This is a genomic window from Arthrobacter oryzae (assembly GCF_031454875.1).
Taxonomy (GTDB): Bacteria; Actinomycetota; Actinomycetes; order Actinomycetales; family Micrococcaceae; genus Arthrobacter; species Arthrobacter oryzae_D.
Genome location: NZ_JAVDRQ010000002.1, coordinates 340,062 through 454,220 on the forward strand (window position 1 = coordinate 340,062; position 114,159 = coordinate 454,220).

At 64.3% G+C, this 114,159-nt stretch carries 115 protein-coding genes and 1 tRNA gene (1 of these 116 cut by a window edge); 82 read left to right on the forward strand and 34 right to left on the reverse strand.

Going from position 1 to position 114,159, the window contains the following annotated elements; genetic code table 11:
* The first annotated feature begins 158 nt into the window (after positions 1-158).
* The 9 genes from J2805_RS04815 to rplL all read left to right on the forward strand — a co-directional run bounded on the left by J2805_RS04815 (position 159) and on the right by rplL (position 6,974).
* A tRNA-Trp gene (locus tag J2805_RS04815) sits at positions 159-231 on the forward strand.
* Positions 232-311: 80 nt separating this feature from the next.
* Positions 312-596, forward strand: a complete 285-nt coding sequence (gene secE / locus J2805_RS04820) for a preprotein translocase subunit SecE (RefSeq protein ID WP_028269597.1) — start codon at positions 312-314, stop codon at positions 594-596.
* Between the two features lie 115 nt (positions 597-711).
* Complete coding sequence (gene nusG, locus J2805_RS04825) at positions 712-1,557, forward strand: transcription termination/antitermination protein NusG (protein ID WP_309970005.1); 846 nt, start codon at positions 712-714, stop codon at positions 1,555-1,557.
* A gap of 130 nt (positions 1,558-1,687) precedes the next feature.
* Complete coding sequence (rplK, locus tag J2805_RS04830) at positions 1,688-2,119, forward strand: 50S ribosomal protein L11 (RefSeq protein WP_309970008.1); 432 nt, start codon at positions 1,688-1,690, stop codon at positions 2,117-2,119.
* 168 nt (positions 2,120-2,287) lie between these two features.
* Positions 2,288-2,995, forward strand: a complete 708-nt coding sequence (gene rplA, locus J2805_RS04835; protein ID WP_309970011.1) for a 50S ribosomal protein L1 — start codon at positions 2,288-2,290, stop codon at positions 2,993-2,995.
* A 108-nt stretch (positions 2,996-3,103) separates the two neighbouring features.
* Positions 3,104-4,195 (forward strand): GNAT family N-acetyltransferase, encoded by a 1,092-nt coding sequence (locus tag J2805_RS04840; RefSeq protein WP_309970014.1) that lies wholly within the window; start codon positions 3,104-3,106, stop codon positions 4,193-4,195.
* 195 nt (positions 4,196-4,390) lie between these two features.
* Positions 4,391-5,503 (forward strand): GNAT family N-acetyltransferase, encoded by a 1,113-nt coding sequence (locus tag J2805_RS04845; RefSeq protein WP_309970017.1) that lies wholly within the window; start codon positions 4,391-4,393, stop codon positions 5,501-5,503.
* A 425-nt stretch (positions 5,504-5,928) separates the two neighbouring features.
* Positions 5,929-6,519: a 50S ribosomal protein L10 gene (gene rplJ, locus J2805_RS04850; RefSeq protein WP_011692822.1), complete on the forward strand. Its 591-nt coding sequence runs from the start codon at positions 5,929-5,931 to the stop codon at positions 6,517-6,519.
* 80 nt (positions 6,520-6,599) lie between these two features.
* Positions 6,600-6,974, forward strand: a complete 375-nt coding sequence (gene rplL, locus J2805_RS04855) for a 50S ribosomal protein L7/L12 (protein ID WP_043483052.1) — start codon at positions 6,600-6,602, stop codon at positions 6,972-6,974.
* A gap of 113 nt (positions 6,975-7,087) precedes the next feature.
* Here the strand turns inward: rplL and J2805_RS04860 are convergent, their stop codons facing one another.
* Together J2805_RS04860 and J2805_RS04865 are read right to left on the reverse strand one after the other, a co-directional pair.
* Positions 7,088-7,594, reverse strand: coding sequence for an aminoacyl-tRNA deacylase (locus J2805_RS04860; protein ID WP_309970024.1), 507 nt, complete (start codon positions 7,592-7,594; stop codon positions 7,088-7,090).
* On the reverse strand, positions 7,594-8,793 hold the full coding sequence (locus J2805_RS04865) for an acetyl-CoA C-acetyltransferase (RefSeq protein ID WP_309970027.1): 1,200 nt from the start codon (positions 8,791-8,793) through the stop codon (positions 7,594-7,596). Before J2805_RS04865 ends, J2805_RS04860 begins: the two co-directional genes overlap by 1 nt.
* Before the next feature lie 214 nt (positions 8,794-9,007).
* On the opposite strand from J2805_RS04865, the gene J2805_RS04870 reads away from it, so the two are divergent.
* The 9 genes from J2805_RS04870 (at position 9,008) to J2805_RS04910 (ending at position 26,717) form a co-directional block, all read left to right on the forward strand.
* Positions 9,008-9,487, forward strand: coding sequence for a hypothetical protein (locus J2805_RS04870; protein ID WP_309970030.1), 480 nt, complete (start codon positions 9,008-9,010; stop codon positions 9,485-9,487).
* A 322-nt stretch (positions 9,488-9,809) separates the two neighbouring features.
* Positions 9,810-13,325 (forward strand): DNA-directed RNA polymerase subunit beta, encoded by a 3,516-nt coding sequence (gene rpoB, locus J2805_RS04875; RefSeq protein ID WP_309970033.1) that lies wholly within the window; start codon positions 9,810-9,812, stop codon positions 13,323-13,325.
* Between the two features lie 120 nt (positions 13,326-13,445).
* On the forward strand, positions 13,446-17,345 hold the full coding sequence (locus J2805_RS04880) for a DNA-directed RNA polymerase subunit beta' (RefSeq protein ID WP_307045579.1): 3,900 nt from the start codon (positions 13,446-13,448) through the stop codon (positions 17,343-17,345).
* Positions 17,346-17,799: 454 nt separating this feature from the next.
* The gene (rpsL, locus tag J2805_RS04885; protein WP_009358312.1) at positions 17,800-18,174 is read left to right on the forward strand and encodes a 30S ribosomal protein S12; all 375 of its coding nucleotides are present in this window, start codon (positions 17,800-17,802) and stop codon (positions 18,172-18,174) included.
* Between the two features lies 1 nt (position 18,175).
* Positions 18,176-18,646: a 30S ribosomal protein S7 gene (gene rpsG, locus J2805_RS04890; protein WP_026531948.1), complete on the forward strand. Its 471-nt coding sequence runs from the start codon at positions 18,176-18,178 to the stop codon at positions 18,644-18,646.
* Between the two features lie 69 nt (positions 18,647-18,715).
* A complete protein-coding gene (gene fusA, locus J2805_RS04895; protein WP_309970042.1) occupies positions 18,716-20,830 on the forward strand; it encodes an elongation factor G in 2,115 nt (704 codons plus the stop codon).
* A 262-nt stretch (positions 20,831-21,092) separates the two neighbouring features.
* Positions 21,093-22,283 (forward strand): elongation factor Tu, encoded by a 1,191-nt coding sequence (gene tuf / locus J2805_RS04900; protein ID WP_307045584.1) that lies wholly within the window; start codon positions 21,093-21,095, stop codon positions 22,281-22,283.
* A gap of 166 nt (positions 22,284-22,449) precedes the next feature.
* The gene (locus J2805_RS04905) at positions 22,450-26,553 is read left to right on the forward strand and encodes a hypothetical protein (RefSeq protein ID WP_309970048.1); all 4,104 of its coding nucleotides are present in this window, start codon (positions 22,450-22,452) and stop codon (positions 26,551-26,553) included.
* Positions 26,554-26,591: 38 nt separating this feature from the next.
* A complete protein-coding gene (locus J2805_RS04910) occupies positions 26,592-26,717 on the forward strand; it encodes a hypothetical protein (RefSeq protein WP_309970052.1) in 126 nt (41 codons plus the stop codon).
* An 8-nt stretch (positions 26,718-26,725) separates the two neighbouring features.
* Here the strand turns inward: J2805_RS04910 and J2805_RS04915 are convergent, their stop codons facing one another.
* Complete coding sequence (locus J2805_RS04915; protein WP_309970057.1) at positions 26,726-28,153, reverse strand: GH1 family beta-glucosidase; 1,428 nt, start codon at positions 28,151-28,153, stop codon at positions 26,726-26,728.
* 387 nt (positions 28,154-28,540) lie between these two features.
* Between J2805_RS04915 and rpsJ the strand changes: the two genes are divergently transcribed.
* The 38 genes from rpsJ to J2805_RS05105 all read left to right on the forward strand — a co-directional run bounded on the left by rpsJ (position 28,541) and on the right by J2805_RS05105 (position 54,383).
* Entirely contained in the window at positions 28,541-28,849 is a 309-nt protein-coding gene (gene rpsJ / locus J2805_RS04920) for a 30S ribosomal protein S10 (protein ID WP_003803825.1), read from the forward strand.
* Between the two features lie 17 nt (positions 28,850-28,866).
* Positions 28,867-29,517 carry a 50S ribosomal protein L3 gene (gene rplC, locus J2805_RS04925; RefSeq protein WP_214837622.1) on the forward strand — a complete coding sequence of 217 codons (651 nt, stop codon included), beginning with the start codon at positions 28,867-28,869 and terminating at the stop codon, positions 29,515-29,517.
* A gap of 4 nt (positions 29,518-29,521) precedes the next feature.
* The gene (gene rplD / locus J2805_RS04930; RefSeq protein ID WP_104172030.1) at positions 29,522-30,139 is read left to right on the forward strand and encodes a 50S ribosomal protein L4; all 618 of its coding nucleotides are present in this window, start codon (positions 29,522-29,524) and stop codon (positions 30,137-30,139) included.
* Entirely contained in the window at positions 30,136-30,441 is a 306-nt protein-coding gene (rplW, locus tag J2805_RS04935; protein WP_066293292.1) for a 50S ribosomal protein L23, read from the forward strand. The genes rplD and rplW overlap by 4 nt, the downstream gene beginning before the upstream one ends.
* A gap of 29 nt (positions 30,442-30,470) precedes the next feature.
* Positions 30,471-31,310, forward strand: a complete 840-nt coding sequence (gene rplB / locus J2805_RS04940; protein ID WP_104172031.1) for a 50S ribosomal protein L2 — start codon at positions 30,471-30,473, stop codon at positions 31,308-31,310.
* Positions 31,311-31,322: 12 nt separating this feature from the next.
* Complete coding sequence (gene rpsS / locus J2805_RS04945; RefSeq protein ID WP_011692805.1) at positions 31,323-31,604, forward strand: 30S ribosomal protein S19; 282 nt, start codon at positions 31,323-31,325, stop codon at positions 31,602-31,604.
* A gap of 38 nt (positions 31,605-31,642) precedes the next feature.
* Positions 31,643-32,008, forward strand: coding sequence for a 50S ribosomal protein L22 (rplV, locus tag J2805_RS04950; RefSeq protein WP_003803798.1), 366 nt, complete (start codon positions 31,643-31,645; stop codon positions 32,006-32,008).
* A complete protein-coding gene (gene rpsC / locus J2805_RS04955) occupies positions 32,009-32,842 on the forward strand; it encodes a 30S ribosomal protein S3 (protein WP_309970065.1) in 834 nt (277 codons plus the stop codon).
* Positions 32,843-33,259: a 50S ribosomal protein L16 gene (gene rplP, locus J2805_RS04960; protein ID WP_104172033.1), complete on the forward strand. Its 417-nt coding sequence runs from the start codon at positions 32,843-32,845 to the stop codon at positions 33,257-33,259.
* 2 nt (positions 33,260-33,261) lie between these two features.
* Complete coding sequence (gene rpmC / locus J2805_RS04965; RefSeq protein WP_309970068.1) at positions 33,262-33,591, forward strand: 50S ribosomal protein L29; 330 nt, start codon at positions 33,262-33,264, stop codon at positions 33,589-33,591.
* Positions 33,588-33,896 (forward strand): 30S ribosomal protein S17, encoded by a 309-nt coding sequence (gene rpsQ / locus J2805_RS04970; RefSeq protein WP_104172035.1) that lies wholly within the window; start codon positions 33,588-33,590, stop codon positions 33,894-33,896. Before rpmC ends, rpsQ begins: the two co-directional genes overlap by 4 nt.
* Before the next feature lie 520 nt (positions 33,897-34,416).
* Positions 34,417-34,785, forward strand: a complete 369-nt coding sequence (rplN, locus tag J2805_RS04975) for a 50S ribosomal protein L14 (RefSeq protein ID WP_003803789.1) — start codon at positions 34,417-34,419, stop codon at positions 34,783-34,785.
* Positions 34,786-34,788: 3 nt separating this feature from the next.
* Positions 34,789-35,148: a 50S ribosomal protein L24 gene (gene rplX / locus J2805_RS04980; protein ID WP_024366125.1), complete on the forward strand. Its 360-nt coding sequence runs from the start codon at positions 34,789-34,791 to the stop codon at positions 35,146-35,148.
* Positions 35,148-35,729, forward strand: coding sequence for a 50S ribosomal protein L5 (gene rplE, locus J2805_RS04985; RefSeq protein WP_214837608.1), 582 nt, complete (start codon positions 35,148-35,150; stop codon positions 35,727-35,729). The genes rplX and rplE overlap by 1 nt, the downstream gene beginning before the upstream one ends.
* 85 nt (positions 35,730-35,814) lie before the next feature.
* Complete coding sequence (gene rpsH, locus J2805_RS04990; protein WP_305941799.1) at positions 35,815-36,213, forward strand: 30S ribosomal protein S8; 399 nt, start codon at positions 35,815-35,817, stop codon at positions 36,211-36,213.
* 18 nt (positions 36,214-36,231) lie between these two features.
* Complete coding sequence (gene rplF / locus J2805_RS04995; protein WP_028269576.1) at positions 36,232-36,768, forward strand: 50S ribosomal protein L6; 537 nt, start codon at positions 36,232-36,234, stop codon at positions 36,766-36,768.
* Between the two features lie 2 nt (positions 36,769-36,770).
* Positions 36,771-37,154 carry a 50S ribosomal protein L18 gene (gene rplR, locus J2805_RS05000; protein WP_011692796.1) on the forward strand — a complete coding sequence of 128 codons (384 nt, stop codon included), beginning with the start codon at positions 36,771-36,773 and terminating at the stop codon, positions 37,152-37,154.
* A gap of 26 nt (positions 37,155-37,180) precedes the next feature.
* A complete protein-coding gene (rpsE, locus tag J2805_RS05005; protein WP_309970082.1) occupies positions 37,181-37,858 on the forward strand; it encodes a 30S ribosomal protein S5 in 678 nt (225 codons plus the stop codon).
* Positions 37,859-37,861: 3 nt separating this feature from the next.
* The gene (rpmD, locus tag J2805_RS05010; RefSeq protein ID WP_056626615.1) at positions 37,862-38,068 is read left to right on the forward strand and encodes a 50S ribosomal protein L30; all 207 of its coding nucleotides are present in this window, start codon (positions 37,862-37,864) and stop codon (positions 38,066-38,068) included.
* A complete protein-coding gene (rplO, locus tag J2805_RS05015) occupies positions 38,069-38,563 on the forward strand; it encodes a 50S ribosomal protein L15 (protein ID WP_058931722.1) in 495 nt (164 codons plus the stop codon).
* 187 nt (positions 38,564-38,750) lie between these two features.
* On the forward strand, positions 38,751-40,061 hold the full coding sequence (gene secY / locus J2805_RS05020) for a preprotein translocase subunit SecY (protein ID WP_309970086.1): 1,311 nt from the start codon (positions 38,751-38,753) through the stop codon (positions 40,059-40,061).
* 5 nt (positions 40,062-40,066) lie between these two features.
* Positions 40,067-40,636 (forward strand): adenylate kinase, encoded by a 570-nt coding sequence (locus J2805_RS05025; protein ID WP_309970584.1) that lies wholly within the window; start codon positions 40,067-40,069, stop codon positions 40,634-40,636.
* 225 nt (positions 40,637-40,861) lie between these two features.
* Positions 40,862-41,896 (forward strand): 3-oxoacyl-ACP synthase III family protein, encoded by a 1,035-nt coding sequence (locus tag J2805_RS05030; protein ID WP_309970091.1) that lies wholly within the window; start codon positions 40,862-40,864, stop codon positions 41,894-41,896.
* Positions 41,893-42,696: a glycosyltransferase family 2 protein gene (locus tag J2805_RS05035; RefSeq protein ID WP_309970094.1), complete on the forward strand. Its 804-nt coding sequence runs from the start codon at positions 41,893-41,895 to the stop codon at positions 42,694-42,696. Before J2805_RS05030 ends, J2805_RS05035 begins: the two co-directional genes overlap by 4 nt.
* A complete protein-coding gene (locus tag J2805_RS05040) occupies positions 42,693-43,895 on the forward strand; it encodes a cytochrome P450 (protein WP_309970097.1) in 1,203 nt (400 codons plus the stop codon). The genes J2805_RS05035 and J2805_RS05040 overlap by 4 nt, the downstream gene beginning before the upstream one ends.
* The gene (locus J2805_RS05045) at positions 43,885-45,696 is read left to right on the forward strand and encodes a class I adenylate-forming enzyme family protein (RefSeq protein WP_309970100.1); all 1,812 of its coding nucleotides are present in this window, start codon (positions 43,885-43,887) and stop codon (positions 45,694-45,696) included. The genes J2805_RS05040 and J2805_RS05045 overlap by 11 nt, the downstream gene beginning before the upstream one ends.
* Positions 45,693-46,604, forward strand: a complete 912-nt coding sequence (locus tag J2805_RS05050; protein ID WP_309970103.1) for an NAD-dependent epimerase/dehydratase family protein — start codon at positions 45,693-45,695, stop codon at positions 46,602-46,604. Before J2805_RS05045 ends, J2805_RS05050 begins: the two co-directional genes overlap by 4 nt.
* Positions 46,605-46,641: 37 nt before the next feature.
* Entirely contained in the window at positions 46,642-47,469 is an 828-nt protein-coding gene (map, locus tag J2805_RS05055) for a type I methionyl aminopeptidase (protein WP_309970106.1), read from the forward strand.
* Between the two features lie 86 nt (positions 47,470-47,555).
* On the forward strand, positions 47,556-48,536 hold the full coding sequence (locus J2805_RS05060; RefSeq protein ID WP_309970110.1) for a P1 family peptidase: 981 nt from the start codon (positions 47,556-47,558) through the stop codon (positions 48,534-48,536).
* Positions 48,537-48,690: 154 nt separating this feature from the next.
* Positions 48,691-48,912 carry a translation initiation factor IF-1 gene (gene infA / locus J2805_RS05065; RefSeq protein ID WP_009358723.1) on the forward strand — a complete coding sequence of 74 codons (222 nt, stop codon included), beginning with the start codon at positions 48,691-48,693 and terminating at the stop codon, positions 48,910-48,912.
* Positions 48,913-48,981: 69 nt separating this feature from the next.
* Positions 48,982-49,095, forward strand: a complete 114-nt coding sequence (gene rpmJ, locus J2805_RS05070; protein ID WP_009358722.1) for a 50S ribosomal protein L36 — start codon at positions 48,982-48,984, stop codon at positions 49,093-49,095.
* 173 nt (positions 49,096-49,268) lie between these two features.
* Positions 49,269-49,646, forward strand: coding sequence for a 30S ribosomal protein S13 (gene rpsM / locus J2805_RS05075; protein ID WP_011692780.1), 378 nt, complete (start codon positions 49,269-49,271; stop codon positions 49,644-49,646).
* Between the two features lie 45 nt (positions 49,647-49,691).
* Positions 49,692-50,093, forward strand: a complete 402-nt coding sequence (gene rpsK / locus J2805_RS05080; protein ID WP_028265083.1) for a 30S ribosomal protein S11 — start codon at positions 49,692-49,694, stop codon at positions 50,091-50,093.
* 132 nt (positions 50,094-50,225) lie between these two features.
* The gene (locus J2805_RS05085) at positions 50,226-51,236 is read left to right on the forward strand and encodes a DNA-directed RNA polymerase subunit alpha (protein ID WP_011692778.1); all 1,011 of its coding nucleotides are present in this window, start codon (positions 50,226-50,228) and stop codon (positions 51,234-51,236) included.
* A gap of 65 nt (positions 51,237-51,301) precedes the next feature.
* Entirely contained in the window at positions 51,302-51,862 is a 561-nt protein-coding gene (gene rplQ, locus J2805_RS05090) for a 50S ribosomal protein L17 (protein ID WP_309970119.1), read from the forward strand.
* 31 nt (positions 51,863-51,893) lie between these two features.
* A complete protein-coding gene (locus tag J2805_RS05095) occupies positions 51,894-52,784 on the forward strand; it encodes a tRNA pseudouridine synthase A (RefSeq protein ID WP_309970122.1) in 891 nt (296 codons plus the stop codon).
* Between the two features lie 64 nt (positions 52,785-52,848).
* On the forward strand, positions 52,849-53,376 hold the full coding sequence (locus tag J2805_RS05100; RefSeq protein ID WP_309970125.1) for a methyltransferase domain-containing protein: 528 nt from the start codon (positions 52,849-52,851) through the stop codon (positions 53,374-53,376).
* 236 nt (positions 53,377-53,612) lie between these two features.
* Entirely contained in the window at positions 53,613-54,383 is a 771-nt protein-coding gene (locus J2805_RS05105) for a response regulator transcription factor (protein ID WP_309970128.1), read from the forward strand.
* Between the two features lie 15 nt (positions 54,384-54,398).
* Here J2805_RS05105 and J2805_RS05110 read toward each other — a convergent pair whose 3' ends face one another.
* The 18 genes from J2805_RS05110 to J2805_RS05195 all read right to left on the reverse strand — a co-directional run bounded on the left by J2805_RS05110 (position 54,399) and on the right by J2805_RS05195 (position 70,464).
* Positions 54,399-54,857 carry an Hpt domain-containing protein gene (locus J2805_RS05110; RefSeq protein WP_309970134.1) on the reverse strand — a complete coding sequence of 153 codons (459 nt, stop codon included), beginning with the start codon at positions 54,855-54,857 and terminating at the stop codon, positions 54,399-54,401.
* A gap of 109 nt (positions 54,858-54,966) precedes the next feature.
* Positions 54,967-55,851 (reverse strand): type II secretion system F family protein, encoded by an 885-nt coding sequence (locus J2805_RS05115; RefSeq protein WP_309970137.1) that lies wholly within the window; start codon positions 55,849-55,851, stop codon positions 54,967-54,969.
* Between the two features lie 7 nt (positions 55,852-55,858).
* Entirely contained in the window at positions 55,859-56,791 is a 933-nt protein-coding gene (locus J2805_RS05120) for a type II secretion system F family protein (RefSeq protein ID WP_309970139.1), read from the reverse strand.
* A 10-nt stretch (positions 56,792-56,801) separates the two neighbouring features.
* Positions 56,802-58,370 (reverse strand): CpaF family protein, encoded by a 1,569-nt coding sequence (locus J2805_RS05125; RefSeq protein ID WP_309970144.1) that lies wholly within the window; start codon positions 58,368-58,370, stop codon positions 56,802-56,804.
* A complete protein-coding gene (locus tag J2805_RS05130) occupies positions 58,371-59,567 on the reverse strand; it encodes an AAA family ATPase (RefSeq protein WP_309970146.1) in 1,197 nt (398 codons plus the stop codon).
* The gene (gene cpaB / locus J2805_RS05135; RefSeq protein WP_309970148.1) at positions 59,564-60,337 is read right to left on the reverse strand and encodes a Flp pilus assembly protein CpaB; all 774 of its coding nucleotides are present in this window, start codon (positions 60,335-60,337) and stop codon (positions 59,564-59,566) included. Before cpaB (J2805_RS05135) ends, J2805_RS05130 begins: the two co-directional genes overlap by 4 nt.
* 27 nt (positions 60,338-60,364) lie before the next feature.
* Positions 60,365-61,336, reverse strand: coding sequence for a pilus assembly protein TadG-related protein (locus J2805_RS05140; RefSeq protein WP_309970151.1), 972 nt, complete (start codon positions 61,334-61,336; stop codon positions 60,365-60,367).
* Positions 61,324-61,713, reverse strand: a complete 390-nt coding sequence (locus tag J2805_RS05145; RefSeq protein WP_309970154.1) for a TadE/TadG family type IV pilus assembly protein — start codon at positions 61,711-61,713, stop codon at positions 61,324-61,326. The genes J2805_RS05140 and J2805_RS05145 overlap by 13 nt, the downstream gene beginning before the upstream one ends.
* Before the next feature lie 120 nt (positions 61,714-61,833).
* Positions 61,834-62,064 carry a Flp family type IVb pilin gene (locus J2805_RS05150; protein WP_309970157.1) on the reverse strand — a complete coding sequence of 77 codons (231 nt, stop codon included), beginning with the start codon at positions 62,062-62,064 and terminating at the stop codon, positions 61,834-61,836.
* A gap of 414 nt (positions 62,065-62,478) precedes the next feature.
* Positions 62,479-63,357 carry a type II secretion system F family protein gene (locus tag J2805_RS05155; protein ID WP_309970160.1) on the reverse strand — a complete coding sequence of 293 codons (879 nt, stop codon included), beginning with the start codon at positions 63,355-63,357 and terminating at the stop codon, positions 62,479-62,481.
* 11 nt (positions 63,358-63,368) lie between these two features.
* A complete protein-coding gene (locus J2805_RS05160) occupies positions 63,369-64,133 on the reverse strand; it encodes a type II secretion system F family protein (RefSeq protein ID WP_309970588.1) in 765 nt (254 codons plus the stop codon).
* A gap of 179 nt (positions 64,134-64,312) precedes the next feature.
* Positions 64,313-65,782: a CpaF family protein gene (locus J2805_RS05165; protein ID WP_396134220.1), complete on the reverse strand. Its 1,470-nt coding sequence runs from the start codon at positions 65,780-65,782 to the stop codon at positions 64,313-64,315.
* The gene (locus tag J2805_RS05170; protein WP_309970163.1) at positions 65,779-66,978 is read right to left on the reverse strand and encodes an AAA family ATPase; all 1,200 of its coding nucleotides are present in this window, start codon (positions 66,976-66,978) and stop codon (positions 65,779-65,781) included. Before J2805_RS05170 ends, J2805_RS05165 begins: the two co-directional genes overlap by 4 nt.
* Positions 66,978-67,745: a Flp pilus assembly protein CpaB gene (cpaB, locus tag J2805_RS05175; protein ID WP_309970166.1), complete on the reverse strand. Its 768-nt coding sequence runs from the start codon at positions 67,743-67,745 to the stop codon at positions 66,978-66,980. The genes J2805_RS05170 and cpaB (J2805_RS05175) overlap by 1 nt, the downstream gene beginning before the upstream one ends.
* 58 nt (positions 67,746-67,803) lie before the next feature.
* Positions 67,804-68,856 (reverse strand): Tad domain-containing protein, encoded by a 1,053-nt coding sequence (locus tag J2805_RS05180; RefSeq protein WP_309970169.1) that lies wholly within the window; start codon positions 68,854-68,856, stop codon positions 67,804-67,806.
* Positions 68,844-69,251: a TadE/TadG family type IV pilus assembly protein gene (locus J2805_RS05185; RefSeq protein WP_309970171.1), complete on the reverse strand. Its 408-nt coding sequence runs from the start codon at positions 69,249-69,251 to the stop codon at positions 68,844-68,846. Before J2805_RS05185 ends, J2805_RS05180 begins: the two co-directional genes overlap by 13 nt.
* Before the next feature lie 110 nt (positions 69,252-69,361).
* A complete protein-coding gene (locus J2805_RS05190; protein WP_309970175.1) occupies positions 69,362-69,556 on the reverse strand; it encodes a Flp family type IVb pilin in 195 nt (64 codons plus the stop codon).
* Positions 69,557-69,780: 224 nt separating this feature from the next.
* Positions 69,781-70,464, reverse strand: a complete 684-nt coding sequence (locus J2805_RS05195) for a prepilin peptidase (protein WP_309970594.1) — start codon at positions 70,462-70,464, stop codon at positions 69,781-69,783.
* A 335-nt stretch (positions 70,465-70,799) separates the two neighbouring features.
* Between J2805_RS05195 and rplM the strand changes: the two genes are divergently transcribed.
* The 3 genes from rplM (at position 70,800) to glmM (ending at position 73,310) form a co-directional block, all read left to right on the forward strand.
* A complete protein-coding gene (gene rplM / locus J2805_RS05200) occupies positions 70,800-71,243 on the forward strand; it encodes a 50S ribosomal protein L13 (RefSeq protein ID WP_011692756.1) in 444 nt (147 codons plus the stop codon).
* A 38-nt stretch (positions 71,244-71,281) separates the two neighbouring features.
* Positions 71,282-71,788, forward strand: coding sequence for a 30S ribosomal protein S9 (gene rpsI / locus J2805_RS05205; protein ID WP_043482963.1), 507 nt, complete (start codon positions 71,282-71,284; stop codon positions 71,786-71,788).
* Positions 71,789-71,951: 163 nt separating this feature from the next.
* A complete protein-coding gene (gene glmM, locus J2805_RS05210) occupies positions 71,952-73,310 on the forward strand; it encodes a phosphoglucosamine mutase (RefSeq protein ID WP_309970178.1) in 1,359 nt (452 codons plus the stop codon).
* Between the two features lie 98 nt (positions 73,311-73,408).
* Here the strand turns inward: glmM and mscL are convergent, their stop codons facing one another.
* From mscL to coaA, 3 genes are all read right to left on the reverse strand, one after another.
* The gene (gene mscL / locus J2805_RS05215; RefSeq protein ID WP_309970180.1) at positions 73,409-73,804 is read right to left on the reverse strand and encodes a large conductance mechanosensitive channel protein MscL; all 396 of its coding nucleotides are present in this window, start codon (positions 73,802-73,804) and stop codon (positions 73,409-73,411) included.
* A gap of 109 nt (positions 73,805-73,913) precedes the next feature.
* Entirely contained in the window at positions 73,914-74,831 is a 918-nt protein-coding gene (locus J2805_RS05220) for a D-alanyl-D-alanine carboxypeptidase family protein (RefSeq protein ID WP_396134221.1), read from the reverse strand.
* A gap of 5 nt (positions 74,832-74,836) precedes the next feature.
* Positions 74,837-75,802: a type I pantothenate kinase gene (coaA, locus tag J2805_RS05225; RefSeq protein WP_309970185.1), complete on the reverse strand. Its 966-nt coding sequence runs from the start codon at positions 75,800-75,802 to the stop codon at positions 74,837-74,839.
* Between the two features lie 134 nt (positions 75,803-75,936).
* On the opposite strand from coaA, the gene glmS reads away from it, so the two are divergent.
* The 8 genes from glmS to J2805_RS05265 all read left to right on the forward strand — a co-directional run bounded on the left by glmS (position 75,937) and on the right by J2805_RS05265 (position 88,612).
* Positions 75,937-77,829: a glutamine--fructose-6-phosphate transaminase (isomerizing) gene (gene glmS / locus J2805_RS05230; protein ID WP_309970188.1), complete on the forward strand. Its 1,893-nt coding sequence runs from the start codon at positions 75,937-75,939 to the stop codon at positions 77,827-77,829.
* A gap of 5 nt (positions 77,830-77,834) precedes the next feature.
* Entirely contained in the window at positions 77,835-78,182 is a 348-nt protein-coding gene (locus tag J2805_RS05235) for a holo-ACP synthase (RefSeq protein ID WP_011692749.1), read from the forward strand.
* 57 nt (positions 78,183-78,239) lie between these two features.
* Entirely contained in the window at positions 78,240-79,766 is a 1,527-nt protein-coding gene (locus J2805_RS05240) for an NAD(P)H-hydrate epimerase (RefSeq protein WP_309970216.1), read from the forward strand.
* An 87-nt stretch (positions 79,767-79,853) separates the two neighbouring features.
* A complete protein-coding gene (gene glgX / locus J2805_RS05245) occupies positions 79,854-82,106 on the forward strand; it encodes a glycogen debranching protein GlgX (RefSeq protein WP_309970218.1) in 2,253 nt (750 codons plus the stop codon).
* Entirely contained in the window at positions 82,103-84,457 is a 2,355-nt protein-coding gene (treY, locus tag J2805_RS05250; protein WP_309970221.1) for a malto-oligosyltrehalose synthase, read from the forward strand. Before glgX ends, treY begins: the two co-directional genes overlap by 4 nt.
* Positions 84,454-86,208, forward strand: a complete 1,755-nt coding sequence (gene treZ, locus J2805_RS05255) for a malto-oligosyltrehalose trehalohydrolase (RefSeq protein ID WP_309970223.1) — start codon at positions 84,454-84,456, stop codon at positions 86,206-86,208. Before treY ends, treZ begins: the two co-directional genes overlap by 4 nt.
* Positions 86,209-86,314: 106 nt before the next feature.
* Positions 86,315-87,352, forward strand: a complete 1,038-nt coding sequence (gene mgrA / locus J2805_RS05260; RefSeq protein ID WP_309970225.1) for an L-glyceraldehyde 3-phosphate reductase — start codon at positions 86,315-86,317, stop codon at positions 87,350-87,352.
* Between the two features lie 174 nt (positions 87,353-87,526).
* The gene (locus J2805_RS05265) at positions 87,527-88,612 is read left to right on the forward strand and encodes an inositol-3-phosphate synthase (RefSeq protein WP_309970228.1); all 1,086 of its coding nucleotides are present in this window, start codon (positions 87,527-87,529) and stop codon (positions 88,610-88,612) included.
* Positions 88,613-88,729: 117 nt separating this feature from the next.
* On the opposite strand, the gene J2805_RS05270 is transcribed toward J2805_RS05265, so the two are convergent.
* On the reverse strand, positions 88,730-89,353 hold the full coding sequence (locus J2805_RS05270; protein WP_309970230.1) for a MerR family transcriptional regulator: 624 nt from the start codon (positions 89,351-89,353) through the stop codon (positions 88,730-88,732).
* A gap of 99 nt (positions 89,354-89,452) precedes the next feature.
* Here J2805_RS05270 and J2805_RS05275 point away from each other — a divergent pair, with 99 nt between their 5' ends.
* The gene (locus J2805_RS05275; protein ID WP_309970233.1) at positions 89,453-89,962 is read left to right on the forward strand and encodes a DUF2306 domain-containing protein; all 510 of its coding nucleotides are present in this window, start codon (positions 89,453-89,455) and stop codon (positions 89,960-89,962) included.
* 77 nt (positions 89,963-90,039) lie between these two features.
* On the opposite strand, the gene J2805_RS05280 is transcribed toward J2805_RS05275, so the two are convergent.
* The 5 genes from J2805_RS05280 to J2805_RS05300 all read right to left on the reverse strand — a co-directional run bounded on the left by J2805_RS05280 (position 90,040) and on the right by J2805_RS05300 (position 95,881).
* Positions 90,040-90,300, reverse strand: a complete 261-nt coding sequence (locus J2805_RS05280) for a DUF559 domain-containing protein (protein ID WP_309970235.1) — start codon at positions 90,298-90,300, stop codon at positions 90,040-90,042.
* Positions 90,301-90,334: 34 nt separating this feature from the next.
* Positions 90,335-90,997 (reverse strand): hypothetical protein, encoded by a 663-nt coding sequence (locus J2805_RS05285; protein WP_309970238.1) that lies wholly within the window; start codon positions 90,995-90,997, stop codon positions 90,335-90,337.
* A 179-nt stretch (positions 90,998-91,176) separates the two neighbouring features.
* Positions 91,177-92,874: a formate--tetrahydrofolate ligase gene (locus J2805_RS05290; protein ID WP_309970241.1), complete on the reverse strand. Its 1,698-nt coding sequence runs from the start codon at positions 92,872-92,874 to the stop codon at positions 91,177-91,179.
* 65 nt (positions 92,875-92,939) lie between these two features.
* Complete coding sequence (gene mshA / locus J2805_RS05295) at positions 92,940-94,205, reverse strand: D-inositol-3-phosphate glycosyltransferase (protein ID WP_309970243.1); 1,266 nt, start codon at positions 94,203-94,205, stop codon at positions 92,940-92,942.
* A 230-nt stretch (positions 94,206-94,435) separates the two neighbouring features.
* Entirely contained in the window at positions 94,436-95,881 is a 1,446-nt protein-coding gene (locus tag J2805_RS05300; RefSeq protein ID WP_309970246.1) for a family 4 glycosyl hydrolase, read from the reverse strand.
* 93 nt (positions 95,882-95,974) lie between these two features.
* Here J2805_RS05300 and J2805_RS05305 point away from each other — a divergent pair, with 93 nt between their 5' ends.
* The 6 genes from J2805_RS05305 to tsaD are packed head-to-tail and all read left to right on the forward strand — an operon-like array spanning position 95,975 to position 101,256.
* Positions 95,975-97,066, forward strand: coding sequence for a PfkB family carbohydrate kinase (locus J2805_RS05305; RefSeq protein WP_309970249.1), 1,092 nt, complete (start codon positions 95,975-95,977; stop codon positions 97,064-97,066).
* Between the two features lie 42 nt (positions 97,067-97,108).
* Positions 97,109-98,332 carry an alanine racemase gene (gene alr, locus J2805_RS05310; RefSeq protein WP_309970252.1) on the forward strand — a complete coding sequence of 408 codons (1,224 nt, stop codon included), beginning with the start codon at positions 97,109-97,111 and terminating at the stop codon, positions 98,330-98,332.
* Positions 98,329-98,949 (forward strand): tRNA (adenosine(37)-N6)-threonylcarbamoyltransferase complex ATPase subunit type 1 TsaE, encoded by a 621-nt coding sequence (gene tsaE, locus J2805_RS05315; protein WP_309970254.1) that lies wholly within the window; start codon positions 98,329-98,331, stop codon positions 98,947-98,949. The genes alr and tsaE overlap by 4 nt, the downstream gene beginning before the upstream one ends.
* Entirely contained in the window at positions 98,949-99,620 is a 672-nt protein-coding gene (tsaB, locus tag J2805_RS05320; RefSeq protein WP_309970257.1) for a tRNA (adenosine(37)-N6)-threonylcarbamoyltransferase complex dimerization subunit type 1 TsaB, read from the forward strand. Before tsaE ends, tsaB begins: the two co-directional genes overlap by 1 nt.
* A gap of 56 nt (positions 99,621-99,676) precedes the next feature.
* Entirely contained in the window at positions 99,677-100,168 is a 492-nt protein-coding gene (rimI, locus tag J2805_RS05325; protein WP_309970597.1) for a ribosomal protein S18-alanine N-acetyltransferase, read from the forward strand.
* Complete coding sequence (gene tsaD, locus J2805_RS05330) at positions 100,165-101,256, forward strand: tRNA (adenosine(37)-N6)-threonylcarbamoyltransferase complex transferase subunit TsaD (RefSeq protein WP_309970260.1); 1,092 nt, start codon at positions 100,165-100,167, stop codon at positions 101,254-101,256. Before rimI ends, tsaD begins: the two co-directional genes overlap by 4 nt.
* Positions 101,257-101,266: 10 nt before the next feature.
* On the opposite strand, the gene J2805_RS05335 is transcribed toward tsaD, so the two are convergent.
* On the reverse strand, positions 101,267-102,418 hold the full coding sequence (locus tag J2805_RS05335) for a glutamate--cysteine ligase (RefSeq protein ID WP_309970263.1): 1,152 nt from the start codon (positions 102,416-102,418) through the stop codon (positions 101,267-101,269).
* 414 nt (positions 102,419-102,832) lie between these two features.
* Here J2805_RS05335 and J2805_RS05340 point away from each other — a divergent pair, with 414 nt between their 5' ends.
* Complete coding sequence (locus J2805_RS05340) at positions 102,833-104,263, forward strand: glycoside hydrolase family 3 N-terminal domain-containing protein (protein WP_309970601.1); 1,431 nt, start codon at positions 102,833-102,835, stop codon at positions 104,261-104,263.
* Positions 104,264-104,389: 126 nt separating this feature from the next.
* Positions 104,390-105,220, forward strand: a complete 831-nt coding sequence (locus tag J2805_RS05345; protein WP_309970266.1) for a shikimate 5-dehydrogenase — start codon at positions 104,390-104,392, stop codon at positions 105,218-105,220.
* A gap of 11 nt (positions 105,221-105,231) precedes the next feature.
* Here J2805_RS05345 and J2805_RS05350 read toward each other — a convergent pair whose 3' ends face one another.
* On the reverse strand, positions 105,232-106,476 hold the full coding sequence (locus J2805_RS05350; protein WP_309970269.1) for a class I SAM-dependent methyltransferase: 1,245 nt from the start codon (positions 106,474-106,476) through the stop codon (positions 105,232-105,234).
* 55 nt (positions 106,477-106,531) lie between these two features.
* Here J2805_RS05350 and J2805_RS05355 point away from each other — a divergent pair, with 55 nt between their 5' ends.
* The 3 genes from J2805_RS05355 to groL all read left to right on the forward strand — a co-directional run bounded on the left by J2805_RS05355 (position 106,532) and on the right by groL (position 109,120).
* Positions 106,532-106,930, forward strand: a complete 399-nt coding sequence (locus tag J2805_RS05355) for a hypothetical protein (protein WP_309970272.1) — start codon at positions 106,532-106,534, stop codon at positions 106,928-106,930.
* A 207-nt stretch (positions 106,931-107,137) separates the two neighbouring features.
* A complete protein-coding gene (gene groES, locus J2805_RS05360; protein ID WP_003805290.1) occupies positions 107,138-107,431 on the forward strand; it encodes a co-chaperone GroES in 294 nt (97 codons plus the stop codon).
* 78 nt (positions 107,432-107,509) lie between these two features.
* On the forward strand, positions 107,510-109,120 hold the full coding sequence (gene groL / locus J2805_RS05365; RefSeq protein WP_309970276.1) for a chaperonin GroEL: 1,611 nt from the start codon (positions 107,510-107,512) through the stop codon (positions 109,118-109,120).
* A 104-nt stretch (positions 109,121-109,224) separates the two neighbouring features.
* Here the strand turns inward: groL and J2805_RS05370 are convergent, their stop codons facing one another.
* Both J2805_RS05370 and J2805_RS05375 read right to left on the reverse strand, forming a co-directional pair.
* Positions 109,225-109,824, reverse strand: a complete 600-nt coding sequence (locus tag J2805_RS05370; RefSeq protein ID WP_309970279.1) for a dihydrofolate reductase family protein — start codon at positions 109,822-109,824, stop codon at positions 109,225-109,227.
* Complete coding sequence (locus tag J2805_RS05375) at positions 109,824-110,426, reverse strand: dihydrofolate reductase family protein (protein ID WP_309970282.1); 603 nt, start codon at positions 110,424-110,426, stop codon at positions 109,824-109,826. The genes J2805_RS05370 and J2805_RS05375 overlap by 1 nt, the downstream gene beginning before the upstream one ends.
* An 88-nt stretch (positions 110,427-110,514) precedes the next feature.
* Between J2805_RS05375 and J2805_RS05380 the strand changes: the two genes are divergently transcribed.
* From J2805_RS05380 to J2805_RS05390, 3 genes are all read left to right on the forward strand, one after another.
* Entirely contained in the window at positions 110,515-112,038 is a 1,524-nt protein-coding gene (locus tag J2805_RS05380) for an ATP-dependent DNA ligase (RefSeq protein WP_309970604.1), read from the forward strand.
* 101 nt (positions 112,039-112,139) lie between these two features.
* The gene (locus J2805_RS05385) at positions 112,140-113,777 is read left to right on the forward strand and encodes a response regulator transcription factor (protein ID WP_309970286.1); all 1,638 of its coding nucleotides are present in this window, start codon (positions 112,140-112,142) and stop codon (positions 113,775-113,777) included.
* A gap of 108 nt (positions 113,778-113,885) precedes the next feature.
* Positions 113,886-114,159, forward strand: partial view of a hypothetical protein gene (locus tag J2805_RS05390; RefSeq protein WP_309970289.1) — the 5' portion only. The gene runs 74 nt beyond the window's last position; the window shows 274 of its 348 coding nt (coding positions 1-274); the start codon lies at positions 113,886-113,888; its stop codon lies beyond the right edge, outside the window.

A 114,159-nucleotide genomic window follows, 5' to 3' on the forward strand; every position in this document is an offset into this window, starting at 1 on the left:
TCAGCAGCTTCCGGCAGCGGCAACGAAGGTCCGAAATGAGGCTGGTTCGACGTAAGCGCAGTTGTTGCGTAGACTAGTTCTCCGGTGTTGAAAACACGATGATGGCCTGCGCCCCGTGAAGTCTGCGGGAAGTGTGGTGTGATTGGTTTTCGATCCATAGGGTAGTGGCGCAATTGGTAGCGCAGCGGTCTCCAAAACCGCAGGTTGCAGGTTCGAGTCCTGTCTGCCCTGCGCAAGCGGTTCCGGCGATGAGCCGGAGCCTGCGCAGCAACCATGGTTCAGTTCAGAGCCGGGTATCCGACTTTGCGAGGATGAGTGAGGACCAGGTGACCGAAACGGCTGCAAGCAGCTCCAAGGGCCGCCCCGCCAAGAATGCCGCTAAGGCAGGCTTCTTCGCTCGCATCGCACTCTTCGTCCGCCAGGTCATCGGCGAACTGAAGAAGGTCGTAGCACCCACCCGCAAGGAACTGATCAACTACACGCTCGTGGTGCTGGTGTTCGTGATCATCATGATGCTCATCGTTACCGTCCTGGACCTGGCTTTCGGGACCGGAGTGAGCTGGGTCTTCGGCGGCACAGGCCCCGCGGACCGCTAAGGCGATCCGTCCGCAGACTGCGTGGAATGCACCGGCAATCCGGAAGCATTCACGGGGTGTGCGGAATTGAGCCATTTAAATAGGCATGTTTAGCAATGAGGAAGCAGGAGACCAAGTGTCTGAGCAGGAGCTCGAGGTAACTGAGACTGAGCTGGATGGGTCCACGGACAGCACAACAGACGCCGCGGCGGTAGCCGGGGAAGAGTCCGAGGTTGAGTCCGCTGCGCCCGATTCCATCGACGATTCCTCTGAAGCCGACGCTGACGCCGACGCTGATGCTGACGATGCCGAAACGGGCGAAGCCGACGCTGACTCCGACGAAGAGGCTGACGCACTGGCCGCCGCGGCCGCCAAGGCTGACGTCGATCCGGCTGAGGAGTTCAAGGCCAAGCTGCGCCGCCAGGAGGGCGACTGGTACGTCATCCACTCCTACGCAGGTTACGAAAACCGCGTCAAGGCAAACCTTGAGACCCGCATCCAGACCCTGGACATGGAAGATTACATCTTCGAAATCCAGGTTCCCATGGAAGAAGTCGTGGAGATCAAGAACGCCCAGCGCAAGGTCATCAACCGCGTCCGCATTCCCGGCTACGTCCTCGTCCGCATGGACCTGACGGATGCTTCATGGGGTGCCGTTCGGCACACCCCCGGTGTCACCGGGTTCGTCGGCAACGCCCACAACCCCGTCCCGCTGCGCCTCGACGAGGTCTTCTCCATGCTCGCCCCGGTCTTCGAAGAAGAGCAGGCTGAGAAGGGCAAGCCGGTCAAGCACGCCGCCACTCCCGTGGACGTCGACTTCGAGGTCGGCGAGTCCGTCATCGTCAAGGAAGGTCCGTTCGAGACCCTCCCCGCCACGATCTCCGAGATCAAGATCGATTCGCAGACCCTCGTGGTGCTGGTGTCCATCTTCGAACGCGAGACCCCGGTCACCCTGGCGTTCAACCAGGTCACCAAGATCTAGTACAACCCACAGAATTCGTTCCGGGGCTGCCCGCTTAGCAGCCACGAAGCGGCCGGTCGCCTCGCCATGGCGGCCACCAACCTGAGGCACGCTCCTGTGTCCCAGGACGTATTTGAGAGAAGGACCTACATTGGCTCCCAAGAAGAAGGTCACCGGCCTCATCAAGCTGCAGATCCAGGCAGGTGCCGCCAACCCGGCCCCGCCGATCGGTCCTGCGCTTGGCCAGCACGGTGTCAACATCATGGAATTCTGCAAGGCGTACAACGCTGCGACGGAAGCCCAGCGCGGCAACGTTATTCCTGTTGAAATCACGGTCTACGAAGACCGCTCGTTCACGTTCATCACCAAGACCCCGCCGGCTGCAGAGCTCATCAAAAAGGCTGCAGGCGTCGCCAAGGGCTCAGCTACGCCGCACACCGTCAAGGTTGCCAAGCTGACCCAGGCACAGGTCGACGAGATCGCCTCCACCAAGATGGAAGACCTCAACGCCACGAGCCTCGAAGGCGCAGCGAAGATCATCGCCGGCACCGCCCGCTCCATGGGTATCACCGTCGAGGGTTAATTTCCCTGCTGCCTGATGTTGGGTTCGGTAAACCGATCACGACGACGGGCGGCACCGCCGGGCGACCGGCACCACCAAAACATAAAAAGCGGATTCCACGCCGGAGTCCGCATGTGGCAGGGCCCAGCGCGGTCCGCAGACCACAACTGCACAAGGAGAATAAGCAGCATGGCAAAGCGCAGCAAAGCATATGAGGCAGCCGCCGCCAAGATCGACGCGGAGAAGTTCTACGCGCCGTTCGAGGCAGTGACGCTGGCCAAGGACACCAACCCGTCCAAGTTCGACGCCACCGTTGAGGTCGCTTTCCGCCTGGGTGTAGACCCGCGTAAGGCTGACCAGATGGTCCGCGGCACCGTTAACCTGCCGCACGGCACCGGTAAGGTTGCCCGCGTCCTCGTCTTCGCAACGGGCGACAAGGCCGAAGCAGCAATCGCTGCCGGCGCCGACTTCGTTGGTTCCGATGACCTGATCGAAAAGATCGCAGCCGGCTGGACCGACTTCGACGCCGCCGTCGCCACCCCTGACCTCATGGGCAAGGTTGGCCGCCTCGGTAAGGTCCTGGGTCCGCGTAACCTGATGCCGAACCCGAAGACGGGCACCGTGACCCCCGACGTCACCAAGGCCGTCAATGACATCAAGGGTGGCAAGATCGACTTCCGCGTCGACAAGCACTCCAACCTGCACTTCATCATCGGCAAGGTTTCGTTCGACGCCCTCAAGCTGGCCGAGAACTACGCAGCAGCACTGGAAGAGGTCCTTCGCCTGAAGCCGTCCGCTTCCAAGGGCCGCTACATCCAGAAGGCCACCGTGGCTACCACGTTCGGCCCGGGCATCTCGGTTGACCCCAACGTCACCAAGGTCCTGACCGAGGTCTAATCCTCACCAGGTTCGTAGGAAAGACCGTCCCGCATCTGCGGGGCGGTCTTTCCGCGTTTGCCCTCCGGTTCCGTATGCTGCTGTCTCCGCGGCGGCTAGGCTGTCCCCGTGAAGACAGCGCCGTACCTCGTAGAACCCTTGCTTCTGCCCGCGGCCATTGACGCCCCGGATGCCGGTGAGTTCCTGGAATTCGGAGACCTCAGCGATGCCCTGGTGCTGGAGATGTGGGGCAACCCGGACCGTTCGTCATCGGCAAAGGCCCGGCTCCAGAACTGGCGCGACAACCCCTACACGCAGGTGCGGCTCTTCTTCGTGCGGGTGGACGGACGCATGGTGGGGCGGTCCTGGATCCGTTTCGGGCTCGAGGAGAACCTCCGCACCGCGCTGCTCCACGTGAACGTCCTGGCCGGGTTCTCCGGGCGCGGCATCGGGCGCACATTGCTGGACCATGCCGAGGAATTGGCCGCCTCGCGCGGCTGCACCACACTACAGACCTTCACGGAGCACCCGGCCGATTTCGACGTCGACGATCCCGGGCTGCTCAAGCCGGCGACGGGCACCGGAGGGGTGCCGGCGGAGGCTCGGGGGGTCCGCTTCGCCCGGGAGGCGGGCTACAAACTCGAACAGGTGGAACGCTTCAGCGCTTTGGCGTTGCCGCCCGCTGAAGACAACCTGGCCGGGCTTGAAGGCGACGCACTGTACAAGGGCGGGGAGCAGTACGAGCTGCTGCACTGGACGGACAGCTGTCCCGACGAGTACGCAGCCCAGCTGGCGGTCCTGATGTCGCGCATGAGCACGGACACCCCGGCCGGTGGATTGAGCTTCGACGCCGAATCGTGGGACGTGGCGCGGGTCCGCCATGTTGAGAACACGTGGAAGCAGGCAGGCCTGGACTCCCTCGTGGCAGGCGCCCGCCACCGCGGCACCGGGGAGCTCGCCGCGTATTCGGTGCTTCAGGTGTCGGACGCGAAACCCTGGCTGGCCAACCAGGACGATACGCTGGTGGCCAGCCATCACCGCGGTCACCGCCTGGGCATGCTCGTCAAAATCCTCAACATCCGCCGGCTGCTCACCGGTTATCCCCGCGTGGAGCGCATCGTCACGTATAATGCAGCCGAAAACGACCACATGCTGGCCATTAACGTGGCCCTCGGCTTCCGTCCTGCCGGGTACGACGGCGAATGGCAGAAGACGCTATAACGGGCCTGGCCATGACCGCCGTCCGAATCCGGCAGGCCCGTTGGGCCTGCAACAACTGGCCTGCCCGGACGCCGGGCCGGTCATTACATGGAACGCCAGCGAAAACCGGCATATGCTGGCGATAAATATTTCGCTTTGATTCAAACCCGCCGGCTTTGAAGGTGAGTGGCAGAAACGACTGGGATGACGCCCTTTATGGCTCAAGACGTACGGATCGAACAACTCTGGATTCCCGATTCCCTCGACGGACCCGACAGCGCCGATTTCCTGGCCGCCGTCGAAGTTGGCCGCAAAGTGCGGATGCAAACGTGGGGGAGTGACGACCTCGCCTACACCCCGCTTGAAAAGCTCCTCGAACTGGCCGATCCCTACGAGCGCCAAGTCATCCTCGTGGCCAAGATCGACGGCGAGATCGTGGGCGCGGTGGATATTGCCCTGCCCCTGGCCGACAACCTTGACCTCGCGGAGTTCACGCTCGATATCCTGCCGGAGTTCCAGCGCCAGGGCGTGGGACGCCAGCTGCTGGAGGCTGCGGAGCAGTTTGCCCGGGGCGAAGGCCGGACCATGATCCTGATCGACACCAATCATCCCGGCGTCTCGCTGAGCAGCTCCATCGACGACCAGCTGGTTCCCGGCTCGGGCCTGGGCTTTGTGCCGCTGGGCAGCCGGGAGGTGGAGTTTGCCCGCAAGACGGGCTACACGCTGCAGCACATCGAGCAGTTCAGTTCGTGCCTGCTGCCGCTGGACAGCAAGCTGGTAGCGGAGCTGGAGGAGGAAGCCGAGCAGGCCAACGCGGGCCGCTACCGACTGCATCACTGGACCGACAGATGCCCGGATCGGTGGCTCGAATCCGTGGCAGCGCTGGAAAACCAGGCGGGTGAAGACACCACACCCTCCTCAAGGACCGAAGAGCAGTTGGTGTTCGACGGCGCCATGATCAGGGAGGCGGAAGAGGCCACCATCGCGCAGGGAAGACGCACGGTGGTCACCGCCGTCGAACACATCGCCACCGGCATGCTGGTGGGGCTGACCACCATCAGCGTGCTTTCCCAGCGGCAGGACGTGGTGTTCCAGGACGACACGGTGGTGATGCAGGAACACCGCGGCAACAAGCTGGGCCTGCTGATCAAGGTGGCCAACATGGAACGCCTCACCGAGCAATTCCCCGATGCCCGGGTCATCTACACATGGAACGCTCCGGAGAACCGGTATCTGCTCAAGGTGAACCAGCAGCTGGGTTTCACCACTGCGGGCGTCACAGGGATCTGGCAGAAGGACCTTCCGGACTTCGGGCCGAGCAGCAGCTGAGGGCGCCGGCGGCTGGCAGGCTGCAGTGCGGCGCCCGGCGCCGGCGGCTGGCAGGCTGCAGTGCGGCGCCCGGCGCCGGCGGCAGACGTGCCTGCTCCAGTCGCGCCTGCTGCCTGAAGCCGTCCCGGAGACCGATTTGGAGTACGGGTGGCGTTGCCCGTAAGCTTGAACTACCAAAGACCGTCGGTTGTTGGAAATCCACTCTCCTGAGCATTGCTCAATACTGCAGTCGTGTGCGGGAGAGCAAGTGGGTTTCCGGACGAAGGACCCTGAACATAGGGCGGCCAGCGCAGGTGAACGAAGTAAAGCTCCACAGTCATGGACCGTGTCGAGCCAAGCCCCGTGCATCTGCTCGGGGCGTTTTTAGTTTTAGCTCACCTGAGCGGGGACCCGGAAACACCGGCACTATCCCCGGAAGGAGGGTTATGGCAACGCCTACCAAGGTTTCAGCAGTAGCTGAGATCACTAACGATTTCAAGGAATCGAACGCCGCTGTCCTGACCGAATACCGTGGGCTCACCGTTGCACAGCTCAAGCAGCTGCGTGTTTCTCTCGGCCAGGACACCAAGTTCGCGGTCGTCAAGAACACCCTGACCGCAATTGCAGCCAAGGAAGCTGGTGTCGAAGCATTCGACGGTCAGCTCGCCGGCCCCACTGCAATCGCGTTCATCAAGGGTGACGCAGTTGCAGCTGCCAAGAGCCTGACGGATTTTGCCAAGACCAACAAGCAGCTGGTTATCAAGACCGGTTACTTCGAGGGCAAGGCACTGAACGCCAGCGAAGTTGCTGCCCTGGCAGCACTCGAGTCCCGCGAGCTGCAGCTCGCCAAGGTTGCAGGCATCCTCAAGGCTCCTGCTGCCGCTGCTGCACGCATCATTGACGCCCTGCGCCTCAAGCTTGAAGAAGAGAACGGTGCACCGGCAGCTGCCGAAGCGCCCGCCGCTGAAGAAGCCCCGGCCGCAGAAGCAGCAGAGACCGAAGCTCCGGCCGAAGCCGCAGCCACCGAAGAGAACTAACCTTCTCTTTCAAATCAGACTCCGGTGTGAAGGCAACGGCCCAGGCCGCCAAGCACCACCTATAGGAAGGACGCCACACCATGGCGAAGCTCACCAACGAAGAGCTCATTGAAGCTTTCAAGGAACTGACCATCATCGAGCTCTCCGAGTTCGTCAAGCTCTTCGAAGAGACCTTCGAAGTTACCGCTGCTGCTGTTGCCGTTGCCGGCCCCGCTGCCGGTGCTGCTGAAGAAGCCGAAGAGAAGACCGACTTCGACGTCGTTCTCGAAGCTGCTGGCGACAAGAAGATCGCAGTGATCAAGGAAGTTCGCGCCATCACTTCCCTGGGCCTCAAGGAAGCCAAGGACCTGGTTGACAGCGCTCCCAAGGCTGTCCTCGAAGGTGCCACCAAGGAAGCTGCTGAGAAGGCAAAGGAGCAGCTCGAGGCTGCCGGCGCCACCGTTACCCTCAAGTAACGCTCGCTTTTCCATAGGAAACCCCGTCCACTTCGGTGGGCGGGGTTTCCTGCGTTTAAGCCCAACTGGGTAGCAGTAGATGTCGTTATGAGCCCTCATAACGACATCTACTGCTACCTACTTGGGTTGGGGTCGCTGATGTCCGCCACCACTGCGTCCAGGGCCGCGGTCAAAGCGTCGGCGTCCACGAACGCGCTGTAGCCATGTTCCCCGGCGCCCATGGAAATCCGCTTCCCGGTGATGGTCCGGTCCGCGTACACCGGCCACTGCCTGGTGCTGCCCAGCGGCGTGATGGTGCCGCGCTCGTAGCCCGTGGCCTCCAGTGCGACGTCGGCCGGCGGGAGCGAGAGCTTGTTGACGCCCACCAGCCCCCTCAGCTTGGGCCAGGAAATCTGCCGGTCCCCGGGGATCAAGGCAAAGAGGAAGCTGCCGTCCTTGTGCTTGACCACCAGGGACTTCACGATGTCAGCGGGCGTAATGCCCAGGATGCCGGCCGCCTCCTCAAGGCTCCTGGCTGCAAGCCGCTCCACTATTTCGACGTCGAGGCCCCGCGCGGCGGCGTCGGCCAGGAACCGTGCCCTGCCGACGGCGCCCGCCGCGTCTGCGGATGAGGCCGCCATCAGTCCCGGTACAGGAGGAGGGCCTCGCCCTGGCCTCCGCCGCCGCACAGGGAAACTGCGGCCTTGCCGGTGCCGCGCCGCTTCAGTTCGTGCGCGGCATGTCCGGCGAGGCGCGCACCTGAGGCACCGATCGGGTGCCCCAGGGCAATGGCGCCGCCGTGGACGTTGCACTGCTCCAGCGGGTACTTGAGATCCTTGAGTGACTGGACGGCTACTGAACCGAAGGCCTCGTTGATCTCGATGAAGTCGAGGTCCTCGGTGGTCCAGCCCGCACGGCTGAGGGCGTTTTTGATGGCGTTGGAGGGCTGTGAGTGCAGCGAGTTGTCCGGGCCTGCGACCTGGCCCGGCTTACCCACCACCGCGAGGTAATCCAGGCCGTTGTCTTTTGCGAATTTCCTCGTTGCCAGCACCAGGGCGGAGGCGCCGTCGGACAGGGGAGAGGAGTTTCCCGCCGTGATGGTGCCGTCGCTGACGAATGCGGCGCGAAGGCCGGCCAGCGACTCGACCGTCGTATCGGGGCGCACGCCTTCATCAGTGGTGACAACGATGGGGTCGCCCTTGCGCTGCTTCACGCTGATCGGTGCGATCTCGTCGTCGAAGACGCCGTTCTTTGCCGCCAGCGCCGCACGCTGGTGCGACTGGGCGGCCACGTTGTCCTGCGATGTCCGGTCGATGCCCAGGACCAGGTTCTTGCTTTCCGTCGAGAGGCCCATGGAGTGACCGTCGAAGGCATCCGTGAGGCCGTCATGCGCCGCCACATCCAGTGCCTGGATGGCCCCGTAGGTCCAGCCCTGCCGTGAACCCGGCAGGATGTGCGGTGCCCGGGTCATGGATTCCTGGCCTCCGGCGACGACGACGGCGGCATCACCGCTGCGGATCATCCGGGCGGCGTCGATCACTGCTGTGAGCCCGGAAAGGCAGACCTTGTTGATGGTGACAGTGGGGACGTTCCAGCCGATGCCCGCGCCGATGGCGCTCTGCCGCGCCGGGTTCTGGCCGGCGCCGGCCTGCAGGACCTGGCCCATGATGACCGCGTCCACCCGGTCGGCGCCAACGCCGCTTGCAGCGAGTGCAGCCTTGATCGCATGCGCGCCGAGTTCCACCGCCGTGAAGCTGGCCAGCTGGCCATTGAGGCGGCCCTGCGGCGTACGGGCTGCGGCGAGGATGACAACGTCGTTGTCGTCTGCGGAGTTGCTCATGGTTATCTCTTCCGATCTGTGACGATTACGCCAAGGCTATCGTGAGCCGAATCACCTATCCATGCAAACGCACCCAAGGCGGGGTCCATTCCGTGCCGTGGATGGATAGAACAGCCCATGCTGCGGCCGCGCGCAGCGTCGCCAGCGTGCGTAGGGTGGGTGGCGACGTTAACACAGCAACGCAAAACAGCATTGCAAAACAGGGAGCAGCATCTTGAAGAAAATCCTCGCCGCGGCAGCCATCGCCAGCCTCGCCGGACTTACGGCATGCGCTGCTACAGGACCCGACGGCGGTTCCGGAACCGAAACCAGCGCGCCGCAAACGGAAACGTCCAGCGCGCCTGCACCGTCGCCGTCGTCCTCCAAGACGTACACCAAATCCGCGTCCGGGGCCGGAACGTCCGGCGCGAAGGAAGCGTGCGAGACGTTTAACTCCCTGTACGCCGAGTACAAGGCGATCCGGAAAGATTCCAACGCCTACGAGGACATCTACCTGGCTGCGGACGACGCCCAGGACACTGTGACAGGGAATCTGGTGGGTCTGTTCGCGTCGCTCAAGGTCCTTGCGATTGACCATTCCATGGCGGTTGATAACGGTAGCCAGATAGAGCAGGAGTCGAAGGACGCAGTCCGCGATGCTGTCTTCGCCAACGCGAACGAATGCACGGCAGCGGGAGTTACGCTCACGCTGTAGCGGACACGGGCCGGAGGCGGGAGCCATTTAGGTGCCTTCGGCAACGGTGCTTGCAATAACCGGGGAAGTGGGGTAGACACGTGCGCCGTTTTGCCGTATCGTAGATATTTGCGTCTTCCCTGTTTACCTTCAGCCTTCATATAGCGGTGGGCTTTGCCTAGCAGCTGATCCATCGACGTGCCGTCCGAGACGTGCAACATCATGGTCAGCCTGGGTCCCGGGTCATATAGCGGAACCGGACTGGTAGCGCTGCGGAGTCATTCTGCAGGGCTTTCAACGGGGGAGATCTGAAAACGCCTGAAGGTCTGTGGAAGGATCCCTCTTGGTCGCCTCGAGCACCTCTAATGTAAACAACGCTACCGCTATCAATGCCGACAGCACCGATGGTGCCACTCGCCGGCTCTCATTCGCAAAGATTCACGAACCCCTTGACGTTCCGAATCTGCTTGCCCTGCAAACGGACAGCTTCGACTGGCTGGTCGGAAACGAACGCTGGCAGGCACGCGTTGCGAAGGCCGTCGAAGAAGGCGACCTCAGCGTCGCCACTAGCTCCGGTCTGTCTGACATCTTCGAAGAGATCTCCCCGATCGAGGATTTCCAGGGCACCATGTCCCTGAGCTTCTCCGACCCGGAGTTCGCTGACCCCAAATACACCATGGCCGAGTGCAAGGACCGGGACGCTACGTACTCGGCTCCGCTGTACGTTAAAGCCGAATTCATGAACAACAACACGGGCGAAATCAAGCAGCAGACCGTGTTCATGGGTGACTTCCCGCTGATGACCGAGAAGGGCACCTTCGTCGTCAACGGCACCGAGCGTGTCGTTGTCTCCCAGCTGGTCCGTTCCCCGGGCGCCTACTTCGAGCGCACCGCTGACAAGACCAGCGACAAGGACATCTTCACTGCGAAGATCATCCCGTCCCGCGGTGCCTGGTTCGAGCTCGAGATCGACAAGCGCGACCAGGTCGGCGTTCGCCTTGACCGCAAGCGCAAGCAGTCCGTCACGGTGCTGCTGAAGGCCCTCGGCTGGACCGAAGGCCAGATCCTCGAAGAGTTCGGCCAGTACGACTCCATGCGCGCAACGCTGGAGAAGGACGCCACCGAAACCCGCGAAGACGCCTTGCTGGATATCTACCGGAAGCTGCGACCGGGCGAGCCGCCCACCGTCGAGGCTGCCCAGTCCCTGCTGGACAACCTGTACTTCAACTCCAAGCGCTACGATCTGGCCAAGGTTGGCCGTTACAAGATCAACCGCAAGCTTGGCATCGACCGCTCCCTTGGCGACAAGGAAGCTTCGGTCCTGCACGTTGAAGACATCGTTGCGATGATCAAGTTCCTGGTTGCCCTGCACGCCGGCGAGAAGACCCTCACGGGCAAGCGCGACGGCCAGGACCACGAGCTGCGCGTCGAAATCGATGACATCGACCACTTCGGCAACCGCCGCATCCGCGCCGTCGGCGAGCTCATCGAGAACCAGGTCCGCACCGGCCTGTCCCGTATGGAGCGCGTCGTCCGCGAGCGTATGACCACGCAGGACGTCGAGGCCATCACGCCGCAGACACTGATCAACATCCGCCCCGTTGTGGCAGCCATCAAGGAGTTCTTCGGAACTTCCCAGCTGTCGCAGTTCATGGACCAGAACAACCCGCTGTCGGGTCTGACCCACAAGCGCCGTCTGTCCGCGCTTGGCCCGGGTGGTCTGTCCCGTGACCGTGCAGGCATGGAAGTCCGAGACGTTCACCCGTCCCACTACGGACGTATGTGCCCCATCGAAACCCCTGAAGGCCCGAACATTGGTCTGATCGGTTCGCTGGCTTCCTACGGCCGCATCAACCCCTTCGGCTTCATCGAGACCCCTTACCGTCTCGTGTCCGAAGGCGTCGTTTCCGATGAGGTCCAGTACCTGACGGCCGACGACGAAGCAGAGGTCCTGATCGCACAGGCCAACGCTCCGCTGGACGAGAACAAGAAGTTCGCCGAAGAGACCGTCCTGGTCCGCGCCCGTGGTGGTGGAGGCGAGCCCGTGCTGGTTCCCGCCGCCGACGTCGAGTTCATGGACGTTTCCCCGCGCCAGATGGTGTCCGTGGCTACGGCCCTGATTCCGTTCCTCGAGCATGACGATGCTAACCGCGCACTCATGGGTGCCAACATGCAGCGTCAGGCCGTGCCGCTGGTCCGCTCCGAGGCACCGTTCGTCGGTACCGGCATGGAGCGCGCCGCAGCAGTCGACGCCGGTGACGTTGTCATCGCGAAGAAGCCCGGTGTGGTCACCGAGGTGTCCGCCGAACTCGTCATCATGCTCAACGACGACGGCACGGAAACCAACTACCGCATCAACAAGTTCGCCCGTTCCAACCAGGGCAACTGCTACAACCACCGTGTCCTGGTGAGCGAAGGCCAGCGCCTCGAAGTCGGCGGCATCATCGCCGACGGCCCGGCAACGGACCAGGGTGAACTTGCCCTGGGTAAGAACCTGCTCGTGGCATTCATGTCATGGGAAGGCCACAACTTCGAGGACGCCATCATCCTCTCGCAGCGCATTGTTGCCGAGGATGTTCTTTCCTCCATCCACATCGAGGAGCACGAGATCGATGCCCGCGACACCAAGCTTGGTGCCGAGGAAATCACCCGTGACATCCCCAACGTGTCCGAGGAAGTCCTGGCAGGCCTGGACGAGCGCGGCATCATCCACATCGGTGCCGAGGTTGAAGCCGGCGACATCCTGGTCGGAAAGGTCACCCCGAAGGGTGAAACCGAACTGACCCCGGAAGAGCGCCTGCTGCGCGCCATCTTCGGTGAGAAGTCACGCGAAGTCCGCGACACCTCCCTGAAGGTTCCGCACGGCGAGTCCGGTACCGTCATCGGCGTGCGCGTCTTCGACCGCGACAACGACGACGAACTGCCCCCGGGCGTCAACCAGCTGGTCCGCGTCTACGTGGCCGCCAAGCGCAAGATCACCGACGGCGACAAGCTCGCCGGCCGTCACGGCAACAAGGGTGTTATCTCCAAGATCCTCCCGATCGAGGACATGCCCTTCCTTGCCGACGGTACCCCCGTTGATATCGTCCTGAACCCGCTGGGTGTTCCGGGCCGTATGAACGTCGGCCAGGTGCTCGAAACGCACCTCGGCTGGGTTGCCAAGACCGGTTGGAAGATCGAAGGCGAGCCTGAATGGGTCAAGCAGCTGCCGAATCTGCCGCGCGAGAGTGGCCAGACCACTGTTGCAACGCCGGTCTTCGACGGTGCGCGTGAAGAGGAAATCACGGGCCTGCTCGATTCCACGAACGTGACCCGCGACGGTGACCGCCTGATCAACTCCTCCGGCAAGACCCGCCTGTTTGACGGCCGCTCCGGCGAGCCGTTCCCGGATCCGATCTCGGTCGGCTACATGTACATCCTGAAGCTCCACCACCTGGTGGACGACAAGATCCACGCACGCTCCACCGGCCCGTACTCCATGATCACGCAGCAGCCGCTGGGTGGTAAGGCACAGTTCGGTGGCCAGCGCTTCGGTGAAATGGAAGTGTGGGCGCTCGAAGCTTATGGCGCCGCCTACACGCTCCAGGAACTCCTCACGATCAAGTCGGATGATATCCACGGTCGTGTGAAGGTCTACGAAGCAATCGTCAAGGGCGAGAACATCCCCGAGCCGGGCGTTCCTGAGTCCTTCAAGGTCTTGATCAAGGAAATGCAGTCGCTGTGCCTGAACGTGGAAGTGCTTTCCACGGACGGAACCACAATTGAAATGCGTGACTCTGATGACGCAGTCTTCACGGCTGCGGAAGAACTGGGCATCGATCTGTCTCGTGCAGAGCCCAGTTCCGTAGAAGAGGTTTAGCAGGTTGATGTCCGGGGAAAAGCAAGCGGCCCCGCCGCGCTGTCTTTTCCCCGGCATCACCTCCCTCTTCCCGTAACCCAAGACTTCAGAATTTAGAGAACAAGAGAGAACAGGGACCATATGTCCAGCGAATCCTCCTTCGGCCTCATGCAGATCGGCCTCGCCACCGCGGAAGACATCCGTGGCTGGTCTTACGGCGAGGTTAAGAAGCCGGAAACCATTAACTACCGCACGCTCAAGCCTGAGAAGGACGGCCTCTTCTGCGAGAAGATCTTTGGCCCGTCCCGCGACTGGGAATGCTACTGCGGCAAGTACAAGCGCGTGCGCTTCAAGGGCATCATTTGTGAGCGGTGTGGCGTTGAGGTCACCCGTGCAAAGGTCCGCCGTGAGCGTATGGGCCACATCGAGCTGGCCGCCCCGGTCACGCACATCTGGTACTTCAAGGGTGTTCCGTCCCGCCTGGGCTACCTCCTTGACCTGGCACCGAAGGACCTCGAAAAGGTCATCTACTTCGCTGCCTACATGATCACGAGCGTCGACGCCGACAGCCGCCACGAGGAACTGCCCAACCTGCAGGTTGAGCACGACATCGAGAAGAAGCAGCTGGTCGACAACCGCGACTCCGACATCGCCACGATCGCCCGCGACCTCGAGAACGAGCTTGCCCGTCTCGAAGGCGAAGGCGCCAAGGCTGCCGACAAGAAGAAGGCCCGCGATTCCGCGGACCGTCAGATGGCCAACGTGCGTAAGCGTGCCGACGCCGACATCGAGCGCCTCGAGCAGGTCTGGGACCGCTTCAAGAACCTGAAGGTCGCCGACCTCGAAGGCGACGAAGGCCTCTACCGCGAACTGCGTGACCGCTACGGCATGTACTTCGAAGGCTCCATGGGTGCCGAAGCCATCAAGAAGCGCCTTGAGAACTTCGACATGCAGGCCGAGTCTGACTCGCTGCGCGACATCATTGCCAACGGCAAGGGCCAGCGCAAGACCCGTGCCCTGAAGCGGCTGAAGGTTGTCAACGCGTTCCTGACCACCAACAACAGCCCGCTCGGCATGGTGCTGGACGCCGTCCCGGTGATCCCGCCGGAACTGCGCCCCATGGTCCAGCTGGATGGTGGCCGCTTCGCGACCTCCGACCTCAACGACCTGTACCGCCGCGTGATCAACCGCAACAACCGTCTCAAGCGACTGCTTGACCTGGGTGCTCCGGAGATCATCGTCAACAACGAGAAGCGCATGCTTCAGGAAGCTGTTGACAGCCTCTTCGACAACGGCCGCCGTGGCCGTCCGGTCACCGGACCGGGCAACCGTCCGCTGAAGTCCCTGAGCGACATGCTCAAGGGCAAGCAGGGCCGCTTCCGCCAGAACCTCCTGGGTAAGCGCGTCGACTACTCCGGCCGTTCGGTTATCGTCGTCGGTCCGCAGCTGAAGCTGCACCAGTGCGGCCTGCCGAAGCAGATGGCACTGGAGCTCTTCAAGCCGTTCGTGATGAAGCGCCTGGTTGACCTCAACCACGCACAGAACATCAAGTCGGCCAAGCGCATGGTTGAGCGTTACCGTCCGCAGGTCTGGGACGTTCTCGAAGAGATCATCACCGAGCACCCCGTGCTGCTGAACCGTGCACCCACCCTGCACCGACTCGGCATCCAGGCGTTCGAACCGCAGCTTGTTGAAGGTAAGGCAATCCAGCTGCACCCGCTGGTTTGTGGCGCCTTCAACGCTGACTTCGACGGCGACCAGATGGCAGTCCACCTGCCGCTGAGCCCCGAAGCCCAGGCTGAAGCCCGCATCCTGATGCTGTCCTCGAACAACATCCTGAAGCCGTCTGACGGCCGCCCGGTGACCCTTCCTTCGCAGGATATGATCATCGGCCTCTACCACCTGACCACCAAGCGTGTCGGTTCAGCTGGCGAAGGCCGCATCTTCTCCTCGGTTTCGGAAGCCATCATGGCGTTCGACCTGCACGAGCTGCACCTGAACTCCCAGGTCAAGATCCGTCTTGAGGGCTTTGTCCCTTACGCCGGCTGGGAAGCTCCGGAAGGCTGGGAGCCGGGTCAGACCGCTCTCGTCCAGACCTCCCTGGGCCAGGTCATCTTCAACCAGACCCTGCCCGAGGACTACCCGTGGGTTGAGGCCGTTGCTGACAAGGGCGAGCTGTCCCGCATCGTCAACGACCTCGCCGAGCGCTACCCGAAGGTTGTTACCGCGGCAACGCTGGACAACCTGAAGGATGCCGGTTTCTACTGGGCCACCCGTTCAGGCGTCACTGTTGCTATCTCCGACATCGAGGTTCCGGCCGAGAAGCCGGTCATCCTTGCCGGTTACGAAGAGCGGGCTGCCAAGATCCAGGGCCAGTACGACAAGGGCCTGATCGACGACGACGAGCGTCGCCAGGAACTGATCGAGATCTGGAACAAGGCAACCAACGAGATCGCCCAGGTCATGCGCGACAACCTGTCGCCGATGAACACCATCAACCGCATGGTGTCCTCCGGTGCACGTGGTAACTGGATGCAGGTCCGTCAGATCGCGGGTATCCGTGGCCTGGTGGCCAACCCTAAGGGTGAAATCATCCCGCGTCCGATTAAGTCCTCCTACCGCGAGGGCCTGTCGGTGCTGGAATACTTCATCGCCACGCACGGTGCCCGTAAGGGTCTGGCTGACACCGCGCTGCGTACCGCCAACTCGGGTTACCTGACCCGTCGTCTGGTGGACGTGTCGCAGGACGTCATCGTCCGTGAAGAGGACTGCGGCACCGAACGCGGCCTCGTCACCCCGATTGCCGTGGCTGACGCCAACGGTGAGCTGGTGCTGGACGAGAACGTCGAGAACAGCGCGTACGCCCGTACCCTGGCCGTGGATGTCGTTGACTCCAAGGGCAAGGTCCTGGCTGCCGGCGGCACCGACTGCGGCGACGTCGTCATTGCCGAACTGTTCGCAGCCGGCATCACCGAGGTCAAGGTCCGCTCCGTACTCACCTGTGAGTCCAGCGTCGGCACCTGCGCCCTGTGCTACGGCCGTTCGCTGGCCACCGGCAAGACCGTGGACATCGGTGAGGCAGTGGGCATCATCGCCGCACAGTCCATCGGTGAGCCGGGTACCCAGCTGACCATGCGTACGTTCCACACCGGTGGTGCTGTTTCCGCCAGCGGCGGCGACGACATCACCCAGGGTCTGCCCCGTATCCAGGAGCTTTTCGAAGCCCGTACTCCGAAGGGTGTCGCACCGATTGCAGAAGCAGCCGGCCGCATCGCCATCGAAGAGTCCGAGCGCCAGATGCGCCTGGTCATCACTCCGGATGATGGCAGCGAAGAGATCGCTTACCCGGTCCTGCGCCGCTCACGCCTCCTGATTGAAGACGGCCAGCACGTCACGGTGGGCCAGAAGCTCATCAACGGTCCGGTCGACCCCAAGCAGGTTCTGCGTATCATGGGCCCCCGTGCTGCACAGAAGTTCCTGGTGGACGAAGTCCAGGGCGTGTACCGCAGCCAGGGCATCGGTATCCACGACAAGCACGTCGAGGTTATCGTTCGCCAGATGCTGCGCCGCGTTACGGTCATCGAATCCGGTGAATCCGACCTGCTCCCCGGTGAGCTGGCCGAGCGCAGCCGCTTCGAAGACGCCAACCGCCGTGTTGTGTCCGAGGGCAAGACTCCGGCATCCGGACGTCCTGAGCTCATGGGTATCACCAAGGCATCCCTGGCCACCGAGTCCTGGCTGTCCGCAGCTTCCTTCCAGGAAACCACCCGCGTCCTGACGCAGGCGGCCATGGAAGGCAAGAGCGACCCGCTGCTCGGCCTCAAGGAAAACGTCATCATCGGTAAGCTCATCCCCGCCGGCACGGGTCTCCCGCGCTACACGGAGGTCACGGTGGAGCCCACTGAAGAAGCAAAGGCCAACCTGTTTACGGGCCCGAGCGCATTCAGCGACTTCTCCTACGACACCCTGGGCGGCGACGGAGCTCCTGAGTTCCACGCCATCCCGCTGGATGACTACGATCTCGGCAGCGACTTCCGCTAACCGTTAGTCATAGCCTGACCAAAGGGATGGTCCTTCACCGCACGGTGGGGGACCATCCCCGTTTAACGATCGATTGTTCCGGCAGCGCCCTTTTGACCCTTCATAAGGGCGCTGCCGGAGCAACCGATGGGGCATACCCGCCGATTAAGGCCTGGCGGCCGTCCATGTTAGACTGGATACCAATTGTTATTGTGGCAGTGGATGAGTGCGCCGGTTGAGCTGAAAGGCTGAACCAGAGCGACGTTTCCGGTTTGCAGGGTTCTTGTGCAACGTATGCCACATTTTTGCATGCCTAGGGACCAATGCTGACGTAAGTCAGGTTTCCCGGTGTGCGATCCGACTATTAAGGCTTCGCCTCAGCTGCTCTGGAGATTCTTCAAAGCTCGGGCGGCGGGGCAAAGCAAAAGGAGAGCGGCTGTCAGCGGCCGCTCCGGATAAAACGGAGAACACGAGAGTGCCTACGATTAACCAGTTGGTCCGTAAGGGCCGCACGCCTAAGGTCTCAAAGACCAAGGCCCCCGCGCTTAAGGGCAGCCCGATGCGCCGCGGTGTTTGCACCCGCGTCTACACCACCACCCCGAAGAAGCCGAACTCGGCTCTGCGTAAGGTTGCACGTGTGCGCCTTAACGGTGGCGTTGAAGTTACTGCATACATCCCCGGTGTAGGCCACAACCTCCAGGAGCACTCCATTGTGCTCGTCCGTGGCGGTCGTGTGAAGGACCTTCCGGGTGTCCGCTACAAGATCGTCCGTGGCGCCCTCGATACCCAGGGTGTGAAGAACCGTAAGCAGGCCCGCAGCCGCTACGGCGCAAAGATGGAGAAGAAGTAATATGCCTCGCAAGGGTCCGGCCCCCAAGCGGCCGCTAGTACTAGATCCCGTATACGGCTCCCCGCTGGTTACCCAGCTCATCAACAAGGTGCTCGTAGACGGCAAGAAGTCCACCGCTGAGCGCATCGTTTACGGTGCCCTTGAAGGCGCCCGTGCCAAGTCCGGCGGCGACCCCGTAGCAGCCCTCAAGAAGGCCATGGACAACGTCAAGCCTTCCCTCGAGGTCCGCTCACGCCGCGTCGGTGGCGCAACCTACCAGGTTCCGGTTGAGGTCAAGCCGGGCCGCTCCACGGCCCTCGCCCTCCGCTGGCTGGTTGGCTACTCGAAGGCCCGCCGCGAAAAGACGATGACCGAGCGTCTCCAGAACGAAATCCTGGATGCCTCGAACGGTCTCGGTGCCGCTGTGAAGCGTCGCGAAGACACCCACAAGATGGCCGAGTCCAACAAGGCCTTCGCACACTACCGCTGGTAATACTTCCCGGACGCCGCCGGCTCAGACGAGCCGGCGGCGAACGTGTAGTCCATCCGAAAGGGAGACACCGTGGCACAGGACGTGCTTACCGACCTTAGTAAGGTCCGCAATATCGGCATCATGGCCCACATTGATGCCGGCAAGACCACCACAACCGAGCGCATTCTGTTCTACACAGGTGTGAACCACAAGATCGGCGAAACGCACGACGGCGCTTCGACCACCGACTGGATGGAACAGGAAAAGGAACGCGGCATCACCATCACGTCTGCCGCCGTGACCTGCTTCTGGGAAAACAACCAGATCAACATCATCGACACCCCCGGCCACGTGGACTTCACGGTTGAGGTTGAGCGCTCCCTGCGCGTCCTCGACGGTGCAGTTGCCGTGTTCGATGGCAAGGAAGGCGTGGAGCCGCAGTCCGAGACTGTTTGGCGCCAGGCTGACAAGTACAACGTCCCGCGTATCTGCTTCGTCAACAAGATGGACAAGCTGGGCGCTGACTTCTACTTCACCGTCGACACCATCATCAGCCGCCTCGGTGCCAAGCCGCTCGTTATGCAGCTGCCGATCGGTGCCGAGAACGACTTCATCGGCGTCGTCGACCTGCTCTACATGCGCGCACTGGTCTGGCCCGGCGATGCCAAGGGTGACGTCACCATGGGTGCCAAGTACGAGATCCGCGAGATCCCGGCTGACCTCCAGGAAAAGGCTGAAGAGTACCGCGCAACGCTCATCGAGACCGTTGCAGAGGCCTCCGAAGAACTCATGGAGAAGTACCTTGAGGGCGAAGAGATCTCCATCGACGAGCTCAAGGCCGGCATCCGCAAGATGACGATCAACTCCGAGATCTACCCGGTCTTCTGTGGTTCCGCATTCAAGAACCGCGGTGTGCAGCCGATGCTGGATGCCGTTGTTGACTACCTGCCGAACCCGCTCGACGTCCCCCCGATGATCGGTCACGATCCTCGCGACGAAGAGAAGGAACTGACCCGTAAGCCTTCTTCCGAAGAGCCGTTCTCTGCGCTGGCGTTCAAGATTGCCGCGCACCCGTTCTTCGGCCAGCTCACCTTCATCCGCGTGTACTCCGGTCACGTGGAAGCAGGCGCCCAGGTGGTCAACTCCACCAAGGGCAAGAAGGAGCGCATCGGCAAGCTGTTCCAGATGCACGCCAACAAGGAAATGCCCGTTGAGGGCGCTACCGCCGGCCACATCTACGCAGCCATCGGTCTGAAGGACACCACCACGGGCGACACCCTGTGCGACTCCTCCAACCAGATCGTCCTCGAGTCCATGAGCTTCCCGGAGCCCGTGATCTCGGTTGCCATCGAGCCGAACACCAAGGGTGACCAGGAGAAGCTCTCCACGGCTATCCAGAAGCTCTCCGCTGAGGACCCGACCTTCCAGGTCTCCCTCAACGAAGACACCGGTCAGACCATCATCGCCGGCATGGGCGAGCTCCACCTGGACATCCTGGTGGACCGCATGCGCCGCGAATTCAAGGTCGAGGCGAACGTTGGCAAGCCGCAGGTTGCTTACCGCGAAACCATCAAGCGTGCTGTAGAGCGTCACGACTACACCCACAAGAAGCAGACCGGTGGTTCCGGCCAGTTCGCAAAGATCCAGATTGCGATCGAGCCGCTGGACACCGCTGAAGGCGAGCTGTACGAGTTCGAGAACAAGGTCACCGGTGGCCGCGTTCCGCGCGAATACATCCCGTCGGTCGACGCCGGTATCCAGGATGCACTGAACGACGGCGTCCTGGCCGGTTACCCGGTTGTCGGCATCAAGGCCACGCTGATTGACGGCGCGTACCACGATGTTGACTCCTCGGAAATGGCGTTCAAGATCGCCGGCCGTATGGCTTTCAAGGAAGCTGCACGCAAGGCGAACCCTGTTCTGCTCGAACCGCTGATGGATGTTGAGGTCCGTACCCCTGAGGAATACATGGGTGAAGTTATCGGTGACCTCAACTCCCGCCGTGGCCAGATGCAGTCCATGGAGGATGCTCAGGGCGTCAAGGTTATCCGCGCACACGTCCCGCTGTCCGGCATGTTCGGTTACATCGGTGACCTGCGTTCCAAGACCCAGGGCCGCGCTGTGTACTCCATGACGTTCAACAGCTACGCCGAGGTCCCGAAGGCTGTCGCCGACGAGATCATCCAGAAGACCCGCGGCGAGTAGTCCACCGGACTTTCAAAGCGACAAACTCGGGTGCGTTTCCGAATTCGGAAACTAGCCCGGTGCAGGTGGCCGGTTCCAGGCCAGCCGCAGTCCGGTAGTGCCGGGTTTCGGCCATCTGCGCGAACAGGCTCGAGGGACTAGTATTAGTTCCTGAATCTGCAATTTCACCAATCCAAAGCCCCCCAAGTAGACTTACTGGAGTTTCGGCCGCGACAAGCGCGACTGAAGGGTAAGTCATTTGAAAACGTTCTAGGAGGAACCTGTGGCAAAGGCAAAGTTCGAGCGGACTAAGCCGCACGTTAACATCGGTACCATTGGTCACGTTGACCACGGTAAGACGACGTTGACGGCCGCCATTTCCAAGGTGCTGTACGACAAGTACCCGACTCTCAACGAGAAGCGTGACTTCGCGTCGATTGACTCTGCTCCCGAAGAGCGTCAGCGCGGCATTACCATCAACATCTCCCACGTTGAGTACCAGACCGAGAAGCGCCACTACGCACACGTAGACGCTCCGGGTCACGCTGACTACATCAAGAACATGATCACCGGCGCTGCTCAGATGGACGGTGCAATCCTCGTGGTTGCCGCCACTGACGGCCCGATGGCCCAGACCCGCGAGCACGTTCTGCTCGCCCGCCAGGTTGGTGTTCCCTACCTGCTGGTGGCACTGAACAAGGCTGACATGGTCGATGACGAGGAACTCCTTGACCTCGTCGAAATGGAAGTTCGTGAGCTCCTGAGCTCGCAGGGCTTCGATGGCGACGAAGCACCGGTTGTTCGCGTTTCCGGCCTCAAGGCCCTGGAAGGCGACCCGGAGTGGGTCAAGTCCGTCGAGGACCTGATGGCTGCTGTCGACGAGTCCGTTCCGGACCCCGTACGTGACCGTGACAAGCCGTTCCTGATGCCGATCGAAGACGTCTTCACGATCACCGGCCGTGGCACCGTTGTTACGGGCCGCGCCGAGCGTGGAACCCTCGCGATCAACTCTGAGGTCGAGATCGTCGGCATCCGCCCGGTCCAGAAGACCACGGTTACCGGTATCGAGATGTTCCACAAGCAGCTCGACGAAGCATGGGCCGGCGAGAACTGTGGCCTCCTGCTCCGCGGTCTGAAGCGTGATGACGTAGAGCGTGGCCAGGTTGTCGTCAAGCCGGGTTCCATCACCCCGCACACCGACTTCGAGGCTAACGTCTACATCCTCTCCAAGGACGAAGGCGGACGTCACAACCCGTTCTACTCCAACTACCGCCCGCAGTTCTACTTCCGTACCACGGACGTAACCGGCGTTATCACCCTGCCGGAAGGCACGGAAATGGTTATGCCCGGCGACAACACTGAGATGACCGTTGCGCTCATCCAGCCCATCGCCATGGAAGACGGCCTCGGCTTCGCAATCCGCGAAGGCGGCCGCACCGTTGGTTCGGGACGCGTCACCAAGATCATCAAGTAACTTCTGATGATCAGGGATCAGTACGCCGTCTGACGGCCGTCTGAGACTTATCAACAGCCCCGCTGCGCGAGTCGCAGCGGGGCTGTTTTTTGCTAAGATTTATCCAGTCGCTGGATAAACTGCTATGAAGTGTGAATCGACGGCGACGACACCGAGAGGAACCGACATGTGGTCCGCCTTCGTAACGCTTCTACTCCTCATTTCCGCTGTCCTGTTGTTCGTATCCCGGTATTCGAACCGGCAGTTGAAATTAGCCGCCGGCCAGGCCTACCGGGACGGCTTTATGGCCGGCCATATCCAGGGGTGGCATGACGCCACCGCGACAGACCCGCTCCCGCAGCAGGTCGCAGCCGGGCCGCCCGCGCCGTGGCAGGGCTTGCAGTTCGGTCAGGGCCCAGTGCCTGCTCCACCGGGGCAGCAGCCGTTCATCCAGCTGCCGGCGTTCGTCCCTCCAACGGATGAGCCGGCGATTGCAGAGCCAGCCGTTGTCCGGTCCCCGGTCGAGGAGTCACCCGCCGAACTGCTGGCGCGCAAGGAGAAGCGCGAGCGGCAGAACATCAACGTCACCCTGTATGTTGCCAGTCTGCTGCTGGTGGCCGCAGGGGCGCTCTTTGTGGGCACAAGCCTGCCGGCGGGGTTGCGGTTTGCCGGCGTTTGCATGATCACCGTGTTCTTCTACGGAGCGGGACTTGCGCTCCATGCTCGCGTTCCGAAGCTGCGTCCTGCCGCCGTCGCGTTTGCCGGAACCGGGCTTGCGCTGGTCCCCGTCGCGGGCCTGTCGATGTACTACTTTGCCGTGCAGAACGGACCACTCGCCTGGCTCCTGACCTCGGTTGTCGGAACGGTGGCCTACATCGCCGCCGCCATTCGGCTCGAAAGCCGGGTGCTGGTGTACCTGTCCCTCACGTTTGTGGTGTCCACGGCGTGGTCCGGAGTTTCCGTGCTCGGGTCTTCGCTTGTTTGGTACTTTGCGGCCATGATCGGATTCGCGGCGGTGATGAGCCTGGTAGCGCTGGCGAGGCCACGGTGGGTTCCGCCTGTGTTCCTGCGCCCCGTTATGCTTCTCGACCCGTTCGTGGTTCCTGCGGTGGCCGTCGCGGCATGGATTTTGCCGTTGCGGCTGGACCGCGATGAGTTTGCCCTGGTTATGGCACTCTGCGGAATGTACTTCGCAGTGGCGGCCGTCGCGCCGTCCGCCGGCCAGCGTCTCCTGAAGATCTACGGTGCCCGGCTGGCGCTCACCATTGCGGCTTCGGCCTGGGCATGGCACCTCACCGGGACCGCAGCCTGGTGCCTCGCAATAGCGGCGACCCTGCTGGCTTTGCAATCGGTGGTGACGGCCGCGTGGCCAGCCAGACTGCAGCGGTGGTGTCCGGCACGGGAAGGGGAGCGGCGCTGGCGGACCGACTCGCTCTGCACCTTTGGAACGCAACTCTTTATTGTCGTGCTCCTGCTGCTCCCGGCGTCCGTCAGCCACGAGGGCCTGTTGCTGTGGGCGGTGCCGGCCAGCGTAGCCACGGGCATGATTATCGCCGTGAAGGCCGGGGGAGCCGCCGAGTGGGCACCGCCGTCGGCGATGGCCGCCGGGCTCGTAGCGGGCTTCCAGCTGGGGCCATGGCTGGTTGTTAACCTCCTGGCCGCTGGCACGCTCTTTTGGGCAGTGCGGGCGGCGGGTGCCCGTTCACCGTTGCGCGCCTACTTCATTCTGTCGGCGCGGATAGCGGGCACCTTGGCCGTTCCGGCTTTGACCTTTGCCTTGATGGAGGGGAGGAACGATGTACTTCCTGTCGCCATCTTCACCCTTTCGTTGGCCCTCGTGCTGCAGCAGCTTGCATCAGCGACTGCGGAGCGTGCCGGCGTTGCAGTCCTTGCCCCCGTGCCCACGCTGGTGGGGTTTACCGCTGCCGGGATAGTTGGCCTCCTGGCCCTGTCCGTCACGGACGCCACGGCCGGGAATCAGCTCCTGGCCATAGCACTGGTGGTCCAGCTTGCGGCTTCGCTGGCGGCGGGTATCGCGCTGTTCCCGCGCGATGGCGTGGGTGCTTCCTGGCAACCGACGGCAGCAGAAGCGTTGCCCCTGGCAGTCGCGGCGGCCGTCGGTCTGACGGCCTACGCGGGTGTTTCGCTGGGACTGGGCAACGGCGTCTTGCTCCTCATTGTCCTGTACCTTGCTCTCTCGGCCCTTCGTCCAACCGCGACCATCCGGTGCTGGGCCTACTGGTGGATGACCCGGGCGGCGGCAACGCTGCTGGTGGCGATGGCCTACGTCCAGCTTCAGGAATTGGCAGGGCCGCTGGTGTTTGGTGGCCAGGAAATCCCGCTGGCCACCGTCCTGATAGTTACTCTGGGGGCCCAGCTAGTGTTCCCGCTGGCCGCGACAGTACGGGACCGGGCTCCCGACGGGGTGGTGGCCGACGTCGCCCTTGTTTTGACGCTGCAGATTGCGGTACTGGCGGCGGGCATGGTTCTCCCCTCCACGACGGCGGCGCAGGAAACGTGGGACTGGCAGCGAATCCTCACCATCACTGTCATGGCCCTCAGTGCAGCGGCCTCCGGCTATGTGTTCCGTGAGTTGGCGGCGGCGGCAGCCTTTGCGCCGTCCATGCTGGCGGTCTTGCTGGTTTCAAGCGGTGGTCGGCTGTCCGACGTCGAGCTCCTGCTTGGCATCTTCGCTGCCTTCAGCGCCGCCATGGTTGTTGCGGTGCAACCGCGGAAGGCGAAGGGTGCCTACTTTGCCGCGGCCCGCCTGCTGACAGCGGCTCTGGCGATGGTCTTCAGCTTTGACATCACGGCATCCGGGACGGCAGTCTCACTGACTTTCGCCGGAGTGCTGGCTTTCCAGCACGTTGTTCGGTGGTTCATGCGGCACCGGCTTGAACAGGTGCCGTTCCAGGACGCCGCAGTGTGGCTGACCCTTGGGGCGCAGGCGGCCCTACCAGCGCTGTACGTCATCCAAGGTGGCGGCGCCTCTGCCATCTACGCGGCCGAGGGCGGGCGGGGTGTTGTCCTTGTGGAGCTGCTGCTGCTTCTGGTTGGCGCGATTGCCGCCCATCGGCTGTTCGCCGCACGTGGGGCGCTCTACCTGTGCGTGTACGCTGGCGTGTTCGCGGTGGTCGCATCGGGACCGGCGCTTCAGTTCGGGGCAGGAACCGTTCTCGCGGCTCCGCTGCTCAGCTGGGACGGCGTCCCCCTGACCCTCCTGGCCGTGTCCCTCGCCTTCAACGTCGCGGGACTTGTGCGGCGACGGCACTCCGACGGTAGGCACGAGGCCGGCGTCGACCGCTGGTTCTGGCTCACCGGGGCGGCTGTCCCCGCCCTCAGCGCCGGACTTGCCGGCGGCCAGGCGGCGGATTGGATCACCGGCGCTACCCTGCTGGTCCTGGCCGCCACCGGGTTTAACGCGTCGCACACGGAACGCATCCCGCTGCTGTATCCGCCGGCGGCACTACTCGTTCTCGTGGGCGCAACGCTGATCGCCGGCTCCGTGTTCCGCGGCACTGAGGGGGAGTGGGGCTCCTACCTGCCGTGGCTGACCGGATGCGTGCCTGCCGCGCTGGTTCTCTACGGTGCCGGCTACGCACTCAGGAACCGGGACGGAGTACGACGGCGGACGCTGGCTTCCGCAGCGGCGTTGGGGCTGGCTGTCGCTGCCGCGGCGGGCGTGGCGCGTGATGCCACGTCACTGACGGCGGCTCTCCTTGTGGCCGCAACGGTTTCGGTGGCGGTGCAGGAAGTTCCGCTCCGGGCGCGGAGGCTGACGCTGGAGATTGGCGCTTTCCTGGTGACGGTCGCGGTGCAGCGTGCCATCCTCATCACGGACGGCCACCTGAACGCGCCGTTCTGGGCCGTGCAGTGGTACGTCCTGCTGGCCGCGGCCCTGGCCGCGCTCCGCTTCGCTGCCGGATTCAGGTTGGCAGGCCGCATCCTGCTGGGGTCGGGAGCCGCACTGCTTGGCCTGAGCGGGCTTGGGATTCTGCTTGGCGGATCCGGAGGCCAACAGCTGTGGGTCCTCGCCCTGCACGCCGCACTGCTGCTTTCCGGGCTGCTCATCGGAGAGCGGATGTTCGTCTGGTGGGGTGCGGGCGGGGTGGCCTTGTGCCTGACGTGGGCCCTTCGGTCCTACACGTTCGCGCTGCTCGCGCTGATTGCCGTGGGACTCATCGCCCTTGCGCTGTGGAAACTGGCCCGCGCCAAGCCTGAGGCGCCGGCCGGCGGAGGGCCGCAACCCGAGGCGCAGCCGACTCCCGAGGGGCAGGATCGTTCGTACTGAAGCCTTGGTAAGGTTGCTGACAACGAAAGGACAGCATCATGGAATGGATTATTTTCCTCCTGATTGCCGCTGCGGTTGTCTCGGGCGTTTTTTGGGCGAAGAAGCACTTCCGCCAGGAGATCGACCGGGCCAAGCGCATCAACCGGGCCAACAAGAACCAGTAGGCCCACGCTCAGGCTTTACGCGCCCTGCTCAACGCCTGGAACCAAAAGAAGGATTCCTTGGGTGTCCGCTCCAGCGTGTCGAAGTCAACGTGGATCAGCCCGAAGCGCTGGGAGTATCCGGCCGCCCACTCGAAGTTGTCCAGCAGTGTCCACACGTAGTAGCCCAGCAGCTTCACGTCCTCGGCTATGCCGCCCAGGGACGTTGCGGCCAGTGCGTGGCCCAGGTGGTTGGCCAGATATTCGATTCGCTTTGTGTCGGCAATCGGTCCGGACACATGCTCCGGTTCCGGGAAGCTGGCCCCGCTCTCCGTGATGTACAGCGGCGGCAGCGCATCGCCGTACCGGTCCTTCATTTCGCGGAGCAGAATGCCGAGGTGTTCAGGGGCAACCGGCCAGCCGAATCCGGTGGTCTCGTACTCCGGGTAACCCACTTCATGGAACGGCAACCGGGCCAGGGCCGCGGAATTGTTTGCCGGTACGCTGACCGTTCCCCGGCCCATGGCCACTTTCACGGGGTAGTAGTAATTGAGCCCGTAGAAGTCCAGGGGCTGGTGGATGGTCCGGAGGTCGGCGTCGGAGATCTTGCCCATGGACCGGAACCACGGCCGCACCACCAGGGGCAGCTTCGGGTAGCGGCCCAGCAGGACGGGGTCCGCGTAGACGCGGTTCATCAGGATATCGAAAATCCTGGCCACCATTTTGTCGCCAGGCTTGCCGGTTGCCGGCCGGACCGGGGAATGGAGGTTGGTGACGCCTACGGCTCCGGTGACCCCTACACTGCGCAGGGCCTGGACCGCGAGGCCGTGCCCCAGGAGCTGATGATGGATTGACGGCAGGGCGTTGAACAGGAAATCGTGGCCGGGTGCATGGACGCCAAGCGCATATCCGTTGAGCGTCACCGAAACCGGTTCGTTCAGGGTGACCCACTGGGCAACCCGGTCGCCGAACCTTTCCCCCGCGGCGGCGCTGTACTCGGCGAAACGCTCCGCAGTGGACCTGTTCATCCAGCCGCCGCTGTGCTCGAGCGGCAGGGGAGTGTCCCAGTGGTACAGCGTGGCCATCGGCGAGATGCCGGCGTCGAGCAGCTGGTCGATCAGCCGGTCATAGAAGTCGAGGCCCTGGCTGTTGAAGGGGCCGCGTCCGTCAGGCTGGATCCGGGGCCAGGAAATGGAGAACCGGTAGGAATCGATGCCCAGCTCGCGCATCAGGGCCACGTCTTCGCCGGAGCGGTTGTAATGGTCGCAGGCGACGGCGGGGGAGTGGCCGTCCATGATGTTTCCCGGCTTTTCGGCAAAGGCATCCCAGCCGGAGGGCCCGCGCCCGTCCGCTTCGAGGGATCCCTCAATCTGGAACGCTGCGGCCGCCACACCCAGGGTGAAGTCCGGGGGCAACTGCCCGGCCAGGCTCTGCAACGCCGCAGAGTTCTGCACAGTCATGTCCCTATCATCCATTCGGCAGTTGCTGAAGGCAATGACCCCTCTTCGGCCTGATTCGCTTCTGCCCGCAAAATCCGGCATACTAGATGAGTTGTTCAAGCGCTCCTTCGCGTCCCGATCCGGATAATGCCGGGTGTCAGGGTCCAAGTAGGAGACCAAACATAACCCACTCCCCAAGGAACTGCGGACGAGTACGCGTGCACAGCGCGACACGCCCGACCGCGGGGGTCGGTTACGCCGGCAGGTTGAGGAACCCGGATTATTCCGGATTCAGCTTGTGCGGCGGGTGGTAGTTACGACTTCAAATGCTTCGGCAGCCACACAACACGTAAGTGAACAGGGCAGCCCCAATCAGGGGAAGCACAGACTGAAAGAGAGTCAGGCGACATGGCGGGACAAAAAATCCGCATCCGGCTGAAGTCATACGACCACGAGGTCATTGACGTTTCAGCCCGGAAGATCGTTGAGACGGTCACGCGCGCAGGCGCAACGGTAGTTGGCCCCGTGCCGCTTCCGACGGAGAAGAACGTGTACTGCGTTATCCGCTCTCCGCACAAGTACAAGGACAGCCGCGAGCACTTTGAAATGCGCACGCACAAGCGTCTGATCGACATCATCGACCCCACGCCTAAGGCTGTTGACTCGCTCATGCGTCTCGACCTGCCGGCCGACGTGAACATCGAAATCAAGCTGTAGGGAGGTGCTGAGAGACTATGACCGCAACCCGTAACGTAAAGGGCCTGCTGGGCACGAAGCTCGGCATGACCCAGGTCTGGGACGAGAACAACAAGCTCATCCCCGTCACTGTTGTCCAGGCTGACTCAAACGTCATCACCCAGCTGCGCAATGCAGAAGCTGATGGCTACGTCGCCGTTCAGATCGGCTACGGCCAGATCGATCCCCGCAAGGTCACCAAGCCGCTGGCTGGTCACTTTGAAAAGGCAGGCGTCACGCCTCGCCGCCACGTCGTCGAACTCCGTACCGCAGATGCTGCTGAGTACGAGCTGGGCCAGGAGCTCTCTGTAGAGGTCTTCGAAGCCGGCCAGAAGATCGACGTCGTTGGCACCACCAAGGGTAAGGGCTTCGCCGGTGTTATGAAGCGTCACGGCTTCCACGGCGTTGGAGCTTCCCACGGTGCACACAAGAACCACCGTAAGCCCGGTTCAATCGGTGGCGCATCCACCCCGAGCCGCGTCTTCAAGGGCATGAAAATGGCCGGCCGCATGGGCGCCGTTCGTCACACCACGCTGAACCTCACGGTTCACGCAGTTGACGTCGAGAAGTCGCTGCTCCTCATCAAGGGCGCCGTTCCCGGTGCCCGCGGCCAGGTCGTACTCGTACGCACCGCCGTGAAGGGAGCCTAGTTCAATGACTAGCACTGTCAAGGTTGACCTGCCTGCAGAGATCTTCGACGTACAGACCAACGTGCCGCTGCTGCACCAGGTCGTCGTTGCCCAGCTCGCTGCTGCTCGCCAGGGTACCCACAAGACCAAGACCCGCGCTGAAGTTTCCGGTGCAGGCCGCAAGCCGTTCAAGCAGAAGGGCACCGGCCGCGCCCGTCAGGGTTCAATCCGTGCTCCTCACATGACCGGTGGTGGCGTTGTCCACGGCCCGACCCCGCGTGACTACAGCCAGCGGACCCCCAAGAAGATGATTGCTGCTGCACTGCGCGGCGCACTCTCTGACCGCGCCCGTAACGGCCGCATCCACGTTGTTGCTGAACTGGTCGCCGGCACCAAGCCGTCCGCCAAGGACGCACTGGCAACGCTGCGCGGCGTGTCCGAGCGCAAGAACCTGCTCGTTGTCATCGAGCGCGCCAACGATGTTGCCGCACTGTCCGTGCGTAACCTCGCAGATGTTCACGTTCTGTACGCAGACCAGCTGAACACTTACGACGTGCTCGTCTCTGACGACGTAGTCTTCACCAAGGCTGCCTACGAGGCATTCGTTGCCGCCAAGGCAAAGAACGAGGAGGATGCCAAGTGAGTGCAGCCACCATCAAGGACCCGCGCGACGTCGTGCTTGCACCCGTCGTTTCGGAAAAGAGCTACGGCCTGATCGATGAGGGAAAGTACACCTTCCTGGTGGACCCCCGCTCGAACAAGACCGAGATCAAGCTGGCCGTGGAGAAGATTTTCTCCGTCAAGGTCGACTCGATCAACACCATCAACCGTGCCGGTAAGCGCAAGCGCACCAAATTCGGATGGGGTACCCGCAAGAACACCAAGCGTGCGATTGTGACCCTCAAAGAAGGCACGATCGACATCTTCGGCGGTCCGCTCGCGTAGCGGAGACCACTTTAACGAGGAAATGAATTATGGGAATCCGTAAATATAAGCCGACTACCCCGGGCCGTCGCGGCTCGAGCGTAGCGGACTTCACTGAAATCACGCGGTCGACGCCGGAAAAGTCGTTGGTACGTCCGCTGCCCAAAAAGGGTGGCCGTAACAACACCGGTAAGATCACGACCCGTCACAAGGGTGGTGGACACAAGCGCCAGTACCGTCTGATCGACTTCCGTCGCCACGACAAAGACGGCGTTGACGCCCGCGTTGCCGAAATCGAGTACGATCCGAACCGCACGGCTCGCATCGCCCTCCTGCACTACGTTGATGGCACCAAGCGTTACATCATCGCCCCGAACAAGCTGTCCCAGGGTGACTTCGTAGAGGCCGGTGCCAACGCTGATATCAAGCCTGGCAACAACCTGCCCCTGCGCAACATCCCGGTGGGTACCGTTATCCACGCAGTTGAACTGCGTCCGGGTGGCGGCGCCAAGATGGGCCGCTCCGCCGGCGCATCGATCCAGCTCGTTGCAAAGGAAGGCCGCTTCGCCCAGCTGCGTCTGCCTTCCGGCGAAATCCGCAACGTAGATGTGCGCTGCCGCGCAACCATCGGCGAGGTCGGCAACGCCGAGCAGTCGAACATCAACTGGGGCAAGGCCGGCCGTATGCGGTGGAAGGGCGTTCGCCCGACCGTCCGTGGTGTCGCCATGAACCCGGTTGACCACCCGCACGGTGGTGGCGAGGGTAAGACGTCCGGTGGACGTCACCCCGTCAACCCGAACGGTAAGCGTGAGGGCCGCACCCGCCGCCCGAACAAAGAGAGCGACAAGCTTATTGTGCGTCGTCGTCGTACTGGCAAGAACAAGCGATAGGAGCCTGGACACATGCCACGCAGCCTGAAAAAAGGTCCTTTCGTTGACCAGCACCTCTTTGTGAAGGTGGACAGGGAAAACGAAAAGGGCACCAAGAACGTCATTAAGACCTGGTCCCGCCGTTCGATGATCATCCCCGACATGCTCGGGCACACGATCGCCGTTCACGACGGACGCAAGCACATCCCGGTGTTTGTCACCGAGTCGATGGTCGGGCACAAGCTCGGCGAATTCGCTCCCACGCGGACATTCCGCGGCCATGTCAAGGACGACCGTAAGGGCAAGCGCCGCTAGGCGCCTGCACTTACGTCAAAGACGAGAGAAGGAAAGCAATGGAAGCCAAGGCAATTGCGCGTCACATCCGCGTAACGCCTATGAAGGCCCGGCGCGTCGTCAACCTTGTTCGTGGTAAGCAAGCGAACGAGGCTCTGGCAATTCTGAAGTTTGCCCCCCAGGCAGCTTCTGAGCCGGTATTCAAGGTAGTTCAGTCGGCAATCTCCAACGCCCGGGTCCTCGCGGACCGCGACGGCGTGGCGTTTGACGAAGGTGACCTCATCATCAGCGAAGCGTTTGTTGATGAAGGCCCGACCATGAAGCGGTTCCAGCCGCGAGCCCAGGGTCGTGCATTTCAGATCAAGAAGCGCACGAGCCACATCACCGTGGTAGTCGCTACCCCGGAGAAAGAGGAGGCTCGCTAAGTGGGACAGAAAGTTAACCCGCACGGGTTCCGACTCGGCATCACCACCGATCACGTATCGCACTGGTTTGCTGACAGCACCAAGTCCGGTCAGCGGTACAAGGACTTTGTTCGCGAAGACATCCGTATCCGCCAGCTCATGTCCACGGGCATGGAGCGCGCCGGTATCGCCAAGGTTGAAATCGAGCGCACCCGCGACCGTGTCCGTGTGGATATCCACACGGCACGTCCGGGCATCGTTATCGGCCGCCGCGGTGCAGAAGCAGACCGCATCCGCGGCGAGCTCGAAAAGCTCACCGGCAAGCAGGTTCAGCTGAACATCCTCGAGGTCAAGAACCCCGAGATGGAAGCACAGCTTGTTGCCCAGGGCGTTGCAGAGCAGCTGACTTCCCGCGTGGCATTCCGCCGTGCGATGAAGAAGGCAATGCAGTCCGCACAGCGTGCCGGTGCCAAGGGCATCCGTATCGCCTGCTCCGGTCGACTGGGTGGCGCTGAAATGTCCCGCTCGGAGTTCTACCGCGAAGGCCGTGTGCCCCTGCACACCCTGCGTGCGAACATCGACTACGGCTTCTACGAAGCCAAGACCACCTTCGGCCGCATCGGCGTGAAGGTCTGGATCTACAAGGGTGACGTCACCTCCAAGGAACTGGCTCAGCAGGCAGCTGCTGCTCCGTCCCGCGGCCGTGGTGCCAGCGATCGCCCGGGCCGCCCGGGTGGCGCTGACCGTGGTGACCGCCGTCGTCGTAACGACCGTCCGGCAGCCGAGGCAGCACCTGCTGCCGAAGCTCCGGCAGTTGAGGCTGCACCTGCTGCAGTAGAAGGAGGACAGGCTTAAATGCTTATCCCACGTCGAGTCAAGCACCGTAAGCAGCACCACCCGGGTCGTTCCGGCGCTGCTACGGGCGGCACCAGGGTCTCCTTCGGTGAGTGGGGCATCCAGGCTCTGAGCCCGGCATACGTCACGAACCGTCAGATCGAATCTGCCCGTATCGCGATGACCCGCCACATCAAGCGTGGCGGTAAGGTCTGGATCAACATTTACCCGGACCGTCCGCTGACGAAGAAGCCTGCTGAAACCCGTATGGGTTCCGGTAAGGGTTCTCCGGAATGGTGGGTCTCAAACGTCAAGCCGGGCCGGGTTCTTTTCGAACTCTCCGGTGTCAGTGAAGAGGTAGCTCGCGAGGCACTGCGCCTGGCAATCCACAAGCTGCCGTTGAAGGCACGCATTGTGCGTCGCGAAGGTGGTGAGTAGAAATGGCAGTAGGGTCGAAGGATCTCGCACCCGCGCAGCTGGACGGTTTCGACAACGAGCGTCTCGTTGAAGAACTCCGCAAGTCCAAGGAAGAGCTGTTCAACCTGCGTTTCCAGTCCGCCACCGGTCAGCTGGAGAACCACGGTCGTCTGCGCGCGGTAAAGAAGGACATCGCACGCATCTACACCGTTCTCCGTGAGCGCGAGCTCGGCATTCGTGCCGAGGTTGCCGCACCGGTTGTGGAAGCCAAGGAAGAGAAGAAGTCCAAGAAGGCTGCAACCAAGAAGGCCGATAAGGCTGAAACGGTTGAGGCCGAGGAGGATGCCAAGTGAGTGAAAAGGACGAGAACGTGACGGAAACTGTTTCCGACGCAGCCAAGGCTGACGAGCGCGGTTACCGTAAGACGAAGCGCGGCTACGTCGTCTCGGACAAGATGGAAAAGACCATCGTTGTCCAGGTCGAAGACCGCGTGAAGCACGCCCTTTACGGCAAGGTCATCCGCCGCAACACGAAGATCAAGGCTCACGACGAAGAGAACACCGCCGGCATCGGCGACCTCGTTCTCCTCGCCGAGACGCGCCCGCTGTCCGCTACCAAGCGGTGGCGCCTGGTGGAGATCCTCGAAAAGGCCAAGTAGCCTTTGCAGGAATGCCGAGAAACCCCCGTTCCCTTTTGGGAACGGGGGTTTCTCCGTTGTTGGGCTGTGCCCTGTTTTGCCGGGCGCCAAGTGTTCGTTCGCGCTACAGCGTCAAGGGGCGCCGGTTCTTGGGGCCAGCCCGACGGCGGCGGCCCGGCTTTGCGGGGGAGCGGCGCTCCGGCGCGCCAAAAGACTGCGGTGCCTGACGCCGTCGTGCATTGCGGGGGAGTGGCGGCTCTGTGATATGGGGATTGGCCCAAAACGTGCTAAGATTTTGAGTTTGTATGGCGCCCTTCGTGCGCCGTCATCAACCTCGTAAACAATCGTGCCACGGCATAGTGCCCCCTTGCGCCCCGATCCGTCGGAATCGCTTGGGAAGCAAATGTTTTTGGCACGGGAGTTTAGGCCTGGTCTGGCAAAATCCAGGCAGGTCAAGAGACACCCCGATCAACCGTTCCGCAAGGCTCATTCCGTAGGAAGATTTTCGGTCTGAGAACCAGCGCGACGCAAGGAGTAAATAGTGATTCAGCAGGAGTCGCGACTCAAGGTCGCCGACAACACGGGTGCTAAGGAAATCCTTACCATTCGCGTTCTCGGTGGATCTGGCCGTCGCTACGCAGGCATTGGCGACGTTATCGTCGCTACCGTCAAGGACGCAATTCCGGGCGGCAACGTAAAGAAGGGCGACGTCGTCAAGGCTGTCATCGTCCGTACCAAGAAGGAACGCCGCCGTGCGGATGGTTCCTACATCAAGTTTGACGAGAACGCAGCTGTGATCCTGAAGAACGACGGTGACCCCCGCGGTACCCGTATCTTCGGACCGGTTGGTCGTGAACTCCGTGACAAGAAGTTCATGAAGATCGTTTCTCTGGCTCCGGAGGTGCTCTAGTCCATGGCTAAGATCAAAAAGGGTGACCTTGTTCAGGTCATCACTGGCGCCAAGGCTGAGCGCGGCGGCGACAAAGGCAAGCAGGGCAAGGTTCTGCGCGTATTCCCGGAGACCAACCGCGTGTTGGTTGAAGGCATTAACCGCGTAACCAAGCACACCAAGGTCGGTCAGTCGCAGCGCGGCACCAAGACCGGTGGCATCGAGGTCGTCGAGGCTTCAATCCACATCTCCAACGTGGCTCTGGTTGACCCCTCCACCAAGAAGCCCACCCGCGTCGGTTTCCGCACCGAGACCGTTGAGCGCGATGGCGTGAAGCGTGAAGTGCGCGTACGCGTGGCCAAGAGCTCCGGGAAGGACATCTAATGACTGAGACTCTCGAGACTCCGGCAACGAAGATCGTTCCTCGTCTGAAGACCAAGTACGCGGATTCCATCAAGAGCACGCTCATTGAGGAATTCAAGTACGAAAACGTCAACCAGGTTCCCCGTCTGGTCAAGGTCGTTGTGAACATGGGTGTTGGAGATGCCGCTAAGGACTCCAAGCTGATCGACGGCGCTGTCCGCGATCTGACCCTGATCACCGGTCAGAAGCCGCAGGTAACCAAGGCCCGCAAGTCGATCGCACAGTTCAAGCTGCGCGAAGGCATGCCCATCGGTGCACACGCAACTCTGCGTGGGGACCGCATGTGGGAATTCCTGGACCGTCTGGTCACGCTGGCACTGCCGCGTATCCGCGACTTCCGGGGCCTCAGTGGCAAGCAGTTCGATGGCAACGGCAACTACACCTTCGGTCTGACCGAGCAGGTTATGTTCCACGAGATCGACCAGGATTCCATCGACCGCGTTCGCGGTATGGACATCACCGTCGTGACCACTGCCAAGACCGACGACGAAGGCCGCGCGCTGCTCAAGGCGCTTGGTTTCCCGTTCAAGACCGAAGCTTAATCTAGCTACATAGAAGGTCCGGCCTTGCCGATCCCCACGGGGATAGCAGGGCGGAAACCGTTATGAGGAAGGGCAAGAGCCCAACATGACCATGACAGATCCCGTCGCAGACATGCTTACGCGTCTGCGCAACGCAAACTCGGCATACCACGACACCGTGACTATGCCGTACAGCAAGCTCAAGGCACGCGTTGCCGACATCCTGAAGGCCGAAGGTTACATCGCCTCCTGGAAAGAAGAAGACGCTGAGGTCGGCAAGAAGCTGACCATCGAGCTCAAGTTCGGTCCGAACCGCGAGCGTTCAATCGCTGGCGTTCGTCGTATTTCCAAGCCGGGACTCCGCGTTTACGCGAAGTCCACCAACCTGCCGCACGTGCTCGGTGGCCTGGGTGTCGCAATCCTGTCCACCTCTTCCGGCCTCTTGACTGACAAGCAGGCCGGCAAGAAGGGCGTGGGCGGCGAAGTCCTCGCTTACGTCTGGTAACGGGAAAGGAAGAGAATAATGTCACGTATTGGACGTCTCCCCATCACCGTTCCTGCCGGCGTTGAGGTCAAGGTTGACGGCTCTGTCGTCAGCGTCAAGGGTTCCAAAGGCGAGCTGAGCCACACTGTGGCCAGCCCGATCGAGGTCACCCTGGAAGATGGCACCCTGACTGTCGCCCGCCCGAACGACGAGCGCGCCTCACGTTCGCTGCACGGCCTGACCCGCACCCTGATCGCCAACATGATCCAGGGTGTCACCGCAGGCTACGAGAAGAAGCTTGAGATTGTCGGTACCGGTTACCGCGTCCAGGCCAAGGGTTCTGACCTGGAGTTCGCTCTGGGCTACAGCCACCCGGTTAACGTCTCGGCACCGAACGGCATCACCTTTGCAGTAGAGACCCCGACCAAGCTCTCTGTTTCAGGTATCTCCAAGCAGCAGGTCGGCGAGGTTGCTGCCAACATTCGCAAGCTGCGGAAGCCGGACCCCTATAAGGGCAAGGGCATCCGCTACGCCGGCGAAGTCATCCGCCGCAAGGTCGGAAAGGCTGGTAAGTAACCATGGCCATCGCAATTAACAAGAAGCGTACGAACAAGAGCAAGTCTGCTTCACGCAGCCGCCGCCAGCTTCGTATCCGCAAGCGCATCTCCGGAACGGCTGTACGCCCTCGCCTGGTCGTCAACCGCTCCGCACGCCACGTATTCGTCCAGGTTGTCGATGACACCAAGGGCCTGACCGTAGCGAGCGCGTCCACACTGGAAGCCGACCTTCGTGCATTCGATGGTGACAAGACCGCCAAGGCCAAGCGCGTTGGTGAACTGGTCGCTGAGCGTGCCAAGGCTGCAGGAATCGAAGCTGTTGTCTTCGACCGCGGTGGTAACAAGTACCACGGCCGGATCGCCGCCGTCGCTGACGGCGCACGTGAAGGTGGGCTGTCACTGTGACCGAAAATAACGAAAAGGACATTCAGGTGACTGAAGCTGTAGCTGCTCCGGCAACTGAGACCGCTGCGCCTGCTACCACTGACGACCGCCGTGGCGCTCGTCGTGGCGAGCGTGGCGACCGCGGCCAGGGCCGTGGCGACCGTGGTGGCCGTGGTGGCCGCGATGGCGGCCGCGAAGCCGAAAAGAGCCAGTTCGTAGAGCGCGTTGTAACCATCAACCGCGTTTCCAAGGTCGTCAAGGGTGGTCGTCGCTTCAGCTTCACCGCCCTCGTCGTTGTCGGCGACGGCAACGGTATGGTCGGCGTTGGCTACGGCAAGGCTAAGGAAGTTCCTGCCGCAATCGCGAAGGGCGTTGAAGAGGCCAAGAAGTCCTTCTTCCGCGTTCCCCGCATCGGCAGCACGATCCCGCACCGCGTTCAGGGTGAAGCCGCCGCAGGCGTCGTCATGCTGCGTCCGGCTTCCGCCGGTACCGGTGTTATCGCCGGTGGTCCGGTCCGTGCAGTACTGGAGTGCGTGGGCATCCACGACATCCTCTCCAAGTCGCTCGGTTCCTCCAACGCCATCAACATCGTTCACGCGACCGTTGATGCCCTGAAGCGCCTCGAAGAGCCGGCAGCAGTGGCAGCACGCCGCGGCCTCCCGCTCGACGAGATCGCTCCGCCGGCAATGGTGAAGGCTCTCCTGAACCAGAAGGCAGGTGTCTGAGTCATGGCTAAGAACCTGATTCCCTCCGACGCTCAGTTGGAGATCACTCAGATCAAGTCCGCCATTGGCGGCAAGCAGAACCAGCGCGACACCCTTCGGTCCCTCGGCCTGAAGCGGATCGGACACACCGTTGTCCGCACCGCCGATGCTGTGACCGTTGGAATGCTCAACACGGTTCCGCACCTGGTAAAGGTAGAGGAGGCGAAGTAAATGGCAGAGAAGAACACCGCCGAAAAGGCACAGGGCGCCGCTGCTGAGAAGCAGAACGCACTGAAGGTTCACCACCTGCGTCCCGCCCCGGGTGCCAAGACCGCCAAGACCCGTGTTGGTCGTGGTGAAGGTTCCAAGGGTAAGACCGCTGGTCGCGGTACCAAGGGTACGAAGGCCCGTTACCAGATCAAGGCTGGCTTTGCCGGCGGCCAGCTGCCGCTGCACATGCGCCTGCCGAAGCTGCGCGGCTTCAAGAACCCGTTCCGGGTGGAGTTCCAGGTTGTAAACCTGGACAAGCTCAACGAGCTGTTCCCGGAAGGTGGCGCAGTCACCGTGGAGAACCTGGTCGAAAAGGGTGCCGTTCGCAAGAACCAGCCCGTCAAGGTGCTGGGCACCGGCGACATCACCGTCAAGGTTGACGTCACGGTCCACGCATTCTCGGCCAGCGCCGCAGAAAAGATCGCAGCAGCAGGCGGAAGCACCACCGCCCTCTAATAAGGGGACGGCGGGGCAGAAGCCTGTTGTGAGAACTCCCGGTACGCGGGGCCCAGGCCCTGCGTACCGGGAGTTTTTTCTCATTTGGGACCTCACCGATTGTTCGACGGGCGCATCAACCCGTTAGACTCGGTTGTTGGGTTTATTGACCTATCTCACACGACTTTATTAACAATCAGGAGGACGCTTGCTTAGCGCATTTGGCCGGGCCTTTCGCACGCCTGATCTGCGACGCAAGTTGTTGTTCACGCTGGGAATCATCACAATCTTCCGCTTGGGTGCCTTCATCCCCTCGCCTGGTGTGAACTACCAGAATGTCCAGCAATGCTTGCAAGGCGGTCAGACTACGGGCGGCATATACCAGCTCGTCAATCTGTTCAGCGGCGGTGCATTGCTGCAGGTGTCCATCTTTGCGCTGGGCATCATGCCGTACATTACGGCCAGCATCATTGTGCAGCTACTCCGCGTGGTCATTCCCCGCTTCCAGCAGCTGTACGAGGAAGGCGCCTCGGGGCAGTCCAAGCTGACGCAGTACACGCGCTACCTGACCATCGCCCTGGGCCTGCTGAACGCCACAACGCTGGTGTCGCTGGCACGTTCCGGCCAGCTGCTGCCCAACTGCCAGCTGGACATCATTCCGGATGCGAGCGTCATCACCACGATCCTCATCATCATCACGCTGACGGCCGGCACCGGCCTGATCATGTGGATGGGCGAGCTCGTAACGGAGAAGGGCGTGGGCAACGGCATGTCGCTGCTCATCTTCACCTCCATCGCCGCCAGCTTCCCGACGTCCCTCGGCGCCATCTGGACCTCACAGGGCCCGGGCACTTTCTTCATGGTGCTGGCGATCGGCCTGCTCACAGTGGCACTCGTCGTGTTCGTGGAACAGTCCCAGCGCCGCATTCCGGTGCAGTACGCCAAGCGCATGATCGGCCGGCGGACCGTGGGCGGAACCAGCACGTACATCCCCATCAAGGTGAACATGGCCGGCGTCGTGCCCGTCATCTTCGCGTCCTCGATGCTGTACCTGCCGGGCCTGATCTCGCAGTTCAACCAGCCGAGGCAGGGCGAACAGATGCAGCCGTGGGTCGAGTGGATCAACAACAACCTCACCCGCGGTGACCACCCCATTTACATGGCGCTCTACTTCGCCATGATTGTTTTCTTCACATACTTCTATGTCGCAATCACTTTCAATCCTGAAGAGGTTTCCGACAACATGAAGAAGTACGGCGGCTTCATCCCGGGTATCCGGGCCGGCAAGCCGACGGCGGACTATCTGCAGTACGTCCTATCCAGGATCACCCTGCCCGGCGCTCTCTACCTGGGTTTCGTGGCATTGATCCCGCTGGTCGCCCTGGTCCTGATCAACGCCAACCAGAACTTCCCGTTCGGTGGCACCTCGATCCTGATCATGGTGGGCGTGGGACTGGAAACGGTCAAGCAGATTGACGCGCAGCTACAACAACGTCACTACGAAGGGCTTTTGCGATGACGAGAATGCTGATTATCGGACCTCCGGGTTCAGGCAAGGGAACGCAGGCAGATCGGATCTCCGAGCGCCTCGGCGTCGTTGCGATCTCCACCGGCGATATCTTCCGCGCCAACGTCAAGGGTGAGACGCCGCTGGGCGTCGAGGCCAAGAAGTACATGGATGCCGGCGATTTCGTGCCGGACAGCGTCACCAACAAGATGGTGCGCGACCGCCTCAGCGAGGACGACGTCGAAAGCGGCTTCCTCCTGGACGGGTACCCCCGCACCACCGCACAGGTGGACTACCTCGATGAGATCCTCGCCAAGGGTGAGCAGAAGCTGGACGTTGTCCTGCAGCTGACCGCCGATGACGAGGAACTGGTGACGCGCCTCCTGGGCCGCGCCAAAGATACCGGCCGCAGCGACGACAACGAAGCCGTCATCCGCCACCGGCTGGACCTCTACCACGAGCAGACCGAAGCCGTTGTGGCCAAGTATGCCGAGCGCGGCATCCTGACCCAGGTCGACGGCATTGGCGCCATCGACGAGGTCACCGATCGCGTGATGGAAGCCATCAAGGCAGCACAGGCAGCCTGATCCGGGGTTAGCAGGGCTCTGAGGCAGATGCCGGAACCCGGCTCGCCTTCAGTGCCAGGAAGGGCGCGTCCCGTACCATCGTGTACGGGACGCGCCCTTTCCTTGTTGGCGGGCGCCCCGGTTTTCGGCGGCGCCGTGCTTGGCGGCCGTCGTGTTTGGCAAGACCGTCAGCGGCTCAGGGCCGGACGGGGAATCGCCGGACGCATTGTCTGTGGGGAGATATGCATGAACCAGACCCTTCCGGGGGCGGCGCGGATCGCCGGCCTCGAAGTGTACGTGCCGCCTGGCCGGCTGGGAACCGGTCAACTGGAGCAGCAGCTCGCAGCCGCCAGCCCGGATTTCCGGGTCCCGAGGGGCCTGATCGGCCGGCTGACCGGCATCCGGACGCGGTCGGTGATGGCCGCGACCGAGCAGGCCTCGGACCTGGCGGCTGTCGCCGCCGCCAAACTGCTGGCGGACCGCGGCCTCCAGCCCGCCGACGTCGACCTCCTCCTTTTTGCTTCGGCGAGCCAGGACATGGTGGAACCGGCCACCGGCCACATGGTCGCCGCGAAACTCGGCATGGGCTGCCCGGTGATGGACATCAAGAATGCCTGCAACAGCATCCTGAACGGCCTCGAGGTGGCTGACGCCCTGATCGGAACCGGGCGCTACCGGCGCGTCCTCCTGGTCAGCGGCGAATCGCCCTCCCGCGCGGTGCGGTGGTCCGTTCCGGACCAGGACACTTTCGCCGCAGCCTTCCCGGGCTACACAATGAGCGACGCCGGGTGCGCCCTGCTGCTGGAACCGGCAGACCCCGACGACGACGCCGGGTCCCGGGTGCTGGGCATGGGTTTCACGGCAAAGAGCAGCCACTGGGCCGTAGGAACGCTCGCCACCGGGGGCTCCGTTTCGCCCCGTGACCCTGAAGCGACGTACTTCAACATGGACGGCGAAAAACTCAAGGACGCGTTCCTCGACCTCGGCAGCGGCATCCTGGACGAGACCCTGGATCGCCTGGGCCTGGCGTGGTCCGACCTCGCCGTCGTCTGCGTGCATCAGGTGAGTGCCCCGTACCGGGACATTTTTGCCCGCGGTGCCGGGGTGCCGCAGGACAAGCTCGTGCGCACCGTGGAGGAGTTCGGCAACATGGCCTCAGTCAGCCTGCCGCTGCAGCTGAAGGTGGCGCAGGACCTGGGCCGGTGCGGTCCCGGTGACCTGGTGGCGCTGGTGGGGCTGGCCGGCGGCGTGAGCCTGGGCATCGCGGTGGTGCGGCTGTGACGGGACCGGCTCCCGGCAGCGAACCGGTCACCGATAACGAACCGCCGGTGCGGGCGCTATGTGTCGCGATGCCGGCGCTCAACGAGGAGAAACTGATCCGCCAATCCCTGCAGGCGCTGGCCGCGCAGCTGCACGAAGAGTTCACCCTCGTAGTGGTGGACAACGGATCAACGGACGCTACCAGAGAAATCGTCGCGGACTTTGCCCGGCATCACCCGGCCATGGATGTCCGCCTGATCCACGAGCGGCAAAAGGGGACCGGCGCCGCAGCTGATACGGGTATGCGATTCGGTGCCCTGCACGGCGCGCGCTGGCTGGCACGCACGGACGCGGACTGCCTCCCCGCCGCGGACTGGACACTGCGCATCATGGAAGCATTCGACGACGGGCTGGAAATGATTGCCGGCCAGCTGAACCCGCGGCTGGACGAAGGGCTTGGCCGGGCGAGCCGCTGGCTGATGCTGCTGGCCGTGGAGGTCGCCTCGTTCTTCGGCCGCATCCGCCCGGGCAACAAAGGGGACGGCTACCTTGGCCCCTACCAGATGCTGCCCGGCTGCAACATGGCCATCACCGCTGAGCTGTATCTCCGGTCCGGCGGATTTCCCCGCACCAGCATTGAGGACCTGCACGAGGACCGCGCGCTGTCCAACCGGGTCCGCAAGCTCACGCGCGCCTATGCCCTCCGGCGGAACGTGGTGGTTTACGGATCCTCCCGGCGGGTACAGGCCTGGGGCCTGCCCAACACCCTGGCCTGGTACGCGGACCACCGTTTCCGTCCCGACCACGTGGACATCCGGTGAGCGCCGTTGCGGTACGGTCGGCGAACACCGGAGACCTGGCCGTCTGGGAGCGGCGCCTGCACACCGGCGCCCATCCGGTGCTGTACCCGCTGATCCGCGGGCTGGGGAAGCTCCGGCCCGTTGTCCGGCTGCCGGGCCTGGGCGTGCTGGTCAGCGAGGCCTCACTCGTCCGGGAAGTCCTGATGGACGCACGCTATTCGAAGTCCGGGTCCAGGGCTTCCGGTGCGCTGTGGACGCCGGTGGTGGGACCCCGCGTCCTGCTGAACATGCATGGCGAAGAGCACCTTGAACTGCGCCGCCGCCTCAACGGACTGTTCACACCGCGGGCCGTTGCAGCGATCGTTGACCCCGCGGGCGAACGGCTCCGCGAACGGGTGGCCGCCGGGCTGGGGAACGGCGGCGCGGTGGAGCTCGTAGGGCTGGTCAAGGAACTGTCCGGGGGAGTGATCAGCAGACTGCTGGGCGTCCGGGACGATGCGCCCGGCCGCCTGCCGGACACGGAACTTTTCAACCTTGGCACGTCCATTACCTCGCTGGTGCGGCTGGGCCGCCGGCGGCTGACGGCGCCGCAGGTGGCAAAGGCGAAGGCCGCCGTCGAAATTCTGGCCGGACCTGCACGCAGCGCGTACCGCAGCGACGACCCCTCCACCTTTCCGGGGCGGCTCCGTGTCCTGGGGCTCAGCGAGGACGAAGCTGTGGGGATCGTCAGCGCGTTTGTGATTGCCGGGACTGAAACCCTGGTGTCCTACGTTCCGCGGCTCGTGGCGATGCTGTTCGACGGCGGCAGGCTCCCCGGACTGGCAGCCGACCGCAGCGGCCTCCCGGACGCCGTCAATGAGGGCCTGCGGTACACGGCGCCGTCGCCGATGATGCTCCGCGAGGCGACGGCGGCCGGGCGGCTGGGCGGTGTCCGGATCAGGCCGGGGGATCGCATCCTGCTGTCCACCGTGCACGCGGTGAAAAGCCTGGGCGGCTTTGACCCGGGGACGCCCATCCCGCCGGTTGCCCGCCAGCTGTGGTTCGGGGCGGGCGCCCACTTCTGCATCGGGATGCCGCTGGCGATGGCCGAAATCAACTGCGCACTGGGCGTGCTGCTGGACGAGTACAGCCGCAGCCCGTGGTCCGTCCGCTCCCGTGCCGTCAGCCGGAACGTGCTCATTCCGCACTACAAGTCCCTGGAGCTGACCCGTGCCAACTGACCTGCCGGATGACCTCATCGCCGCCGTCTACGACGCCGCATCAAAATATCCCGATCATCCGGCCATCACCGCCCCAGGCAAACGCAGCGGCAGGCCCGGCAAGACGATCAGCTACCGGGACCTTGCCGCCGGCATCGAGTCGACCGCTGCGGGCCTGCGCCGTGACGGCTTCGGCCCGGGGGAGCGCCTGCTGTTTTCGGTCCGGCCCGGCCCGGCAGCATTCACGCTGGCACTGGCCGCCGTCCGTGCGGGCGGGGCCATTGTGTTCATCGATCCCGGGGTCGGGCCCGAACTGTTCCGGAACCGGACCGCCCTGGCATCTCCGCGGTGGGCCGCCTCCGAGTCCCTGCTCTATGCTCTCAGCGCGCGAGGCCCGCTCCGGCCCCTTGCCAGGCGCCGCGGCCTGCTGCTTCCGGATTACGGCGCCATGGAGGTCCGGCACTACCACTCCGGCCCGTGGCTTCCGGGAGTCCCGCGGAAGTCCACCAACATCCGGTCGCTGTCCCGCGGTCAGGCTTCCCGCGGCGGCAAGTACGACGGCGGCGCTCCCGCCGGCGGCGCTCCCGCCGACCGCGGCGGCAAGTACGACGGCGGCCGTTCCACCGCCCTACCGGCGATGGAGGCCGCGCCGGGCCAGGAAGCGGTCATCATTTTCACCTCCGGCACCACGGGGAATCCCAAAGGCGTGGTGCACAGCCGCGGGACCCTGGCGGCCGGGTTTGGCCAGCTGAGTACGCGATGCACCTTTGCCGCCGGCGACCGCATCCATTCGGAGCAGCTGATGATGGGCCTGCCGGCCCTGATCGCCGGCGCCCACTGGACCATGCCGGCGTACGGTTTGTCCGCCGCAATCGATCCGCTGCGCTTCGCGGCAGAGCTGGGACCTGCGCCGCGGCATGACGCGGCAACCCACGTGTTCCTGGTGCCCTCACAGCTGGCGCCGATCCTTGATGCCGTGGAAGCAGGACGGCTGGTGTGGCCGGACACCCTGAAAACGGTGATGCTGGGTGCCGCCCCCGTCCTGGCTCCGTTCCTTGAGCGGGCCGCCGGGCTCCTCCCCGGCGTGCGCTTCCACTGCATCTACGGGATGACGGAAGTGCTGCCTATTGCGATCGCTGACGGGCGCGAAAAGCTGGATTTCGCGTCCGGCCGCACAGCCGGGTTCCGGACACCGGAAGGCGCCGGCGAGGGCGACTACCTGGGCGAGCCCCTGCCGGGCGTGCGCCTCAGGGTGGCGGAGGACCACGAGCTGATCGTCTCCGGGCCGAACATGTGCCTGGGCTACCTCGGCGAGGACCCCATGGACGAGCACGCCACCGGCGACCTCGTGCGGCTGGACCACGGCCCGGCGGGCACCTTCGGCCCGGCTGGCGCCACCAGCCCCGACAGTGCCAGCGGCCCGGAAAGTCCAACGGAAGCGCCGAGGCTGGTCCTGCTGGGGCGGAAGAAGGACATGATCATCCGCGGCAAGACCAACATCTACCCAGGCCTGTACGAGCCCGTCATTGCCGGCATCGACGGTGTTGGCCAGGCCGTGATGGTGGGCGTCCCGGACGGCATCGGCGACGAAGCGGTATGGCTTGCCGTCGAACCGAAGCACGGACGCAACCAGGAGGCGCTGCTGCGGACACTGCGCCGCGAGCTGCCGAAACTCATCGACGAATCGGCGCTGCCTGACCGGATCGAGCTCATGTCGAAGCTCCCGGCGTCCGGCAGGCACCGCAAACCGGACCGCGTTGCCCTGAGGACTCGTTTCGAAGACCTGCGGTCACAAGGCCGCCCGCCGGAAGGGACGCCGTGAGGATCGCAGTGACCGGGGCCAGCGGGTTCGTCGGCGGAGCCGTTGCTATGGCTGCCGAGGAACGCGGCTGGGAGGTGATCCGGTACGGCCGGCGCCAACTCCCGGGCCTCGGCATATGGGACCTCAGCGCAGGGCCACTGTCCTCTCCGCCGGACGTCGACGCCGTCGTGCATGCCGGCGCGCATGTGGCGGACTGGGGTCCTCCCCAGCTGTTCCACCGCGTCAACGTGCTGGGGACTGAGGCCGTGGCCGCCACTTTCCCGGGTGCGCGGCTGGTCCACATTTCCAGCTCCAGCGTCTATCCATGGTGGCAGCCGTGCGTGGACCGGCCGGAGGATTCGGTCGCAGGGCGGTACCTGAACGCTTACTCCCGATCGAAGGCCCTGGCGGAAGCCGCGGCAGCACGGCACGGAAATGCCCTGATCCTACGGCCGCACGGCGTGTACGGCCCCGGAGACCGGACACTGCTGCCCCGCCTGATCAGCAACGTGAACCATGGCAGGCTGCTGAGCGTCGGCGGCCCGGACATCCGGCATCAGCTGACCTCCATCGGCAACCTGGCCCGGGCAGCGCTTGCGGCCTGCACCTCGGAGGCCACCGGTCCCGTCAACGTCGCCGACCACCGCCCGGTGGCACTTGGCGAGGTCCTGCGCGAGGTGCTGGACGCGACCGGCCGGGCCGACGTCGAACTCGGTTTCATTCCGATGCGCGCGGCGATGACGCTGGCGGCGTCCCTCGAAGCAATGGCAGGCGTGACACGCAGGCCGCCGCGGCTGACGCGCTACGCCGTGAGCCAGCTCGGCTTCGAGCGCACCTACTGCACACGGCGGTTGCGGGAGGAGCTGGGAGTGGACCCTGTCCCGAGCAGCTTCGCAGGTGCGGGAGAATGGATCAGAGACCTGGGATGAACGCATCCCGCCAGCGAGACAAAGCACTGAGGTATACATGGCATTCGGACAGCCCCGCATCGAATACAAGACCAACGCCCAAATGCGCACCATGCATGAGGCCGGCTTGGTCCTGAGCCGCGCCCTGGACGCTGCGGTTGCGGCGGCCACCCCCGGCACCACCACGGCACAGCTGGACGCCGTCTTCCGCGCAGTCCTCGACGAGGCGGGCGCCAAGTCCAACTTCCTCGGCTACCACGGGTTCCCGGCCACCATCTGCACCTCCGTCAACGAGGAAGTGGTCCACGGGATCCCGGGCAACCGCGTGCTGAACGACGGCGACATCATCTCGATCGACGGCGGAGCCATTGTGGACGGCTGGCACTCCGACTCGGCCCGCACCGTGATCGTAGGCACCCCCGACCCCGAAGACGTCAGGCTGTCCGAAGTCACCGAAGAAGCCATGTGGCGGGGCATCGCCGCGCTTGCGACCGGAAAGTTCGTGGGGGACATCGGCTGCGCCGTGGACGACTACGTCTCTTCCGTACAGGGCAAGCCGCTGGGCATCCTGGAAGACTACGTTGGCCACGGCATCGGCTCCGAGATGCACATGGCGCCGGACGTGCTGAACTACCGCACCAACCACCGCGGGCCCAAGATCCGCCCCGGGCTGTGCCTGGCGATCGAGCCCATGCTGGTCCGCGGCAGCATCGAGACAGCCGTGCTCGAGGACGACTGGACCGTGGTGACCACCGACGGCAAGCGTTCCTGCCAGTGGGAGCACTCGGTGGCCGTCCACGAAAAGGGCATCTGGGTTCTTTCCGCGCCCGACGGCGGTGCGAAGCGGCTTGCGCCGCTGGGCGTGGTCCCCGTCCCGATCCCGTAGCCCAAGTAGGTCGCAGTTGATGTCGTTATGAGGGCTCATAACGACATCTGCTGCGACCCAGTTGGGTGTGCGGGCACAATGGAGCCATGGGAGCCATTACTGATGTGCCGGGGATGCGGATAGGCCACGTTCAGAAGTCCGACGCCGGCTGGCTCACCGGCGTGACCGTGGTGCTTCCGCCGCCCGGAACCGTCGGCTCCGTGGACGTCCGCGGTGGCGGCCCGGCTACCTCGGAAACAGACGCGCTGGATCCCACCACCCTCTCGCAGCAGGTGGACGCCGTGGTACTCACCGGCGGCAGCGCCTTCGGCCTGGTCACGGCGCGCGGCGCCCAACGCTGGTGCGAGGAAAACGGCAGGGGCTTGCCGGTGCCTGGCGGTTTGGTGCCGATCGTCCCCGCCGCGGCCATCTTCGACCTGGGCCGCGGCGGCGACTTTGCCGCCCGCCCGGACGAGGACATGGGCTACGCGGCAACCGCCGCCGCCGCTGCGCAACCGGAAAGTCACGACGTCGAACGCGGCAACGCGGGGGCCGGCACCGGGGCGGTCATCGGCCGGGGGACGTACAAAGGCGGAGTCGGGACAGCCTCAGTGACTCTGGAGAACGGCGTCGTTGTAGGGGCCCTGGCAATAGTCAATGCGGTGGGGATGCCGTTCGGGTCGAGGGGTGAGCCTGTCGAAACGCCGAGGGTTTCGGCCGTTGCGGCGGAAGCCGCAGAGGAACCACCCCTGAACACCACGCTCGTCGTCGTCGCCACGAATGCCATCCTCAGCAAAGCCGACTGCAAACGGACCGCCTCGGCTGCTCACGCCGGACTGGCCCGTGCGCTGAATCCGAGCCATACCCTGGCCGACGGCGACACCGTGTTCTGCCTGGCCACCGGCGCCGTCGAACTGGAAAGCATCGGGACACCGAGGCACTTCAGCCTCATCGCGCTGCAGAGCGCGGCGGCCGACGTGGTGACCGAAGCCATCCTGGACGGCATCTCGCGGGCCGCGGGCGTCACAACCCCGGCGGGGGAATTTGCTGCGTACGGCCCGGTAGTGCGCTACCATGGTCCGATTTAACATTCCTGCCAAGATGGCGTAGTGTTGTCTGTTGGTTGTCTGCCCTGTTTGCGCCCTTTTGCGGTCGGAAGGCAGAGACCAATCAATCAAAAACGTTCGCAGTCATGTCCGGTGCCAATCGGAAAGGCTGTGGCAACAACAGTTAGCGGAGGGTATGGCCAAGAAGGACGGGGTCATTGAGATCGAGGGCGTTGTGACTGAGGCGCTGCCTAACGCGATGTTTCGCGTTGAGCTCACCAACAAGCACATCGTTCTGGCGCACATCTCTGGAAAAATGCGCCAGCACTACATCAGGATTCTCCCTGAGGACCGGGTAGTGGTGGAGCTGAGCCCGTACGACCTCACACGTGGTCGTATCGTCTACCGCTACAAGTAAACACTGGGCGGCCAGAGCAACAGCCGAAGGCCGGTCCAGCTGACCAACTGCAACACGCAAAGGAACGCCATGAAGGTCAAGCCGAGCGTCAAGCAGATCTGCGAAAAGTGCAAAGTGATCCGCCGTAATGGCCGGGTCATGGTGATCTGCGAGAACCCGCGCCACAAGCAGCGCCAGGGCTAATTTCCTTCACGGGAAACCCTGGGTTGCTAACCCACGCAAGTAAATAAAGGCAGCACAAGCTGAATTGGGACGTATGAGCCCGGACAGCTAACCCCCGGTCGGAGGCTGGGGCCGCACTGAAAGTGCGGGTGTACTGCCTACGACCTCCGGTTTATACAAGGAGTACCGCCAATATGGCTCGTCTCGCTGGCGTAGACATTCCCCGCGAAAAGCGGTTGGAAATTGCGCTTACTTACATCTACGGCGTGGGCAAGACCCGTGCACACGAAACCCTGGCTGCTACCGGCATCAGTGCAGACGTTCGGGTCAAGGACCTGACCGACGCACAGCTGGTTGAGCTGCGTGACTACATTGAAGGCAACTACAAGGTTGAGGGTGACCTTCGCCGCGAAGTAGCCGCTGATATCCGCCGCAAGGTTGAAATCGGCAGCTACGAAGGCCTGCGTCACCGCAAGGGCCTGCCCGTACGCGGACAGCGTACGAAGACCAACGCACGTACCCGCAAGGGTCCGAAGCGCACCGTCGCCGGCAAGAAGAAAGCCGGCCGCTAGAAATAGCTGCTGACTTTCCCCCGATAACTTTCTGTAGGAGAAATAATGCCCCCGAAGACTCGTGGCGCGGTTCGCAAGCCGCGTAAGAAGGACAAGAAGAATATCGCGCTGGGCCAGGCGCACATCAAGAGCACCTTTAACAACACCATCGTTTCCATCACGGATCCGAACGGTGCTGTCATCTCCTGGGCTTCCGCCGGTGAGGTTGGCTTCAAGGGCTCACGTAAGTCCACCCCGTTCGCTGCCCAGATGGCTGCCGAAGCTGCCGCAAAGCGTGCACAGGAGCACGGTCTGCGCAAGGTTGACGTATTCGTCAAGGGACCGGGATCAGGACGCGAGACCGCAATCCGTTCGCTGCAGGCCGCTGGCCTCGAGGTTGGTTCCATCCAGGACGTAACCCCCAGCGCGCACAACGGCTGCCGTCCGCCGAAGCGCCGCCGCGTCTAAGACGTTTCCAGCAGCAGGAGCTTGCCCGGACCTTCACGGGTCCGGGCAGGCCCAGCCGCGTTAAGTCTTCAGACCGAATTTCCACCACCTGTGTTGCGTCATATAGCGGATGCTCGCCGAAAGGAAACCTAAGTGCTCATTGCACAGCGCCCCACCCTCTCTGAAGAGGTAGTCTCCGAAAACCGCTCCCGTTTCATCATTGAACCGCTGGAGCCGGGCTTTGGATACACTCTCGGAAACTCCCTCCGCCGTACCCTGCTCTCCTCCATCCCGGGCGCTGCTGTAACCAGCATCCGGATCGATGGCGTGCTGCACGAGTTCACCACGGTTCCGGGTGTCAAGGAAGATGTCACCGAGATCATCCTGAACATCAAGAACCTGTCGGTTTCCTCCGAGCACGACGAGCCGGTTGTTGCTTACCTGCGCAAGCAGGGCCCGGGAGTCGTCACCGCCGCGGACATCGCTCCGCCGGCCGGCGTCGAATTCCACAACCCGGATCTGCACATTGCCACGCTGAACTCGAAGGGCAAGTTCGAACTCGAACTGACCATCGAGCGCGGCCGCGGCTACGTTTCGGCAGCTCAGAACAAGTCCGGCGATTCCGAGATCGGCCGCATTCCGGTCGACTCGATCTACTCGCCGGTGCTGAAGGTTACTTTCCGCGTGGAAGCTACCCGTGTTGAGCAGCGCACTGACTTCGACAAGCTGATTGTCGACGTCGAGACCAAGCAGGCAATCGCCCCGCGCGACGCCGTTGCTTCGGCAGGCACCACCCTGGTGGAACTGTTCGGTCTGGCCCGCGAGCTGAACACCGCAGCTGAAGGTATCGAGATTGGCCCGTCGCCGACTGACGCTGCCCTGGCAGCTGACATGGCCCTGCCGATCGAGGATCTGGACCTCACCGTCCGTTCCTACAACTGCCTCAAGCGTGAGGGCATCCACACCGTGGGTGAACTCGTTGCCCGCTCCGAGGCCGACCTGATGGACATCCGTAACTTCGGTGCGAAGTCCATCGACGAGGTCAAGGCCAAGCTGGTTGAACTGGGTCTGTCCCTCAAGGACTCGCCTCCCGGTTTCGACCTGGCAGCTCGCGCCGCAGCCATCGAAGAGGACGACGCCGCGTTCAGCGACGACGAGCTCTAACAAGCAGATCTTGGCCACGGGTCCAGTGATGGACCTGGCCGGCCTACACAACAGGAGAAACAATTATGCCTACCCCCACTAAGGGTCCGCGCCTCGGAGGCGGCCCGGCTCACGAGCGCCTGATGCTCGCGAACCTGGCTGCAGCACTGTTCGAGCACAAGCGGATCACCACCACGGTGACCAAGGCCAAGCGCCTGAAGCCGTACGCAGAGCGTCTGGTGACTTTCGCCAAGCGCGGCGACCTCGCTTCCCGCCGTCGTGTACTCGGCCTGATCAGCAACAAGGGCGTCGTCCACGAGCTGTTCACCGACATTGCACAGGCAGTGGAGAACCGCGATGGCGGCTACACCCGCATCACCAAGATCGGCAACCGCAAGGGCGACAACGCTCCCATGGCTGTCATCGAACTGGTTCTCGAGCCGGTTTCCGCCAAGCAGGCCGTCGTAGCTGAGGCTACCGCTGCTGCCAAGCGCGATGCAGACAAGGCTGCTCCGGCCGCCGAGGAAGCTCCCGCCGAAGCTGCTGAGACCGAAGCTGCTGAGACCGAAGCTGCTGAGACCGAAGAGGCCCCGGCCGCTGAGGAAGCTGCTGCAGAGCCTGCTGCTGAGGAAAAGGACGCGAAGTAATTCGCTGATTCCTTGGCATAGACTTAAGTCTATGAACCACCAGAAACCCGCTGCCCCCGTTTTGGGGGGCGGCGGGTTTTTGCGTATCCGTATGGATTTGGCGTACGACGGCGGCCCGTTTAGCGGGTGGGCGGTGCAGCCCGGACTCCTGACCGTCCAGGGAGTCCTGGAGGATGCCCTGGCGCTCCTGATCCGGCGCAAGGTGCGCGTCACCGTCGCAGGCCGCACGGACGCCGGCGTACACGCCCGCGGCCAGGTGGTGCACCTGGACCTGACCGAAGACGAGTGGCTCGGACTCAACCGCGGCGTGGAACTGGATCCCGCCGTCGCGCTTCTGCGGCGTCTGCGGGGTGCGCTCAGCAGGGGGCTGGGAGACCTGACCGGCGCCATCGAAGTGCACAGCGTCACCGTTGCGCCGGAGGGGTTCGACGCGCGGTTCTCGGCGCTGTGGCGCCGGTACAGCTACCGTATTGCGGACGGCCCCGCGCTCTGGGATCCCCTGGGCCGGTCCTCCACGCTGTGGCACAAGGAACAGTTGGATGTAACGCTGCTGAACGAGGGCGCGGCCAAACTGCTGGGCCTGCAGAACTTCCGTTCCTACTGCAAGCCCCGGGAAGGATCCACCACCATCCGGGAGCTGCAGCGGTTCGAATTCGAGCGGGGGAGCGACGGCGTCATTGTTGCCACCGTGCAGGCCGATGCCTTCTGCCACAATATGGTGCGTGCCCTGGTGGGCTCTGCGCTGTATGTCGGCTCGGGGGCCGAACGCCCCGGCTGGCTCTACGAGCGGCTGCTGGAGCAGAAGCGCGATGCGAAGTCAGTCCTGGCGGCGCCGCATCCTCTGGTGCTGGAGGAAGTCGCATACCCTTCGGACGGTGAGCTGCTGGCCCGGGCCGAACTGACGCGGGCGCTGCGGAAGTAGGTCCACGGGCTATTCCGGCGGCGGACGGTAGATTCTGTGCGCCGTCGGGTGCAATAGTGGCGGGATGATCAACCAGCAGCAGCTCTGGGACGACGAAGCCGCGAAGCACTACGACACGCCCGGAGAGGGCATGTTCTCCCCCGAAGTGCTGGACCCCACGGTAGAGGTCCTGTCACAGCTCGCGGGCGGAGGTCCGGCCGTTGAGTTTGCCATTGGCACGGGGCGTGTCGCTATCCCGCTCTCAGAGGCGGGTGTTCAGGTCAGCGGCATCGAACTGTCCCATGCGATGATCTCCCGTCTGCGGGAGAAGGTCGGAGCGGACCGGATTCCTGTCGTTCAGGGCGACATGACCGAGGCGGTGGCGGGCCAGAACTTCTCGCTGGGGTTCCTGGTTTTCAACACCATCGCCAACCTCCTGAGGCGGGATGCATGGATCGGACGGACGCCACACCGTTACATCTGGCCCAGCGAGCTCGACCTCATGGCGCGGCTGGCAGGGTTTGGGCTGGAATCGAGGTGGGCGGACTGGGACCGCAGCGAATTCACCGCGGAGTCCCGCGGTCACGTGTCGGTGTACCGGCTCACAAGCTGACGGCCCTTCGGGGAGACAGCCCATTGGAGTGGTTATGGGAATTGCGGAAGGTGTAGTAATGAATAACTGACAACAACGTTTACCTTTGAATTCAAGATAAATGAGCGGAAGAATTCCCCCGGGAAAAAGAGCCACAAATAAGCGAGATTTCTTGTAGCGTAGTCCCTCGGGGGGTGAAACGAACACTTGCGATGGGCAGGTGTTTGTATGGGGTCTGGGGACAATGGGGTTTTGCCATGAGCGATCTGGGAGTAGCTGTGGTTATCGAGGACGACAAGGACGTACGGAACTTGTTGGAATCGGTCTTCCTTCATGCAGGGTTTGAGGTGCACACGGCCTCGGACGGCCGTGAAGGCGTGGAAGTGGTCCGACATCAGCACGCCAACGTTGTCACGCTGGACGTCGGACTGCCGGACATCGACGGCTACGAGGTACTGCGCCGCATCCGGCAGTTCAGTGACGCCTACGTGGTGATGCTGACGGGCCGGACAGAAGAGCCGGACATGCTGACGGCGCTTCACTCCGGCGCGGACGACTACATCACCAAGCCGTTCCGCCCGTTGGAACTCCGCGCGAGGGTGGCCGCCATGATGCGGCGGCCACGGAACAGCGGGGCAGACAGGCAGCCGGCGGCAGCGGAGCCGGCCCCACTGGTTCACGCCGGAACCGCGCCCAGGGACGTCCTGGAGCACCGGGGCCTCAGGCTCAGCTCCAGGACCAGGTCCGCTGAACTGGCCGGCAAGGAACTGGAACTGACCCGTAGCGAGTTCGTCCTGCTGGAGGAACTTCTGCGGGCCGGCGGCGCGGTGTGCACGCGGGCTGACCTGGTGAAGGTGGTGCGCGGGGACTACTACCAGGACGACACGTACATCAGCGAGGCTGACGAGCGTGCCGTGGAAGTCCATATCGGGAACCTCCGGAGGAAACTCCACGAAGATCCCCATTCGCCGCAGTTCCTGCAGACCGTGCGGGGTGTGGGATACCGGCTCGCAGCCGGCAAGCCATAATTGCCGGCGGGCCTGCTAGTCCGCCGGGAGGTAGCTTTGGCGGAGGTGCGCCACTGTTTCCCGGCCGAGCTCCGAGACCCGGGCCAGCAGGGACCGGCCCTTGTCCCAGCACCCGGACCGGATCAGGTTCTCGATGTCTTCGGCAAGGCGGGCCAAGCGCAGGCCGCCCACCATCGCGGAACCGATCTTGAGGCTGATGGCGGCATCCAGGGCAGTGTTGCGGTCCTGGCCGGAGATCGCATTGGTCAGGTTCAGGTAGCGCTGTTCCCAGATTTCGATGTAGTCCAACGCGAACTTCTTTGCGACGGAGGGCTGCGCCAGCTGGCTCTCGAGCTCCTGCAGCACCAGGAGGTCCACGAGCGGGATGTCCTCAAAAGCCAAGCTGGCGTCCATGCCCGGGGCGGCGTCGACCAATGGCGAGACGCGGACGTCGTCCGGACTCTCGTCTTCGGTGCAGCTGCCTGAAATGGACATATGACAACGCTACTTCCTGAACCTGTCAATTCACTCGACCTATGGAGATATTGCGGAAACCTTGAGTCTTCTTGGGCAACGGGAGGCAACTGGTGTTACCTGATGACAGTTACTGAGTGCTGAATGTGACAACTGTATTGATGACTGCCGGCCCAAGAATGGCGATGAACAGGACGGGAAAAATGAAGAACAAGAGGGGGAACAGGATCATGACCGGCAGCTTCATGGCCTTTTCCTCAGCGCGTTGCCTGCGCTTGACCCGCATCACCTTGGCCTGAATCCGGAGTACCCGGCTGATGGCAATTCCGTAGGTGTCCGCCTGCACAATGGCCTGCACGAAGCTGCGGAGTTCCGGGATGCTGGTGCGTTCGGCAAGCGCCAGGTAAGACTCCCTGCGGCTGCGTCCCACCTGCATGTCCTGCAGGGTGCGGACAAGCTCTTCGGAGAGGGGTCCTTTGCCGTTCTCTCCCGCCCGGGCCATGGCACCCTCGAAGCCGAGGCCGGCTTCGACGGAAATGAGCATCTGGTCCAGGGTGTTTGCCAGTTCCAGCTGCATGGCCTTCTGGCGTTCCTGGCCCTTGCTGTATAGGAGCAGGTCCGGGATGAAATAGCCGAGAACCAGCACAAAGAGGCCGGCCAATTTCATCAGCGGGGTGCTGCCCGTGGCGCTAAGGAAGGCGCCGAGAGTTGCGCCAGTAATCCCCAGAGCCAGTTTCGAACCAAGCACACGTCCGAGCGGCATGGATGCGGGCCGCCCGGCCAAGGCCAGCAGTCGGTCGAGTTTGCGGACGTAGGCTGCAGGCGTCAGGGCATGTCCGATGCGGTCGAGGGAACGCCGCTCCGACTTTTCTGGTACCTCAGCCACCCTGCGGCCGCGGGCCAGGAGGGTCACCGCCGCAGTCCGGGATTTGCGGTCCACGGACAGGACGGACCAGGCCAGATAGCCGACGGGCAGGCAGACCAGGAGGAGCGAGGAAAGCACCAGGGGATTCATTTGCGTCTCAGAACTTCAGGTCGATGATTTTGCGCATCCACAGGCTGCCGATGGTCATGAACACCACGGACGCCGCGATCATGCCCCACCCCAGCGGGTGGGTGAACATTGCGTCCATGTAGCCGGGGTTCACGGCCATGAGCATGAGCACGATGCCGATGGGCATGGCAATCAGGATGTAGGCGGAGAACTTTCCTTCTGCCGCGAGTGCTTTGATGTGGCCCTTGATTTCGGACCGTTCCCGGATCGTCTCATTGACCTGGTCCAGGACCTCCGCCAGGTTTCCGCCGACTTCGCGGTTGATCTGGATGGCCTGGGCAATCCAGATGAAGTCCTCGTTCTTCATCCGTTCCGAGGTGTCCGTCAGGGAGGCCAGCAGGTCGCGGCCCAGGCTGGTCTCGGTGATGACCCGGCGCATCTCTTCCGACGTCGGGCTTTGGGATTCAGCGGCCGCGGCGTCGATGGCGCGGAGGATGCTGTGGCCGGCCCGGAGTCCGCCGGCGAGGAGCTGGAGGGTATCGCCGAGCTGCTGGTCGAACTTTGCCCGGCGCTTGCCGGCCAGGAAGCCCAGCAGCAGGTGCCCCACGAACGGGGCCAGGATCACGAGGAGGACGGAGACGGCAGGCACGCCGATGACCAGCCCAACGAGTGCGCCTACGATGCCACCGGCAATGACCAGGACAAAGAACTCGGCCTGGCTGAGCCGGAGGCCGGCATTCTCGAGGGACTCGCGGTTGTAGAGGCGGACGTTCCGGTTCGCCAGGAACCGGTCCAGGGCCCCGACCGTGGTGTTCGCCAGGCGGGTCAGGCCTGAGGGCGGATTTGAGTCGTAGGGACGGCGCCGGCCGAGGGCGATCTCCGGCGTGCCGGGTATCAGCAGCGCCACGCCCAGGAGGACGGGTGCAAGGAAGAGGAGCGCCGCTCCAAGGGTCATGAGCATGGCAGCGCTCCTAACCCTGTCCTTCGCCGGCGGGACCGGCGGGCGTAGCGAAGACGCCGGGCGAGACATGGATCCCGAGGTCCTCGAAGCGGTCGATGAAGCGCGGACGGATCCCGGTGGCAACAGGACGCCCGAGGAATCGCCCGTGGGCGTCAACACCGGCGGAGTAGTCGAACACAAAGGCGTCCTGCAGGGTCACGATGTCGCCCTCCATCCCCTGCACCTCGGTCACGTGGGTGATGCGGCGGCTGCCGTCGCGCAAACGTGAAATCTGGACGATCAGGTTCACGGCGGAGGCGATCTGTTCCCGGATGGCCCGCAGCGGCAGGTCCATCCCGGCCATGAGCACCAGTGTTTCGAGGCGGGCGACGGCGTCCCGCGGCGAGTTGGAGTGAACGGTGGACAGCGAGCCGTCGTGCCCCGTGTTCATGGCCTGGAGCATGTCCAGCGACTCTCCGCCGCGGACCTCGCCCACCACGATGCGGTCCGGGCGCATACGCAGCGAGTTCCGCAGGAGTTCGCGGATGGTCACTTCGCCTTTGCCTTCAGTGTTGGGCGGTCTGCTTTCCAGCCGCACCACGTGGTCCTGCTGGATCTGGAGTTCCACGGCGTCCTCGATGGTGACGATCCGTTCATCTGCTGGCAGGAAGGAGGAAAGGACGTTCAGCAGGGTGGTTTTCCCCGTTCCCGTTCCGCCGGAGACGATGATGTTGAGCTTGGCCTTGACGCACGCGTTCAGGAGCTCGGCCATTTCCGGCGTCAGGGTCCCGAAGTCGATGAGGTTCCGGACGGTGAGGGGCACCTTGCTGAACTTACGGATGGTCAGTGATGATCCGCCGACGGCCAAGGGTGGGATCACCGCGTTGACACGGGAACCGTCCTCCAGCCGGGCATCCACCAGTGGCGAGGACTCGTCAATGCGGCGGCCAACCTTCGACACGATCCTCTCGATCACCTTGCGCAGGTGCTCCTCCGAGCTGAAGCGGGAGTCCGCCAGGGTGAGGTGGCCCTTCCGCTCGACGTAGATCTGGTCCATCCGGTTGACCATGATTTCGGTGACGGCGGGGTCATCCAGGAGCCGCTGCAGGGGTCCGTAGCCCAGCACGTCGTCGGCGACGTCCTGGACCAGGCGGGTGCGCTCTTCCGCGGACAGCGGCACCTGCTCGGCGTCGATGATGCGCGTGAGCTCCTCCCGGGCGGACGTCCGGAGTTCCAGCTCGGTGATGGCTGAGTCATTGAAGCGCGAACCCAGGCGTTCGAACAACGCCGTGGCTGCCCGCTCCTTCAACGCCGCGAACGCGTCCACGGGCTGCTGGGCTTTGGGCCTGGTTTCGTCCGGATGTTCCGTCCCCGTTGACGGAACCACGACGGCGGCAGCCGGTGCCGCCGTCGTCGTCCGCTTTTCCTGCTTTGCCGGAGTCCACGGTTCCGGGTGGCGGCCGGGCAGCGCGGGGCGGTCCAGCTGAAGGGTTGCGGTGGACGCGCGTGATGAGGGGCCTGAGGAGGCGGACGGCGTGTGGGGCTGCGACGGTGACTGCGACTTCGCCTGCGCGGCGCTGATGCGCTCTGAAAGTTTCATCTAGACCACTACCCTTCGGTGAAGTTTGCGTTGTGATTTGGCGCGCCAGGCGGGGTTGAACCGCTCGACGAGCTGGTTAAGCCCCTTGGTGGCCGGGTCCTTGGCTGACTCCTGAAGGACAGGGATGCCACGGTTGGTGGACAGTGCGACGGCACGGGACCGCGGGATGCTCACGTCGACGGGGGCTCCGATGGTGGACTCGAGGTCCTGGACCGTGAGCCCGAGCTTGGAGTCCGCCATGTTGAGGACCACGTGCCGGGTTTCCGGGAGGATGTCCAGCTGGCGGAGGACGTCCAGGCCGGAACGCAGGCCCCTGACGCTGGGGATATCCATGGCGCTCACCCACACCACGTCGGTGCACTGTTCCATGGCGGCGAGGCCGATTTCCGGCAGTCCCGGGGCTGTGTCCACCACAACGTACTGGAACTGTTCGGCCAGCTGTTCCAGGAGCCGGCTGACCTGGTCCGGGGTGATCTCGTCGGCGTCCACAGGGGTTGGCGGAGCGCAGACAGCATAGATACTGCCCGGATGGACGGTGAGGAAGGCCTTGAGAACGAGTGAATCCTGGCTGGCGGCGGGGGAGACCGCGTCCGTGACGGTGTGCTGCGGGTCGAGGTAGAGCGCGGAGGCGACGTCCCCGAACTGCAGGTCCAGGTCCACGATCACCACGCTCATCGGGGCGATCTTGCCCAGGCCGATGGCGATGTTGGTCGCAATGGTGGTCTTGCCAACGCCGCCCTTGGGGGAGAAGACGCCGATAACGAGGCCCCTGTTACTTTCCGCCGTCGGTTGGCTTGTTGGCGGGCGGTAGCGGCCGGCGAACGATTGGCTGGCGCGCTCCAGGAGGACCCGGATATGCGCGGGGTCGGAGTCGGGGGAGAGGATGTCCCGGATGCCGGCGCGCATAGCCTGAAGGATGAAGTCGGGATCCGGTTCGGTGGCCAGGATGACGCTGAGCTCCGGAAACCGGACGTTCATTACGGTGGCGAGCCGGAGCGATTCCTCCACGGGAACGCCGGGTCCCAGGATGAGGACTTCGGGCTGTTCCTGGTTGAGGTGGGCGAAGAGTTCGTTGGGGTCGGCGGGGAGCAGGCTGGTGAAGAACGTCTGCACGCCGCCGTGGAGGCCGCCGGCGACGGCTTGGCGAAGGCGGCCGTCGAAGTCGGCGTCGGGCGTGATGAGGATGAAGCGGCTCATTTGTAGACGTCCGGCCGGATCAGGATGCGGGGCCCGTTGTCCTCGGCGTCGAGGGGTTCTCGCGTGAGCCAGATGGCATCGCCGAACTCGGAGGCGAACACGATCTTGCCTGCGTTGACGTCGTTGACTGCCACGGTGATCATCAGTGATCCGGTGGGGAGGTTCACGTCCCGCGGTTCGGGTTGGGTTCCTGCGCTCGCCGTCGGTGCCGGGTTGGCGGCGGCTGCCTCGGGGGCACGCTGGACAGCTGTGACCAGGACTTTGTGGATGGAAAGCTGGGTGGTCTCTTTGTCGGCCTTCGATTCGATGCCGCCTGCTTTCATGGAGATGAAGACGCCCACGTGGTCGCCCGGCTGGAGGCGTCCGCCGACGACGCGCTGCGGCTCCAGCTGGAAGGAGACTTCCTGGAGGCCGGCCGGCACCTTTACCGAGCCGGAGGTCTGGAGGTCTTCAGGGGCGACGAGCTTCTCCGCCAGGAGCTGCTCGCCGGGCACGAGGTCCGCGGCGGCGACTTTTCCGGCGGACTGGTCCAAGCTGTCCAGGGCGGACTTTGCGACGGCGGTTCCCGGCATCTGTTCCAGGGCCACCGATGCTTTCACGGTGTCAACGGTTGCGCCGGCGGGGATGGCCTTCGTGACCACGAGGACGCCCACCGGTTCCAGGTCCTTGACTGCGCGTTGGTCGGCACCCTGGGCGTAGGTGACGACGAGGACCGCCCCGACGATGGCCAGCAGGACTGCCACCACTCCTGCCAACAAACGTGACTTCACTGAATGCTCCTGTGCTTTGGGTTTTTGCTAAAGGGAGAGACGGACAACTGTGGCCCCGTAATCGGGTGCGCTGCCCAGTTCAAGGGCATCGGACAGGGAAACGTACTTCACGAAGTAACCCCTCATGGTTTTGTTCTTGATCGTCCCCCCGGATGACCAGCTATGGCTTTCAAATTTGTAGCCAGTGACATGAAAGGCGGCGAAGCCCTTGACGTAGTACTTGCCGCTGGAGCCGTTTCCCGTTGCAACGTCGTACAGGGGCAGAAGGACAGTTTGATCATTGAGGGTGTTAACATCTGAGGCCGTGCAGGGGGATGGCACACTGGCGCCGGTGCTGCTGGCAAACCATATTCCCGGATCGTTCGCTTGGCCGGCCGTTAGTGCGACGCTGCATTTGCCGTCCCCATCTTCAATCCAGCTGAATCCACCGGGGATCTCGCCGCAGCCGCCGGTATCGAAGTCGAGGACCTGCACGCTGCCTGCCGCCGCACCGGGGAGGAGATCAAGTTTGCACTGGGGAATCGCGAGGGGAAGTATCAGGCGGCCCTTGGACGGAGTGCCCCACTGTGCCTTGGAGCCGGCACTGACTTCTGCGGTATCCATTCCGAGCACCCTTGCGAAGAAGAGGGAGACTTCGTTGGCGGTCTTGCCGGCTTCCTGCCCGCCGGCTGTGACCGTTACGGAGCGATTGGTTTTGTCCAGCACGGTGGATTTGATGTTGCTGAGGCCGTCGTTGGCGTTGCCGTTGGCGAAGCTGCTGGCCAGGGCCGAAGTCGTGGAGCAATCGGTGTCGGTGGTGCTCTTGGCGCACTTCTGGGCGATTGCCAGCGCGGCCGCGTCGGCACCGTTGCGAAGCTGGGTCCGCTCGGCGTAGAGCATCCCGACGTCCACTGCTATGGCTCCGAAGCCGAGGAGGCCCACGAGCAGAAGGGCGACGACGACGCTCACGGCGCCGCGCTCGCCGTCGATACACCGGTGCCGGGGTGTCAGCCGCCGCATAGCATCGACCCTTTGCCCGTCATCGCGAATGGACCGGCTATCCCCGTCATGGTGGTCAGGTTGTAGCTGATGGTGATTGTCATCCGGTTGCCCGGAGCACAGGTCGTGGTTCCGGTATCGAGATTCTTGAAGGCGATGTTCCCGTCCGCCAGCCCGGGATGTAGCGATACCGCGGTGCTCTTGGCTGCGGTGCGGGCTGCAGAGATGTCGTTGGATACGGCCATCACCCGGACGCTCTCACGAGCGGCGGCGGACAGCGAGGCCTGCGCGTCGTAGGCGCGGCCAAACTCCATGATGCCCAGGAGCAGCATGACGAGGACGGGAGCCAGGATCGCAAATTCGACCGCTACGGCTCCGCGCTCGGATGCCCTGGACATGGTGGTGCCTTTCAGTCACGTGAATGGGGGATTACAGCCGAAGTGGCGGCGGCTTGGTTGCCGCCGCCACTCTGGTGTTGGGGATGTGCCGTGCACATCAGGAGGTTTGGGAAGAATGCCTTAGGGGACGCAGGTGCTGGCTGCTCCGGCTGCGCCGGGCGTATAGGTCCCGCCACCATTGACCTGACATGCCATCTGCCCGAACATGTCGGTCAGTGTTCCGCCGAGGAGAGTGACGGCGACGATAATCACGACGGCGATGAGCGCCACCATGATGCCGTATTCGACCGCGGTTGCGCCGGTCTCTTCGCGGCGAAGGCGGGAGGCGAGGTACTTGAATGTGGAAAGCATGGGGACTCCTGAGCGAGTTTGGGTGGGCTGGTCCTGCACCAGCTCTGCCAAAAATGTAGCAACCGCATTCCGGGTTTGGACTCGACCTTGGCGCATCCTGTGGCAAGCCTGTTTGTCTTGCACGTTGCCTGCGATAATCTTGCGCCTTTGATGCGCAACCAGTTTGTTCGACGTCAGTATCGGAAACATGGAAAAGAACTCCCTCAGCTCAGGTGGCTGGGGGAGTCCCGATAATGAGTGACAGGCGTGCTTGGTGGTTTCCGATGAAGGCCCTGAACGTGCACTCACACGCGCCCAGGGCCTTCTCCCCGGTACGAGATGCCGCATCTCGGTGCCGGGTGGCAACGGACACCTCTCGGTTCTGGGTGCCGAGAGGCTCCGGGTCTTGGCCGGAGGTTCCGGCGGGCTCCAGGTTTAGCTGAACGCCTCAACGATGCTGATGGCCGCGGGGCCGAGTAGCACGATAAACAGCACAGGGAAGATGCACAATAGCAGCGGGAAGAGTACCTTGACAGGCAGTTTCATGGCCTTCTCTTCGGCCCTCTGCCTGCGCTTTACCCGGGCTTGTTTGGCTTGGGTACGAAGGACTTTGGCGATCCCGATGCCGTATTTGTCAGCTTGGACCACTGCTCGCACGAAACTCCGCAGGTCCGGGACGGAAGAACGCGACGCCAGAGCGGCATATGCCTCTTGTCGGGGACGGCCTACTTGAATGTCCTGGAGCGTCCGCATCAGTTCCTCGGCGAGCGCGCCCCCACCATATTCTCCGGCCCGGGCCATCGCGGATTCAAAGCCCAGCCCGGCCTCCACGGAGATAAGCATCTGGTCGAGGGTGTTCGGGAGCTCAAGCGCTATCGCCTCCTGACGTTTGATGCCCTTGTTATAGACCAAAAGGTCAGGAACGAAGTAGAACAAAATCGTGATGCAGAAGCCCAAACCGATGATGGGCGGGGTTGGTGACTTACTGATGAGAAGCAATCCCAACAGGGCGCCGACCAGTGCTAGGAGAGGCTTAGATATGATCAGCTTTTCCAGCGGCATGGACTCGGGACGGCCCGCAAGGGCGAGCCAACGGTCCAACTTGGCTTCGTAACTGCCCGGCGTGAGCCGCTTTGAGATTGTCAGGAATGCTGGCGCTCTCTGGATAGAGGCGTTGGCTCCTTGGGCAAACCCCTGTCCAAGATTGGTCTGGACAGCCAGTGCACCGCGGCGGTCCAGCGTGACAAGAACCCACGTGAAGTAGGCCAGCGGCAGTACGACCGCCGCAATAATCAACCAGGCTATTGGAGTCATGGCGTGTCTCCCTAGAACTTGATCTTGACTGTGCGGCTCATCCAAAAGCCGCCTATGACGAACATCAGGATGCTGACGATAAGCAGGATGATCCCGACGGGATGAGTAAAGAACACGTCCATGTAGCCGGGGTTCATGACTCCTATGAGAAGGGCGACTCCTACGGGCATGCCCATAAGGATGTAGGCCGACATCTTCCCTTCCGCGCTGAGGGCACGTACCTGACCCTTGATCTCGCTCCGTTCCCGGATTGTGCCGGCGACTTCTTCCAGGACCCCGGCCAAATCGCCGCCTACTTCGCGATTTATTTGGATGGCCTGGCCGATCCACCGGAAGTCCTCGCTATCCATCCTCGTGGCGACCTCGTCAAGGGCTTGACGGGCGTCTTTACCGATGCGAGTTTCATTGACGACACGTGACAGTTCTTCAGACGTCGGAGCGTCAGCCTCCTGGGCCGCTGCCTCGATCGACCTCATGACGCTGTGGCCTACCCGAAGGCCGCCGATCAGCATCTGGATGGTGTCTGTGAGCTGGGCTTCGAATCGTCCCCGACGCTTGTCCCTGCGCACGGACAGAACAAGCCTTGCCAGAAAAGGAGCGGCGATGGCGAACAGTATTCCAAGGAGTATGTTTGTCAGCAGTGAGACAATCGTGCCAGCCAGGAAGGAAGCCACGAGGACCATCACGGTGAAATCGGCCGGCGCCATCTTCACTCCGGCGTTGTACAGGACGGCCCGGCTATATGGTCCCCCCGACTCACCTATGACTCCGCCCATGGCAGTCACTGCAGAATTCGAGACACGACTGATGGCTGACTGGCCTTGATACGCATCCGGACGCCTGCGATTCACAGGAATTGATCCGTACTGAGGTTTCAGGGCGACCAGGAACAACACCAGAAGTGCACCGAAACAGATCGCAATAGCCGCAATAAATAGAACGGGTGAGTCCACGTCTACCGCCTCCCTGTCGAGGCTGCCGGGGCGCTAAAGACTCCTGGTGACACGGCGATGCCAAGATCGGCAAATCGATCCAAAAATCGCGGGCGTATACCCGTCGACACCGGCCGTCCAAGAAAGCGACCCTGTGCATCCATGCCCGCGGAAAAGTCAAAGAGGAAGGCATCCTGGAGCGTAACGATGTCTCCTTCCATACCTTGAACTTCGGTCACATGGGTTACACGACGACTGCCATCTCGCAGTCTGGTGACTTGGATGATCAGATCCACGGCGGACGAAACTTGCTCTCGGATGGCACGTAGGGGCAAATCCATTCCCGCCATGAGAACGAGGGTTTCCAAACGGGCGACTGCATCGCGTGGAGCGTTTGCGTGCACGGTGGACAGGGAACCATCGTGGCCGGTGTTCATTGCTTGCAGCATGTCCAGCGATTCACCTCCTCGGACTTCGCCAACAATAATTCTGTCCGGTCTCATCCGGAGTGAATTGCGAACGAGCTCCCTGATGCTTACTGCGCCCTTGCCTTCGATGTTTGGCGGCCGGCTCTCCAAACGAACCACATGCTCCTGCTGCAGCTGAAGTTCGACAGCGTCCTCGATCGTCACGATTCTGTCCTCCGCGGGAATGAAGGAGGAGAGAACATTGAGCAGGGTAGTCTTTCCGGTACCAGTTCCGCCGGAAACAATGATATTCAGCCGCGCACGCACGCAGGCACTGAGCAGTTCTGCCATTTCGGGGGTGACTGAGCCCCAATCGATCAGGTTCTGGACCGTCACGGGTACCTGACTGAATTTTCTGATGGTGAGCGATGGGCCGTTCACCGCCAAGGGAGGAATGATCGCGTTCACGCGGGATCCGTCTTCAAGCCTGGCGTCAACGAGAGGGGACGATTCATCGATCCGCCGCCCTACACGGGAGACGATGCGTTCGATGACCTTACGCAAATGATCGTCCGAACTGAACTGGAATCCGGTTAATGTGAGGTGTCCGTGGCGTTCAATGTAAATCTGGTCAAAACGATTGACCATGATCTCTGTGACAGTGGGATCTTCGAGCAACCGCTGCAGCGGGCCGTAGCCCATCACCTCATCGGCAATCTCACGGATCAGCCGCCGGCGTTCATCAGGGGACAGCGGCACCTGTTCCTGGTCGATGACGGCGGAGAGTTCTTCCACTGCCGCAGAACGAAGGTCGTCCTCTGACGATGATGCATCTGCAGAGCGTGAACCCATGCGTTCAAATAGCGCTAGTGCCGCACGCTGCTTTAGTCCCGCCAACGCGTCGAAGGACTGAATCACCGGTGCTGAGCCCAAGTTCAAAGCCGAGGCCAAGGGGGTGCTTGCTGGCGCTGTTGGCGGTAGTGTGGTCGGCGCAGCGGACGCATTCGGGGCGTACTGCGTGGACCTGTCCGATTCGTGAGGATTCGAATCAGTCTGTGAGCGGGTCAGGCGATCTGAGAGTTTCACGATACAACCACCCTTCGGTGCAGTTTGTTGTGGGTGGATGACACCCATTGGGGATCGAAGCGGTCCACGAGCTTTTTCAGACCCTTAGTGGCGGAATCCCGAGCGGAACTCTGCAAAACGGGAACGCCTCGATTTGTGGTGAAGGGGAGACTGCGAGACCGCGGAATCACAGTGTCGATCGGGACGCCGATAGTGGCCTCGACGTCCTGCACCGAGAGCCCACTCTTACGGTCGGCGAAATTCAAGACAGTGTGCCTACCCTGTGGCAGGAGCTGCAGTTCCTTTAATACACCGAAACACTTGCGCAGGCCCCGGACGCTAGGAACGTCCATCCCACAAACCCATACTCCGTCAGTGGCCTGCTCCAGTGTCGCGAGAACGTGTTCGCCGAGACCTGGCGCGGTATCCACCACCACATACTTGAATTCGCTGGCCAACTGGTTGATCAGCCGGCTGACGTGGTCCGCAGTAATGTAGTCCGACTCGGCCGGCGTTTTCGGAGCGCAGAGGGCGTAAATGCCGGCAGGGTGGACCGTGAGGAAGGCTTTAAGCACCATGGAGTCTTGGGAAGCCACACCATGGACAGCCTCCGTGATGCAATGCTCGGGCTCCAACAGCAGCCCTGAAGCAACATCGCCGAATTGCAGATCCAAGTCGACGATGACCACCCCCATCGGTGCCACCTTGCCCAAGCCGATGGCAAGGTTCGTTGCCACCGTTGTCTTGCCGACGCCCCCCTTAGGCGACATGACAGCTATCACGCGGCCGCGCTCATGACCAGGTTCCGCGGCTGGCGCCATTCCCCGGCGCCGGCTGGCAGCAGCCAAACAGGCCCTTTCAAGGAGTACGCGCAGATCGTTGACCACGATTTCCGGAGTGACGACGTCTCGTATCCCGGAGTGCATGGCGCGAAGCACTAAGTCCGGAGTTGGTTCGGCCACTAGGAGCAGACTGACCTCAGGGTATTGAAGGTCAAATACAGTTGCTAGCTTGAGAGCATCCTCCGCGGCGACACCGGGGCCAAGAATAAGTACCTCAGGAGGCGCCCCGTTTAGCTGCCTGAAAACGTCATCCGGCCCGCCGGACAATACGTCGGGAGAGAGAGTCTGCATATCACCGTGCAATGCACCGGTGATGGCCTGGCGGACGCGTCCCTCAAAATCGCGCACCGCTGTGATGGCGACAAATCGGCTCATTAGTACAGCCCCCCGAAAGTTGTGACGGGAGGATCGCTCTTGGTGGACGTATCTGTTTGCTTCGCCAGCCAAATAGTGCCGAACTCGGCGCCATAAACCAGCTTGGCAGCATCCGCATCGCTCCTGGCCACGGTGACAAAGGCAGATCCGTTCGGCATCTCGACGCCCTTCTCCGTAGACCCGGAGTTCTTTTCAGTCTCCGGTGCAGCCTTTTGAACCGCGGTTACAAGTACGTCATGGAAGAGCAGGCCTGTGGACTGTTTCCATCCCTTGACCTCGGCAGGAACATTGGCGTTGGCTGGCATCTCTTCGTCGGACTTGAAGGATGTGTAGACGGTCACCTTGTCGCCCGCCTCCAGCCGGCCGCCGAGTATCCGTTCGGGTGCGAGGAGGAATGTTACTTCTTCCAGGCCATCAGGGACGGGCACTGTGCCCGGTAGGAGATCGCGGGGGTCCACGAGCCTGGCAGCCAAGAGCTGTTCACCCGGTTCGAGACCGACTGATGTGATTTTTCCCTTGTAATCGCTCAGGCTTTCGAGAGCGCCGTCCGGTACTGCAGCCTGCGGTATTGCCTCGAGCTGGACCTTGTTGTTCAAGTCCTCAGCTTTAGTGCCGGCAGGGATCGATTCTTTGACAACTAAGACATTTACGGGTTCGAGACCTTGAGCGGCCCTGTTGTCGGCTCCCTGAACGTATACAACTAGTAATACGGTTCCGGTAATTGCCAACAGCAGCGCTGCGATGCCTCCCAGTAGGCGTGATTTCACTTCACTTGCTCCTTATCGATACTTGGTGAAACGGGTGCGCATGGTGAGCGGTCAGGGGCTACTCCGATAGCCAGACTGAAGATGCTCCGTAATTGGGGTTTCCACCGCTCGATGACACGCCCTCCTCGAGGGAAACAAAGCGGGTGAAATATCCTTGAATGCCGCGGCAGTTGCCACCAGGGCAGGCTGGCGCGGAGGGGTCGAGATTCGTCAGACCTGGTCCGCCGCCAAACTTGAAGCCTGTGACTTGGAAGGCCAGAAACCCTACCAACGAGTATTTTGTCTTTTGGCCGTTCTGAACTGCCGTAGTGAAAATCGGGATGAGTATCGGCGAATCCATGATGGTTGCTGGCATATCCCGGCAGACGTTTGGTAAATCATTCCCAGGGTTGCTGCCGACTTCGCTGTTCGCCACATCGATGTCTGCTGAGCAGCCGTTGTCTGTGTCCAGCCAGCCGAAACCCCCTGGGGCGTAACCGTTCTGCGCCGCGCAGCCAGGGTATGTAGGAACGTTCTGGTCATAACGGAGGAGGATCCGCGTCGGAACCGGATCACCGGTGAAGCTTCCTGTTGAGTTCAACTCGGCGAGTTGGCTCGATGAGAGGTACTTTTCAAATACACATTTGCTTACGGTCCATGGCAGGGTTGTGGCTGCAGTAGGTGTACCCCAAGTGGCTTCCGCCGCCGCTCGGATATCTGTCGATTCAAAACCCATGATCTGAGCGAAGAAGAGCGAGAAGCTGTTGGCTCCGGATCCGGCGTCGCGCGTGTTCGTTTCAACCCGAACAGTAGTGGGATTCGGAAAGGTGATAGAGGCAACTCCGCTGGAGCTGTCATTGCTGTTGGCATTTGCCAGGAGGGCGCCGGTGGCGTCCACCTCCCCGCAGTCGCCGTTGGCGCAGTCGCCCGCGATTGCCAAGGCGGACGAGTCGGCGCCGTTCTGGAGTTGCGCTTTCTCCGCATACATGGCACCTACATCGACGGCGATAGCCGCGAAGCCCATGAGCACGACAATCATGATGGCTACGATGACGGTAGCTGCACCGCGTTCCCTGTCTTGGTTGACACCCTGCCGGCGTCCTCGTTGTTTGAATGCTGTCAGCCACCGCATCTCATCACCCCTACTCCGGTCATATTCAACGGGAAGATGACCGACCCGCCGAAGAATCCGGCATCTAGAAAACCGGATAATGAAGGTAATGTCAGGCTCGTCGTCACCGTGACATCGGAGCCCGCCGCGCAGCTGCTGGCGTTGCTGGTGACCGTCATGCCCAAGCCTGCGAGCGACGGGGCAGCAGCGGAGGCGGTTCCGGCGACGTCAAGACTCGCGTCGTCGTAATGGATGGCTGCGTGGCGAGCGCCCTCCCGCGCCGCTTGTGTCAGGGAAACCTGGACATTGAAAGCTCGCCCGAATTCCATGATCCCAATTAGTAAGAGCAACAGAACCGGGAGGACTATCGCCATCTCCACGGCCACTGCTCCGCGATCTTTCTGTTTTGATTTCACGACGGTCTCCCCAGACGCTTCGTTTTCGATAGGAGAATTGCCCGGAAATGCAACTGTTCCGGTGACGGCGACTGCCGCCACCGGAACAGAGGGCAATAATGCGTTGTGGGCTAAAGGTTTCCAGCGACGGCCACGAAAAGGTCATGGATGGCCGGGCCCAGGATGAGGAGAGCAGCGATGACGACGACTGCGATGAGAGCGACCATCAGGCCATACTCAACCATCGTGGCGCCCTTCTCTTCGCGGGTGAGGCGGTTCTTGACGCCGGCGATGTAAGCAACCATGGAGACCAGTGCAGAGTTCATTTTCTTGTTCCTTTGTGAGTGCTGAATTGGTTTACGAATTTCCCGCGCCCCCCAATTCGGCGTTGCTGGAACTTCGATACACAAAGGAATACAGGAGTCACAAATAGCCACACAACGCGTGGTTGTACTCGTCTTTTTTACTCCACTAACTGGACGTTACTTGGGGGAAGTCACTGTAATCCCGAGTTGTGGAGTACACGGCTACTTGGTGTACTCGGAAACTGCTACCGCGAGAACACCGTAGGCATGATGATGCGCCCCAATTCGACGCCCCACAGCACTGTTAGGACGCAGCCCAGGAACATGGACGGGCCGAAGGGTAAAACGGTCTTTCGCCCCGCCAATCCGCTCGTAACAAGAAGAACACTGGTAACAGCGCCCGCAATAAAACCGAGGACTATACCGAGTATCAAATGCCCGGCAGAGAGGTACCCCAAGTACATGCCAAGTGGTGCCGAGAGCTTTACGTCTCCCATGCCCATTCCGCGGGGAGAAATTAAGGCCAAAATCAGGTAAATCACGAAAGTTACGGCACAACCGATGACCGCAGCGAGCAGATTTCCCCATCGTTGGTTCATGCCGGCGTCCAAAAGCAGCAGCACGAATCCGATTCCAAGCGACGGAAGGACGACCTTGTTGGGCAACAACTTGTGTTGGAGGTCGATCCAAGACAGCACAAGCCCAGTTGCACTTAGGAAAAAGAACGCGGGCAGCACCCATGACCAGCCGAACCTCCAGGCCATGGCGGCGAACAGGAACGCCGTTAGTGAAAAACTAACGAGGCTCTGCCAGCGGGACCGCCCCAACTCCAGGGTCGGCAGCAATCGCCGTGTGATGTGCAGGGCAACTGGCGCCACTGCCAGCCCCAGCAGGGCACATAGAATTACCAACAGTGGAGCCGGGGGCATTTCAGTCAACGGGGCACCTAAGCTCGCAGTTACTCTTTGGTCCAAAGCGCCGGCACCGAGCATCAGGACCGGCGCAGGCTGGCTACCTAGAGCCTATTTTGACCAGCGGCCTCTGTACCCGCTATTCTTGATAGTCGTTGTGCGTGTCCTTTCTCGATGATGCGTGCCCGCTGAGAATCCGGTTGCAGGATAACTACTCCTCGGGCACATTCGAGACCTCTGGACCACTGGATTTCTAGAGCCCTCACCTCTGTTCCGGTAGCGCATAGATAGTAGGTGCACACGCTTACGTGACACCTAAACAAGAACGCCAGAACAAGAACGAGGCAAACACCGTGCGTACGTACACCCCGAAGCCCGGCGATATCAACCGCCAGTGGCACGTCATTGACGCCACCGACGTTGTCCTTGGTCGTCTCGCCAGCCAGACCGCAATCCTGCTGCGCGGCAAGCACAAGGCCACCTTTGCTCCCCACATGGACATGGGCGACTTCGTCATCATCATCAACGCCGAGAAGGTTGCCCTCACCGGCGCCAAGCTCGAGCAGAAGCGCGCTTACCGCCACTCCGGCTACCCGGGCGGCCTGACCTCCGTCAACTACGCGGAGCTGCTGGAATCCAACCCGGTTCGCGCCGTGGAGAAGGCCATCAAGGGCATGCTCCCGAAGAACTCTCTTGCTGCTCAGCAGCTGGGCAAGCTGAAGGTGTACCGCGGTGCAGAGCACCCGCACGCCGCACAGCAGCCCAAGACTTTCGAAATTTCCCAGGTCGCCCAGTAGTCCTGGCCACCAAACAACTTATCAATACAAGGAGAACCGTGGCTCAGAACGAAGAGACCACCGAAGCCGTTGAGGCCGAGGAAACCCTGACCAGCTACACCTCGGAAAGCGGAGCTGCTGAAGCAGCTGCGCCGAAGAAGGAGCGCCCGGCACTGACCGTCGCCGGCGCTGCTGTTGGCCGCCGCAAGGAAGCCGTTGCACGCGTTCGCGTTGTGCCGGGCTCCGGCAAGTGGATCATCAACGGCCGCGAACTGGCCAACTACTTCCCGAACAAGCTGCACCAGCAGGATGTCAATGAGCCCTTCAAGATCCTCGATCTTGACGGCGCTTACGACGTCATTGCCCGCATCCACGGCGGTGGCCCCTCCGGCCAGGCCGGTGCACTGCGTCTTGGCATCGCCCGTTCACTGAACGAGATCGACGTTGAGAACAACCGCGCCACGCTGAAGAAGGCCGGCTACCTTACCCGTGACGCACGCGTCATCGAGCGTAAGAAGGCTGGTCTCAAAAAGGCCCGTAAGGCTCAGCAGTACTCCAAGCGTTAATTCCGCTTACCTGAAGCCCGTCCCGCCATCAGGCGGGGCGGGCTTCCGTCGTTTAACTGCAGCAATAGCCAAGGACGGTATCCGTGCGGCTGAGATGACGGATCCCTCGCCTCGGTGCGAGCCAGAGTCAGCGCAGCGGGGTCCATCGTCTAAACTTGACCCGATGTCTAGATTATTTGGAACAGATGGTGTCCGGGGCCTGGCAAACGGCCTTCTCACAGCAGAGCTGGCGATGCAGCTGGCGCAAGCGGCCGCCGTCGTACTCGGCCACGACCGCAGCACTGAAGGTGCCCGGCCGCGTGCCGTGGTGGCCCGCGATCCGCGTGCGAGCGGCGAGTTCATCTCCGCAGCCGTCTCGGCGGGACTCTCCAGTTCGGGCATCGACGTCTATGACGCCGGCGTGCTGCCCACCCCGGCGGCCGCGTACCTGGTGGCTGACCTCAAGGCAGATTTCGGCGTGATGATCTCCGCCTCCCACAACCCGGCGCCGGACAACGGCATCAAGTTCTTCGCCAAAGGCGGCCAGAAGCTGCCTGACGAGGTTGAGGATGCCATCGAGGCGCAGATGGGCAAGGACGCGTTCCGCCCCACGGGAAGCGACGTGGGCCGCATCCAGACCTTCTCCGACGCCGAGGACCGCTACATCGTCCACTTGCTGGGCACGCTGCCGCACCGCCTCGACGGTCTGAAGATCGTCCTCGACTGCGCCCACGGCGCCGCCAGCGGCTGTTCCCCTCAGCTCTTCAACGACGCCGGTGCTGAGATTGTGGTCATCGGTGCGGAGCCCGACGGCCTGAACATCAACGACGGCGTGGGCTCAACCCACCTCGGACCCCTTCAGCGTGCCGTGGTGGAGCATGGTGCCGACCTCGGCATTGCACACGACGGCGACGCCGACCGCTGCCTGGCAATCGACCACGAAGGCAACGAGGTGGACGGTGATCAGATCATGGCCATCCTTGCCCTCGCCCTCAAGGAGTCCGGCAAGCTCAAGGACAATGTCCTGGTGGCAACAGTCATGAGTAACCTCGGCCTGAAGATCGCCCTCCGCGATGCGGGCATCAGCATCCGCGAGACCGCCGTGGGGGACCGCTACGTCCTCGAGGAAATGCGCGACGGCGGGTTCAACCTCGGCGGCGAACAGTCCGGACACGTTATTTTCGCAGACCACGCCACCACGGGCGACGGCCTCCTGACCGGTCTGCAGTTGGCAGCGCAGGTGGCGCTCACGGGCCGGCCGCTGAAAGAGCTGGCCACCGTGATGACCAAGCTCCCGCAGCTAATGATCAACGTCAAGAACGTGGATAAAGCACGGGCAGGAACCGACGAGGGTGTCCTCGCCGCAGTGGCCGAGGCTTCCGCCGAACTGGGCGAGACCGGCCGGGTGCTTCTGCGGCCCTCCGGTACAGAGGCGCTGGTCCGAGTGATGGTGGAGGCAGCCGACATGCCCACCGCAGAACGCATCTGCAAGCGGCTCGCCTCTGTGGTGGAGGAACGACTGGCCGTAGAGCCCGCCGTCTGAGCCGACGCCGTCTGAGCTATCCCGGGCCGGGTCCGGCCCCGAGACCAAAAGTGGTCCGCCTCCAGCAGGAGGCGGACCACTTTCGTCAGATCAACAAACTAGGCCCGGCGGCTGCCGTTCCTGAGCTCGTCACGGATTTCGGTGAGAAGTGCGATGTGGGGGTCCTCGGCGGCCTCTTCCTTGACTTCGGTATCAATACCGAGCCGGCGGTTCCGCCGTTCGATCATGTGGTTCATCGGGACGATGACCACGAAGTAGATCGCGGCAGCCACCAGCAGGAACGAAATGACGGAGGAGATGACGGACCCATACATGAATCCCTCCCACTGCATCTCTGCAATGCCCTTGGCACTGAAAAGGCGGCCGATCAGCGGAGTCAGCAAGCCTTCCACGATTGAGGTCACGACGGCGCCGAAAGCGGCACCCATGACCACGGCGACGGCAAGGTCTACGACGTTGCCCTTCATGATGAAATTCTTGAATCCGGTCAACATAGCTCCAAGCTAGTGGAGCCCCGTAAACATGGTGTGACCGGCAGGTAATTTCGCGGGGCGTGTCGTGGGTCACATGGCACCCGCACGCAGCCCTGCACCGGGCCCGCCCCTACAGGTACCCCGGCGCAGCTTCCAGCCCGAAGTACTCTTCCAGTGTCGCAATTCCCCGTGCGGCCATGTCCGTCGCGGCCTCCACGCCTATATAGCGCAGGTGCCAGGACTCGTAGTAGTAGCCCGTGATCTCGTGGAACATCCATGGGTACCGGACCACGAAGCCGAAGCGGTGCCCGTTGGCCTTGGCCCACACCGCGGCCGGCTGATCGGCGAAGCATGGCTGGAAGCTGCAGGCTCCGCCGCCGTCGCCGATGTCAAAGGACCAACCGGTCTGGTGCTCCGAGTATCCCGGCCTGGCCGAGGCTGTGTCCGCCTCCGCCTGCCCCCGGGACGCAACATAGCTGTTGTACGTGGCCACCTGCGTGCCGTAGGAGCGGTAGCCGCTGGCCAGCGTCATGGTCACGCCGTCCCTCGCGGCCGCGGCGAACATCTGTTCCGCGGCAGCCGCCGTCGTGCTGTTCAGCTGGGCCGCTTCGCCGGAAACTGCCAGTGCGATGTTCGGCTGAACGAGGTCCGCCGGCACGTAATCGGCGGGGGAGAGCGGGCGGTGCTTGTTGACCACCAGCCACGGGCTGGCGGGATCCGTCAGGGAATACTGTTTCGCCAGTCCTGCCGCGGGCGAGGTGGGCGTCGGCGCGGAAGTGGTTGCCGGCGCGGGCGCCGCCACCGTCCCCAGTTCAGTGGCAGCGGACGTTTCCGGCCCTGCCGACGACGACGCAGCCGTCGGCGAGGCGGACGCTGATGTCCCGGTGGGGGAGGACGACGACGGCGGCTGCGTCCCGCCGTCGGGCGTGCACGCTGCCAGGGCAGTGAGTCCGGCGCCCGCTGCCAGGAGCTTGGCGACGGCCCTCCGACTCGGTGCAGCTCCGGCGGTCGGTGCAGGTCCCGCTGTCACGGCACAGTTGTGGCACACCTGTGCTAGACCTTCCGCAGCAGCATGCGGCGGATGGAATGATCCGCTTCCTTGGTGAGCACCAGCTGCGCCCGGCCCCGCGTGGGAAGGACGTTCTCCTCCAGGTTGGGCTCGTTGATGCGCTTCCAGATCTCGCGCGCTGTGGTCTCGGCCTCATCGTCGGACAGTGTGGCGTAGCGGTGGAAGTAGGACTCCGGCTGGGCGAAGGCAGTGGTGCGCAGTTTGCGGAACCGGTCCACGTACCACTCCTCAATGTAGGAGGTCTTCGCGTCCACATAAATGGAGAAGTCGAAGAAATCGCTCAGCGCGAGCCCCTGCTTGCCGTCGTGGCGGGGACGGGCCGGCGCCAGGACGTTCAGGCCCTCCACGATCAGCACGTCCGGCCGGCGGACCACCACTTCCTTGCCGGGCACAATGTCGTACGTGACGTGGGAGTACCAGGGAGCGCGGACCTCTTCCGCGCCGCCCTTGATCTCACTCACGAAGCGGAGGAGCGCGCGGCGGTCGTAGGACTCCGGGAAACCCTTGCGCTCGAGGAGGTGCCGGCGCTTGAGCTCGGCCAGCGGATACAGGAAACCGTCCGTCGTAATGAGCTCGACGTTGGGTGTCCCGGGCCAGCGGCGGAGCATCTCCCGCAGCACGCGGGCGATGGTGGACTTGCCCACGGCCACTGAACCGGCCACGCCGATCACAAAGGGCGTGCGCTGCGTCTGCTCGCCGAGGAACGTGGTGGTGGCGGAATGCAGCTGGCCTGCCGCCTCCACATAGAGGTGAAGCAGGCGGGAAAGCGGCAAATAGACTTCGCGGACTTCCTTCATGTCCAGCGGATCACCGAGCCCTCGGAGACGGACCACGTCCTCTTCATTAAGAGGCTGTTCCATCTGGGCTGCGAGCCGGGACCAGGTCTGCCTGTCCAGCTCCACGAACGGGGAGACACCCTCTCCATTCGCTTCATTGCGTTGCAAAGTCACGTATGAGATTCTGCCCTCCGCGACGCTGAGAGCGAAATGGATGGCGTCTGGACCACCGTAACGGAGCCCGGCGACGGCGTTGCGGGGACTGCACCGGACGGCGCGGGACCGCTCCTCCATATAAGCTTGGCTCTATGTGTGGAATCGTAGGATACGTAGGCCATTCGTCAGGCCGGGTAAATGTTGGCCACGGCGCGTTGGACGTTGTCCTTGAGGGACTCCGCCGCCTGGAGTACCGGGGGTATGACTCCGCCGGCGTCGCCGTGGTGGCTGACGGGACCATTTCGTCCCGGAAGAAGTCCGGAAAACTGAGCAACCTGCTCACCGAACTGGAAGAGCGTCCGTTGCCGGATTCCGTGACCGGAATCGGTCACACCCGCTGGGCAACCCATGGCGGACCCACCGACCAGAATGCGCACCCGCACCTGGCCGACGGCGGCAAGCTGGCCCTGATCCACAACGGCATCATCGAAAACTTCGCCGAGCTCAAGCTCGAACTGCTCGAAGGCGGGGCCACGTTCGCGTCCGAGACGGACACCGAAGTGGCCGCGGCCCTGCTGGGCGACATCTTCCGGAACAAGCTGGGCGGCGATCCCTCCAACGGCGGCCTGACCAGGGCCATGGAGCTTGCCTGCCAGCGCCTGGAAGGCGCGTTCACCCTGCTGGCCGTGCACGCGGACCAGCCCGACGTCGTCGTCGCCGCCCGGCGCAACTCCCCGCTCGTGGTGGGCCTGGGCGAGGGCGAGAACTTCCTCGGCTCGGACGTCTCGGGCTTCATCGACTACACCCGCCGCGCCGTGGAGCTGGGCCAGGACCAGATCGTGACCATCACCGCGGACACCGTGGAGATCACCGACTTCTTCGGTGCCCCGGCCCAGGGCAAGGAATACCACGTTGACTGGGACCCGGCCTCGGCCGAGAAGGGCGGCTACCCGTCCTTCATGGAGAAGGAAATCCACGACCAGCCCGACGCCGTCGCGAACACCCTGCTGGGCCGCTCGGACCTTGACGGGAAGCTGACCCTCGATGAAATGCGCATCGACCCGGAGCACCTGAAGAAGATCAACAAGATCATCGTGCTCGCCTGCGGCACCTCCGCGTACTCGGGCCAGGTGGCCAAGTACGCCATTGAGCACTGGTGCCGGATCGCCACCGAGGTGGAGCTCTCCCACGAGTTCCGCTACCGCGACCCGATCGTTGACGAGAACACCCTGATCGTGTCCATCTCCCAGTCCGGCGAGACCATGGACACCCTGATGGCTGTCCGGTACGCCAAGGAGCAGGGCGCCAAGACCCTGTCCATCTGTAACACCAACGGCTCCACCATCCCGCGTGAGTCCGACGCGGTGCTGTACACGCACGCCGGGCCGGAGATCGCCGTGGCGTCCACGAAGGCGTTCCTTGCGCAGATCACCGCCGCGTACCTGCTGGGCCTGTATTTGGCACAGTTGCGCGGCAACAAGTTCCAGGGCGAGATCAAGGACATCCTGGCCGATCTCGGCAAGGTCCCGGCGAAGATCCAGCAGGTCCTGGACCACGTGGACGAGATCAAGGAACTGGCCCGGTCCATGGCAGGCGCCAAGTCGGTGCTGTTCCTCGGCCGGCACGTCGGGTTCCCGGTGGCCATGGAAGGCGCGCTCAAGCTCAAGGAACTGGCCTACATCCACGCCGAAGGCTTCGCCGCCGGTGAGCTGAAGCACGGCCCGATCGCGCTGATCGAGGAGGGCCAGCCGGTGTTCGTGGTGGTCCCGTCCCCGCGCGGCCGGAACTCGCTGCACGCCAAGGTGGTCTCTAACATCCAGGAGGTCCGGGCCCGCGGCGCGAAGACCATCGTTATCGCCGAGGAAGGGGACGAAGCGGTCAAGGCCTACGCCGAGCACGTCTTCTACATCCCGGAGACCCCGGTGCTCCTGGCGCCCCTGCTGGCCGCCGTTCCGCTGCAGATCTTCGCCCTCGAACTCGCCACGGCCAAGGGGTACGACGTGGACCAGCCACGCAACCTGGCCAAGAGCGTGACCGTAGAATAAGCCGCATGATTGTTGGCATTGGCGTAGACGTCGTAGACATTGAGCGGTTCGGCAGGCAGCTGGAACGGACTCCCGGCCTCCGGGACAGGCTGTTCGTTCCTGCAGAGCGCGAGCTCAACACGCGTTCCCTGGCCGCGCGCTTTGCGGCCAAGGAAGCCGTGGCCAAGGTCCTGGGCGCTCCCGCCGGGATGAACTGGCAGGACTGCTGGATCGGACTCGACCAGAACGGCCCCACCATCCAAGTCAAGGGCACCGTGCTGGCCGTCGCCGAGTCCAAGGGCGTCAAGCGCTGGCACCTGTCGATGAGCCACGACGGCGGGATCGCCACGGCGACCGTCCTGGCGGAGGGCTGACGCGGACTTTTCACCTGCCAGCCCTGCCGCGGACCCAGCACCGATTGGACTGAACACATGATCAGCGCCTACACCGGAACCCAGATACGGGAGGCCGAACAACGGTTTTTTCAGGCAAGCCTGAGCTCCGGTGCGGGCGCTGTTCTTATGCAACGGGCCGCTTACGGACTGGCCAACGCCGTGGTGCGCGAACTCTCCTTACGCGGGATCCGCCGCTACGGCGCGAGCGTCGCGGTGCTGGCCGGCAAGGGCAACAACGGGGGAGACGGGCTGTTCGCCGCCGCGTTGCTGGCAGCCCGAGGCATGCGTGCGACGGCGGTGCTCACCGCCGGGGAAGCCCACCCCGACGGCCTGGCGGCCCTGGAGCGCGCGGGCGGCCGTATCCGGATACTCTCCGATCACAACGCCGGTGAGCTGGCGGCGGAAGCGGCCAGCACCGACGTCGTGATTGATGCCGTGTTGGGGACCGGCGCCAAGGGCGGACTCCGGGGCGAAGCGGCGTCCCTCGTCGGCAAGCTCCGGGCTGCACCCCGCGGCTTCGTGGTGGCCTGCGACATTCCCAGCGGCGTGGATGCGGACACCGGCGAAGCCTATGACCCCGTTCTGCCCGCGGACATCACCGTCACGTTCGGCGGCGCGAAAGCCGGACTGTTCGCCGACCCCGGCGCCGATTACGCCGGGCAGGTCCAGGTCGTCCCCATAGGCATCGAAACCGACCTGCCGTCACCGGTGCTGCGGCGCCTTGAATCAGCCGACCTGGCCCGGCTCCTGCCCGCGCCGGAGCGCCGCTCCCACAAGTACTCCCGCGGGGTCCTTGGCGTTGTGGCCGGCTCGCAGCTGTACCCCGGGGCCGCGGTCCTGGCCTGCCGCGGTGCCCTGTCCGCGGGCGCGGGGATGGTCCGGTACCTCGGTCCGCCCGAACCTACCCGGCTGGTCCGCCAGGCGTGCCCTGAAGTGGTGTGCGGGCCGGACAGCGTCGCCGACGCCCACGTCCAGGCCTGGCTGGTTGGCTCCGGAATTGCCGACGGCGACGATGAACAGCTGCAGCGCGTGCGGGACGCCGTCGATACGGGGCTGCCCGTGGCCGCCGACGCTGGTGCGCTGCCGGCCCTGCCGGACGCCTTGGCACGTCATGTGGTGCTGACACCGCACGCCGGCGAGCTGGCGCACCTACTGCAGCGCTACGGGATCGACCTAGGACGGCAGGGCGTGGAGGGCGCCACGCTCGAGGCTGTGCGCCGGGCCGCCGAAAGGACCGGAGCCACGGTGCTGCTCAAGGGCGCAACCACCGTGGTGGCTGCGCCGTCAGGCCCCGTTTTCAGCCAGGCCGAAGCCACGCCATGGATGGCCACCGCCGGAAGCGGGGACGTGCTGGCCGGGGTCCTCGGCTCCCTGCTGGCACAGCACTCGGACGACGAGGACAAATTTACCGCTTTCGGGATTCCCCCGGACCAGCGCTGGGCGGCCATAGCAGCCATGGCGGCAAGCGTGCATGGCCGTGCCGGAGCCGCTGCCTCAGCGGGCGGCCCTGTGACCGCCGGCGCCATCGCAAACACCGTTCCCGAGGTGATGCGGACGCTGTAAGGATCGGCCGCCAAGCGCGGGAAATTAATAGTAATCCTACTTACTAGTAGTCTGTCTAAGATTTGTTCGTTCGCACGAGGAGTACATATGGAAGTCTGGCCCGGATCGGCATACCCGCTGGGAGCCACCTTTAACGGCACTGGCACGAACTTTGCGCTGTTCAGCGAAAGGGCTGAGAAGGTGGAACTGTGCCTCTTCGACGCGGACGGCGCGGAAACCCGGATCGAGCTCCTCGAAGTAGACGGCTACGTCTGGCACTGCTACCTGCCCCACATCCAGCCGGGACAAAAGTACGGGTACCGCGTCCACGGCCCGTACGATCCGGCCTCCGGTAACCGGTTCAACCCGAACAAACTGCTGCTGGACCCGTACGCGAAGGCTGTCCACGGCCAGATTGACTGGGACCCGGCGCTGTTCTCCTACAACATGGGCGATCCCGATTCCCGCAACGATGCCGACTCCGCGCCGCACATGATGATGGGCGTGGTGATCAACCCGTTCTTCGACTGGGAGGGCGACCACCTGCCCCGCGTGCCGTACCACAAGTCCGTGATCTACGAGGCCCACGTAAAGGGCCTGACCCAGCTGCACCCCGAGGTTCCGGAGGACCAGCGCGGCACCTACGCCGGCGTGGCCCACCCCTCGGTCATCTCCCACCTGCAGAAGCTGGGCGTCACCGCGATCGAGCTCATGCCCGTGCACCAATTCGTCAACGACGGCATCCTGCAGGACAAAGGGCTCAGCAACTACTGGGGCTACAACACCATCGGCTTCTTCGCCCCGCACAACACCTACAGCTCCACTGGTGATACAGGCCAGCAGGTGCAGGACTTCAAGGCCATGGTCCGCTCGCTGCATCAGGCGGGCATCGAAGTGATCCTCGACGTCGTGTACAACCACACCGCCGAAGGCAACCACCTTGGCCCCACGCTGTCCTTCAAGGGCATCGACAACGCCGCTTACTACCGGCTCATGGACGGCGACGAGAAGCACTACATGGACTACACGGGCACCGGCAACTCGCTCAACGTCCGCCACCCGCACTCCCTGCAGCTGCTCATGGATTCACTGCGGTACTGGGTCACCGAAATGCACGTGGACGGCTTCCGGTTCGACCTCGCCTCCACCCTGGCCCGCGAATTCTACGATGTGGACAAGCTGTCCACCTTCTTCGAACTCATCCAGCAGGACCCGGTAGTTTCCCAGGTCAAGCTCATCGCCGAGCCGTGGGACGTCGGCCCCGGCGGCTACCAGGTGGGCAACTTCCCGCCGCAGTGGACGGAATGGAACGGCAAATACCGCGACACCGTCCGCGACTTCTGGCGCGGCGAACCATCCACCCTTGGCGAGTTTGCCTCGCGGATCACCGGCTCCGCCGACCTCTACGAGCATTCCGGACGCCGGCCGGTGGCATCCATCAACTTCGTCACGGCCCACGACGGCTTCACCCTGTCGGACCTGGTGTCCTACAACGAGAAGCACAACGACGCCAACGGCGAAGGCAACAACGACGGCGAATCCCACAACCGTTCCTGGAACTGCGGCGCCGAAGGCCCCACCGACGATCCCAAGGTCCTTGCCCTCCGAGCGCGGCAGCAGCGCAACTTTATCGCCTCACTGCTGCTGTCCCAGGGTGTTCCCATGCTGCTTCACGGCGACGAACTGGGCCGCACCCAGCAGGGCAACAACAACGGTTACTGCCAGGACTCCGAACTGACCTGGATCAACTGGGACAACGTGGACCAGCCGCTCATCGAGTTCACGGCCGCCGTCAACGCACTCAGGCACAGGCACCCCACATTCCGCCGCAGCAAATTCTTCGACGGCAGGCCGGTGCTCCGCGGCGAGGGAGAAAGGCTTCCGGACATCGAATGGCTGGACGTTGACGGCTCCACCATGAAGCCAGATGACTGGGACAGCGGCCTGGGCCGGTCCATTGGCGTATTCCTCAACGGTGATGGCATCCAGGGCCTGGACGAGCGGGGGCGGCGGATCACCGACGTCAACTTCGTGCTCTACTTCAATGCGAACGTCGAAGAAGTAAAGTTCACCCTGCCATCCGACGAACACGCCCCGGCCTGGGACGTCATCATCGACACCGCCGGGCACAACGCCGACACCGAACCCGTCGAAGCAGGCGGCGTCCTGGCCGTCGACGCCAAGTCGCTGGTGGTACTCCGCGCGCACAGCACCCCGGAAGTCGAGCCGGACCACTCTGTGGCGGCTTCGCTGGCGGCCCTGTCCCAGACCTCCACCAGCGAGACTGCGGCGCTGACCAGCCCCATGATCGCGGAGCCGGGGCAAGTCAAGAAAACCAAGAGGAAGCCAGCGGAGTCATGAGGACGCCCGTCTCCACGTACCGTCTCCAGATCCGCCCTTCCTTCACGCTCCAGGACGCCGCCGCCACGGTGCCCTACCTGAAGTCGCTCGGCGTGGACTGGATCTACCTGTCCCCGATCCTGACGGCGGAGAAGGGATCGGACCACGGCTACGACGTCACCGATCCGTCCACGGTCGACCCGGACCGCGGCGGTCCGGAAGGGCTCGAGGCAGTGTCCCGGGCTGCCCAGGACGCCGGCATGGGCGTGCTCGTGGACATCGTGCCCAACCATGTGGGGGTGGCCTCGCCGTACCAGAACCCCTGGTGGTGGTCCCTCCTCAAGGAAGGCAAGCAGTCCCATTACGCCGACGCGTTCGACGTCGACTGGGACTTCGCGGACGGCCGCGTCCGGCTGCCTGTGCTGGGCAGCGACGACGACCTCGACAAACTGGAAATCCGCGAAGGCGAACTCCGCTATTACGACCACCGGTTCCCGCTGGCGGACGGCAGCTACTCCGAAGGGGATGACCCGCGCGAGGTCCACGCCCGGCAGAACTATGAACTGGTGGGCTGGCGCCGCGCGGACAACGAGCTCAATTACCGGCGCTTTTTCGCCGTCAATACGCTGGCCGGCGTCAGGGTGGAAATCCCGCGGGTGTTCGACGAAGCGCACGAGGAAGTAGTGCGCTGGTTCCGCGAGGGGCTGGCGGACGGGCTCCGGATCGACCACCCCGACGGGCTGGCGGACCCCGAAGGCTACCTCCGCCGGCTCCGCGAAGCGACCGGCGGCAGCTACCTGCTGATCGAAAAGATCCTGGAACCCGGGGAAGCGCTTCCGGGCTCCTTCGAATGCGAGGGGACCACCGGCTACGACGCACTGGCTGACGTGGACCGGCTCTTTGTCGACGCCGAGGCCCAGACGGCGCTGGACCAGCTCGACGGCAGGCTCCGCGGCGGCGAACCCGCCGACTACGAAGAGATGATCCGCGGGACCAAGCGCAGGATCACCGACGGCATCCTGCACTCGGAGATCCTGCGGCTGGGACGGCTGGTTCCGGCCGAGGCGGGCCTGGAAGCCGAACCTGCTGCCGATGCAATCTCCGAAATCATTGCCGCCTTCCCGGTGTACCGGACCTACCTCCCGTTCGGGGAGGAAGTCCTGAAGGAAGCGTGCAGCCTGGCTGCGCGGAACCGGCCCGACCTGGCGCAGGCGGTGGCGTTGCTGCAGCCGCTGCTGCTGGACTCACGTTCGGCGCTGGCTCAGCGGTTCCAGCAGACATCCGGCATGGTGATGGCCAAGGGCGTGGAGGACACCGCGTTTTTCCGCTACACCCGGCTGGGGACCCTGACCGAGGTGGGGGCCGATCCCACTGAGTTCGCCGTCGATCCGGCGGAATTCCACCGCCGGATGGCACGGCGCGAGGCCGAACTGCCGCTCTCCATGACCACGCTCAGCACGCACGACACCAAACGCAGCGAGGATACCCGGGCGCGGATATCGGTGATTTCCGAGTTCGTGGCGGAATGGGACAAGGTCCTGGCCCGACTGCAGGAACTTGCCCCGCTGCCTGACGGGCCGCTCGCCAGCCTCCTGTGGCAGGCAATTGCCGGCGCCTGGCCCGCGTCACGGGAACGCCTGCAGCAGTATGCCACCAAGGCTGCGCGCGAGGCCGGGAACTCAACCGACTGGCTCGACCCGAACGAAGCGTTCGAGCAGAAGCTGGCCGCCGCCGTCGACGCCGCGTTCGACAACCCGGACGTCCGCGCGGAACTGGAGTCCTTCGTGGCCCTCCTGGAGCCGTACGGTGCCTCGAACGCGCTGTCCGCGAAACTGGTGCAGCTGACCATGCCGGGAGTTCCGGACGTCTACCAGGGCACGGAGTTCTGGGACCGTTCCCTCACCGATCCGGACAACCGGCGGCCCGTCGACTTCGCCGCCAGGCAGCGGACACTGGCCGCGCTCGACGCGGGCGAGCGTCCGGCGTCGTACCAGGATGACGCCGCCAAACTGCTGGTGGCCTCACGGGCGCTCCGGCTACGGCGCGACCGGCCGGAGCTCTTCACCGGCTACACGGCACTCGCCGCGGCCGGGCCGGCAGCGGCGCACCTGCTGGCCTTCAGCCGCGGAACCGGCGCCGACAGCTCCGCAGGTGCCGTCACGCTGGCCACCCGGCTGCCGCGCCGGCTGGAACAGTCCGGCGGCTGGCGGGACACCTCGGTGACCCTCCCGGCTGCAATGACCGATGAGCTCACAGGTGCCAGCTTCGAGCCCGGGCAGGTGTCCGTTGCGGACGTCCTGGCCACGTACCCCGTTGCCCTGCTCGTCCCCGCCAGCACTGCCACCTCCACCGGAACGGAGAACAACGGATGACCTCCACTGCAAGCCGAAGCCATCGTTTCGATATCTGGGCACCCGACGTCAGCGCCATCACCCTGGTGGCGGACGGCGCTGAATACCCGATGAGCCAGCGTGGCGGGGGCTGGTGGACTGCCCCGGCTGCCCCCTCCGAGGGCGAGGTTGACTACGGCTACCTGCCCGGAACGGACACCACTCCGCTGCCGGATCCCAGGTCCCGCCGCCAGCCGGAGGGCGTCCATTCGCTGTCCCGCACCTTTGAGCCGTCCGCCCATCAGTGGGCAGACGGGGATTGGCAGGGCCGGGAGCTGCAGGGCGCCGTCATCTACGAACTGCACATCGGCACCTTCACCACCGAGGGCACCCTTGAGGCCGCGGCCGGAAAGCTGGGCTACCTCAAGGAGCTCGGCGTCGACTTCGTGGAACTCCTTCCCGTCAACGGCTTCAACGGCACCCACAACTGGGGCTACGACGGCGTCCTCTGGTACGCCGTCCACGAGGGGTACGGCGGGCCTTCCGCCTACCAGCGCTTTGTGGACGCCGCACACCGCGCCGGCCTGGGCGTCATCCAGGACGTGGTGTACAACCACCTTGGTCCCAGCGGGAACTATCTGCCGCGCTTCGGGCCCTACCTCAAGTCGGGGGAGGGGAACACCTGGGGTGACTCGGTCAACCTGGACGGGGACGGGTCCGACGAGGTCCGCCGCTACATCCTGGACAATGCGGCGATGTGGCTCCGCGACTACCACGTGGACGGGCTGCGGATCGATGCCGTGCATGCCTTCAAGGATGAGCGGGCAGTCCATCTCCTGGAGGAATTCGGCGCCCTGGGCGACGCCGTGGCCACCGAAACCGGCCGGCCGATCACCATGATCGCCGAATCGGACCTTAACAACCCGCGCCTGCTGTACCCCCGGGACGTCAACGGGTACGGGCTGGAGGGGCAGTGGAGCGACGACTTCCACCATGCGGTCCACGTGAACATCAGCGGGGAGACCGAGGGGTACTACAGCGACTTCGATTCGCTGGGCGCTCTGGCCAAGGTCCTGCGGGGCGGCTTCTTCCACGACGGCAGCTACTCCAGCTTCCGGGGCCGGCACCACGGACGGCCCATCAACACCGGGCTGGTGCACCCCGCCGCACTGGTGGTGTGCAGCCAGAACCACGACCAGATCGGCAACCGCGCCACCGGCGACAGGCTGTCCCAGTCGCTGTCCTACGGGCAGCTGGCCCTGGCCGCTGTCCTCACCCTGACGTCTCCGTTCACGCCCATGCTCTTTATGGGCGAGGAATACGGCGCCACCACGCCCTGGCAGTTCTTCACCTCGCACCCGGAACCGGAGCTGGGCAAGGCGACGGCGGAAGGCCGCATCAAGGAGTTCGAGCGCATGGGGTGGGATCCCGCCGTCGTGCCTGACCCGCAGGACCCGGAAACCTTCCGGCGTTCAAAACTGAACTGGGATGAGGCCGAAGAGGGCCATCATGCCCGCCTCCTGGACCTCTACCGGTCGCTGACCGCGCTGCGGCGCAGCACGCCGGAACTGGCTGGCCTGGGGTTCACGGACACCGCGGTGAACTTCAGCGAGGAGGAGGGCTGGCTACAGTTCCGGCGCGGGGACGTGCACGTCACGCTGAACTTCTCGGAGCAGGCGGTCAAGCTCGACGACGCCGGCGGAACCCTGCTGCTCTCCACCGATGAGGCAACCCGGCCGGACGGCGCTTCGCTGGTACTGGCGCCCTGGAGCGCGGCCATTCTGCGGGCCTGAACGCCGGATCCGCTTACGGTTACGCCGCGGGCTGTTCATGTCAGCCCGCGGCGTAACAACGGACTTGTTGGCTGTAGCCTGCGTCACAGCTGGCAGGATAGATCGTATGACTTATTCGGCAGCGGACAACCGCTATGAATCCATGCCCTACCGCCGCGTCGGACGCAGCGGCCTCAAACTTCCGGCCATTTCCCTTGGCCTCTGGCACAACTTCGGCGACGATAAGCGATTTGATGAGCAGCGCGCCATCCTCCGCCGCGCCTTCGACCTGGGCGTCAACCACTTTGACCTGGCCAACAACTACGGTCCGCCGGACGGCTCCGCCGAAACCAACTTCGGCCGCCACTTGCAGGACGACTTCAAGCCGTACCGTGACGAGCTGGTCATCTCCACCAAGGCCGGCTACTACATGTGGCCCGGCCCGTACGGCGAGTGGGGCTCCCGCAAATACCTGATCTCCAGCCTGGACCAGTCCCTGCAGCGTATGGGACTGGACTACGTGGACATCTTCTACAGCCACCGCCCGGATCCGGAAACACCCATGGAGGAAACCATGGGCGCACTGGACTACGCCGTGCGCTCCGGCAAGGCGCTGTACGCAGGCATCTCCTCCTACACGCCCGAGCAGACCATCGAGGCGGCCCGGATCCTCAAGGAACTCGGCACCCCGCTGCTCATCCACCAGCCCAGCTACTCCATGCTGAACCGCTGGACCGAGAACGGAACGCCGAACCTGTACGAGGCCCTCGAAGAGGTCGGCGCGGGTTCCATCGCGTTCTCGCCGCTGGCCCAGGGCATGCTGACGGACCGCTACCTGAACGGCGTCCCGGCCGATTCGCGTGCGGCCAAGGAACGGTTCCTGTCCGAGTCGGCCCTCACCGAGGACAAGCTGGACCGGGTCCGCGGACTCAACAAGATCGCGGCGGACCGCGGGCAGTCGCTGGCACAGATGGCCATCGCCTGGATCCTCCGTGACCAGCCCAAGGGCACACCGGTCACGTCCGCACTGGTGGGCGCGTCCAGCGTCAAGCAGCTGGAGGACACCCTGTCCGCCATCAACAACCTGGCGTTCACCCCGGATGAGCTCACAGCGATCGACGAGTTCGCCGTCGAATCCGATATCAACCTCTGGGCGCAGAAGTAGCCAGGGAGCAACAGAGCGCGTAACACAGGCGCCGGGGCCGGCCGGGAACATCTCCGGCCCCGGCGGTGTTAGTTAGAATGCAAGGGCGCCCAATGGCGCTGTGCCCATCAGCCGTCGCAGCACATCAGAGTGCTGCCGCGCAGGGCACGTGAAGTTTGTTCTCAAAGGAGTTCCGTGTCTTCAAATCCGATTCGTGTTGCCATCGTCGGTGTGGGTAACTGCGCTGCTTCCCTGGTCCAGGGTGTCCACTACTACCGGGATGCCGACCCCAAGGCCACGATCCCCGGTCTGATGCACGTGGAGTTCGGCAAGTACCACGTCAACGACGTTGAATTCGTTGCAGCCTTCGATGTGGACGGCAAGAAGGTCGGCGTTGACCTGGCCGACGCCATCCTGGCCAGCGAAAACAACACCATCAAGATTGCCGACGTTCCGCCCACCGGAGTGACCGTCCAGCGCGGCCACACCCTGGACGGCCTTGGCAAGTACTACCTCGAAACCATCGAGCAGTCCCCTGCAGAGCCGGTCGACGTCGTCCAGGCCCTCAAGGACGCCAAGGTTGACGTCATGGTCTGCTACCTGCCCGTCGGGTCGCAGGAAGCCGCCGAGTTCTACGCCCAGGCCGCGATCGACGCCGGTGTGGCCTTCGTGAACGCGCTGCCCGTGTTCATCGCCGGCACCAAGGAGTGGGCCGACAAGTTCACCGCCGCCGGAGTCCCGATCGTGGGCGATGACATCAAGAGCCAGATCGGCGCCACCATCACGCACCGCGTTATGGCCAAGCTCTTCGAAGACCGCGGCGTCACGCTGGACCGCACGTACCAGCTCAACGTCGGCGGCAACATGGACTTCAAGAACATGCTGGAACGCGACCGCCTCGAGTCCAAGAAGATCTCCAAGACCCAGGCCGTCACCTCCAACGTCGAAGCCGAGCTGGCCGCCAAGGACGTCCACATCGGCCCGTCCGACTACGTCCAGTGGCTCGACGACCGCAAGTGGGCCTTCGTCCGCCTCGAAGGCCGCAACTTCGGCGACGCCCCGGTCTCGCTGGAATACAAGCTGGAGGTCTGGGATTCACCCAACTCCGCCGGCGTCATCATCGACGCGATCCGCGCCGCCAAGATCGGCCTGGACCGCGGCGTGGGCGGCCCGCTGCTCTCCGCGTCCAGCTACTTCATGAAGTCCCCGCCGGAGCAGTTCAACGACGACCTCGCCCGTGAAAAGGTCGAGGCCTTCATCCGCGGAGACCTGGAGCGCTAAGCCCTTCCGCTTTCCCGCGACGCTCTCTCACTTCCTGCAGTTTTTTGGGCGATCCTCTCTCACTTCCTGCAGGTTTTGGCACGACGCTCTCTCACTTCCGTGGGGGAGCTTCGCGCGTTAAGGGCCCTGTTCGTAGCGCCGGATAGCATGGCTGGCCTGGGCAAGGGCGAGGAGCTTCAGCAACAGCTGGCTGTGCATGTGCATGCCGACGGCAGCGGTGAGGATGAGCTGGTCGTCGCTGTCCGGGGCCGTCGTGGCTGCAATGTCGAGCTCGGCGACGTCGTCCATTGCCTTGCTGTAGTTGTCCAGGAGCTCGCCGGACACCGGGATATTGAGGCTTTTCATCAGCTCGAGATGGGCGTTCAGGGCGTTTCGGGCATCGCTGGGATAATCGGGCCAGTTCCGGAGGCGCACGACGGCGTCAGTCGCCGGTGCGCGGACGTCGCCACCGCCGGCGGCGGGGGTGTCCAGGTGCAGCACCACGCGCTGAACGGCAGCCAGGAGCGCAAGGCGCGGGGCGCCGTCGTCGGCGATTTTGAGGAGGCCGCGGATCTGTTCGATGTTCAGCCCGACGATACGGCGGAGCGCCTGGATCAGTTCGAGCCGCTCGACATGCCTGGCGGAATACTGTGCACGCGTTGCATGGATGGTCTCGCCGGCCGGAAGCAGGCCCTCGCGCAGGTAGTACTTGATGCTGGCGGCGGAGACTCCCGTCCGCCCGCTCAGTTCCTTGAGCTGCATGCGCGCCCCTTCCTGCAGGGCTCCGGGACCGTTGGATAGCGGAACCGGCGCCAACTATCCTGATGTACACGAGTTGGATAGTAGCTCTATCCTAATCATATGGAGCCTTGGAATGTACTGCTTGTCAGCCATGTGATCGCCGCGCTGTTCGTCCTCGCGATCGGCCCCATTCAAATCCTCCGGCGACGCCGTGACCGCATCCACCGCACCATGGGCTATCTGTGGGTAGCCGCCATGTACTACGTCTGCCTCAGCAGTTTCTGGATTGTGACCGCCGGGCATTTCACCTGGCTGCACGGGCTGTCCGCCTTCACCATCGTGACGGTCACCCTTGGCCTGGTCAGCGCCATCCGTGGCAACATCCGGTCGCACCTGGGCAACATGATCGGCAGCTACATCGGCATTGCCGTGGCGTTCGCCTTTGCCGTCGCCGTGCCGGGACGGGCCATTCCGCAGCTCCTCGCCCAGGACCCGGCCACCGCGGCCTACATTGCCGGGCTGGTGGTGCTGAGCGTGCTGGTGGTGTTCGTTTCCCTCAAGCGCGGCGGCTCCGCGGGTGCATCGAGCGGTTCAAAGGACCAGACCCCCTCTCACTTCCTGCGCGTTTAGTTCCGATCCTCTCTCACCTTTGGTGGGTTTTGGCGGGACGCTCTCTCACATTTGGTGGGCTGTGGCGGGACGCTCTCTCACCCCGCGTCGGCGAAGCCGGCTACATGGGGATGATCCAGCCACGCAGTACGTAGCGTCCGCTTGATCTTTCCGATGGCGCGTTGGAAGCCGTCAGCATGATCGTCCTTGTTGAATATCAGGACTGTCCATCCAGCCGATTCGAACGCCTTGTTCCGCCGCCTGTCACTCAGGGACTGAGCGTCAAGAAGGTGATGCTCGCCGTCGTACTGGATGGCAATCCGCCGGTGTCGGTAGCCAAGATAGGCGCTCGGGGTCATAGCGCCGTCCCGCAACACCAGCTGGAGGTCCGGTTCAGGAAGGCCAGCATCGGCCATCGCCAAGCGGAGCAGCGATTCGGGTGCGGAGTCCGCCCCCCACGCGCATCAGGTCCAAGGCTTCCCTAGCACGGACAATGCCCTGCAAATTTGGATGGCGGCTGACCAAGGACCGGAGCCCATCCAGGGTGTCGTAGGGCTGCGTCCGGCCCTCGAAGTCCACTCGCGGAACGCGGATTAGCTGATCGCCCATGCACACGAGGTCACTTACAGACAGCCGCCGCGCCAGATCCAGCCACGTCCGCGACCGGGTGGTGATCCGGATGCCGTCGACCGATTCAATTTCGTCCTCCTGGGCGAAGACCGTATGGCCGAAAACGCCTTTGCGGCGCACCGAGGGCAAGGACACGGGCTTGCTCAGATGGAGCTCCGTCGAGTCCGCGAGCCAGGGCGGCAACAGCTGGCACCGAAGCCGTGCTGCAGTGACGTGCGAAATCCAGGCACCGGGCGATGCGGCAGACAACGCCCGTGCCGCGCCTTCCAGTTCGAAGCTCCAGTCCGAGGGGCGGTACAGTCCGCGTCCAACGTGGACCACATCCTTCCGCCGCAGCCGGTCCGGGGAAACTCCTGAAGCCCGCGCCGAATCCAACGTGAACGGAGCAGTTGCCAGCGGTCGAGGAAGATTGTTGCACTTTTGCATGCTGGCATTGTGACGCGAAACTCGATGATGCCGCAGAAGATATCCACAGGTAGTCCCTGCGGGCACGGGAAGTGAGAGAGCGTTGGGGGAAAGGCGGCGGGAAGTGAGAGAGCGTCGGGGTGGAACCGGCGGGAAGTGAGAGAGCGTTGGGGTGGAACCGGCGGGAAGTGAGAGAGCGTCTAGAAGAGGCCCACGGGCCTGCCGGTGTCGTCCACGTCCATCCGCATGGCCGCCGGAACCTTCGGCAAGCCGGGCATGGTCATCACGGCGCCCGTCAGCGCCACGATGAACCCTGCGCCCGTCTTCGGAATGAGGTCGCGGACGTGGACCGTGAAGCCCTTGGGCGCGCCCAGCTTGGTGGCGTCGTCGCTGAATGAGTACTGCGTCTTGGCCATGCACACTGGCAGGCCGGCCCAGCCGTTCTTCTCGATGTCGGCCAGGCGTTTGAGGGCAGGGACCGAGAAATCCACGCCGTCGGCCCCGTAAATTTCCTGCACAATGGTCCGGATCTTGTCCTCCACGGACAATTCCAGCGCATACAGGTGCCGGAAGCTGTGCGGAGCGTCTAGCGCTGTGAGCACCTTGGCGGCGAGTTCGTCGCCGCCGTCCCCGCCGCCGCCGCGGCCCCAGACGTCGGCCACAGCGGCCTGCACGCCCTCCCCGGCACACCACTCCAGCAGCCAGTCGAGCTCTTCCTGACTGTCCGTGGCGAACTTGTTGATGGCCACCACCGGTGTAATCCCGAACTTCTCGACGTTCCGGATGTGCCGCCGGAGGTTGGTCACACCAGTGGCGAGGGCCTCCACGTCGGGCTCCTTCAGCCGGCCCCTGGCCACCCCTCCGTGCATCTTCAGCGCCCGAACGGTTGCTACGAGCACGACGGCGGACGGCGCCACGTCTGCCACCCGAGCCTTGATGTCCATGAACTTTTCGGCACCGAGGTCCGCGCCGAAGCCGGCTTCGGTGACCACGATGTCCGCCAGCCGGCGGGCCGTCTGGGTGGCGATCAGCGAATTGCACCCGTGGGCGATGTTGGCGAACGGTCCGCCGTGCACCAGCGCGGGCGTCCCGGCGATGGTCTGCACGAGGTTGGGCTTGATCGCATCCCTGAGCAGCATGGTCAGGGCGCCCTGAACTCCCAGGTCTGCCACCGTCACGGGCTCACGGTCGTACGTGTAGCCGAAGGTGATGCGGCCCAGCCTGGACCGGAGATCGGCAATATCGGTTGCCAGGCAGAATACCGCCATGATCTCCGAGGCCACAGTGATGTCGAATCCGTCCTGCCGTGGAATGCCCTGCACGGGCCCGCCCAGGCCGATCACCACTTCGCGGAGCGAACGGTCGTTCATGTCCAGTACCCGCTTGAACGTCATCCGTCGCGGGTCGATGTTGAGTTCGTTGCCCTGGAAAATGTGGTTGTCCACCAATGCCATGAGTGCGTTGTTCGCGGAGGTGATGGCATGGAAATCCCCGGTGAAGTGCAGATTGATTTCCTCCATGGGCAGCACCTGGGAGTAACCCCCGCCGGTGGCCCCGCCCTTCATTCCCAGGACAGGACCCAGCGACGGCTCGCGCAGCGCAATCATCACCTTCCGGCCGGCCCGGGCCAGCGAATCGGCCAGGCCCACTGTTGTGGTGGACTTCCCTTCGCCTGCCGGAGTAGGTGACATGGCCGAGACGAGCACCACCTTGCCCGGCTGACGGTCAGGAGCACCGGCCGGCGCCGTGAGCTTTGCCGGATCAATCTTTGCCTTGTACCGGCCGTAGAGTTCCAGGGCGTCGGCATTGATTCCTGCCGCGGCGGCGATTTCCCCGATGGGCCGCATGGTGGCGCGCTGGGCGATTTCGAGGTCACTCATGGCGTTGGTGTCAGACATCTTCGTCCTTCAGTTCGTGGCTTCAGGGAAAGCCGTTCGGGGGTTCCCGCCCGGCACTGCCCGGCTTACGGCGTGTGGCCCACCGGAATTCTGTGACTGTCAACGTACTGGTCGACGGCGGCATGGTAGCTTTCCAGCGTGATGGCGGCGGTCCGCTGCCACCCGAAGCTCTGGGCCTGCAGGGCTGCCGCCCGCCCCATGTCCTCGCGGGTGGCGGGATCGTCGTAGAGCGCCTCCAGGACGTCCGCCCAGTCCGCCGCCTTGTGCCCGTCCACCAGCAGGCCGGTCCGTCCTTCAAAAATGGCCCGGGACAGTCCGCCCACCCTGGTGGCGACCACGGGGGTCCCGCAGGCCTGGGCTTCCAGCGCCACCAGCCCGAAGGATTCACTGTAGGACGGCATCAGCACCACGTCGGCGGCGCGGAACCAGGCGGCCAGATCCGGTGCGTTCACCGGCGGATGATGGGTGACGACGTCGTCCATTCCCGCGGCACCGATCAGCGACTTCAGATCGAAGTCCTTGGCCCCGCTGAGTGCACCCAAAATAGTGACCTGCAGGTCGATGTCCGGGCGGCGGGAGCGGAGCAGGGCCGCCGCCTTCAGGAGGATTTGCGGGCCTTTGAGCCGCTGGATCCGGCCGGCGAACAGCAGATGGAACTTGCCGGCAGGCACTCCGAGCTGCGCGCGGGAACGGCTCCGGAACGCCGGAGTGAACACCGTCAGGTCCACGCCCGGGGGAGCCACGTCGATGAGGTCGAAGTCGGCGTTGTAGTGCGAGACCAGCTCGGCGGCTTCAGCCGGGGTGTTCGCGATCAGCCGTGCCGCGCCGTCCACAATCCGGTGTTCGCCGTCCTCGCGCCGCCGCGGTTCGGGCTTCTCGCCGGAGTGCAGGAGGAGGTTCTTGACCTTGGCCATGGTGTGCATGGTGTGCACCAGCGGCACGCCCCAGAGCTCTGAGAGCTCCAGGCCGGCCACCCCGGAGACCCAGTAGTGCGAATGGATGACGTCGTACCGGCCGTGCGGCTGACGCTGCCGGATGCGCTCGATCTCCGCCACCATGCTGTGCAGCAGCTCCGGGAGTTCCTCTTTGGGCAGCTTTCGCGGCGGGCCGGAGATCACGTTGTGGACGCACACGCCGGGGTCCGGGTGTTCGACGGCGGGCTGTGACGCGGACGTTGACCGCGTGAAGATCTCCACCTCCACGCCGCTCGCCGCCAGCGCCGAGGCGAGCCCCCGCACGTAGACGTTCATACCGCCGGCATCACCGGAACCGGGCTGCTCCATGGGCGAGGTGTGCAGGGAGAGGAGTGCGACACGGCGGATCAGAGTCACGGCTCTCCCTTCAGCTGGCGGAACTGCATCCGATAAAACACTACTCCTGTACCGCCCCGGCTTTCACAGCGCCGCGTTCTTCACAGCGCCCGGCAGCCGCAGATTCAGCCGGCACGCAGCCGGCCCTGAAACTGGCATCGGAATCGTCCCGCGACCGACGCCGACTGGTCCGGCGTATGCGCAAACCTGGAAGTCTGACCGGTACTACTCCTCCGGCCCGTACTCCGGGCCTAATCCGTGCCGCGCCACAGCAGCCCGAGCTCCGGAAACGCCGCTTCGTAGCCGGCGAGCAGTTCGACGGCGAGCTCGTCCGAGTCAGTGAGCGGGTGGAGTGCGAAGGCCCGGACGGCGTCGTCACGCCGGCCGTGCGCCGCCGCGGACACCGTCAGCCGCTCCACCTCCTTCACCCGTTGCATGAGGGCCAGCTGTGCGGCGGCCGGGCGGTCCTGTGGCAGCGGCACCGCGCCGTCGGGGGTCACCCTGCAGGGAACCTCGACGACGGCGTCCGCCGGCAACCCGGGAATCGCACCGGCGTTGGGGGTATTAAGGATGAGCTCGGCACCGCCAACACCTCCGGCACCGCCGGATGAAGTTCCGCCGGAGAGGGCACGCATGACGCCGAGGGCAACGCGCTCGTACCCGCCGCCGGCGAGGTCTTCCTCGTCCCGCTGTTCGCCGCCGGCACGGGCCTCGGCCAGGTAGCCCTCCTCACGGGAACGGCGGGCAGCGTCCCAGAGCTCAAAGGCCCGGGGGCCGGCTGCGGCAAGCGTGGGGTACAGCCCGGACTGCTGCTCGTGGATGGACTCGCCGCGGGTCTGCGGCATGCCCCGGATGGCCCCGACGGCCCGCCCGGTGTCGTAGTAGTAATACAGGTACTCGTTGGGCAGGCAGCCCAGGGACTGGAGGAAGGGCTGCGGAAAGAGCCTTCCCTCCTCGAACCCGGACAGGGCCTGCGCGTCCGCCAGGAGATCCGGCAACAGGTCCTTGCCGCCGGCCTCCAGCCGGTACAGCCAGCCGAGGTGGTTGAGCCCGTAGTAGCCCACGCCGTCGAGCTTTCCCTCAGGCAGCGGTGCGCCGGCGGCGCGGGCCGCCCGCTGAACCAGGGCGCCGGCCGAATCGCAGATGCCGATCACTTTGCTGCCCAGCACGGGGACCAGTGCCTCGGTGACCATCCCGGCCGGGTTGGTGAAGTTGACCAGCCAGGCCTCCGGGCAACGCTGCTTCATTTCGCGGGCCAGCTCCAGCATCCCGGGAATGGACCGCAGCGCGTACGAGATGCCGCCGGCGCCCGTGGTTTCCTGGCCCAGGAGGCCCAGGCCGAGGGCTACGCGTTCGTCCGCTATCCGGCCCGCCGTGCCGCCCGGGCGGATGGCCGCGAACACCATGTCCGTGCCGTCGAGTCCCTCGGCCAGGGAGGTGGTCGTGCTGACGGCAGGGCCGGACCTGGCAGGGCCGGACCTGGCAGGGCCGGACCCGGCAGGGCCGCTTCGGGCAGGACCCGGCCCGTCCGAGGCAGAACCCATCGACAACAGGACGGCCTTGACCGCGGCGAGCCGGAGGGGGTCGACGTCGAACAGGACCAGCTCGCGCACCAGCCCCGCGAACGGGCCGGAGGAGAGCGCCCGGTACACCAGCGGGACCCGGAACCCGCCGCCACCGGCAATCATGAGCCGCATAACACGCAGTCTATTCCGGGCAGGCCGCGCGGGCCCGGTCCCGCCCCGGCGCGGCACTTTGCAGGGCACGCACGAGGGCGTAGTGTGCCGAACATGGACGCGATACCAGAGCGCCGGTTCGACCCGCTCTCCCACGTCCGCACGCCCGCGGACGGGAGCTTTGACCTGCTCCTGACCGGGACGGTTTTCCAGGACATCATCTTTACCGGGCTGCCGCACGCACCGGAGCCGGGCACGGAGATCTGGAGCGAGGGCATGGGCAGCTGCCCGGGAGGGGTTGCCAACCAGGCCATCGCCGCCGCCCGCCTGGGGCTGCGGACCGGGCTGGCGGCTGCGTTCGGCGACGACGGCTACGGGGACTACAACTGGAAGATCCTGGCTGCCCAGGAACACGTTGACCTGTCCCTTTCCAAGCGCGTCCCCGGCTGGCACTCGCCCGTGACTGTATCCCTCAGCGTGCAGCACGACCGCTCCATGGTGACCCACGGGCATCCCGCGCCGGTAACCTCATCGGAACTGATCGGTGATCCGCCCGCGGCGCTCGCCGCCGTCGCGGACCTGGACGAGGACCTCGCCCCGTGGGCCGTTGCCGCGCACAGCGCCGGGGTCAAGCTTTTCGGCGACGTCGGCTGGGACGCCACCGGCAAATGGTCCGGCACCCGGCTGGACAACCTGCAGTATTTCCACGCCTTTATGCCCAACCAGCGCGAGGCCATGGCGTTCACCGGCAGGGACACTCCGTGGGCAGCTCTGTATGCGCTCGCTGACCGGGTTCCCGTGGCGGTGGTGACCTTGGGACCCCAGGGCGCCATGGCCGTGGACTCCGAAACGGGGGAGGAGGAATGGGTGCCGTCCCTGCCGGTCTCGGCCTACGACCCCACCGGGGCCGGGGACTGCTTCGGCGCCGCGTTCATCGTGGGTAGCCTGGCCTGCTGGCCGCTGGCGGACCGGCTCCGGTTCGCGAACCTGTGCGCGTCCCTGGCGGTACAGGAAGTGGGCGGGTCCCTGGCAGCGCCGGGCTGGGGGGACATCGCCGACTGGTGGAAGCGGGCCAACGCCCGGCCTGAACGGCAAAGCAGCCAGTGGCTGCGGCGCTTCAGTTTCCTGGAGGAGATCGTGCGCGATGTCCCCCCGCAGGCGATGCGCCGGGCCACCGCCACGATCGCCCACCTCTCCGACGCCTAGGCGAATTAAGCCGCCCGCCCCGCCGCCACTAGAATCACTAGGGTGACTTACCCAGCAGCAGGCGGCGACGTCCGGCCCGTCCCGGACGCCGCGCCCGGCCCCGCCAACGAACGCTCAGCAGTGATCGACCTGGACGCCATCCGGCACAACGTCCGCCACATCGCGGCGGTGGCGTCGCCCGCCAAGGTCATGGCCGTGGTGAAGGCGGATGCCTACGGGCACGGTGCCGTTCCTGTGGCCCGGGCAGCGCTCGAGGCCGGGGCGCGGTGGCTTGGTGTTGCGCATATTTCCGAGGCGCTGGCCCTGCGTGCTGCGGGCATTGAGGCCCCTTTGCTTGCCTGGCTGCACACGCCGGAGAGCAATTTCGGTGCCGCTGTTGCCGCCGGAATCGACATCGGCTGCTCCGGCTGGGAACTGGAAAAGATCGTCCTGGCAGCCCGTGAGCAGGAACGGCCCGCGCGTATCCACCTCAAGGTGGACACGGGACTGGGCCGGAACGGCGCAACGCTGGACGCCTGGGACGGCCTGGTGGGCGAAGCCATGGAATACCAGGACGAGGGCCTGCTCCGCGTGGTGGGAATTTTCTCCCACCTCGCCGTGGCAGACGAACCACAGCGCCCGGAAACGGACGAGCAGCTGCAGGCCTTCCGCGAAGTCCTGGCCATCGCCGAGGACGCCGGGGTGGACCCCGAAGTCCGGCACCTGGCCAACACCCCCGCCGCGCTTTCCCGCCCGGACACGCACTTTGACCTGGTCCGCGTGGGCCTGGGCATCTACGGGCTTTCACCCTTCGAAGGCCAGTCTCCGGCCGAGCTGGGACTCCGCCCCGCCATGACCGTCCGCACCAAGGTGTCTCACTGCAAGGACGTCCCCGCCGGCCAGGGCGTCTCCTACGGGCTCAACTATCACACCGGCGGCGCCAGCACCCTGGGTCTGATACCGCTGGGATACGCCGACGGCGTGCCGCGCGTGGCCACGGGCGGTCCCGTCCGGGTGGAAGGCCGCAACTACCCGGTGGTGGGCAGGATCGCCATGGACCAGATGGTGATCGACCTCGGACCCCGCGGTGTGGCGTCCGGCGGAGCCAGCGTGCTGGGAGCCGAAGCGGTCCTGTTCGGCGACGGTGCCGACGGCGGGCCGACGGCGGATGACTGGGCCCGGGCGGCGGGCACCATCAACTACGAGATCGTGACGCGGATCAGCCCGCGTGTCCCGCGGCGCTACATCAACGAAGGACCCGCCGACAGCCAGGGGGAGGGAAGATGAGCGATCAGCAGTGGGAACTGTCCCTGACAGTCCAGAGCGCCGAGGAAACGCACGCCCTCGCCGCGGCCCTCGGTGCCGTCCTCGAGGCGGGCGACCTTGTCATCCTGACGGGTGAGCTGGGAGCCGGCAAGACCACCTTCACCCAGGGGCTCGGCGAAGGCCTCGGGGTGCGGGCCGGCATCATTTCCCCCACATTCGTCCTGGTCCGCATCCACCCGAACCTTCCGGACGGGCCGCGCCCCGGCGGGCCCGACCTGGTGCACGTGGACGCCTACCGGCTGGAATCCGCGGCGGAAATCGATGACATCGACCTCGAAAACACCCTGGACAGCACCGTGACCGTGGTGGAGTGGGGCCGGGGGCGGGTGGAACACCTGAACGACAGCCTGCTCGACGTCGAACTCCACCGGCCGCTGGGCGCCGCCGCGCTGAGCGCGGCCTTACCGGGTACCTCCGCGGCGGCTGCGTCCCTACCGGACCCCGCCGGCGACACGGACGGTGTGCTGGACTTCGACACGGACGACGACGACGAGCCCCGCACCATCGTGATCCGCGGCTTCGGGCCGCGCTGGGCTGAACAGCCCCTGCTCCCTGCCGCCCTGAAAGGGAACTCCTAATGCTTATCCTTGCCATCGACACGTCAGCCGTCGCCAGCGCGGCGCTGGTTTCGGACGATGCGCCGGAAGGGGTGCTGGCGAGTTTCTCCACTGAGGACACCCGCAGCCATGCCGAAGTGCTGGCCCCCGGCATCGACGCCCTCCTCGCCGACGCGGGAGTCACCGGCGCGGATATCGACGCGGTTGTCACCGGTGTGGGCCCGGGACCGTTCACTGGACTGCGGTCCGGGATCGCCACGGCGCGGACCCTGTCCTATGTGTGGGGCAAACCCCTGTACGGGCTGATGAGCCTGGACGCCATGGCACTGGAAGTGGCGGAATCCACCTCTGCCGTGCCGGAATTCCTGGTGGCAACGGACGCCCGGCGCAAAGAGGTTTACTGGGCCCGTTACTCACTCGCCGACGGCCAGCTGCCCCAGCTGGTGGACGGCCCGCATGTGGGGTTCGCGGCAGACCTTCCCGACCTCCCGGCCTTCGGCGCCGGCGCCGGCATTTACGAGGACGTCCTTCGCGCCGATCCGGACTTCAGCTCCGAGCAGCCCGATGCCCTCTACCTGGGCCAGTTCGCCCTGGCCAGGCTCGCTGCAGGGGAGCAGCTGCTGGACTCCACACCGCTGTACCTCCGCGAGTCCGACGCACAGGTGCCAGGGCCCCGGAAGCGTGCACTGTGAGCGGCATTGCCGGGGGAGGAACCGGCACCGCACCGGCCGGGGTGACGCTGCGCAGCATGAACGGGGCGGACATCCCCGCAGTGCACGTGCTCGAACGCAGGCTGTTCCCCGTCGACGCGTGGCCGCTCCAGATGTTCCATGACGAACTGGCGCAGGCCGAGACCCGCCATTACCTCGTGGCCGAGGTTGCCGGTGAGATTGTGGGCTACGCCGGGCTGATGTGCATCGAACCGATCGCGGACGTGCAAACCATCGCGGTGGTGCCCGAATGCGAAGGCAAGGGCATCGGCTCGGCCCTGCTGACCGAGCTCATTGCCGAAAGCCGGCGTCGCCGGGCCGCGGACGTGCTGCTGGAAGTCCGGGCGGACAACCCCCGCGCCCAGGGCCTTTACCGGCGGTTCGGCTTCGAACAGATCCACGTCCGGCCGAGGTACTACCGGGACGGCGTTGATGCCCTGATCATGCGGCTCCAGCTCCAGGACTCCAGCCTTGTGGCACGACCGCACAGCACAGACCACTCGCCGGCTACGGAGGCAGACACCCCATGAACCGAACGCAGCCCCTTGTCCTGGGCATCGAGTCCTCCTGTGATGAAACGGGCGTAGGTATCGTGCGCGGAACCGCCCTGCTCAGCAACACCGTGTCGTCCTCCATGGACGAGCATGTGCGCTTTGGCGGCGTCATCCCGGAAATCGCGTCCCGCGCCCACCTTGATGCCTTCGTGCCCACTCTCCAGGAAGCCCTGGCGGCGGCGGGGGTAACCCTCGACGACGTCGACGCGATCGCCGTCACTTCCGGTCCCGGGCTGGCGGGAGCGCTGATGGTGGGCGTGTGCGCCGCCAAGGCGCTCGCCGTGGCCACGGGCAAGCCCCTCTACGCCATCAACCACCTGGTGGCGCACGTCGGCGTTGGCCTGCTGCAGCCGGACGGCGGCGGCCCGCTGCCGGCCAACACGCTGCCGGAGAACCTGGGCGCCCTGCTGGTCTCCGGCGGGCACACCGAAATCCTCCGGATCAGGAGCATCACCGACGACGTCGAGCTGCTGGGATCCACCATCGACGACGCTGCCGGGGAAGCCTACGACAAGGTGGCACGGCTCCTGGGGCTCGGTTACCCGGGCGGACCGGCCATCGACAGGCTCGCCCGCACCGGAAACGCGAAAGCCATCCGGTTCCCGCGCGGGCTGACGCAGCCCAAGTACATGGGCACCGCTGAAGAACCCGGCCCGCACCGGTACGACTGGTCCTTCAGCGGACTGAAGACCGCCGTCGCCCGGTGCGTGGAGCAGTTCGAGGCCCGCGGGGAAGAGGTGCCGGTCGCAGACATCGCCGCGGCTTTCCAGGAGGCAGTGGTGGACGTCATCACGGCAAAAGCGGTGCTCGCCTGCCGGGAAAACGGCATCACCGAACTTCTGCTCGGCGGTGGCGTGGCGGCAAATTCGCGGCTGCGGCAGCTCACCGAACAGCGCTGCACCTCGGCCGGGATCAGGCTGACCGTTCCGCCGCTCGAGCTGTGCACTGATAACGGTGCGATGGTGGCCGCCCTGGGTGCCCAGCTGGTCATGGCCGGCATCGACCCCAGCGGCATAGGTTTCGCCCCGGACTCGTCCATGCCGGTCACCACGGTTTCGGCCTAGCCGCGTCGCCTCAGGCGGTGGGGCCGTTCCGCATCTGCCTGACGAGATCCAGCACCACGGTTTGGAGGTTGCCGCCGTGCTCTGCGGCCACGCGGCGCTGCCGCTGGTAGCCGGCGCCGCGGCTGATGATCTTTTCGACGTCGGCAAGCTCGTCGGAGCAGCCGAGTTTCGCGGCCACGGGTTCGAGCCGGTTGAGGGTTTCAAGCAGGTGTTCGGTGACCAGCTTCTCGTTGCCTTGGGCGTCGAGAATGATGATCGCGTCCAGGCCGTACCTGGCGGCACGCCATTTGTTCTCCTGGACGTGCCAAGGCGGCATGGTGGGAATGGTGCCGCCGTTGTCCAGCGTGGTGGAGAATTCGTCCACCAGGCACTGGGTCAGCGCGGCGATCGCGCCGACCTCCTCCAGGGTGGCCAGACCGTCACAGATGCGCATCTCGATGGTGCCGAGGTTGGGGACCGGGCGGATGTCCCAGCGGATCTCGGAGATGGTGTCGATCACTCCGGTGGTGTACATGTCCTCGACGTAGGACTCGTACTCGGCCCAGGTGGAGAACTGGAACGGCAGGCCGGCGGTGGGCAGCTGCTGGAACATCAGGGCTCGGTGGGACGCGTAGCCGGTGTCCTCGCCGCCCCAGAACGGGCTGGACGCGGACAGCGCCTGGAAGTGCGGGAAGTAGTTCACCAGGCCGTCCAGCACCGGCAGGACCTTGTCCTTGCTGTCCAGGCCGACGTGGACGTGGACGCCGTAGATCACCATCTGACGGCCCCACCACTGGGTGCGGTCAATCAGCTTGGCGTACCGGGCTTTGTCCGTCACCGGCTGCAGCTGGGGAGGGCTGAAGGGGTGGCTGCCGGCGCAGAAAACTTCAACGCCCATGGGATCGGTGACTTCCCGGACGGCGGCGAGCGAACTGCTGAGGTCGGCCTTGGCCTGGGCCACGGTTTCGCAGATCCCCGTGACGAGCTCCACGGTGTTCAGCAGGAGTTCCTGCTTGATGTGGGGGTGTTCGTCATCCTCGTTGAGCTCGGGGTGGTTGGCCGTAACGCCGCGGAGCACCTCATTGGCCACCGAGGCCAGTTCGCCGGTCTGCGCGTTGACCAGGGCCAGCTCCCATTCCACACCAAGAGTTGATTGCCTGGATGAAGCGAAATCAATCTTCATGTGGTCCCTTCACTGTTCCGCCGTCCGCTGCCGAAGCCGCCTGCGGACGGGCAACGGGTGGTTCAAGTCTAGTGCAGGGGTAGCATCGAGTTGATGGCTTGGACTCAGGGACGCAGTGACAGTGCCCACAGGAACACAGTGGCCGGAACAGCGGCCAAAACGGCAGCCACGCTCGCGGTGGCCGTCGCAGTGCTTGCCACGAGCTCGTGCACCGGTGGGCCCGCTCCATCCGGTTCCGGAACGTCGCCGGGAACCGTATCGGCAACGCCTTCAGGGAGCGCCACCCCCTCCGGACCCGGGGTTTCAGGCCGTCCGGCCACGCCAAAACTTTCCACGCCCTCCCCGGGGGAGCGGCAACTGGGCTGGGGCCCGCAGCAGAAGGACGAAGACTCAGCACGCGCGGCCGTCGCCAAAATGAGCGTCGAACAGAAAGCCGGGCAGGTGCTGATGCCCTTCTTCGCCGGCACTGATTTCGCTGCCCATGCGGCCACCGTGGAACGGCTGCACCTCGCGGGATCAATCATCATGGGCGACAACGTGCCCCAGGCAGCTGACGGCACCGTGGACACGGCCGCCATGGCGGCCGGGCTGGCCCGCCTGCAAAAGGCAGCCAAGGCGGACGGGCGCACCTGGCCGGCCATCATGGGCGTGGACCAGGAGGGCGGTATGGTGGCCAGGCTCCGCGCTCCTTTGACGGAATGGCCGGCTCCCATGAGCTACGGCGCCGCAGGCAGCGTCCCGCTGGCAAACGAGGCCGGCAAGGCGTTGGCCTCAGAGCTGGCAGGGCTCGGATTTACTGCGGACTTCGCGCCCGCAACCGATGTCACCGCCGGGCCGCAGGATCCCACCATCGGGGCCAGGGCAATGTCCGGCGACCCGGACGCGGCGGCAAGCCTTGGTGTCGGCTTTGCCCAAGGGATGCTGTCAGCCGGGGTCCTGCCCTCGGTCAAGCACTTTCCCGGGCATGGCTCCGTGGCGGTGGATTCGCATGAGAGCCTGCCCGTGCAGAAGGCAACCGTGGAGCAGCTCCGGGTGAGGGACTGGAAACCGTTCCAGGCCGCCATCGATGCCGGCCTTCCCCTGATCATGACGGGGCACATTTCCGTCCCCGCGTTGGAACCGGGCGTCCCGGCGTCGCTGTCCAAGCCCAGCTACGCTGCCCTGCGCGGCATGGGCTTCAAGGGCGTTGCCGTGACCGATGCCCTCAACATGGGCGCGGTGCAGAAGCAGTTCCCCGGGGAGTCCGCCGCGCCGCTGGCGCTGGCCGCAGGCGCGGACCTGCTGCTGATGCCCGGGGACGTGGCAGCGGCGCACGCGGCAGTGGTCAGCGCCGTCAAATCCGGCGCACTGCCCCAGCCGCGCCTGGATGAGGCGGCGCAGCGTGTGGTGACCATGATGATGTGGCGTGCCCGGACTTCAGCGCCGCAGGGTGCCACGCCCGGTAGCGGTTCCGCCCTCTCCCAGCGTGTTTCCGCGTCGGCCGTCACAGTCCTTGCCGGACCATGCCGCGGCGCGATGGTGCCCGGCAGCGTCCGGGTGGCCGGCGGCAGTGAACTGGACCGGGCACGTTTTGCCCAGGCCGCCCGCGCGGCAGGTCTTGCCCTTGGCGCCGGCCCCCTCGTGACGCTGATCGGCTATGAAGAGCCGCCGGCCAAGGGCGACGTGGTGGTGGCACTTGATGCGCCGTGGCCGTTGGCAGGCTCGGCGGCACCGGCAAAGGTGGCGCTGTACGGACGCAGCCAGGAAGCCTTCAACGCCCTGGCTGCCGTCCTGGCGGGAAAGGCCTCCGCCCCGGGAAAGCTGCCTGTCGCCGTCGGACCTTTCGCCCCCGGCAGTGGTTGCTGAGCGCCGCTGCCCGGCTGCGTCGCCTCCCCGCGGCGTAACCGTCATAGTGGGGGTCCTGGCCGTCTTAGTCCGCGACCTGCCCCGTTCCTATCGGGGATCTGCGGCTGCGGAGCGTTTAATGGACCCGTGCCAATTCTGAATAAAGACATGACCCTGTGCATCTCCCTCTCGGCCCGGCCGAGCAACAACGGGACCCGTTTCCACAACCATCTGTATGAGCAGCTGGGCCTGAACTGGATCTACAAGGCCTTCGCGCCGACGGACCTGGCCCAGGCCATCGCCGGCGTCCGGGGCCTGGGGATCAGGGGCTGCGCCGTGTCCATGCCCTACAAGGAAGACGTCATCGAGCTGGTTGACGTCATGGACCCCTCGGCCAAAGCGATCGATTCAGTCAACACGATCGTGAACGACGGCGGCCGGCTCACCGCCTACAACACCGACTACACGGCGATCGAGCAGCTGCTGCAGCGCAACGCCGTCCCCACCCACTACTCTGTGCTGCTGAAGGGATCCGGGGGCATGGCCAAAGCCACCGCCGCCGCCCTCCGCGACGCAGGATTCCGGGACGTCACCATCATTGCCCGGAACGAGTCGTCCGGTAGGCCGCTCGCGGACCTTTACGGGTTCAAGTGGAGCCCGGAACTTCCCGCGGCGGACGCCGGGGGTACCGCGGACATGATCATCAACGTTACGCCCGTCGGCATGGCGGGCGGAGCGGAGGCAGACTCGCTGTCCTTCCCGCCGGAGGCGGTGGACGTCGCGCAGGTGGTGTTCGACGTCGTCGCGCTGCCCGCCGAGACGCCCCTCATCAAGGCGGGCCGGGCCGCGGGCAAGACGGTCATCACCGGGGCCGAAGTAGCCACCATTCAGGCCTTGGAGCAGTTTGTGCTGTACACGGGCGTCCGGCCCACCGACGAGCAGGTCCGGGCCGCGGAAGAGTTCATGCGGGCCCAGTAATAGGGAAGCCGCTACACGCGGGGCTGCACCGGGTCCACCGAAATGGCCACCCGGTCCTCACCGATCCTGGTGAGGACCAGGGTGGCTGTTTTCTTGCCCTTGGCCCCCTTGCCGGCATTTTTGCCTGCGCCAAGGAGCTGCTTGCGGAGTTCCTCCGGTGTGACCGCGGTGCCCCGCTTCTTGATGTCCAGCACACCGATGTTGTGCTGCTTGACCCAGGCCTTGAGGGCCTTGACGTTGAACGGCATGACCTCCAGGACCCTGTAGGCCCTGGCGAACGGTGTATCCACGAGCCCGGGCGCGCAGATGTAGGCGATGTGTTCGTCCACGAGGTGGCCGTCGATCCGTGCCGCGACATCCGCCACGAGGCCGGCCCGGATGACGGCGCCGTCCGGCTCGTACAGATAGCCCTCCACCGGCCCCACGGGGGCCACGGGGCCGGCGTCGAACTCTTCCGCACTGGTGATCTCCGCGGCGCCTTGCGGCCCGAGGAGCAGGGCCGCCCGCCGGATGCCCGGCCGGCTGACCGCGTTGAACCACAGCGTCACTTCGGTGACGTCGCCGCCCACGGAGACCCATTGCGCCTCGCATCCGGCGGGGACGGACTCGTGCGGCATGCCCGGTCCCATCTTCACGCCCACGGCCCGTCCGGAACCGGCGAGGGTTTCCACGAAGGACAGCGGCGGGGAGAATTCCTCCGGGTCCCAGATCCGCCGCGTCCCGGAGGTCGAGGTGGTGCGGCGGGCCGGGTCCAGCCAGACGCCGTCCACGCCGTCGAGCGGAACGGACGTGGCATCGGAGTGAACCACGCTGGCGTGGGGGAAGGGAATCAGGTTCATGGTGGCGCAGGCGGCCGTGGTCTCATCCATTTCCACGGCGGTGACTTTGATGTCCATGGATGCCAAAGCCATGGAGTCTGCGCCCAGCCCGCAGCCGAGATCCGCCACATGTTCAATTCCGGCGGTCGCGAACCGTTCCGCGTGCCGGGCCGCGACGTTGAGTCGCGTGGCCTGTTCCAGACCCGCCTGGGTGAAGATCATCTGTCGGGCAAATTCGCCGAACTTGGCTTCAGCCTTGGTCCGCAGCCTGGACTGGGTGAGTACCGCTGAAACCAGGGCGGGGGAGTGGCCGGCCTTCCGGAGCGATTCGTTGAGCCGGAACGCGTCGTCCTCCCGATAGGGTCCCAGCGACGCCAGCAGTTCCCAGCCTTCGGTGGTCAGGAGCGGGGCGATCAGGTCCTGCGGTGCGTCAGCCATGTCATCCAGCCTAATCGAGGCGGCGGACACGTACGGTGCGGATAGTGTGGGAAGCATGGAAGACAGTGCAGGGCCGCAGCCACCGATCGATGACCAGGGCAATGACCACCACCAACCCACGGGCCTTGCGAAGTACGCCAGGCCGGCGCTGATCGCCGGTTCCGCCATCGCCGTGGTGTGCCTGGCACTCCTCGTGATCATCTTCTTCCTGGACTCCTTCAACGCAACCGTGTATTCGGTGGGCGGCAAGAACATCCAGGACGCCACCGACGAGGCGCAGCAAATCCGCGAGTCGTACGCTGCCGTCCGCACGGGCGGACTGGTGTTCCTGATTGCCTCGGTGGTTACGGCTCTCGCTGCCGCCGTCGTGCTTTACCGGAACCGCAACGTTACGGGAGACGACGGCACGGACGACGGCGACGACGTCGACTTTGAGGACCTGGCCGGGCGCTAAGTGTTCACCGCCGACGAAATTCTGGCACTCGCCTTGACCGAGTGCTAACCACTTACATAGAGTCATCATTAGCACTCTCCCTAGGAGGGTGCTAACACATGGAGAACTGCCAGCCACGCTGCTGCCGGCACCGCGACGACGGTTTGCATGCTCAGGCGCAACAGTTTTCCAGTCCATGAATTTGCTGACGAAGAAGGAGAGGTCCGAGTGTCGGTCTCTATTAAGCCTCTTGAGGATCGTATTGTTGTCCGCCCGCTCGAAGCCGAGCAGACCACGGCTTCCGGCCTGGTCATCCCGGACTCCGCGCAGGAGAAGCCGCAGGAAGGCGAAGTTGTTGCAGTCGGCCCCGGCCGCTTCGAAGACGGCAACCGCGTGCCGGTCGACGTCGCCGTCGGCGACGTTGTTATCTACTCCAAGTACGGCGGAACCGAAGTCAAGACCGGCGGCACCGAGTACCTCGTGCTGTCCGCCCGCGACGTTCTGGCGATCGTTGTAAAGTAACTCTTGGATCCCCGCGCCGCTGGTCACGCTCTTTTGCTGGTCAGCGGCGCGGGGTTTCTGTCTTGAAAGGACAAAACCATGGCAAAGCAGCTTGCGTTTAACGACGCTGCCCGCCGGTCGCTTGAAGCCGGCATCGACAAGCTCGCCAACACGGTCAAGGTGACGCTTGGTCCGCGCGGCCGCAACGTCGTGCTGGACAAGAAGTGGGGCGCTCCCACCATCACGAACGACGGCGTGACCATCGCCCGTGAAGTCGAACTGGATGACCCGTACGAAAACCTTGGCGCCCAGCTGGCCAAGGAAGTCGCTACCAAGACCAACGATGTTGCCGGCGACGGCACCACCACCGCCACCGTCCTGGCGCAGGCCCTGGTCAAGGAAGGCCTTCGCAACGTAGCGGCTGGCGCCGCTCCGGGCCAGATCAAGCGCGGCATCGAGGTTTCCGTGGAAGCCGTCGCAGCCCGCCTGCTCGAGAACGCCCGCCCGGTCGAAGGCACCCAGGTTGCCAACGTCGCCGCCATTTCGGCACAGAGCGACGAGATCGGCGAGCTCCTGGCCGAGGCTTTCGGCAAGGTCGGCAAGGATGGTGTGATCACCATCGAGGAGTCCTCCACCACGCAGACCGAACTGGTCCTCACCGAGGGCATGCAGTTCGACAAGGGCTACCTGTCCCCGTACTTCGTCACTGACGCGGAACGCCAGGAAGCCGTCCTTGAGGACGCCCTCATCCTGATCAACCAGGGCAAGATCTCCTCGGTGCAGGATTTCCTGCCGCTGCTGGAAAAGGCGCTGCAGAGCTCCAAGCCGCTGTTCATCATTGCCGAAGACGTCGACGGCGAGGCCCTGTCCACGCTGATCGTCAACCGCATCCGCGGCACCCTGAACGTGGTTGCCGTCAAGGCTCCGGGCTTCGGTGACCGCCGGAAGGCAATGCTGCAGGACATCGCCACCCTCACCGGTGCGCAGGTTGTCTCCCCGGAACTGGGCCTCAGCCTGGATTCCGTTGGCCTTGAGGTCCTGGGTACGGCCCGCCGTATCACGGTCACCAAGGACAACACCACCATCGTTGACGGCGCCGGATCTGCCGAGGACGTTGCAGCACGGGTTGCCCAGCTGCGCGCCGAGCTGACCCGCACCGACTCCGACTGGGACAAGGAAAAGCTGCAGGAGCGCCTGGCCAAGCTGGCCGGCGGCATCGGCGTGATCAAGGTCGGCGCAGCCACCGAGGTTGAGCTCAAGGAAAAGAAGCACCGCATCGAGGACGCTGTGTCCTCCACCCGCGCTGCCCTCGAAGAAGGCATCGTTGCCGGTGGCGGTTCCGCCCTCATCCACGCCCTGAAGGCACTGGACGAGGACCCCACCGTCACCGCGCTGGAAGGTGACGCAGCAGCAGCTGTGGGCATCGTGCGCCGCGCTCTGGTCCAGCCTGTTCGCTGGATCGCCCAGAACGCCGGCTTCGACGGCTATGTCGTCGCTGCCAAGGTCGCGGAATCCGCCATCCACCATGGCTTCAACGCCAAGACCGGCGATTACGAAGACCTCATCGCCGCCGGTGTCATTGACCCCGTCAAGGTGACGCGCGCAGCCCTCCGCAACGCCGCTTCCATCGCAGCGCTGGTTCTCACCACCGAGACCCTCGTTGTCGAAAAGCCGGCCGAAGAGGACGAGCACGCCGGCCACAAGCACTAGTCCCCACCGTCTCCGACGGCGTGGGCCCACCAGCCTGTAGTCATAAAGAACCGGTCCAGCTTTGCTGGGCCGGTTCTTTGCGTCCCGGGGGTGCGGGGCGTCGCCTACCTTTTGACCGCGTAGCGCACGTGCGTGGCCAACGTCGAGCTGACTGTCTTGACGATTTCGAGGTCGACGTCATGATCGAAGCCGTCGAAAAGGCGCTTGCCGGAGCCCAGGATCACCGGTGCCGTCGACAGCACCAGTTCGTCCACCCGGCCGGCGGCCAGCGCCTGCCGGATCACATCCGCGCCGCCGCCGATTGACACGTCCTTGCCTCCGGCTACCCCGGTTGCCTGCACCAGGGCTTCGTCGAGTCCGGACACGAAGGTAAAACCGGACGCTGCCGCCGGCTGGTCCTGTAGGCGGTGTGTGAGTACGAACAGCGGGCCGGCGAACGGGTTGGTCCCTCCCCACGCCCCTGCGGCGTCATACATGCCGCGGCCCACGATGCCGGCACCCATGCCCGCTTCGAGCTCGTCGTAGAAATCCTTGTCGGGGCCGTTCATCGCGAAGTGGTGTCCGCCGTCGTAGGTCCAGGGGCCACCCATCACCCAGTAGTGCAGGCGCTCTCCGCCCTTACCCAGGCCGTAATCGGGCCCGTCCTCGGGGCCGGTGATGAAGCCGTCAACCGACGTGGTGATGGCTGCGATGACCTTGCCCATTACGTGGCCCCCATTTCCTGCGTTTCCACATCGCCCGCACGCTCGTAGACCAGCGACACCGCTCCCTTCGGGAAGGTGCGCGCCGGCTCGGCGAGACGGAACGTGGCCGGGATCGTGCCGGCGTCGAACAGGCGTTTGCCCTGGCCCAGGGTGACCGGATAGAGCCAGAAGTGGAGGCGGTCGATCACATCCTCCGCCAGCAGTGAGCGAATAAGGACACCGCTGCCGAACATGTGCACCTGACCGTACTCCTCGCGAAGCCGTCCTGCGGAGGCGGCATCCGGCAGCACCGTAGTGCCGGCCCAACCGGGATCAGTCAGGCTGCTGGAGACCACGAACTTCGGCACCCGGTTGAGCGTGCCGCCGATGTCGTCGGACTGGTGGGGCCAGTATGCAGCGAAGATGTCGTAGGTCTTGCGGCCGAGCAGCAGGGCATCGATGTTGCTGATCTCGGACTCGATGGCCGCCTCAGCCTCGTTGTCGGATACCGGCGCCTGCCAGCCCCCGAAAGCGAAGCCACCCTCAGTGTCCTCTTCGCGGCCGCCGGGCCCCTGGTAGACGCCGTCGAGGGTGATGAACAGGTTCGCGACGATGATTCCCATGCGTTCATTCTGGAACCGGGTTCCGGCACTGTCCAGCGCCGGCGGCCGGATCCCTGTTCGGCGCCGGCAGGCGTGGCAGACTGGACCCATGCTGCTCGAGGAGCTCGTGAGGACCACGGATGCCGTCGCGTCCACCCGCTCACGGCTCGCGAAGGTCGAGGCACTGGCCGGCCTGCTGCGCCGGCTCGAGCCCGCAGACATCGCAACGGCCGTCGGCCTGCTCATCGCCAGGCCGCGGCAGGGCAGAGTGGGGGTCGGCTGGCGCGGTATGGCGGCAGCCATGGGAGAGCCGGCCGCCGAGCCGAGCCTTACGGTCGCTGACCTCGACGCCGCATTGGACCGGCTGCTCGGCACCGCAGGCGCCGGATCCGCTGCCCAGCGCGCCGCGGCTCTCAAGCTGCTCACTGCCGCCGCCACTGAGCGCGAACAGGCCTTCATCTCCGGTGTGCTGCTCGGCGAACTGCGAACCGGTGCGCTGGAGGGGGTGCTGACGGATGCCATCGCCCGCGCCGCCGATCGGCCCGTCGACGCCGTGCGCCGCGCCGCGATGCTCTCCGGCGACCTCGGCGGAACCGCGCAGCTGGCCATCACGGGCACGGCCGCAGAGCTTGACGCCGTGGGCCTCGTCGTCGGCCGTCCCGTGCAGCCCATGCTGGCGTCAACCGCGGCAAGTACCAGCGCGGCGCTGGAGATCACGGGGGAGGCGTCCGTGGAATACAAGCTCGACGGCGCGCGCATCCAGGTGCACCGCGCCGGCGACGACGTACGCATTTTTACCCGCACGCTTGCAGAAGTGACCCACCGGCTGCCCGAGGTGGTGGAAGTAGTGCGCAGCTTTCCGGTGCACGATGTGATCCTCGACGGCGAGACTCTGGCCCTCGATGAGGACGGCGGCCCGCGGCCCTTCCAGGAAACCATGTCCCGCTTCGGGGCGGACGCGGCACGCACTACCGTGCTGCATCCATGGTTCTTCGACGTGCTGCACCTTGACGGCCGGGATCTCCTCGACGAGCCGCTGTCCACGCGCATCGGCATGCTGGAACGAATCGCCCCGGGGCACCGGATCCCGGGGGAGATCACGGCGGATCCCGAAGTGGCTGAAAGAGTGTCGCGGGATGCGCTCGACGCGGGGCACGAGGGAGTGCTGGTCAAGGCGGTCGGATCGGCCTACGCGGCCGGCCGGCGCGGTTCCAACTGGGTCAAGGTGAAACCGGTGCTCACCTACGACTTGGTGGTGCTTGCCTGCGAGTGGGGGTCAGGACGGCGCACCGGGCTGCTGTCGAACCTGCACCTTGGAGCCCTCGACCCCGCCGGTGAGTTCGGCGAACCCGGCGGCTATGTGATGGTGGGCAAGACCTTCAAGGGCCTCACCGACGCGATGCTGCAGTGGCAGACCGGGAGGTTCCAGGAACTCGAGGTGCGGCGCACTGCGGGGACGGTCTGGCTGCAGCCCGTCACCGTCGTCGAAATAGCGATCGACGGCGTGCAGAACTCCCCGCGCTATCCCGGCGGCATTGCCCTTCGGTTCGCACGCGTCAAGCGCTACCGCGAGGACAAGACGGCGGCAGAGGCAGACACCATCCAGACGCTTCGCGCGCTGCTGCGTTCGTAGCGGATGCGCGCCGGAAGGCAACTGTGTTCCGCTTGTGCCGGTTCTCCGGCGGGCGTACCGTGGCGCTTAACCGGCTGGGCGGGTGGTATCAGGAGGCCAGCATGTCAGCTGAGACGGACATCGACCGGGGCAGGTCGGCATTTCAGGAGCATCGCTGGACCGAAGCCCATGAGCGCTTCCACGACGCAGATGAGCGCGGCGGGTTGCCGGCTGCCGACCTCGAACGGCTGGCTACTGCCGAGATCCTGACCGGCGCCGGCACCACGGGGCTGGACACCCTGACCCGCGCCCACGAGGAGTACCTGGTGATGGGCGACGTCGAAAGCGCCGCACGCTGCGCGGGCTGGTTGGGCATGCAACTGATGTTCTTCGGGGAACAGGCCCGGGCCAGAGGCTGGTTTGCCCGCGGCCAGCGGCTCGTGGATGAAATGGCCGAGCCTGGCGCCGTGCAGGGCCTGCTGCTCCTCCCGGAGGGCCTGGGCAAACTCTACGGCGGTGATCCGGCGGGCGCCCTGCAGGCTTTCTCCCGCGTGGCTGAATTCGGCCAGCGTTTCCACGACAAGGACCTGTCTGCACTTGGCCTCCTCGGCACGGGACAGGCCACCCTGATGCTTGGCCACCCTGACCAAGGGCTCAGGATGTTCGACGAGGTGATGGTCGCGGTGACCGCCGGTGAGCTCTCGGCGATTCCGTCGGGGATTATCTATTGCGCAGTCATCGGCAACTGCCACCTGGCCTTCGACCTGGAGAGGGCACTGGAATGGACGGCGGCCCTGGACCGCTGGTGCAGTGCACGCCCTGACATGGTGTCCTTCAGCGGCCAGTGCCAGGCACACCGCGCCGAACTCTTTATTCTCCATGGCGCGTGGGACGAGGCGCTGACGGCAGCCGGGGCAGCGCAGGGACTCTCCGTCAAGGGAGACCCCCAGGCACTTTACGGCGCCTACTACCAGCAGGGCGAGGTGGAGCGGCTGAGTGGAAAACTGGACGACGCCGAAACCTCCTACCGGCAGGCAGCCCGGACCGGCTACGAGCCGCAGCCGGGCCTGGCACTCCTTTGGCTGGCCCGGGGAAATCCGCAGCAGGCCCAAGTGATGATCCGGCGGGCGGCTGACGCGGCCGACCTCGCTACCCGCCGGAACATGCTGCCGGCACTGGTGGAGATCGAACTGGCTGCCTCCGATCCGGAAGCCGCGCGCCGAGGCGTTCAGGAGCTGGAAGCCCTGGCCCGCGAATGCCCTACCTCCATGCTCCGTGCCTATGCCGGCCAGGCGGCGGGCGCTCTCCATCTTGCAACCGGCGATGCCGCGGCAGCCACGCACCCCTTGCGGGAGGCATGGCGGTTGTGGCTTGAACTCGGCGTTCCCTATGAGGCGGCCCGCTGCCGCGTGCTGATCGGCTCCGCGTGCCGCGCACTCGGCGATGAAACGTCGGCCCTGATGGACTTTGAAGCGGCGCAGGCGGAATTACTGGAACTGGGCGCAGCGCCTGCTGCCGCCTGGGCGGCCGCCGCCCTGATGCGCGAAGGAAACAGCGGCGCCAAGGGACCGCTGTCCCCGCGGGAAACCGAAGTGCTGCGGCTCGTGGCCTCGGGCCAGGGAAACCGTGCCATCGCCGCAGAGCTGTATCTCAGCGAAAAAACCGTGGCCCGGCACATCAGCAACATCTTCCTGAAGCTGGGGCTGTCTTCACGGGCGGCGGCCACCAGGTACGCCTTCGAGCACGGGCTCGCCGGATGACCCTCCGCAAAACCCAGGGGACTGCACAAAATTACCCATCGGCGTCTGCTGCAGAATTGCATAATTTGGCCGACGCGGGCCATGGGCCCCCGCCCGTAGCCTCAAAACATGAACCTTCCAGTCCTTGCCGGCACTCTTTCGACGGTGCTGTTCGCCGCGGGAATGCTGCCGATGCTGATCAAGGCAGCACGGACACGGGACCTCGCCTCCTACAGCCTGGGCAACCTGGTCCTGAGCAACGTGGCCAACATTGTGCATTCCCTGTACGTCTTCAACCTCCCGGCCGGCCCCATCTGGGCCCTCCACCTCGCCTACGTCTTCGCGTCCGCGCTGATGCTGGCCTGGTGGCTGCGCTATCGGGAAGCCGGACAGGACGGAACGG

Bases quoted from the DNA above. Each gene is read 5' to 3' on its own strand.
- J2805_RS05280 (WP_309970235.1), bottom strand. From the start codon at position 90,300: ATGACCCCGAGCGCCTATCTTGGCTACCGACACCGGCGGATTGCCATC.
- rpsJ (WP_003803825.1), top strand. From the start codon at position 28,541: ATGGCGGGACAAAAAATCCGCATCCGGCTGAAGTCATACGACCACGAG.
- J2805_RS05115 (WP_309970137.1), bottom strand. From the start codon at position 55,851: ATGAATCCCCTGGTGCTTTCCTCGCTCCTCCTGGTCTGCCTGCCCGTC.
- rimI (WP_309970597.1), top strand. From the start codon at position 99,677: ATGAACGGGGCGGACATCCCCGCAGTGCACGTGCTCGAACGCAGGCTG.
- J2805_RS05275 (WP_309970233.1), top strand. From the start codon at position 89,453: ATGGAGCCTTGGAATGTACTGCTTGTCAGCCATGTGATCGCCGCGCTG.
- rplF (WP_028269576.1), top strand. From the start codon at position 36,232: ATGTCACGTATTGGACGTCTCCCCATCACCGTTCCTGCCGGCGTTGAG.
- mscL (WP_309970180.1), bottom strand. From the start codon at position 73,804: ATGTTGACCGGATTCAAGAATTTCATCATGAAGGGCAACGTCGTAGAC.
- J2805_RS04860 (WP_309970024.1), bottom strand. From the start codon at position 7,594: ATGGCGGCCTCATCCGCAGACGCGGCGGGCGCCGTCGGCAGGGCACGG.
- rplJ (WP_011692822.1), top strand. From the start codon at position 5,929: ATGGCAACGCCTACCAAGGTTTCAGCAGTAGCTGAGATCACTAACGAT.
- rplL (WP_043483052.1), top strand. From the start codon at position 6,600: ATGGCGAAGCTCACCAACGAAGAGCTCATTGAAGCTTTCAAGGAACTG.
- J2805_RS05145 (WP_309970154.1), bottom strand. From the start codon at position 61,713: ATGTCCAGGGCATCCGAGCGCGGAGCCGTAGCGGTCGAATTTGCGATC.
- J2805_RS05235 (WP_011692749.1), top strand. From the start codon at position 77,835: ATGATTGTTGGCATTGGCGTAGACGTCGTAGACATTGAGCGGTTCGGC.
- rpsM (WP_011692780.1), top strand. From the start codon at position 49,269: ATGGCTCGTCTCGCTGGCGTAGACATTCCCCGCGAAAAGCGGTTGGAA.
- J2805_RS05120 (WP_309970139.1), bottom strand. From the start codon at position 56,791: ATGCTCATGACCCTTGGAGCGGCGCTCCTCTTCCTTGCACCCGTCCTC.
- J2805_RS05130 (WP_309970146.1), bottom strand. From the start codon at position 59,567: ATGAGCCGCTTCATCCTCATCACGCCCGACGCCGACTTCGACGGCCGC.
- J2805_RS05155 (WP_309970160.1), bottom strand. From the start codon at position 63,357: ATGACTCCAATAGCCTGGTTGATTATTGCGGCGGTCGTACTGCCGCTG.
- rpmJ (WP_009358722.1), top strand. From the start codon at position 48,982: ATGAAGGTCAAGCCGAGCGTCAAGCAGATCTGCGAAAAGTGCAAAGTG.
- J2805_RS05195 (WP_309970594.1), bottom strand. From the start codon at position 70,464: ATGCCCCCGGCTCCACTGTTGGTAATTCTATGTGCCCTGCTGGGGCTG.
- J2805_RS05300 (WP_309970246.1), bottom strand. From the start codon at position 95,881: ATGCGGCTCATGATTGCCGGTGGCGGCGGGTTCCGGGTCCCGCTGGTG.
- rplQ (WP_309970119.1), top strand. From the start codon at position 51,302: ATGCCTACCCCCACTAAGGGTCCGCGCCTCGGAGGCGGCCCGGCTCAC.
- rpsG (WP_026531948.1), top strand. From the start codon at position 18,176: ATGCCTCGCAAGGGTCCGGCCCCCAAGCGGCCGCTAGTACTAGATCCC.
- J2805_RS05305 (WP_309970249.1), top strand. From the start codon at position 95,975: ATGGACGCGATACCAGAGCGCCGGTTCGACCCGCTCTCCCACGTCCGC.
- rplD (WP_104172030.1), top strand. From the start codon at position 29,522: ATGACTAGCACTGTCAAGGTTGACCTGCCTGCAGAGATCTTCGACGTA.
- J2805_RS04905 (WP_309970048.1), top strand. From the start codon at position 22,450: ATGTGGTCCGCCTTCGTAACGCTTCTACTCCTCATTTCCGCTGTCCTG.
- J2805_RS05355 (WP_309970272.1), top strand. From the start codon at position 106,532: ATGGAAGACAGTGCAGGGCCGCAGCCACCGATCGATGACCAGGGCAAT.
- rpmC (WP_309970068.1), top strand. From the start codon at position 33,262: ATGGCAGTAGGGTCGAAGGATCTCGCACCCGCGCAGCTGGACGGTTTC.
- J2805_RS04845 (WP_309970017.1), top strand. From the start codon at position 4,391: ATGGCTCAAGACGTACGGATCGAACAACTCTGGATTCCCGATTCCCTC.
- rplE (WP_214837608.1), top strand. From the start codon at position 35,148: ATGACTGAGACTCTCGAGACTCCGGCAACGAAGATCGTTCCTCGTCTG.
- tsaB (WP_309970257.1), top strand. From the start codon at position 98,949: ATGCTTATCCTTGCCATCGACACGTCAGCCGTCGCCAGCGCGGCGCTG.
- J2805_RS05105 (WP_309970128.1), top strand. From the start codon at position 53,613: ATGAGCGATCTGGGAGTAGCTGTGGTTATCGAGGACGACAAGGACGTA.
- J2805_RS05025 (WP_309970584.1), top strand. From the start codon at position 40,067: ATGCTGATTATCGGACCTCCGGGTTCAGGCAAGGGAACGCAGGCAGAT.
- tsaE (WP_309970254.1), top strand. From the start codon at position 98,329: ATGAGCGATCAGCAGTGGGAACTGTCCCTGACAGTCCAGAGCGCCGAG.
- groL (WP_309970276.1), top strand. From the start codon at position 107,510: ATGGCAAAGCAGCTTGCGTTTAACGACGCTGCCCGCCGGTCGCTTGAA.
- J2805_RS05140 (WP_309970151.1), bottom strand. From the start codon at position 61,336: ATGCGGCGGCTGACACCCCGGCACCGGTGTATCGACGGCGAGCGCGGC.
- J2805_RS05190 (WP_309970175.1), bottom strand. From the start codon at position 69,556: ATGAACTCTGCACTGGTCTCCATGGTTGCTTACATCGCCGGCGTCAAG.
- J2805_RS05380 (WP_309970604.1), top strand. From the start codon at position 110,515: ATGCTGCTCGAGGAGCTCGTGAGGACCACGGATGCCGTCGCGTCCACC.
- J2805_RS05030 (WP_309970091.1), top strand. From the start codon at position 40,862: ATGAACCAGACCCTTCCGGGGGCGGCGCGGATCGCCGGCCTCGAAGTG.
- glmM (WP_309970178.1), top strand. From the start codon at position 71,952: ATGTCTAGATTATTTGGAACAGATGGTGTCCGGGGCCTGGCAAACGGC.
- J2805_RS04865 (WP_309970027.1), bottom strand. From the start codon at position 8,793: ATGAGCAACTCCGCAGACGACAACGACGTTGTCATCCTCGCCGCAGCC.
- rplA (WP_309970011.1), top strand. From the start codon at position 2,288: ATGGCAAAGCGCAGCAAAGCATATGAGGCAGCCGCCGCCAAGATCGAC.
- infA (WP_009358723.1), top strand. From the start codon at position 48,691: ATGGCCAAGAAGGACGGGGTCATTGAGATCGAGGGCGTTGTGACTGAG.
- J2805_RS04915 (WP_309970057.1), bottom strand. From the start codon at position 28,153: ATGACTGTGCAGAACTCTGCGGCGTTGCAGAGCCTGGCCGGGCAGTTG.
- secE (WP_028269597.1), top strand. From the start codon at position 312: ATGAGTGAGGACCAGGTGACCGAAACGGCTGCAAGCAGCTCCAAGGGC.
- mgrA (WP_309970225.1), top strand. From the start codon at position 86,315: ATGACTTATTCGGCAGCGGACAACCGCTATGAATCCATGCCCTACCGC.
- tsaD (WP_309970260.1), top strand. From the start codon at position 100,165: ATGAACCGAACGCAGCCCCTTGTCCTGGGCATCGAGTCCTCCTGTGAT.
- rplP (WP_104172033.1), top strand. From the start codon at position 32,843: ATGCTTATCCCACGTCGAGTCAAGCACCGTAAGCAGCACCACCCGGGT.
- rpsH (WP_305941799.1), top strand. From the start codon at position 35,815: ATGACCATGACAGATCCCGTCGCAGACATGCTTACGCGTCTGCGCAAC.
- J2805_RS05335 (WP_309970263.1), bottom strand. From the start codon at position 102,418: ATGAAGATTGATTTCGCTTCATCCAGGCAATCAACTCTTGGTGTGGAA.
- J2805_RS05340 (WP_309970601.1), top strand. From the start codon at position 102,833: ATGAGCGTCGAACAGAAAGCCGGGCAGGTGCTGATGCCCTTCTTCGCC.
- glmS (WP_309970188.1), top strand. From the start codon at position 75,937: ATGTGTGGAATCGTAGGATACGTAGGCCATTCGTCAGGCCGGGTAAAT.
- J2805_RS05160 (WP_309970588.1), bottom strand. From the start codon at position 64,133: ATGGGCGGAGTCATAGGTGAGTCGGGGGGACCATATAGCCGGGCCGTC.
- J2805_RS05170 (WP_309970163.1), bottom strand. From the start codon at position 66,978: ATGAGCCGATTTGTCGCCATCACAGCGGTGCGCGATTTTGAGGGACGC.
- J2805_RS05150 (WP_309970157.1), bottom strand. From the start codon at position 62,064: ATGCTTTCCACATTCAAGTACCTCGCCTCCCGCCTTCGCCGCGAAGAG.
- J2805_RS05290 (WP_309970241.1), bottom strand. From the start codon at position 92,874: ATGTCTGACACCAACGCCATGAGTGACCTCGAAATCGCCCAGCGCGCC.
- J2805_RS05110 (WP_309970134.1), bottom strand. From the start codon at position 54,857: ATGTCCATTTCAGGCAGCTGCACCGAAGACGAGAGTCCGGACGACGTC.
- J2805_RS05370 (WP_309970279.1), bottom strand. From the start codon at position 109,824: ATGGGCAAGGTCATCGCAGCCATCACCACGTCGGTTGACGGCTTCATC.
- rplB (WP_104172031.1), top strand. From the start codon at position 30,471: ATGGGAATCCGTAAATATAAGCCGACTACCCCGGGCCGTCGCGGCTCG.
- J2805_RS05375 (WP_309970282.1), bottom strand. From the start codon at position 110,426: ATGGGAATCATCGTCGCGAACCTGTTCATCACCCTCGACGGCGTCTAC.
- rpsK (WP_028265083.1), top strand. From the start codon at position 49,692: ATGCCCCCGAAGACTCGTGGCGCGGTTCGCAAGCCGCGTAAGAAGGAC.
- J2805_RS05285 (WP_309970238.1), bottom strand. From the start codon at position 90,997: ATGCAAAAGTGCAACAATCTTCCTCGACCGCTGGCAACTGCTCCGTTC.
- J2805_RS05060 (WP_309970110.1), top strand. From the start codon at position 47,556: ATGGGAGCCATTACTGATGTGCCGGGGATGCGGATAGGCCACGTTCAG.
- rpsS (WP_011692805.1), top strand. From the start codon at position 31,323: ATGCCACGCAGCCTGAAAAAAGGTCCTTTCGTTGACCAGCACCTCTTT.
- treZ (WP_309970223.1), top strand. From the start codon at position 84,454: ATGACCTCCACTGCAAGCCGAAGCCATCGTTTCGATATCTGGGCACCC.
- J2805_RS05270 (WP_309970230.1), bottom strand. From the start codon at position 89,353: ATGCAGCTCAAGGAACTGAGCGGGCGGACGGGAGTCTCCGCCGCCAGC.
- rplX (WP_024366125.1), top strand. From the start codon at position 34,789: ATGGCTAAGATCAAAAAGGGTGACCTTGTTCAGGTCATCACTGGCGCC.
- J2805_RS05100 (WP_309970125.1), top strand. From the start codon at position 52,849: ATGATCAACCAGCAGCAGCTCTGGGACGACGAAGCCGCGAAGCACTAC.
- J2805_RS05125 (WP_309970144.1), bottom strand. From the start codon at position 58,370: ATGAAACTTTCAGAGCGCATCAGCGCCGCGCAGGCGAAGTCGCAGTCA.
- glgX (WP_309970218.1), top strand. From the start codon at position 79,854: ATGGAAGTCTGGCCCGGATCGGCATACCCGCTGGGAGCCACCTTTAAC.
- rplV (WP_003803798.1), top strand. From the start codon at position 31,643: ATGGAAGCCAAGGCAATTGCGCGTCACATCCGCGTAACGCCTATGAAG.
- treY (WP_309970221.1), top strand. From the start codon at position 82,103: ATGAGGACGCCCGTCTCCACGTACCGTCTCCAGATCCGCCCTTCCTTC.
- J2805_RS04910 (WP_309970052.1), top strand. From the start codon at position 26,592: ATGGAATGGATTATTTTCCTCCTGATTGCCGCTGCGGTTGTCTCGGGC.
- rplR (WP_011692796.1), top strand. From the start codon at position 36,771: ATGGCCATCGCAATTAACAAGAAGCGTACGAACAAGAGCAAGTCTGCT.
- J2805_RS04880 (WP_307045579.1), top strand. From the start codon at position 13,446: ATGTCCAGCGAATCCTCCTTCGGCCTCATGCAGATCGGCCTCGCCACC.
- rpmD (WP_056626615.1), top strand. From the start codon at position 37,862: ATGGCTAAGAACCTGATTCCCTCCGACGCTCAGTTGGAGATCACTCAG.
- rplC (WP_214837622.1), top strand. From the start codon at position 28,867: ATGACCGCAACCCGTAACGTAAAGGGCCTGCTGGGCACGAAGCTCGGC.
- J2805_RS05385 (WP_309970286.1), top strand. From the start codon at position 112,140: ATGTCAGCTGAGACGGACATCGACCGGGGCAGGTCGGCATTTCAGGAG.
- J2805_RS05180 (WP_309970169.1), bottom strand. From the start codon at position 68,856: ATGCGGTGGCTGACAGCATTCAAACAACGAGGACGCCGGCAGGGTGTC.
- J2805_RS05350 (WP_309970269.1), bottom strand. From the start codon at position 106,476: ATGGCTGACGCACCGCAGGACCTGATCGCCCCGCTCCTGACCACCGAA.
- J2805_RS05095 (WP_309970122.1), top strand. From the start codon at position 51,894: ATGAACCACCAGAAACCCGCTGCCCCCGTTTTGGGGGGCGGCGGGTTT.
- map (WP_309970106.1), top strand. From the start codon at position 46,642: ATGGCATTCGGACAGCCCCGCATCGAATACAAGACCAACGCCCAAATG.
- rplO (WP_058931722.1), top strand. From the start codon at position 38,069: ATGGCAGAGAAGAACACCGCCGAAAAGGCACAGGGCGCCGCTGCTGAG.
- J2805_RS05240 (WP_309970216.1), top strand. From the start codon at position 78,240: ATGATCAGCGCCTACACCGGAACCCAGATACGGGAGGCCGAACAACGG.